Origin of the sequence: Eggerthella lenta DSM 2243 (assembly GCF_000024265.1) — a bacterium.
GTDB classification, from domain to species: domain Bacteria; phylum Actinomycetota; class Coriobacteriia; order Coriobacteriales; family Eggerthellaceae; genus Eggerthella; species Eggerthella lenta.
Genome location: NC_013204.1, coordinates 1,209,541 through 1,324,883 on the forward strand (window position 1 = coordinate 1,209,541; position 115,343 = coordinate 1,324,883).

Consider the following 115,343-nt stretch of genomic DNA (forward strand, 5'->3'; position numbering starts at 1 on the left):
CGCTTCGCCCGCGACTTCCGCTTCTCCTGGCGGGCGGGGTCGGCGTACGAGTAGCTTACGCCTTCGAAAGCAATCGGCACAGCTCCTCCTTCAACGTGGTCGTCTCGATGTGCATGCCCACGGGCACGCCGCGCCGCCCCAGCTCGAGCGACAGCTCGGCGGCGAACGGCAGGTCGAGGTTGAGATGTTCCAGCAGCTCGGCCTGCACGAGCACGTCCTGCGGCGTGCCGTCGCAGGCGACGCGGCCCTCTTCCAATACGATGACGCGGTCGGCCTGCGCGGCTTCCTCCATGAAGTGCGTGATCATGACGACGGTCATGCCGCGGTCGTGCAGCTCGTGGCACACGCGCATGAGGCCCTTGCGGCCGCGCGGGTCGAGCATGGCCGTGGCCTCGTCCAGGATGAGGATCGAGGGCTCCATGGCCAGCACGCCGGCGATGGCGACGCGCTGCTTCTGCCCGCCCGACAGCGCCGCGGTCTCGCGTTTGTCGAAACCCTGCAGCCCCACGTCCGCCAGCGCGTCGGCCACGCGCTGGCGCAGGTCGTCGGTGGGCACGCCCAGGTTCTCGGGGCCGAAGGCCACGTCGTTCTCGATGAGGCTGGCCACCAGCTGGTCGTCGGGGTTCTGGAACACCATGCCCGCATGGCTGCGGATGAAGTAGGTGGACCGCTCGTCGCGCGTGTCGTGGTCGAGCACGGTGACGCTGCCTTCGTCGGGCACGAGCAGCGCGTTGATGTGCTTGGCCAGCGTCGACTTGCCCGAGCCGTTGCCGCCGAGGATGCACACGAACTCGCCCGGGGCGATGCGCGCGTCCACGCCGTCCAGCACGAAGCGGTCGCCGTCGTACGTGAAGCCTGTTCCCTTGAACTCGATCATGCGGTTAGCGTCCCTTCACCTGCTTCTTCTTGGGTGTGATCAAATTGGAGATGCTCTTGTACACGATGAGCGTGAGCACCGCGTTGATGCCGGCCTTGATGAGGTTGAACGGCGTGAGGATGGGCAGGATCATGGCCACGACGGCGTCGAGCGGCACGCCCAGCCACATCGGCGTGATGACGAGGTTGCCCAGGATGGCCATGACGGTGGCCGTGATGGCGCTCAGCACGAGGCCGACGACGCCGCTCTTGAACGTGCGCGAACGGCGGTACACGAGCGCGGCGGGCAGGATGAAGCCGGCCACCACGAGGATGTTCATGACGGCGCCCGAGAAGTCGGCCATGAGGATGCCGTGGATGACGGCGCCCACGACGCCCACCGCGAGGCCGGCCGCCGGGCCGAAGGCGAAGCCGCACACCATGGCGGGCATGGCGGAGGCGTCGTACTTGAGCCAGGTGACGCCGGGTAGCAGCGGGAACTCCACGAACGACAGCAGCACGCCGATCGCGCACATGAGCGCCATCGTCACGAGCTGGCGGGTGTCCCACTTGTTGGTGTTGGTGAATTCGTACGTGTCCTGGGCGTTGGTGCCCGGTGCGTTGCCGGTCATGGCAACCCCTTTCTCTTGCAGGCCGTGACGTTCGGGTCACGTTTCCCGGCCTAAAGAGAAAACGAGCCCGTATGAATTCCTTCCATACAGGCTTCTTGGGGTCCGAGCCGACGCACGCGGGGCGTGGTCGACGCGGATCTCTGCCTCTTCCATCCGGACTATACCGTTGGTTCCGGAATCGCACCGGAATCAGCCTGCAACCGCACTCCCTATCGGGGACGTTCGCAGGGTCGCGGACTCCCGGCTCGCCGATGCGGGGCATCGCGGCCGGATTACCGCCAGTGAGGAATTGCACCTCGCCCTGAAACAGAATCCATGCGCTGCATTGTAGCGACCTTGTTGCCGTCTGGCAACCACGCAATGACCGAATGGGGGACAATGCGCAGGTTTTGTGGGTTGGGCGGCGCCTCGTTGCCGTATAATCGCAGCAACGAAGAGGGTCCGGCACGAAGGGGAGGGCACCATGGCCGAGAGCAGAATCGTCAACGAACCGCGCAGCAAGAACCCGCTCGTCAAGGCCATCCGCGAGCTGCTGGAGCATCGCGCGCTGTGGCTGTACCTGCTCACCGACGAGGCGGCGAAGGCGGGCGCCGACCCGGCCGCGTTCGCGCCGGCGGCCGTGAAGCGCTGCGGGTTGTTCCAGGGCGCGGAGCTGGTCGCGAAGGGCGGCGGCACGAACAGCCTGAAGAGCCTCAAGAAGGGCCTGTTCGGCAAGCCTGCGCAGATGGTGTTCGAGATGGACGTGAAGGACGTGCAGGATGACCGCTTCGAGCTGGAGTTCCACTACTGCCCGCTCGTGAAGGCGTGGCAGAAGCAGGGCTGCACCGACGAGGAGATTTCCAACCTCTGCGACTGGGCCATGTGCGGCGACCGCGGCATCGGCGAAGCCTACGGCTGCGACCTCGACCTGCCCAAGACCATCGCCCGCGGCGACGACGTCTGCCATTTGATCTACCACCGCTAAAAAGGCGGCCGCAAGAAGCCTCGGCCTGCGCCGGGGTAACCGTTTGTGGACGGCAGGCGTTGTTTTTCCTGATCGGGCGAACTCCGGGGTAGAATAGCGGAATTATGTTCGAACTACTCAACACCATCGACGCATTCGTATGGGGCCCCGCGATGATCGCGCTTCTGCTGGGGTCTCATCTGTTCTTCACCTTCAAGACGGGGTTCATCCAGCGCAAGCTGCCGCAGGCCATCAAGCTGTCGCTGTCGAGCGACCCCGAGGGCAAGGGCGACATCAGCCACTTCGGCGCGCTGGCCACGGCGCTGGCCGCCACCATCGGCACCGGCTCCATCGTGGGCGTGGCCACGGCCATCCTCGCGGGCGGACCGGGCGCGGTGTTCTGGATGTGGATCACCGGCGTGTTCGGCATCGCCACGAAGTACGCCGAGGTGTACGCGGCCGTGAAGTACCGCGTGCGCGACCACAACGGCGCCATGCTCGGCGGCGCCATGTACATCTGGGAGCGCGCGTTCAGGCGCAACGCCGAGGGCAAGCGCGACCCGAGCCCCGGCGGGCACACTCCCTGGTGGGCGAAGCTCGGTGCCGTGGCGTTCGCCGCGTTCGCCGCCATCGCGGCCATCGGCACCGGCTCGGCCGTGCAGGCGTCGGCCATGTCCGGCATCATCACCTCGAACGTGGACGTCCCCGCGTGGGTCGTCGGCGTGATCATCGTGGTGCTGGTGTCCGTGGTCATCTTCGGCGGCGTGCAGTCCATCTCGAAGGTGTGCGAGCGCCTCGTTCCCATCATGGCCGTCGCCTACGCGGGCGGCTGCCTCGTCATCCTCGCGTTCAACTGGGCGCTCATCGGCGACGCGCTGGGGCTCATCCTGGAATGCGCGTTCACCTCGAAGGCCGCGTTCGGCGGTGCGGTGGGCTCGGGCATCATGATGGCGCTGCAGTTCGGCTGCGCGCGCGGTTTGTTCTCGAACGAGTCGGGCCTGGGGTCGGCCCCCATCGTGGCCTCGGCGGCCTCCACGCGCAACCCGGCGCAGCAGGCGCTCGTGGCGATGACCGGCACGTTCTGGTCCACCGTGGTCATCTGTGCGCTCACGGGCATCGTGCTCGTGTCCACGATGCTGGCGAACCCCGACATCGCGTCGTCCATCATGGCGAATCCCACCGTCTACTCCGGCGCGATGCTGGCCAGCGAGGCGTTCGCGAAGATCCCCTACATCGGCACGCCCATCCTCGTGCTGGGCATGGTGGCGTTCAGCTACACCACTATCCTCGGCTGGTCGTACTACGGCAACCGTTGCATCACGTACCTGTTCGGGCGTTACGCCATCCGTCCGTACCAGGTGATCTACGTGGCCGTGGCCTTTCTCGGCGCCATCGGCGTGGGCGACATCGTGTGGACGATCTCGGACATCGGCAACGCGCTCATGGCCATCCCCAACATCATCGTCGTGCTGCTGCTGAGCGGCATGATCGCGCGCGAGACGCGCCACTACGTGTACGACGGCAACCTCGACGAGGTCGACGACACGCCCATCCCGCAGCTGGAGGGGAAGTAGCGCCGCGACGCCGGGCGCTGCGCTCGCCCGCCTTGCGCGGGGAGGGCGGTTGCCGCGGGAATCGGCAGGCCGCGTCCCGAATCGTGGTGTATCAGGGCCATCGCCGGAGAATCGCCGGCACCCTTGCGAGGTGAATCTTAGCCTTCGTCCTCCTTCGGGTCAATGGCGCTCCCTATGATCTTGCGCGCCGCCTCGCGGGCGGCGAGCACCTCGGCCTCGCCGGGGGCCTCGCGCTCCTGGGCCTTCCAGGCGTGCGCGAGCGAGGGCCTGGAGATGACGCAGCGCGCCGACCACTCCTCGTCGGCCTCGATGAGCGCCGCTCCCACCAGGCGGATGAGCGACTCGCGCGAGGGGAACCCCTGCACGACGCGCGTCCTGCGCTTGATCTCGCGGTTGGCCCTCTCCTGGACGTTGTTGGTGCGGATCTTGGTGCGGTGCGTGGCCGGGAACGCCAGGTAGGCGAGCGCCGCCTCCTCGGCCTCCAAGAGCACGTTTCCGGCCGCCCTCGAGATCTTCAGCACCTCCTCGGTCGCCTCTTGGTAGCACGCCCGCACGAGGACGGGGCTCTTCTGCGCGAAGACGGCCTTCATGGCCTCGCGCGCCTTTCTCTGGTCGTCCTTCCTGTGGATGCGGCCCGCCACGTTGCGCATGAGGTGCGTGACGCAGCGCTGCCAGGCCGCTCCTTGGAACGTCTCGGCTATCGCCTTCGCGAGCCCTTCGTGGGCGTCCGAGACGACGAGGCGCACGCCGTCGACGCCGCGCGCCCTCAGGCCGGAGAGGAACGCCTTCCACCCGGCGTGGCTCTCCGTGTCCACGCAGTCCACGCCGACGAAGCGCTTGTGGCCCGTGTCGTCGAGCCCGATCGCGGTCACGACGGCCTGGGACGCCGAGCGCCCCTCCACGCGGCACTTCACGTAGGTGGCGTCGAGCCACAGGTAGGCGAAGCGCACCCCGTCGAAGCGCTGCCTCCTGAACGCGTCCACCTCGGCGTCCAGGCACTCGCACAGGCGCGACACCTGCGACTTCGACATCGACCTCACGCCGAGCTCGCCCGCGACGGCCTCCACCTTGCGCGTCGATATCCCCATGACGTACATCTCGGCCACCGCCGCGACGAGCGCCCGGTCCACCCTGCAGTAGCGCTCGATCAGGTCCTCGGGGAAGAACGAGCCTCGGCGCAGCTTCGGAATCTTGAGGGTGACGTCGCCCGCGGCGGTCGAGAGCCCCCGCTCCCGGTAGCCGTTGCGCGAGTTGACGCGCCCCTCGTCGCGCTCCCCGTAGGGGGCGTTGCACGCCTCGTCGGCCTTCGCCGACATCGCGGCGTTCGCCAGGAGCTCGAGCATCCTGCGCCCGAAGGCCTGCAGGTCGGTGCATTCCTCGAGGATCGCGAACGCGAGCCCCTTCACTTCGGGGTCGTTGAATAGTAGAGTGTCCATAGCGGGCATCGCCTTCCTTCGAATCTGTCTTTTGTGGTGATTGACGATTCTAGACGATGTCCGTTTTTCTCGGGCAGGCTTCGCCCGCCCTCCAGAAACGGATTGATACACCAACTTTCGGGACGCTACCAATCGGCATCGGCCCGACACGGGAATCGCGGAATTCTAGGCAATTTTGACGTTTTGCGCACGATCGAGGGCTGCGGTGTCCGAGGCGGCAAAACTGACCTGGGGCGATGCTCGCCCCTGTTCCGCGGCGGGGAGCCGAAGGGCCGAAATCGTACGCAAAACGAAAAAATTGCTTACTTCGGGCGAATTTCCGTGCCCGACGGCGTGCCCGGCTCCAAGCGAGCTCGAAGCCGGGCGCTCGAAGCTCTACGGCGTCGCGGGCCGCGCCCGCTTCGCGCGCAGGTGCGTCGCCGCGCGCAGCGCAACGTAGACCAGCATGATCGCCGTGTACGCGGCGATGCTGAACGCGGCTTTCTGCCCGCTCGACGAGACGGTGGGCGCCAGCACCAGCACGAGGTGCGCGTACGTCAGCCCGAAGAACGCGTAGGCGGTTTTCTGCAGGCGCTTCCACGCGTCGGAGCTCATGCGGGTTTTCACCGCGTTGAACGACGTGACGGTGAGCGCCGCCAGCAGCACGATGAGCAGGCTCGACACGACGAACGACGCGACCATGCCCGCCGACATCCCGGCGAACCCCGACAGGATGTCGGCCAGGTACGTGCCCAGGTAGTTCGCCACGTGCCCGACGGTCAGGATGGCGGCGATGATGGACAGCTCGCCGCGGATGGGCATGAGCATCTGGCGCGCCTTCGACCCTTCGGGCAGCGCCCCGATGTACATGACGAGCGCGAACAGGGCGAACCCGAGCAGGCACCGCGTGAGGTACGGGTACACCGCGGCGGCGAACTCGCGCGAGACCCCGAACAGCACCCCTGACAGGAACAGCACGTCGACGGCCACGGCCACGATGTAGAACGACACGGCGTAGCGCTTGATCTGCCTGTGCAGCGCGCACGCGAACAGCACGCTTATGAGAATCGCCAGCAACACCTCCATGGGAACCTCCTTTCCAGCCTCCCGGCCGTTAGCGGACCACCCAGCCGGCAGGCACGTCGGCGTCGCTGTGGCATTGCGCGCACTGCATGACCGACGCGGTGTGCGACTTGTGGCACGTGCCGCACGCCAGCTCCTCGTGGAAATTGCTATGCGGGTTGTACTCCCGCTGCGCGGTGATCCGCGCCAGGCTGTCCTGCCCGATGTCGTGGCACGATCCGTTCATGCAGAACGCGTTGTCGAACTGCCGCTGCTCGAGCGGCAGCGCGTAGCCGCCCGCCACCCACGTCACGCCCTCGGCCAGCTGCTCGCTGAGCGTGGGCACGTGGCAGTCGAGGCAGCTGACGTCCGCCACGCGATGCGAGGCGGCCAGCAGCGTGGCATCGTCGGCGTAGTAGTCCTCGACGTACGGGTCCATGGGCGTGTGGCAGATGGCGTTGCAGAAGCTGGGCTGCTCGTGCCATACCCAGAACCCCGCGCCGGCCGCCACGACGACCGCCGCCGCCACCCCGAGCGCGATGAGCCTCTTGGTTCTCTTCCGATCGTTCATGATTCCCTCCTTGACGCCCCGCCCGCGCGGCATGCGCGGCGCGGGCGGGGCCGCTGATCCGTTGGCTGGCTACTGGCTGACGAGGCGTCCCTTGCCGGTGGCCTCGACCTCGCACAGGCCGCACCTGAACGGCGGGAACCCGGTGATGGGATCGAAATCGCGCGTGGTCAGCAGATTCACGTTCGCCTGGTGCCATCCGTGGAAGATGTCGACCATGCCGGCGTGCACGAGGTTCGTCACCTCGGCCTTCATCTCGATCTCGTTCTGGTGGTTGAACACGCGCACCACGTCGCCGGTGCCGATGGAGCGGTCGCGCGCGTCCTGGGGGTGCAGGCGCACGACGGGCTCGGGCATGAACTGGTTGAGCCAGGGGATCTCGCGCAGCTTGGAGTGCGTGTAGTAGGGCAGGCGCGACCCCGCGTTCAGCACGAGCGGGTAGCGCTTGTCCTCCTCGGTGGGCGCGTAGGGGGTGTGCACCGGCTCCTCGTACACGGGAAGCCCCTCGTAGCCGAAGCCCTTGAGGATCTCGGAGTCGAACTCCAGCTTGCCGGACGGCGTGTTGAAGCCGGGCTGCCCGTCCTTGCGCAGCTTGCCCGCAGCGTGCTTGCCCTCCTCGTTCGGCGATCCGGGGATCTCCAGGCCCTCGGGGTTCGCGCGCAGGTCGTCGAGCGTGACGTCGAGGCCCGCCGTCTGCAGGATGTTGTCGAGGGCCGCTTCCACGTCGCCGCCGAAGCACTGCTCCTCGAAGCCCAGCTTGCATCCCAGGTCGAGCATGATCTTCCAATCCTCGCGCGCCTGCCCGGCCGGCTGGACGCACGGCTCGCGGAAGAACAGCTTGCGGCCGTAGGCGGCGAAGGGGGCCATGCGCTCGTGGCACATGGCGGCGGGCAGCAGGATGTCCACGTAGTCGTGGGTCCAGGGGCGCTCGTAGTAGTCCACGGCGGCCACGAACTCCAGCTTGCCGAGGGCTTCCTGGTAGCGGTCCGATTCGGGCCAGATCATCACGTTGCTGGCCACGAGGATGGCGGCCTTGATCTTCCCCTCGTCGATGTACTCGGGCAGCCGCGCCGTCTGGAAGTGCTTGGTGAACGACACCCAGGCGGGGAAATCGTCCTTGTCCACGCGCTTGTCGGCGAAGTTCTGCTCGGTGTAGACGTCCTCGGCGCGGAACTTGGCAGTGGAGGCGCTCACGTCGAGCGGCAGGCCGCCCGAGGCGAACATGACGCCGCCCTTCTTCTCGATCATGCCCATGAGGGCGGGGATCATGAACACGGCGCGCAGCGCGTGGCCCACGTTGGAGGAGTGGGCGAGCCCCGCCGAGCTGGTGACCAGCGCGCTGGGCGCGTTGTCGGCCAGCAGGCGCACGGCCTCTTCCAGCTTGGCCGCGGGCACCCAGGTGATCTCCTCGACCTTCTCGGGCGGGTACTGGGCGGCCAGGTCGGCGAGCCCTTCGTAGCCGTGCGTCCACTCGTCGACGAACTGCTTGTCCACAAGGTTGTCGCGGACGAGGATGTTGATGAACCCGAGGGCCAGCGCGCCGTCGGAGCCGGGCCGCAGCTGCAGGTGGACGTCGGCGAGCCCCATGACGGTGGGCGTGATGCGCGGATCGACGATGACGAACTTGCAGCCGCGCTCCTTCTGGTCCATGAGCTTCGCGTGGCGGTTCGGCTGCGACCAGGCCGCGTTGAGGCTCCAGATCATGCAGCTGCCCGTGTCGTCGCTGGGGTCGGAGCCCGACGAGCTCTGCCCGCGGCCGTACACGAGCTGGGAGGTGATGTTCGTGGCCGTCGAGCACAGCGAGCTTTCGAGGCCGTACGTGGAGCTGCCGAACAGCGTGGCCACGCGCTGGATGGGCGGGCGCGGCTCCTTCGGGTCGCCGCAGTAGAACATCACGGCGTCGGGGCCGTCCTCCTCCTTGACGCGGTTGAACTCGCTGACGATGGCGTCGTAGGCTTCGTCCCAGGTGATGGGCTCCCACTGCGACTGCCCCGTGCCCTTGGGGTTCGTGCGGCGCAGCGGCGTTTGCAGGCGCTTGGGATCGTAGAGCTCCTGGATGCTGGCGAGGCCCTTCGCGCACAGCGGCGTGGTGGGATGGGGCGTGCGCGACTCGACGCGCACGATCTTGCCGTCCTGCACGTAGGCGGTCATGCCGCACTTGGGCACCTGGTTGCACATGTCGCAGTACGTGTAGCGCTTCTCGACGGGGGCGTCGGGGTCCACCGTGCCCTCGGCGTGCGCGATGTCGAAGCCGAACGCGCCGGCCAGCGCGCCCCCGGCGGCCAGGGCGGACGCGCCCTTCACGAACGAGCGGCGGCTGATGTTGCCCTGCATCGTGGTGTCGTTAATCGTGGTCATGGGTGCACCTTCCTTCCTACTCGCTCTTCGCTTCGTCGGCCTTGGCCTGGGCCTTCGCCTTCTTCACCCCGACGCCCACGCCGACGCCGACCGCGGCCACCGCGGCGACGCCTATCGTTGCCGCAACGGGGTCGATGCCGGGAGCCGCCTTCGAGCTTTCGGCATAGGCGCCGCCCGCGGCGGTGGGCAGCAGGCTCTCGTCCATGCCGTTCATGGGCACGTAGTAGAACGACGTCTCGTCCACGCGCACGGCGTCGCCCTGGGCGATGCGCTTGCTGACGTCGCTCTCGGGGTCGTCGAGATCGCCGAAGAAGCGCGCGTGCGCCGGGCAGTTGAGCACGCAGGCGACGGGCAGCCCCTCCTCCGCGCGCTCACGGCAGAAGATGCACTTCTCGACCACGCGCGAGCGCTGGACGCCGTAGGCCTCGTAGGGCGCCTGGGCGTACTCGCCGAAGTAGTTGCCCTTGCCCTCGTTGAGCACGCGCGCGCCGTACGGGCACGCCGACATGCAGTAGCCGCAGGTGATGCACGCGTCGTAATCCACGATCACCACGCCGTCGTCGAGCTTCTGGCTGGCGCCGGTGGGGCAGACCGACACGCATTCGGGGTTCTCGCAGTGCATGCAGGCGTGCGGCAGGTACGCGCGCCCCGCCTCGCCGGCGGCCTCGCCCCATTCCACCGTGTCGAGCTTCACCCAGGATACGCCCGGGCCCTGGTTGTTCTGCAGCTGGCATGCCACGACGCATGCCCCGCATCCCGCGCAGCGCTTGAGGTCGATGAGCATTCCCCATGTCGTCATACGTGACTCCTCTCCTCGATGTCCCCGTGCCCTGCGCCCGTCGCGGCGCAGGGCCGTTGGGGATACTCTGGCAAAGTGCTGGGGAAAGGGGTATCGGAAGCGGTGGATGAGTCTTCGAAACCGCATCGGTTCCGTTATATGATCTTTCGTTTGCCCAGGTGACGGCACGCTGTTCGGGTGCATGCCCATGGGGTAGAATGGAACGCGGGAGATCGTAGGGGATACGAGGGGGCTTCCATGGGGAATCGCACTGCTCTGAAAGACGCGTGGTCGAGCGCGGTCACGCGCGCCAACGTGACGCTCGCCGTGGGGTTCGGCTGCGCGGTGTCGTGGTCGCCCACGCTGCTCACGGCGGCGACGCCGGACAACGTGATGAACGCGCTCGTGAACAAGCCGCCGCACGGCGCCTGCATGCCGTCGCTCGTGGCGGCCGTGCTGGCGTGCCTCGTGCTGTTCCTGGGCGGCCGGCGCCTGTTCGCGGTGCTCGAGCGCACGGTGAAGCCGCTTGCGCTCGGCGTGGCCATGGCGCTCATGGGCGCGGTGTTCGTGCTGCCGCTCGTCACGCGGAACTCCGTCACGGTGACGGGCGACGTGGTCATCGCGGTGGCGGGCGCGCTGTCGGTGGTGCTCTACCTGTTCTGGATGCAGCTGTTCGGCAGGCTCTCGGTGCAGAGCATGTTCCTCACGCTGTTCCTTTCGCAAGTGCTGACCTGCGCCATCAACGCCATCATCTCGATCGCGAACATCTACACGGTCATCGCGACCTCCATCGCGCTGCCGCTCGTGTCGACGGTCTGCCTGCGGGCCGGGCAGCGCGAGCGTGCGGACGGGCGGCCGCCGAGCGCGGCCCCCGCCCCGCGGGAGGGCCGCGGCGCGTCGGTGCGGATGCTCGTGAAGCTGGCGGCCATCGTGTTCGCGTGGGGCGTGATCGACCACCTGTTCCGCAGCGAGTTCGACGCGTTCATGCGCACGCAGGTGACGAGCTCGCCGTTCGCGGTGGCCTACCACGCCGCGGCGTTCGTCGTCGTGGTGGCGGCCGTCGCGTTCGCCTACGCGCTGCTGGCGTACCGCGAACGCTTCCAATTCGGGCATCTGTACCGCATGATATTCCTCTTGGGGCTGGCCAGCATCCTCTTGCTGCCCATCGTGCTGGCGGGGCAGGCGGCTATCGCCGGCTACACGTGCAGCGTCATCATGTACCAGCTCGTGTTCCTGCTCATCTGGGTGATCGCCGCGTCGGCGTTCCGCGATCGCTCGGCGTACGCCCCCGGTTTCTTCGGGCTCGTGTACGGCTTCTGGTCGCTCGGGTCGTTCGGCGGCGCGCTGTTCAGCTCGGTGTTCGTGCAGCACCTCACCATGGACAACGTGCATCTCATCGTGTTCGCGGCCGTGCTCGCGGTGGCGGTGGGCTACGCGGTCGTGTTCACCGAGGCCGACGCGAACGCGCTCGTGCAGATCGTGCCGTTCAAGCACAAGACGCCCTTCAAGGCGAAGTGCCTCTCGGTGGCGCAGACGTACCAGCTTTCGCCGCGCGAGACGGAGATCGCCCTGCTCATCGCGCAGGGGCGCGATTCGGCGCACATCGAGAAGAAGCTGTTCCTGTCGCGCAGCACCGTGCAGACGCACCGCATGCACCTCTACCAGAAGCTCGACATCCACAACCGCCAGGAGCTCCTCGACATCATCGAGGCCGCCGAGGCCGTCGGCGCGTCGTCGGCGCGTTAGGCGAACTCGGCGCCGACGTCGCGGCACGGAAATTTCCGGATCTTAACCAATTTTGACGTTTTGCGCGCCGTCGAGGGGCTTCGGCGCCCTTCTGCGCGCCTCCCGGTTCGGTGGCCTTTCGAGGCGTTTCGCATAACCGCAGGTCGGGAAGCCGCTGCGCTGACGACCCTTTTCGATTTCCCCGCCGCCCAGCCCCTTCGGGTACGCAAAACGCAAAAATTGGTTACTTCGAGCGAATTCCCGCGCCGAACGACGCCCGCGCTCGCGACCGGCTGCCGCTTCCCGCGCCGCTCCCTAGCCCTCGCGGCCTTCGGGCTCGAAGCGGTAGCCGATGCCCCAGACGGTCTGGATGACGCGCGGGTCGGACGGGTCGTCCTCCACCTTCTCGCGCAGCTTCTTGATGAACACGGTGATGCTCGACGTCTCGCCGACGAACTCCTTGCCCCAGGCCGCCTCCACGAGCTGCTCCTTCGACAGCACGAGGCCGGGGCTCGAGGCCAGCGCGAAGAATATCTTGAACTCCTTGGGCGTGAGCGACAGGCGCTCGCCGTCCTTCGTGACGCGGAACTGCCCGCGGTCGAGCACGAAGCGCCCCGCGTGCAGGATGTCGCCGCGCGGCGCGACGGGCGCGGCCGCCATGCTCGCGCGGCGCAGGTGGGCCTCGATGTGCATGAGCAGCTCGCGCGGATCGAACGGCTTCACCATGTAGTCGTCGCCGCCGGCCTGGAAGCCCACGCCCTTGTCCACGATGTCGCCCTTCGCGGAGAGGAAGATGACGGGGCAGGTGATGCCGCGCTCGCGCATGAGGCGGCAGGTGGTGAAGCCGTCCATCCGGGGCATCATCACGTCCATGATGACGAGGTCGGGCGCCTCCCGCTCGGCGACGACGAGGCCCTCCGCGCCGTCTTCGGCGTAGGCGAACGCGTAGCCCGCGTCGCCCGCCATGCTGCCCACGAGGCGCGCGATGCTGTTCTCGTCATCGATCAGCAGGATCTTCTTCATCGTATTCCTCCGTATCCACGGCAACGTAGGGGATGCGCACGGTGAACGTGCTGCCGAGCTTGCGGGCCGACGCCACCGACACGCTGCCCCCGTGCAGCTCGGCCAGCTCCTTCACCACGGCCAGGCCGAGGCCTGTGCCGCGGTAGCGGCGGTTGGGCGACTGGCCGGCCTGGCGGTAGCGCTCGAAGATGCCCTCCTGGTCGGCTTCGTCGATGCCCATGCCGTCGTCGGCGACGGACACGACGATGCAGGCGCCGTCGAACGTCGCGCGCACGTCCACGCGACCGCCGACGTGGGTGTACTTGATGGCGTTGTCCACGAGGTTCTCGACGATGCGCCGCAGCTTCTCCCAGTCGGCCATCGACACGGGCACGTCGGCGTCGGTCTTCGCGGTCAGGGCGATGCCCTTGTTCTTCGCCACGGGCTCGAGCGACTTCCTGATGAACCCCAGCAGGTCCACGAAGTCGACCGGCTCCACCACCAGCTCGTTCTTGTGCGCCTCGGCCTTCGAGATGGTCAGGATGTTGTTCACCATGTTGAGCAGCAGCGTGGCGTTCGCCTCGATCTCCTCCACGGCGCTGCGCGTCTTGGCGTCGAGCGAGTCGACCCCGCGCAGGATGCGCGCGAACGCGAGGATGGACGTGAGCGGCGTGCGCAGCTCGTGGCTCATGATGGCGAAGAACTCGTTTTTGTAGGCGGTTTCCTCGCTGAGGCGGTCGAGCGCCTTCTTGAGCTCGACCTTCTGGTACAGCAGCAGGTCGTTGAGCGCCGAGAGCTTGTCGGTTTGGCTGCGCACCTCGCTTTCGAGGTCGGTGTAGAGCCGTTCCAGCTGGCGGGCCATCTTGTCGAAGTCGTCGGCGAACTCGGTGAGCTCGTCGGGGCCGCCCACGGTGCGCGCCTCCAGCTGGTAGGAGAAGTCGCCCGCGCCGATCTGCTTCGCGGCGCGCCCGAGCGCGTCGAGCGGGTGCAGCACGAGCTTGCTCACGGCGAAGTAGATGCCCACGCAGGCCAGCACGAGCACGAGCAGCACCATGAACACCTGCTGCAGTACGCTCGTGCGCATGCCGTCGGCGTAGATGTCCATGGGCTCGGTGATGGACACGGCGCCGCCGATGTCGCCCACCTGCATGCCCTCCTTCTCGTAGCCGAACTGGTCGAGCTCGCCGACGGGCTCGCCGTGGCATTCGAGGCACGTCTCGGTCACGTACAGCGGCTCGGCGTAGCGGAACACGCGCCGCCCCTCGGCGTCGTAGCCCACGTCGTAGTACGCCTCGAGGGCCGCATCGGCGCCGAAGGCCTCGAACGCCCGCTGCTCGAACTCGTCGGGCGCGTTCGCCGCCTGGCGCGGGGTGGGGCTCGTGTACTGGATCTTGTAGTCGGTGTTCATGGTGAACAGCGTGCTCACCGACTTGGCGGTGACCACGCACACGAGGGCCTTCGTGCGGAAGGCGCCGTCCTCGGTGCGGTTGATGGTGTTCTGGTTGATGTCGATGAAGTCCCACATCGCGTGCATCTCGTCGGCCAGCACCTCGGCCTTCTCGCGCGCCTCGTTCTCGGCCTGCTGCTGTTGCAGCTGGACGTTCCACAGCGCGTCGACGGCCATGAGGGCCACGATGAAGGCGCCGATGAACACCGCGAACTTGAAGCGGATACCTCGTTTGAACGACATGGCGATTCCCCCTGAGGCGCGCATCGACGGCGGGCCCCCTTGCCCGTCGCCCGGTACGCGCGACCGTGCTACCCTCGTAATTATCCGACAAACGCGGGCGCGCGCGGCGGAAAGTCGCGGATGATAATACTTTTTTAATATCTGGTAGGACTTTCTTAACGGAAAGTTCTTCCGCAGGATATTGAACCGATGCGCCCACCTGGGGAAAATGGGGTACGCGGAGGAACGGGGGATCCAAGTTCCGCCGCTGTTTGGGAATCAGGACGAGGAGAGGAGCGCGAGATGAGGAAATCCGCGGATCAGGCATTGCCGTCGCTGTCGCGACGGACGTTCGTCGCGGCCGCCGCCACGACGGGCGCCGCCGCAGCGTTGGGGCTTTCCGGATGCAGCCCGAAGGCCGACACGGAGGCCGGCGCCGGCGCCGATGCCGAGGGTGCGGCGCCGGACCCCTACGCCGACGCGCAGGTGTTCTATTCCACCTGCCCGCCCGAGTGCCAGCACCACAACCTGAAAGGCTACGTGGTGGACGGCAAGCTGGTGAAGGTGGAGTCGTCCGAGCTGAACGACTGCGCGGCCTGCGCGCGCGGCATCAGCCGCTCGCAGATGGTGAACGACCCCGACCGCCTGACCATGCCGCTTCTGCTGGACGGCGAGAAGGGCAGCGGCCAGTTCAAGGAGATCAGCTGGGACGAGGCGTTCGACCTCATCGAGCAGAAGTTCAAGGACGCCATCGCGACCGACGGCAACAAGTCCATCTGCTACGTCACCGGCTCCGGCAACTTCGGCGCCATGCACGGCCCGGTGGCCAACGCGTTCTTCGGGCACCTGGGCGGCGCGTCGACCACGGTGGGCTCGCTGTGCTGCGCGGGCACCACGGCGGCCATCGTGCCCATCTACGGCAAGCGCTTCCTCGACTGCCGCAACCAGATCGAGAACAGCACCTACGTCGTGGTGTGGGGCAACAACCCCGCCATCTCGAAGCAGGGCTACTTCCAGCGCTTCGAGCACGTGGTGGAGAACGGCGGCAAGCTCGTGGTGATCGACCCCATCTACACGGAGTCGGCCGCCAAGGCCACCGACTGGCTGCAGCCCTGGCCCGGCACCGACGCGGCGCTCGGCCTGGCCATGCTCAAGGTCATCGTGGACGAGCGGCTCTACGACGAGGAGTTCCTGCTCGCGCACACGTGCGCGCCGTGCCTCGTGGACCGCGCGACGGGCGAGCCCGTGCTGAAGAACGCCGACGACCCCGCGTCGTTCGTCGTGTTCGACAAGAAGAGCGGCGAGGTGGTGCCGCACGACCAGAGCGGCATCGAGGCGGCCCTCACGCTGGACGGCACCGACGCGGCCGACGCCTACCAAACCGAGTTCGAGCTGATCGTGGCCGAGGCGTCCGCGTGGGATCTCGCGGCGGCCGAGGAGGAGTGCGGCGTTCCCGCGGCGGACATCGAGCGCATCGCGAAGGAGTACGCGGGCGCCGAGCACGCGATGATCGTGCAGAACATGGGCGGCTTCATGCGCACCGAGAACGGCACGTACGCCACGGCCGTGGGTGCGTACCTGGCGGCGTTCTGCGGCCAGGTGGGGCACGTCGGCGACGGCGTGAGCGACGCGGGCGGCATGAACGAGGTGGCCACGGGCAACCCGCTCGAGGTGCCGAAGGCCACCGAGGAGGTGGCAGCCATCCCGCGCTTCACGTTCGGCGAGGCCGTCCTGAACGAGGATCCCGTGAAGGTGAACGTGCTGTGGTCGATGACGGGCAACCCCATGACGCAGTGGCCCAACACGGGCATGGTGAAGAAGGCGCTCGAGAAGATCCCGTTCGTGGTGACGGTGGACCAGTACCTCACGTCCACGGCGCTGTACTCAAACCTCGTGCTGCCGTGCACCGGCATCTTCGAGACCGAGGGCGTGCTGGCCAACGCGCGCAGCCACTGGATCCAGCTCATGGAGAAGGCGGTCGACGGCCCGGGCGAGTCGAAGAGCGACCTCGAGATCTTCGCCGAGCTGGCCCGCCGCTTCGGCTTCGGCGACGCGTTCGACGTGCCCATGAAGGACCTCATCTCCAACGTGCTGGAGCCCACGGGCATCACCTACGACGAGCTCGTGGAGAAGAAGGCCGTCGACGTGGTGGGCAAGGACTACATCCCCTACAAGGACGGCGTGTTCTTCACCGCGTCGAAGAAAGCCGAGTTCTGGGTGGGCGCCTGGAAGAAGGAGGGCTTCAACCCCATCTGCAGCTACGCCCGCTCCGAGGAAGACGCGCGCAACGGCGATGAGCTGGCGGCGAAGTACCCGCTATTCAGCGTGCAGCGCAAGACGTACCGCAGCGTGCACTCCACGTTCAACAACCTGGAGTGGATGGACGAGGTGTGCGATCGGAAGCCGGTCGTCCTGCTGAACGAGGCGGACGCCGAGGCGCGCGGCATCGCCGACGGGGACGCGGTGGTCGTGTTCAACGACCGCGGCGAGCATCGCGGCGTGGCCGAGGTGAACGACCGCATCAAGGCCGGCGTGGTGGGCTTGCAGAACGGCTGGTGGGAGCAGCAGGGCGGCTCGTCGAGCTACGTCACCAACGACAAGTGGAAGACGCTCGGCGGCACCCACTGCTGCAACCAGACCCTCGTCGACGTGAAGAAGGAGGCGTAAGCCATGGCGCTCGGATTCTGGATGAACAACAAGAACTGCTACGGATGCAAGACATGCTCCATCGCCTGCAAGAGCGAGAAGCAGCTTGACCAGGGCGTGCTGCTGCGCCATGTCACGGAGATCAAGCAGGACGACCCGCGGGCGCTGTCGTTTTTGTCCCTGTCGTGCAACCACTGCGACGAGCCCGCGTGCGTGGCGAACTGCCCCGTGCAGGCCTACACGAAGCTGGAGAACGGCATCGTGCAGCAGAACCACGACCTGTGCATCGGCTGCAAGACGTGCATCGAGGCGTGCCCGTACCATGCGCCGTGCTACGACGAGCAGGAGAGCAAGACGTACAAGTGCGACATGTGCACGGACCGGCAGGAGCGCGGCGAGCTGCCCGCCTGCGTGGCGGCGTGCCCCGGCATGAACCTCGCGGTGGGCGAGATGGCCGACCTCGAGAAAGCGCACCAGGCCGACATCGTGTCGGACGACGCGGTGGAGACGAAGCCGAACTTCGTGATCACCGTCGATCCGGCGCTTTCCGCCGAGCCCGACGACACCGCCGTGGAGGCGCGCGCCGCCGAGCTGGCCGCGTCCAAGACCGCGAAGAAGGCGTAAACCCCTCCGGCTCCGCGCGCCCTCTCCCTCCCGGCGCGCAGGGTTTCTGCGAACGGCCCCGCACTGGCGGGGCCGTTTTGCCTGTTCGGCGGCATCCTCCGGATCGTACGATGCCCCCTGAACCCAAGATGGTTCGCTTCGACGATGGCGCGCGCCGCCTCCGTTTCCCTACCATGCTCTTCGCGCGGGGGAGCCGGCCGGACGTTCGGCCGCCGCGCGGACGAGAACAGGAGAGGAAGGAGACCGATGCACGCACAACGCAAGATCGCGCTGGTCGCCGTGTGCGCCTTGTTGGGGACGGTCGGCATCGCCGGCTGCGCTCCCCAAACGAACGAGGCGCTTGCGACGGGCGACCAGCAAACCCCGCAAGCGGAGGGGCACGAGTACACCGACGAGCAGCAGTCGATCATCGACGGCGAGGAGGGCACGGTATACGACGGCATCTCGCTCGACGCCTACCCGGGCAAGGACTACCTCGACGGCATGCACGACATGTGGGACGCCAACGTGGACCAGTGGGCGCCCGAGCTGCGCACGCTGCCGAGCGGCCAGATCGTGCAGCGCACCCCGAGCGAGCTCGCCGAGCGCGCCCGCCAGGGCAAGACGCCGTACAACATCTACCGGCTGAACAACGACAACCGCGGCTGCAACAGCTGCCACGCCGACCTCGACGCGACGCTGCAGCACCTCGCGCAGACCATGCACCCCTCGCCGAACAGCCCGGCGCTCGACGCCGAGATGACGGTGGACCAGTGCCTGTTCTGCCACACGTACTCGCCGGGCTACATCCCCACGCAGTACGAGTTCGGCACGCTCATCCACAACATCCATTACGGCTTGGAGGCCGACAGTCAGTTCGAGGACGAGTACAAGGGAAATTGCTACTCCTGCCACGACGCCACCAACGATGGCGAGGGCATGGCGCTGTGGGACCAGACCAAGTTCGAGCGCCTGCGCGGCGTGACGAAGGTCGAGAACGTCGAGGGCGACTTCTCCATCGACCAGGAAGCCACGATGGCGCAGGAGGACATGTTCAACATGGACGCCTGGAACCGCCTGTACGACCGCATGCGCTCCGGCGCCGAGTACGCCGACACGCCCATGCCCCAGAGCCTGTTCGACAGCTGGCCCATCACGGTGGACGGCGAGGTGAACAGCCCCTACACCGCGCTTCTGCCCGATCTCGTGAAAGAGGCCGAGGCGGCCGGCGTCACCGTGACGAAGGTGTCGAAGGAAGTGTGCAACTGGAACGGCACCGGCGCCGGATCGGTGAGCAACGTGGAGATCACCGGCATACCCGTGAGCTGGCTCATCGAGCGCGCGGGCGGTTACGCCGACAACGCCGACATCAACGGCGTGCGCGTCATGCGCGCCGACGGCTCGTCCAAGCGCGCCATGCCGCTCGACAAGGTAGACGGCGGCGAGGCGTTCCTCGTGTACAAGATCAACGGCGAGCAGCTGACCGCGGCCAACGGCTTCCCGTGCACGAACTGGTGCGAGGGCGTCGACCCCGAGGTGAACTCCAAGCAGATGAACGAGTACAAGGTGGTCACCGACGCCCCCGACTTCGACGATCACGTGTACGAGTTCGAGCATCACGACGGCAACCCGAACGGTTGGATCGACGCCGACGGGAACTGGACGAACAAGCCCAACGCCACCGTGCTGGGCGTGCCCGAGGGCCTCGTCATCCAGAACGGCCAGCCCTACACGTTCCACGGCTACGTGGACGCCTACGACGAGAAGATCGCGAGCGTCGAGTTCTCGATGGACTTCGGCAAAACGTGGACGAAGCACGACCTGGGCGACACCGACGTCAACAAGCTCGTCTGGTTCGACTTCACCTGGACGCCTCAGGAGGAGAGCGCCTACTGCCTGCAGCTGCGCGCCACCACGGAAAGCGGCCTCGTGAGCCCGCAGATCCAAACGGTCATGGTGAACGCGAAGGACGCGATGCCCGCCGCCGACGAGACGGTCGTCATCGACACCCCGTCGCTCGTCGCCCCGAAGACGGCGGCTGCCGAAGTGGCCGAAGGAAAGGAGTAGGAGCGCTCATGAACAAGCCAGCTCAGAAGATCATGGCCGGCGTGGCGGGCGCGGTGCTGCTCGCATCCGGCGCCGGCGCGGCCCTTGCCGCCCAGCAGCCCGCGGCTGCGGACGGGGGCTCCCGGCCCGTCGGCGCCACCCACACGGTGGCCGACCACGACATCCGCGCCCAGTGGCTGGGCGAGGAATCCGACTACGTGCGCGTCGCGGACGTGCAGGGGTCGTTCACGTTCAATCAGGAGGGCGTCACGCCCAACGACGAGCTGTTCAACGTGTTCGGAACCGCCATCCTGTCGATGTGCTCCAAGCCCGCGCCCGAGCTTGCCGCCGGGCAGGACGGCGTGGCCACCTACTTCGTGAACGTGGGCGGGCACGTGAAGGAGAGCTTCACGGTGGACCTGTCCGAGCTCGACGACGAGGAGCAGGAGGCGCTCATGGGCTGCTCGTGCGCCACGGGGTCGCCCTTCGGCCAGGCGGCCGTCATCGGCGTGCCGCTGGCGTCGGTGGTGGGCATGGCCGACCTCGAGGACGGCGTGAACACCGTGACGGCCTACGGCGCGGACGGCTACGGCGAGCCGCTGCCGCTGCAGTACGCGCTCGACAAGAACGCGCTGCTCGTGTACCAGGTGAACGGCGAGGAGCTGAAGGCGTCGGAGGGCTCGAGCCTGCAGCTGTGGATGCCCGAGACGGTGGCGCGCTACTTCACGCGCAACATCGCCAGCATCGAGCTCACGCGCGAGGACGCGGTGCCCGAGGTGGCCTCGGTCGATCCCATGTACCGCAACAAGATCGAGATCAAGAACTCCGCCGACGGCTGCGCGTTCGAGGCGGGCGACGAGATCACGTTCGAGGGCGTGGCCGACGACTGCGGAAGCCCCATCGCCGCCATCGAGTTCTCCTTCGACGGCGGGCGCACCTGGACGGCGTGCGACACCGACGGCGCCACGGCCGACAAGTGGGTGAACTGGCAGTTCACCGCCTCGTTCGAGGAGAAGGGCGACTACGAGATGACCGTGCGCGCCCGCACGGCCGACGACGTGGTGTCGCCGCTGTCCGCCAGCCTTGCCTTCGCGGTGCGGTAGCCCGACGATATGCAGCACCCTCCCGTGGACGGAGCCGGCATCTTGCGGCTCCGTCCAACGCGTGCTCCCGCCGATGCGCTATACTGCGTGCAGAAACGCAGGGGGGACGCGAAGGGGGAGCGCTGCGGCATGGAGCATCGGCGGGGTATCGTGAACGCATGCGGGGCGGCGTCGGCGGCGGGGCTGTCGCTCATTCTTTTGTGGTGCACGCTCATGGGGCACACGCCCGGCTTCCTGCTGTCCTCGCTCGGCTTGGCCGAGTGGGTGAACGCCCGCACGTTCTGGCTGACGGGCATCCTCGTCGTCGCCGCGGTGCTGACGGCGGCCCCGCGTTGGGTGGCCGCGCACGAGGGCAGCCTCGCCTTCGTCATGCCGGTGATGGCCGCGGTGGGCACGGGCTGCTTCGCGCTGTCGTTCCACCAGGACTTCTTCAGCCCCACCATCCTGGCCACGTGCGGGCTCGTGCTGGCGGGGCTCGGCTACTTCTGGTTCGCGTCGCGCTTCGTCATCCTGCTGGCCACGACGCAGGGGTTCGCGTGCGTGGTGTGGTGCATCGTGGCCGCGTTCCCGTTGCGCCAGCTCATGAGCTTGGCGCTGGACGGCTTCATCGATCCTGCCCAGCAGGTGGTCGTGGCCATCGCGCTGCCGTGCTTGGCGGCGGCGTGCTTCGAGGCGGCCCGCGCGGCGGGCGCGCGGCAGGGCGCGGCCCGCGCGGCGGGCGCGGAGCCCGCGACGGGGCCGTCCCCGGCTCCCGGCGCGGCCGGCGGTGCCGAGCCGAGCGCGCGGCAGCGCCAGGCGGCGGGCGACATGGTGGCGGTGCTCGTCATCGTGGGCGTGCTGCTGGCGATGGTGCGCATCTTCGGCCCCTCGGGCGTGTGGGGCGACTCGAACACCACCTACTTCGACGCGCTCGGGCGCATCCCCGCCATCTCGGTGCTTACCGTGTGCCTGGCGGCGTTCGCGTGGCTCGCCCTGCTGCTCATGGCGAAGCAGCCCGCGTCGGTGCGCTTCCAGCCGCCCATCCTCGTGGTCATCGCGGGCCTGTTCGTCGTGGTGGTGCGCGCCCAGCTGGGCGACGTGCCGTCGGTGCTGCTCGACAGCATCGTGCAGCTGAACGACCCGTTCGCCCACCTGCTGTTCTGGTCGGCCGTCGCGGCCGCGTGCACGCTGCTGCCGCTGCCCGAGAACCGCATCGTCGGCATCGCGGGGCTCGCGTACGCCGCGGCCTCGGTGGTGTGGGTGGTGTTCCTGCGCGGCAGCGCCGTGGTGGAGACGGTCGTCATCCTCGTGGTGGTGGCGCTCGTGATGAACCGCTCGTGGCTGGCCTCGCTCGTGCGCGGCCGCGGACGGGACGGGGCCGCCGCCGACGACGCGGCTGCCGACGGGGCCGCCGACGACGCGGCCAGCCGCCTGACCCGGTCCATCGTCGCGCGCTGCCAGGAGGTTGCCGCCGCCTACGCGCTGTCGCCGCGCGAGACCGAGGTGTTCATGCTGCTGGCCCAGGGGCGCACCTGCTCGTTCGTGCAGGAGGAGCTCGTGCTGGCCGAGAGCACGGTGAAAACCCACATGTCCCACATCTACGCGAAGCTGGGCGTGAGCGGCCGCCAGGAGATGATGGACCTCCTGTTCGGCGAGACGAAGGGCGGCATCGACGCCTAGGGCGCGCATCGGCGCCGCTCGCGGAGGATTTTCCGTTTGTTAACGAACCGTAAGGTTCCACGTGGCTATAATCCGAATACTTTAGCGTGCGAAAGTGCCCCTGCCGAAACGGCTTTTGTCGCGTGTCGACGGCGTTCGGAACCTGCTTCGGGACCGGCTCTTTTCTCGCAACGGGGCGTACTGGCAAAGACGAGAGAGGGGACGTGCATGGACATCGTCCAGATGATCAGCGATATCGACGCCTTCGTATGGGGCCCGCCGATGATCGTGCTGCTGTTGGGTTCGCATCTGTACCTGACGATCCGCACCCGGTTCATCCAGCGCAAGCTGCCGACGGCCATCAAGCTGTCGGTGACGAAGGACCCGGATGCGCCGGGCGACATCAGCCAGTTCGGCGCGCTGACCACGGCGCTGTCGGCCACCATCGGCACCGGCAACATCGTGGGCGTGGGCACCGCCATCCTGGCCGGCGGCCCGGGCGCGGTGCTGTGGATGTGGCTCACCGGCGTGTTCGGCATGGCCACGAAGTACTCCGAGACGTTCGCCGCCGTGAAGTACCGCGTGAAGGACCACAACGGCAACATGCTGGGCGGCGCGATGTACGCATGGCGACGCGCGTTCGAGAAGGACGGCAAGACGCCGTGGTGGGGCTTGCTGGGGGCCGGGGCGTTCGCCCTGTTCGCCGCCGTCGCCTCGTTCGGCATCGGCTCGGCCGTGCAGTCCAGCGCCATGACCGGGATCATCACGTCCAACGCTCCCGGCGTGCCCACCTGGGGCATCGGCCTGGCCATCGTCATCATGGTGTCCATCGTCATCTTCGGCGGCATCAAGATCATCTCGAAGGTGTGCGAGAAGCTCGTGCCGTTCATGGCCATCGCCTACGCGTGGGGCTGCATCGTGATCATCGGCATGAACTGGGAGTACGTGTGGCCCGCCATCAGCCTCATCTTCGAGTGCGCGTTCACGCCGAAGGCGGCGTTCGGCGGCGCGGTGGGCTCGGGGCTGATGATGGCGCTGCAGTTCGGCTGCGCGCGCGGCCTGTTCTCGAACGAGTCGGGCCTGGGCTCGGCGCCCATCGTGGCCTCGGCGGCCTCCACGCGCAACCCGGCGCGCCAGGCCCTCGTGTCCATGACCGGCACCTTCTGGGACACCGTCGTCATCTGCGCGCTCACGGGCATCGTGCTCGTGTCCACGATGATCGCGAACCCGGGCATCATGGAGAGCGGCCAGGTTTCGGCCGGCGCCGATCTGACGAGCGCGGCCTTCGCGTCGATCCCCTACATCGGCACGCCCATCCTGGTCATCGGCATGATCCTGTTCGCCTACACCACCATCCTCGGCTGGTCGTACTACGGCAACCGCTGCGTCACCTACCTGTTCGGCAAGCGCGCCATCCGCCCCTATCAGGTGCTGTACGTGGTGGTGGCGTTCCTGGGGGCCATCGGCATCGGCGATTTGGTGTGGACCATCTCCGACATCACGAACGCGCTCATGGCCATCCCGAACATCATCGTGGTGCTGCTGCTTTCGGGCCTCATCGCGCGCGAGACGAAGCATTACGTGTGGGACAAGAACCTGGACGAGACGGACGACACGCCCATCCCCGTGCTTGAGTCGAAGTAGCGTCCGCACGCGCAGAGCGCGGCGGCGAGGGTGCGGCGAGGGCCCCGGCATCGAAAGGTGCCGGGGCCCTTTGCGTTCGGGGGCGGGGGCCCGGCGCGTCGCCACCCGGTGGGCGCAAAACGGGAGCTGTGGCAACAGTCGGGTGCGAAAAAGGGCGATGGGCTTGTGCGATTGCAAGAAAGCCCCAGGTGGGGAGAAGCAGCGGCGGGGTGCAGCGTCCGAAAATGCCGTTGAAATTGTCATGGCTTCCGATTCGCGCCCGCGAATCGTCCGATGCGGTATCATGGCGGCATGAAGAAACTGATGATCATAGGCGGCGGCGCGGCCGGGCTCGCGGCCGCGGTGGCCGCGGCCGACGCGCTGCGGGCGCGCGGCGTCCGCGTGGGTGCGGATGCGGGCGCGGACGGCGTCGACGTGGCGGTATGCGAGGCCGACGAGCGGGTGGGACGCTCCATCCTGGCCACGGGCAACGGGCGGTGCAACTTCTCGAACGCGCAGGTGGACGCCGCGGCGTACCGCAACGCGGCGTTCGTGGGCGCGGCGTTGGACGAGCTGCGGCGCGCGGGCGGCCTGCGCGGCGGCGACGGGGCCGACCCGGTGCACGCGTTCTTCGCCGACCTCGGGCTCGTCTGGCGCGAGGAGGGCGAGGGCCGCCTGTACCCGCTGGCGAACAAGGCGACGAGCGTGCTCGAGGTGCTGCGCGCGGCCGCGTCGGACGCGGGCGTGCGCGAGGAGTGCGGGCGGGAGGCGGTGCGCCTCGACGCGCCCGCGCGCAAGGGCGACCGCTTCCATGTGCGCTTCGCCGACGGAGCGGTGCTGCATGCCGAGGCGGTGATCGTGGCGGCCGGCGGGAACGCGGCCCGCGCGCTCGTGCCGGAAGGCCTCGCCTGGGAGGAGCCGCGCGCGGTGCTCGGGCCCCTGCGTACGGATGCGCGCCTCGTGAAGGCGCTCAACAACATCCGCGTGCGCTGCGCGGCATCGCTCGTCGGGCGGGACGGCGCGGAGAAGGCGTGCGAGCGGGGCGAGGTGCTGTTCCGCGACTACGGGGTGTCGGGCATCGCGGTGTTCAACCTGTCGCGGTTCGCCGAGCCGGGCGACACGCTGCGCATCGACCTGCTGCCGCAGCACGGCGAGGCGCCGCTCGAGGAGCTGCTGCGCGCCCGCCTCGCGAGCCTGCGCGAGCGCGGAGGCGCGGGCACGGGCGACGACGCGCTGCGCGGCATGACGCTGCCGGCGGTGGGGCGCGCCGTGCTGAAAGCGGCCGGGCTGCACGCCGAGAAGCCGCTCGCGCAGCGCGACGTGCCGGCGCTCGTCCGCGCGCTCAAGGGACTCGCGCTCGAGGTGCGCGGCGTCGGCGAGGCGCGGCAGTGCCAGGTGCACCGCGGCGGGTTCCTCGTGGAGGCGTTCGATCCGCGCACGTGCGCGGCGCGAGCGGTGCCGGGTTTGCACGTGGTGGGCGAGGCGCTCGACGTGGACGCGCCCTGCGGAGGCTACAACCTGCACTGGGCGTGGGCGAGCGGCATGTTGGCGGGTCGCGCCGCCGCGGAGAGCCTGATGGAAGGAGCGCGCCGTGCTTGAGGTGTCGAACGTGAAGCTGCCGCTGGACGCGGGTCTGCCCGGGGCGGCGGCGGAGGCGCTCGTGCGCGCGGCCGCCGCCGCGGCGCTCGGCGTCGCGGGGCGCGACGTGCGCGCGGTGCGGGTGCTAAAGCGCAGCGTGGACGCGCGCAAGAAGCGCGACGTGCACTTCGTGGCGACGCTCGGCGTGGAGCTGGCCGAAGCCGCCGAGGAGGAGCGCGCGCTCGCCGCGGCGGGCGCGCGCGGGGGCGCGGGGGCGGTCGTCGGGACGCAGGTGCGCCGCCACGCGCCCTACGAGCCGCTGCGGGTGCCGTCGTGCGCCGCGGGCCGCGAGGCCGGCGGCGAGCCGCGCCCGATCGTGGTGGGTGCGGGCCCGGCCGGGCTGTTCTGCGCGCTCTACCTGGCGCGCGCGGGGCTGCGTCCGCTCGTGCTCGAGCGCGGCGGCGACGTGGACGAGCGCCTGGCGACGGTGGCCGCGTTCGAGGCCGGCGGCGACCTCGACCCGCAGACGAACATCCAGTTCGGCGAGGGCGGCGCCGGCACGTTCTCGGACGGCAAGCTCACGACGAACATCAAGAACCCGCTCGCGCGCCACGTGCTGCGCTGGTTCGTGGACGCGGGCGCGCCCGAGGAGATCCTCTGGCAGGCGAAGCCGCACATCGGCACCGACCTGCTCGTGGACGTCGTGCGCACCCTGCGCCGCCAGATCGAGGAAGCGGGCGGCGAGGTGCGCTTCCATGCGCAGCTCGAAGGCCTGCGCTTCGAGGGCGGCGCGCTCGCGGGGGTTGACGTGCGCGACGGGCGCACGGGCGTGCTTGAGCGCGTCGACGCGCGTCGCGCGGTGCTCGCCTGCGGGCACTCGGCGCGCGACACGTTCGCCGTGGTGCACGGGGCGGGCGTGGCGATGGAGCAGAAGCCGTTCTCGGTGGGCGTGCGCATCGAGCATGACCAGGGGGCGGTGAACCGTGCGCAGTACGGCGACGCCGCCGCGCATCCCGCGCTCGGCGCGGCCGACTACAAGCTGGCCGTGCACCTGCCGGACGGCCGCAGCGCGTACACGTTCTGCATGTGCCCCGGCGGCGAGGTGGTGTGCGCCGCCAGCGAGGAGGGCGGCGTCGTGGTGAACGGCATGAGCCGCTTCGCGCGCGACGGGGCGAACGCGAACGCGGCGCTGCTCGTGGGCGTGGGTCCCGAGGACTTCGAGGGCGATGATCCGCTGGCGGGCGTCGAGCTGCAGCGGCGCATGGAGCGGGCGGCCTTCGAGGCGGCGCGCTCCGCGGGCGGCGAGGCGTACCAGGCGCCGGCGCAGACGGTGGGGGACTTCCTGGCCGGACGCGCGAGCGCGGCGGGCGCATCGGTGCGCCCTACGTACGCGCGCGGCGTGGCCTGGTGCGATCTGCGCGCGTGCCTGCCCGGTTTCGTGGCCGACGCCCTTGCCGAGGCGCTGCCCCTGCTCGATCGCCGCTTGCGCGGGTTCGCGGATGCGGGCGCGGTCATGACCGGCGTCGAGACGCGCAGCTCGAGCCCCGTGCGCATCGTGCGCGACGATGCGCTGCAGGCGCGGGTGGAAGGCGCGCCCGATGACGCGCCCGAAAGCGGCCTCTACCCCTGCGGCGAGGGGGCCGGCTACGCCGGCGGCATCATGAGCGCCGCCTGCGACGGCCTGCGCGTGGCCCGCGCCCTCGCAAGCGCGTTCGAACCGCGTTAGATTCGCGTTGGAAACATCGGCAGCTTTCGTGGAAACTATGTTCGAAACATGTTTGATTTGCGCAAGATCCGACGGCAAAGAGCGCTGGACGCACGCCATCGAAACGTGAGATCAACTCTCTATACTTATGCAATGAGGCGCAACGTGGAGCGGTTGCGTCAAGGATGCTATAGTAAGGGAGATCGCTGTGGAATCTAAGACGCTATTGGATCGAGAGGAGCTGGCGATGGATGTGAAAGAGGCTGCGAAAAGGGCAGCTGCCTATACTGCAGATATAGAGACTGTTATGGACCCAAAGAGCCTTTCTGAGTTTCTTTCCAAGTCGGGGTTCGCAATCGAATCGACGCATTTCGACGATGCGCATAACCGTTGGGAGATCGGAGTCGGCTTCGTTAGGGAGTTCGATCGCGGAGGGATCGATGGCATCGCTTCGTTGTCGTCGGTTTGGGATCGTATGCCTCTCCAAGGAACCCGAACGTACAAAACGGTGACGATATCCGACGAAAGCGGCGACGTTGTTTCGTACGAGTAGCCGATATGAAAGCGATACTCGACGCCAATCTACTGCTCGTGCTTCTTGCTGGTTCCTGCGATAAGCGAAGTCTCGGGCAAAAGAAATTCGTGAAGGATTACGGAGCAGACGATTTTAACATGCTGCGTGAAATGCTTTCGGGTTTCGGGGAATTCTTCGTCACGCCCAATGTAATTACCGAGTGCTCGAATCTGCTTTGCGGACGCGGCGGGCACGGCAAGAACGAACCAGAGGCTCGCGTTTTAGCGACACTATTCGAGTCGGGTCGTCTCAAGCGCATCGAAGAGCGCTATATCGAAAGCCGTGTAGCTTTCCAGCGTGGGGAGTATTCCTATCTTGGCGTGACCGATTGCTCGCTGCTCGCCCTCGTTGATGCGGATCATGTGCTTGTTACTGCAGATGGTGCGTTAGCTCGTGCAGCTCAGGCGATCAATCCGGCTTGCATAAACTTCAATCACGTACGTAATCGCTCATTACTCGACCCCCGCCGCTAGAACTCGATGCCGCGGCGGGCGATGACGCCCTCCTCGTAGTAGTGCTTGACCTCGCGCATCTCGGTGACGAGGTCGGCCACGGCCATGAGCGTGCCGCTGGCACCGCGCCCCGTGACCACCAGCTCCACGGTTTCGGGCCGCTCGAGCGCCAGGTCGACGAGCGCGTCCGGCTCGAAGTACCCCAAGCTGTCGGCAACGTTCGCCTCGTCGAGCACCACGACGTCGAACGCGCCGCCCAGCACCGCCTCGCGTGCGGCGGCGAGCCCGCGCCGCGCGGCCTGCGCGTCGTCCTCCGGGTCGGGGGCGCTCAACTCGCCGCCCGTGCCGAACTGCTCCGCCACGATGCGGTCGCCGAACAGGCGAAACGCATCGAGCTCGCCGGTGGGGCCGTACTTCATGAACTGGCAGAAGTACACGCGCAGACCTGCGGCCGCCGCCCGCATCGCCAACCCGACGGCGGCCGTGGTCTTGCCCTTGCCGTCGCCCGTGTACACCTGCACGTATCCTTGCTTCATCGTCATTCTCCCAGTTCCCGCGCCCAATCGAAGTCTTCCGGCGGCGCGGTGGGCAGCTCGCCCTCGGCCGTGCCGTCCGCGTGCCCGTCCCACTGGCAGGCGTCCATGTCCACGTGCGTGTCGTCGGCGAACGCCACCCCCTCGGCTTCCAGCATCTCGCGCTGGATCTCGGGGCCGCCGAACGCGAATCCCTTGCACAAGCCGCCGTCCTTGAACACCACGCGGTGGCACGGGATGTTGTTGACCTCGGCGCCGGGGTCGGGGTTCGCGTGGAGCGCGTAGCCCACGTACCGCGCCGAGCGCGGCGCGCCGATCAGCCGTCCCACCTGCCCGTACGACGCCACCTTCCCGCGCGGGATGCGCCGCACCACCTCGAACACCCTGTTGGAGAAATCGCCCATGCTCTCTTCGCTCCTCGCATTCGCTCAACGTTTCGCCCCAGTATACGGCAACCGCGCCCGGGCGTGAGCGAGCTGCGCGAGGCCGTTGAGGCGTATCTGGCGCGCGGCTGAAGAGCGCGCGCGGATTGCGGCTTCACTTTTCCCATCGTTCCACTTATGATTGATGCACGGCTGTTCCTCGAGAACCGCCCCCGCTTCTTTCGCACGGGAGGTAGTAGATGGGTCCGATCAACAACCGTCGTCAGGGCGCTCCGGACGGCACCGAGCCTTTGAGCGCTCAACCGAGCCCCTTCGATCAGAACGCTTTCGATCGCATCGCGTTCGAGCCGATCGAGGGCCTGCCGGGGCCGACCGACCTCGTCGACGCCGAGGCGCTCGCCGACATGCGGGCGTTCAACGACCTCAAGGCGAAGCGCAAGAAGCAGCGCAAGCGCAAGATCATCATCGGCGCCGTTTCGGCCGTGGCGGTGCTCGCCGTCGCGGGCGGCGCGTTCGCGTGGTACGCGGCCGACCAGGCGGCCAAGGCGCTGCAGGACATGGCCCCGCAGACCGGCTTCGTGGAGCAGGGCACGTTCGTCGAGACGGTGTCGGCGTCCGGCAACCTGCAACCTGTCGCGTCGGTGAGCGCCACGCCCGAGGTGGACGGCATCGTGGGCGAGGTGCTCGTGGCCGAAGGCGACGCGGTGGCCGAGGGCCAGACGCTGTTCACCGTGGTCAACGACGAGCTGGACAAGGCGGTGAACCAGGCGGCCCAGGGCATCGAGGAGGCCAAGAACGGCGTGGCCCAGGCCCAGAACGCCGTGAACGACGCCTACCACGCCAAGTCCGCCGGCCAGCAGGCCGCCGCGAACGCCCAAGCCCAGGCGCAAGCCGCCGCCGCGGCCGCCAAGGAGGCCGGGGGAGCGGCGGCCGAGTCGTTCGCCGGCGAGCAGGCTTCCTTCGACGAGTCCAGCGCCGACTCCGCCATCAGGTCGGCCGAGCTCGGCTTGAGCAACGCGAACCTCGCGCTGCAGAACGCGCAGAGCGCCTACGACGAGGCCGTCGCGCGCGCCGCCAAGCGCACGGTGACCGCCTCCATCGCCGGCAGCGTCGTCGCGGTGAACATCGAGCCCGGCAAGGCGCTCGGGGCCACGGCGAGCGCCGCGACCTCGCCCGTGCAGATCGCCGACCTGTCGCAGATGACCGTCTCCATCAACGTGAACGAGATCGACATCCTGAAGATCACCGCCGATCAGACCGCCGAGGTCACGTTCACCGCCGCCCCCGACCTCACGCTGCCCGCCACCGTGGTGAGCATCGCCACCACGTCGGCCGGCTCCGGCGATGCGTCGGGCGGCGCCATGTACGGCGGCATGGGCGGTGCCGTCACGTACGCGGTGAAGCTGCTCATCGCCGAGCCCGACCCGCGCCTCAAGCCCGGCATGACCGCCAAGGCCACCATCACCACGACCACCATCGAGAACGCGCTCATGGTGCCCATCTCGGCCGTGCAGTCCGACGGCGCGGGCGGCAGCTTCGTGATGGTGCTCACCGACCCCGAGACGCAGGAGATGGACGCGCGCACGGTGGAGGTCGTCGCGTCCGACGGCCTCACGTCCGTCGTGAAGGGCCAGGTGAAAGCCGGCGACGAGGTGGTCGTCGGCGGAGGCATGGGCGGCGCGGTGGACGGCATGGGCATGGCGGGCGACGGCGGGATGGCCGCGGTCGACGCCGGCGGCAGCGTCATGGTGGGGTAGCGCCATGGCCAACGTGGTTGAAGCCGTCGACCTGCACCGCATCTACGAGAGCGCTTCGGGCTACACGCACGCCCTGCGCGGCGTGTCGCTGACGGTCGCGCAGGGCGAGTTCCTCGCCATCATGGGCCCGTCGGGCTCGGGCAAGTCCACGCTCATGAACCTGCTGGGCTGCCTCGACACGCCCACGCGCGGGCGCTACCTGCTCGAGGGCGTCGACGTGGCCGACTACCGCGACGACGAGCTCGCCGAGATCCGCGCCACGCGCCTCGGCTTCGTGTTCCAGTCGTTCAACCTGCTGCCGCGCGCCACCGTGCTGCGCAACGTGGTGCTGCCGCTCATCTACACGGCCTGCCCGCGCAAGGAGCGCGAGCTGCGCGCCCATGCGGCGCTGCGCAGCGTGTCGCTCGACGAGCGGCTGTACGACCATCGCAGCAACGAGCTGTCGGGCGGCCAGATGCAGCGCGTCGCCATCGCCCGCGCCCTCGTGAACGACCCGGCGCTCATCCTGGCCGACGAGCCCACCGGCAACCTCGACACCGCCACGGGAGACATGGTGCTGAACACGTTCAAGCGCCTGCGCGACGCGGGCAAGACCATCGTGCTCATCACGCACGAGCCCGACGTGGCCGCCCACGCCGACCGCGTGGTGCACATTCGCGACGGGCGGCTGTACGAGGGGGCGCACGGCGGGGAAGGGGCGCGCCCATGAAGATCGGCGACCTGTTCTACGAAACCTGGCACGCGCTGTCCGCGAACAAGGGCCGCTCGTTCCTCACCATCCTCGGCATCGTCATCGGCATCGCGGCCGTCATCGCCATGACCTCGCTCATCGCGGGCGTGCAGAACATGCTCATGGGCGAGATGGGGCTTTCCCAGGCGCGCCAGGTGTCCATCAGCGCGTACTCGCCGCAGGGCATCACGTTCGACGACCTGGACAAGCTGGAGCAGGGCATGCCGGAGTACGAGGTCATCACCGGCGCGTCGTACGCGTCGGCCGAGATCGCGATGGCCGACGGGCAGAAGAACTACGCCACCGTCATCGGCGCCCGCCCCGACTATTTCACGGCGAACGGGACGAAGCTCAAAGCGGGCCGTTTCTTCACCGAAAGCGAAGAGCAGAACGCGGCGCGCCTCGTGGTGATAGGCGGCGGCGAGATGGCCGTGCAGATGCTCGGCGTCCCCGACACCGAGGCGGTGGGGAAGACGGTGCGCCTCGGCAACGATGATTACACGGTGATCGGCGTGATGGAAACCTCGTCGTTCATGGGTGGCGGCGGGACGTTCTACGCGCCCTACACCACGGTGGAAACGCGCATCGGCAACACGGGCGGCATCCAGCAGATCGTCGGCTTCGCGCGCGAGGGAACCGACATGGACCGCCTCGTCGAGACGACCCAGACCTTCGTGGCGCAGTACTTCAACCTGGACGCCGAAAGCGTGTACGTGTCGTCGCTCGATGCCGTCATCAAGCAGATGGAGACGATGATGGCGTCGTTCTCGCTGCTCATGGGCTCGGTGGCGTCGATCTCGCTGTTCGTGGGCGGCATCGGCATCATGAACATGATGCTGACGAACGTCACCGAGCGCATCCGCGAGATCGGCCTGCGCAAGTCGCTCGGCGCGCGCCGCCGCGACGTCACGAAGCAGTTCTTGCTCGAGGCCATCATGCTGTGCGTGGCCGGCGGCGCGTTCGGCATCGTGTTCGGCTTCCTGGCCGCATGGGGCCTGGGGCAGGTGATCGGCGCGGTGCAGGCCGGCATGGCCGTCACGCCGGTGCTCGCGCCGGGCGTGGTGTTCGGCGCCGTGGCCGTGTGCGTGCTCATCGGCGTCGTGTTCGGCTACTACCCGGCACGCCGCGCCGCCAAGCTCGACCCGGTGGAGTCGCTGCGCTACCAGTAGGCGGCCGGCGGGCGGCAAGCTCGGAGGTTGCGCCCCTTTCGCGTCGTTCGTCGACCCAAGAGGTGGTAGAATGCATCAAGCATGAAGAAGACGTCTCGGATCGTGGGAAGCCGGGTGAGAATCCCGCACGGTACCGCCACTGTGTTTCGGCCTTGCCGATCAGCCAGAATACCGACCGAGAAGCGTGTGTGCGCAAGCGGCGAGTTACCGCGAACGCAACCCGGAGGGCAAGAAAGCCCTCGGCTTGTCTGCGTAGCGAATACGGGCTGCGCGGCCCCCTCGAATCGCGAGGGCCGCGCAGCCTTTTGTTTTGCTGTCTCTCTTCTGCGAAGCGACCGATGAAAGGAGAAGGAAGACGGTGAAGGAACAAACGATCATCCCTGCGGGGGTCATGCGGCGGGCGTGGGCCCTCCTGCTGGCCGCCGCGCTCTGCCTGGGCCTCATGCCCAGCGCAGCCTGGGCCGAAGAAAGCGAGGGTGCGGGGACGTTCTCGGTGGCGCTCACCATCGTGGACACGTCCGACCCCGCGGACGGCGTCCTGTACAACGGCAAGGTCGACGGCATGACCTCCGACGACACGGTTGCCGACCTGCTGGCGAAGGCGGGCTTCACCGCCGCGGCCAGCGCGGAGGAGACCGAGGGGAACGACAAGGCGTACTTCGACTCCTGGGGCTCCCCGACGTTCCGCGGCAACAAGTCGGTCCAGCAGCCCGACGGCTCGTGGGCCTATTGGGCGACGATGTTCGACGGCGACAGCGCGAACTACGCCAGCGCCCAGCTGACGTCGAAGCTGCAGGAGAACGGCCGCTACCAGTACATCTACACGTCCGACGCGACGTTCGCCTACGACGAGGAGGCTTCCGGATTTCCGGTGCAGCTCACCATCGTGGACACGTCCGACCCCGCGGACGGCGTCCTGTACAACGGCAAGGTCGACGGCATGACCTCCGACGACACGGTTGCCGACCTGCTGGCGAAGGCGGGCTTCACCGCCGCGGCCAGCGCGGAGGAGACCGAGGGGAACGACAAGGCGTACTTCGACTCCTGGGGCTCCCCGACGTTCCGCGGCAACAAGTCGGTCCAGCAGCCCGACGGCTCGTGGGCCTATTGGGTGACGATGTTCGACGGCGACAGCGCGAACTACGCCAGCGCCCAGCTGACGTCGAAGCTGCAGGAGAACGGCCGCTACCAGTACATCTACACGTCCGACGCGACGTTCGCCTACGACGAGGAGATTCCTCAGCTCGCGATCTACACCGTCAACGACCCCTTGGCGGGGGCGATCAAGCCCGATCCCAAGCCCGATCCCAAGCCCGAACCCGAACCTGATGAGCCTGCCAACGATGCCATCGCAGTAGACAGCGCTGCGTACAACACGCTGTTCGGCACCATCGCCAGTTCCTATGCGGGTACGTCCGAGGAATGGAAAGCCCTTGAGCTCGCGGCCGCCGGTCGTGTGTCGTCGGTTGACGTGGCGACGCTCGTGGCGAATGCGAAAGCGGCGAACGGTTCTCCCGAAACCACCAATTTGCAACGCTTCATCTTGGCGCTCACGGCCGTCGGCAAAACAGAGGAAGCAGCGGAGCTCGTGCAAACGATGGCGACGTCCGACATTTCGACTACCTATGTGAACGGTCAGGCGTTTGCTCTGCTCTCCTACGAAAGCGGTGCGTACGACGCGCCCGCGAACGCTCTTGAAACCGAAGCTGAGCTTGTGGCCAAGCTTCTGAGCGCGCAGCAGGCTTCCGGCGGCTGGACCTGGAAAGGCGCTGCCGAAGGGGACGATCCTGATACGACGGCCATGGTGATAACCGCTCTTGCCTCTCGCGTTTCGGACGCCTCCGTCAAAGCGGCGGTCGACAAGGGTCTCGAGGCGCTGCGCGCAATGCAGCACGAGGACGGCGGTTTCCGCGCATCCGGGGACGCGGCCGATGGTCCCATCAACGTCAGCTCTACGTCCTGCGTCGTGGTCGCCCTGTGCGCCTTGGGCGCGGATCCGGCGGCATCCATGGTCACCGAAAGCGGCGCGACGCCGTTGAGCGCGCTGCTCTCGCAGGCCACTTCCGACTTGTCCGGATTCGTTTACAACGGCGCTGCGAACGACCTCGCCACCGAGCAGGGGTTCCGGGCGCTTGTTGCGTACCAGGGCCTCAAGAACACCGGGGCGGCGTACAACGTCTACACGCAGGCGAAGCTCGGCCAGGCTGCGCTGCCCGCCGAGAAGCAGGAAGAAAGCGACGTCAAGCCCGCAGGGGCTCCGGCGGCCGACAAGAAGGCGCTCGCCAAGACCGGGGACGGCTCTGCGCCGTTCGCGGCCGGCACTGCCGCGCTCGCGCTCGGCGCGCTCGCGGCGGGCATCGCCGCCACGCGGCGCATGCGCGCTTCCGATGAGCTCTCGTTGCGCCGATAGGATCGCGGCAGCATGAGCGAAGATTCGAACGAGAAGACCGGCGGCTCGGGCGTCGAAACGCTCGAGCCGCGTGAGCGGGCCGAATCGCCCGACGATCGCATCGCCCCCTCCACGCCTCGCGGCGAGGAGGGGGCTTCGGAGGGCGGGGCGTCCGCACCGGCGGCGTCCGAGCCCGCGCGTCGCCGACCGCGCAAGGCGCTGCTTGCCGTGGGCGTCGCCGCGTCCGCGATCGCCCTGTGCGCCATCGTGGCGAGCATGGGCTTCGCCACCGGATGGCTCGGCGACCCTGTGCCGTCCGATCCGGTGCCGATGCCCAGCGTCGTCACGGATGCGCCCTCTGACGGAGACGACGCGTCGCAGGGCGACGAGGCCGATCGCAAGGATGCCGCCGAAGAGGCTTCGGAGGGTGCGGACGGGGAAGCGGGCGCCGCCGTCGACGGCGAGGGCGCGGCGGATGCCGACGGCTCGGCCGCTTCGACGGCCGGCGAGGCGCCATCGGGCACCGAGCCTTCCGCGTCGGAGGGCGCTGCTGCTCCGGCTCCGGCGCCTGCGCCCGAGCCGGCCCCGGCGCCATCGGCCCCCAGCACCGTCACGGTGTCGGTGTACATCGACAGCTCCCGCGCCGCGTCCAATGGCTACCCCTCATCCTTGGGCGGCGGCACGGTCACCCTCAACCAGGGCGCATCCGTCTACGATGCCCTCTGCGCTACCGGAGCGTCGGTGGGCGGGTCGAGCGGCTACGTCAGCTCCATCGGCGGCCTTGCGGAATTCGCTTGCGGTCCCGGCAGCGGCTGGCTGTATTTCGTCAACGGATCGTCGCCCGGATACGGATGCGGTTCGTATATCCTAAGCGGTGGAGAAAACATTACGTGGATATACACCTGCGATTTGGGCAACGACCTGTAGATGTGCGGGTCGAGGAAAGCGAGGCGCCGTGTTCAGCAATCCGAAAGTGGCCAAGATCATGGCTGCATTGGCGATCTTCTTCGCCGTGCTCGTGGTGATCTCGATCTTCCAAACGGTGCACGCCTAGGGGCGCGCCTCGTATGAAGCGCACGGCGTTCGACCTGTTCCATCCCGTCGTGGCGTTCGGCTACTTCGCCGTCATGTTCGCGCTCAGCATGACGGCGATGCAGCCGGTCTACTTGGCCATCTCGCTTGCAAGCGTACTCTCCTACAGCGCGGTGCTGCGCGGTTGGCGGGCGACGGGTCGCTCGCTTCTCTGGCAGCTGCCCCTCGTCGCCGTCGTCGCGCTGGCGAACCCGCTGTTCTCGGCGTCCGGCTCCACCGAGCTGTTCCGCCTCGGGCTGCGCGCGTTCTACCTGGAGAGCTTCGTGTACGGCGCATGCATGGGCGTCATGCTGATCAGCGTGATCGTGCTGTTCTCGAACGCCTCCCAGGTGCTCACGTCCGACAAGGTCATGACGCTGTTCGGCGGCGTCGCGCCCACGATAGGCCTCATGCTGTCGATGACGGCGCGCCTCGTGCCGCAGTTCCTGCGGCGCGGCAACGGCATCGCCGACGTGGAGCGCGCGTGCACGGCGGCGCGCCCTGCCGAGGAGCCCGCAGGGAAGCTCGCTGTCATGCGCGGCTACCTGCGGAGGACTTCGGTGCTCATGGGCTGGGGCATGGAAGACTCGCTCGAGACGGCCGGCGCCATGAAGGCGCGCGGATGGGGGGCCGTCGCGCGGCGCACCACGTACGCGCGCTACCAGTTCCGTCGCTTCGACGCCGCGGCGCTCGTCTTCGGCGGCGCGCTCGCGTTGCTGGCCGCAGCCGCCGCCTGGGCGGCATGCGCGCAATTCCGTTTCTATCCGACGATCGGCGGGCTCGCGCCTTGGTGGAACTATCTGCCGTACGCGCTGTTCGCGTGCCTGCCGCTCGCAATCACCGCGAAGGAGCATCTGCGATGGCGAGCGTGAAGGCGATCGAGGCGCGCGGTTTCTCGTTTCGCTACCCTGAGTCGACGGCCGGCATCGGCCCGCTCGATTGGGCGGTGGAGGAGGGCGCGTTCCAGCTTCTGGTGGGCGCCACGGGCAGCGGCAAGACCACGCTGCTCGGTAGCTGCAAGCCGGCCATCGCGCCAGCAGGGGAGCGCGCGGGCTCGCTGCAGGTGTTCGGACGATCCGTGGAAAAGCTGGATGCGCGCGAGGCCGCCGCGACGGTGGGTTACGTCGCGCAGAGTCCCGAGAACCAGATCGTGTGCGACAGCGTGTGGCACGAGCTGGCGTTCGGGCTGGAGAACCTCGGCGTGGAGCAGGACGAGATGCGCCGCCGCGTGGCCGAGGTCGCTCACTTCTTCGGCATCGAGCCGTGGTTCCGCCGCTCCGTCGCCGAGCTATCGGGCGGCCAGAAGCAGATGACCACGTTGGCCGGCACGCTGGCGATGCAGCCGCGCCTGCTGCTGCTTGACGAGCCCACCGCCCAGCTCGATCCCGTGGCCGAGAAGAACTTCCTGCACGCTCTGTTTCGCGTGAACCGCGAGCTGGGCATCACCGCCGTCGTGGCCACCCACGCCCCCGAGGCGATGGCCGAGTACGCGACGGACATGGTGGAGCTGCGAGAGGGCACGCTGATCCGCTGCTTCGAACCGCGCGCCGGGGTGTCGGCCTTCCGTCGTTCCGAATCCGTCCCGGTGGCACCCGCCTCCGCTCAGGATGATGAAGCCGCATACGCCGTCTCGTTGCACGACATCCATCTGCGCTACGCACGCGATGCCGACTGGGTTCTGCGCGGCTGCGATCTGCGCGTCACCGCCGGCAGCATCCACGCCGTCGTAGGCGGCAACGGCTGCGGCAAGTCCACGCTGCTGCGTGCCATCGCCAGGGTCGTCAAGCCGGAGCGCGGCCGCGTTGAGAACTGCCTGGCCGCGCGCCAGGCGCTGCTCCCGCAGGATCCGAAAACCCTCTTCGTGTGCGATACGGTGGCCGAGGAGCTGCGCGAGTGGCAGGCGAACTGCGGCTACGACAACGCTGCGATCGATGGCGTTCTCGCGCGCTTCGGTCTGGACGCGCGCGTCTCCAACCATCCCTACGATCTGTCGGGCGGCCAGCAGCAGTTGCTCGCGTTCGCGAAGCTGCTGCTGACCGATCCCGACCTGCTGCTGCTCGACGAGCCGACGAAGGGGCTCGACGCGCCGTCGAAGCTGCTGGTCGCCCGCACCCTGTGCGATCTCGCGCAGGCCGGGGCGACCGTCGTCCTCGCCACGCACGACCTGACGTTCGCCGCGCTCGTCGCCGATGCCGCCACCATGCTGTTCGACGGGGAGGCCGTGTGCACCGAGCCGGCCGCCGCGTTCTTCGCGGGCAACCTGTTCTACCGCCCGACCGAGGATGCGTTCTCCCGGCTGTGGCGCGAGGAACGCTCGTGACGCGCCCGCCTTCCCGCGCGGCGGCGCGCCTCCTCGCGCTGCTCGAGGTGCCGGCGCTCGCCGCCGTGCCCCTCGTGCTGGGCGTGTGCGCGTACTTCCAGGTGGAGCAGGGCGCGCTGCTCACCGTGGTCGTGGCGTTCGCGGCGGTGGGCGTGTTCTTCGCCAGCTTTGAGGCCTCGCGCCCGGCGTTGCGCCAGATCATGCCGACCGTGGTGTTGGCGGCTCTTGCGGCGGCGGGTCGCATGCTGTTCGCTCCCGTTCCCGACTTCAAGCCGGTGTCGGCCATCTGCATCCTCGCGGGAGCCGTGTTCGGCCGCCGCAGCGGCTTTCTGGTGGGCGCGCTCGCGGCGCTCGTGTCCAACTTCTTCTTCGGGCAGGGGCCGTGGACGCCGTGGCAGATGTACGCTTGGGGTCTCGTAGGCTACCTGGCCGGCGTCCTGGCCGACCGCGGCTGGCTCGACCGGCTGCCCGTGCTGTACGCTTACGGCTTCCTGTCGGCCCTGCTGTACGGCCTGCTGCTGAACGGGTGGTACGTCATCGGCTTCGTGCAGCCGTTCTCCTGGCCGGCCGCGCTCGTCGCGTTCGGCGCCGCGCTGCCGTTCGACGCGACGCATGGCGTGGCCACCGTCGTGTTCCTCGCGGCGCTCTACGTTCCCTGGCGGAAAAAGCTCGAGCGCATCAAGAGGAAGTACGCGCTGATCTGACGGATGCCGCCGATTGCGGCGCGGCGGCCGTGCGCGTGCTACAATGCCTCCCGATCATCGAAGAAGGGAGCTCCCATGCCGCCACTGTCCAGCTCGAAGCGCGAAGCCGTCGCCGCCCTCAAGCGCGGCGAGGCGGTCATCTTTCCCACCGAGACGGTGTACGGCCTGGGCGTGTCCGTCGAGGCGGCGGCGAGCCCCGAGGCGCTCTACGATCTGAAGGAGCGCGACCGCGGCAAGCCCGTCTCCTGGCTCGTGGGCGGCGTCGACGACCTCGACCGCTACGGAGCGCACGTGCCCGACCTGGCCCGACGTCTGGCACGAGCGTACTGGCCGGGACCTCTTACGCTCATCGTGGAAGCGAGCGACGCCGTGCCCGCGGCCTTCCGCTCGGCGGCGGGCTCCATCGGCCTGCGCATGCCCGACAACGATACGGCCCTTGAGCTCATCGAGGCGGTCGGCTGCCCGCTGGCCACCACGTCCGCGAACATCTCGGGTCTGCAAGCGCCGGGGGCCTTCGACGCGCTCGATCCCGTTCTCGCTGCGTGCGTAGGCGTGGTGGTGCCCGACGACACCGACGACGATAAGAGCGGCGTGGCGTCCACCGTCCTCGACTGCACCGTAAACCCCCCGCGCATTCTCCGCGAAGGCGCCGTCACCGAAGCCGATATCCGCGCGGCGAGGTAGTCGCTCGGCCGCCGCCGCGGCGGTCGGCGCGCTCTCCGCATCCGCCCTCCTTGCCCACACCCCCCCCCTTTTTTTTGGCACAGATTCACCGCTATGCACGATTTTCGGCGCATGATTTCAGTGCGAGCGCATAAAACCCCAGGTCAGATTTTTCGCATCAGGAAAAAATCATGCATAACGGTGAATCTGTGCCAGCAAAGCGACGGTTCCCAAGCTCCATCCTCGTTTCCCTCGCCTCCTCAAGCCTCCTTGAGCCTTCCGCCTTGCCGAACGCGCCCGGCTCGGCATCGTCGTTCGCGTAACGCTTCCCTCCGAGCGAGCCGCGCTTGGGTATAATGGTTGAAAACTCCTGGGGAGGGGATCAATATGGATACAACGGTCGCAGTCGCGCCGATCGGCTTTTTGTCTCATGACGGAACGTCCACCATCAAAGGCCTCGTGTGGGAGCCCGAGCGCACGAGGGGCAGCCGCCGTGTCGCGCCGCGCGGCGTCATTCAGATCGTCCACGGCATGGTGGAGCATGTGGGCCGCTACGACGAGTTCGCGCGCTTCCTCGTGGAACAGGGCTTCGTGGTGTGCGCCGCCGATCACATCGGCCACGGCAAGAGCGTGGCCAGCGCAGACGAGCTTGGCTGCCTGCCCGTCGACGGCAAGGAGACGCTCATCGAGGACGTCCACGAACTGCGCAAGACCGTCACCGCCCGCTACTCCCGCCAAACCCCTTACATCATGTTCGGCCATTCCATGGGAAGCTTCGTCACGCGCGCCTACCTGGCGCGCCACGGCGAGGACGTGGCGGCGGCCGTCATCTGCGGCACGGGCCAACAGCCCCTCGTCCTGTCGAAGGCGGGCAACGCGCTGGCGCGCTTCCTCGCGAAGACGAAGGGCGCCGACTACCGCAGCAAGCTTCTGGACGGCATGGGCGTGGGCGCGTTCGCCAAGCAGATCGAGAACCCGCGCACGCCGCACGACTGGGTCTGCACCGATCCGGCCGTCGTGGACGCCTACATCGCCGACGAGCTGTGCGGCGCCATGTTCTCCGTCGGCGGCTACGCCACGCTCACCGACCTCACGGGCGAGGTGGTGTCGCCGTCGTGCGCGGCGAAGGTGCCGAAGGGATTGCCCGTGCTGTTCGTCGCCGGCGCCGAGGACCCGGTGGGCGCGTGCGGCAAGGGCGTGCGCGCGGCGGCCGACCTGTTGCGCCGCGCCGGTGTGCAGGATGTGGAGGTGAAGCTGTACGAGGGCATGCGCCACGAAATCCTCAACGAACCGGGGCGGGCTCGGGTTTATACTGAGGTGGTCGGTTGGATTGAGGAGCATGCATGCCAAAGTACGTCGTAGCGCTCGACCAGGGTACCACCTCGTCGCGCGCCATGCTCGTCGACGCGAACGGATGCGTCGTCGATGCGGTGCAGAACCCGTTCCCGCAAATCTACCCCCAACCCGGCTGGGTGGAGCACGACCCGCGCGACATCCTGTCGTCGCAGCTGGGCGCGCTCACCGAGCTTCTGGTGGCGCACAACCTGGGCGCAAAGGACATCGACAGCATCGGCATCACGAACCAGCGCGAGACCACCGTGGTGTGGAACCGCGAAACGGGGGGAGCCCGTGATGAACGCCATTGTGTGGCAGTGCCGCCGCACTGCCCCCATCATCGACGAGCTGACGGCCGATCCGCAGACGGCGCGCATCATCGCCGACAAGACGGGCCTCGTGCCCGACGCCTACTTCTCCGCCAGCAAGATCAAGTGGATCCTCGACCACGTGGAAGGCGCGCGCGAAGACGCCGAAGCCGGCAAGCTGGCCTTCGGCACCGTCGACACGTGGCTCATCTGGACGCTCACCCAGGGCAAGGTGCACGCCACCGACGTGACGAACGCCAGCCGCACCATGCTGTACAACATCCACGAGCTGCGCTGGGATCCGTGGCTGCTCGACCTGTTCGGCATCCCGGAGTCCCTGCTTCCCGAGGTACTCCCTTCGTCGGGGGAGTTCGGCCGCACGGCTTCCGCGGGCATCGTGCCGAACGTGCCCATCTGCGGCGTGGCGGGCGACCAGCAGGCGGCCCTGTTCGGACAGTGCTGCTTCCAGCCGGGCCAGGCGAAGAACACGTACGGCACCGGCTGCTTCCTGCTCATGCACACCGGCGGCGAAGCGTGCCGCTCCACGAACAACCTCATCACCACCATCGCCGCCTCGGGTCCGGGTGCCGGCCCCGAGTACGCGCTCGAGGGCAGCGTGTTCATGGCCGGCGCGCTCATGCAATGGCTACGCGACGACATGGGCATCATCGACGACGTGGCCGAGACCTCCGCCATCGCCCGCAGCGTGAATAGCACCGACGGCGTGTACGTGGTGCCCGCGTTCACCGGCTTGGGCGCACCCTATTGGGACGCCGATGCGCGCGGCGCCATCTACGGGCTCACGCGCGGAACCGGCCGGGCTCACATCGTGCGCGCCGCGCTGGAATCGCTGGCCTACCAGGTGCACGACCTCGCGGTGGCCATGGAGGCCGACGCGGGGGTGCGCTTGAGCGTGCTCAACGTGGACGGCGGCGCGTCCGCGAACGATTTTCTCATGCAGTTCCAAAGCGATATCTTGCGCACGCCGCTGCGCCGCCCGCAGAATGCCGAGACGACCGCGCTCGGCGCCGCGTTCCTCGCAGGGCTCGCCACCGGGTTCTGGAAGGACGCGGAAGCCCTGTGCGCCCTGCGCTCTTCGGACGACGTGTACGAGCCGGGCATGGAGGACGAGCGCCACGCGAAGCTGCTGGAAGGCTGGGCCCGCGCCGTGAAGCGCACGATGTCGGACGCCCTGCCATCCTGAGCGGAGCGCCGAAGGAGCGAAGTTCCGACGCAAAGCCAGTCCTTTAGGGAAGGATCCCGTGCGGCGCCAGCCGTCACGTGACGAAAGAGAAGAGGAAGGGAACCTCACATGAAGATCAGCATTGCAAGCGACCATGCAGGCTTCGAGCAGAAGCAGGCGCTGGTCGGCTACCTGGCCTCCAAGGGCCACGACGTGATCGACCGCGGCCCAGACTGCGACGACCGCGTCGACTATCCCGACTATGCGGCGCGCGTGGCGCACGATGTGGTCGACGGCATGGCCGAGCGCGGCGTGCTCGTGTGCGGCACGGGCATCGGCATGGCCGTGGCCGCCAACAAGATCGACGGGATCCGCGCCGCCAACGTCACCAGCCCGCTGTTCGCCGCCCTCGCGCGCGAGCACAACGACGCGAACGTCGTAGCCGTCTCGGGTCGCTTCGTCGACGAGTCCGTGAACCGCGAGATCCTCGACGCTTTCGTCTCCACCTCCTTCGGCGGCGGTCGTCATGCAGGTCGCGTCGAGAAGATCGCCGCTCTCGAAAACGAATAGCCCGCACGCGCGCAGCGCGGATCGCGCTGTGCTAGCATGATCGCTTCGCCTCGCCCTCATCGAAAGGAACACCATGGCCCTCCAGTACGTATCCCAGACCGATCCCGCCGTCGCCGATGCCATGCGCCAGGAGCTTGCGCGCGAGCGCGACTCCGTCGAGCTCATCGCTTCGGAGAACTTCACGTCGTCCGCCGTCATGGAAGCCGTGGGCAGCGTGCTCACGAACAAGTACGCCGAGGGCTATCCCCGCAAGCGCTACTACGGCGGCTGCGAGAAGGTCGACCTCGTGGAGGACCTCGCGCGCGAGCGCGCCTGCCAGCTGTTCGGCTCGAACTTCGCCAACGTGCAGCCCCATTGCGGCGCGAACGCGAACCTGGGCGCGTACGAGGCGCTCATCGAGCTGGGCGACACGGTGCTGGGCATGAGCCTGGCCGAGGGCGGCCATCTCACGCACGGCTCGCCGGTGAACTTCAGCGGCCGCCACTACGACTTCGCCAGCTACGGCGTGGACGCCCAGACCGAGACCATCGACTACGACGAGGTGGAGCGTATCGCCAAGGAAGTGCGCCCCAAGCTCATCGTGGGCGGCGCGAGCGCGTATCCGCGCGTCATCGACTTCGAGCGCATGGCCGCCATCGCGCGCGAGGTGGATGCGTACTTCATGGTGGACATGGCCCACATCGCCGGCCTCGTGGCCGCAGGCGCGCATCCCAGCCCCGTTCCGCATGCCGACGTGGTGACGTCCACCAGCCACAAGACCCTGCGCGGCCCGCGCGGCGGCTTCATCCTGTCCAATGACGAGGACATCGCCAAGCGCATCGACAAGGCCGTGTTCCCCGGCTCGCAGGGCGGCCCGCTCATGCACGTCATCGCCGGCAAGGCCGTGGCGTTCGGAGAGGTCATGCAGCCCGCCTACAAGGAGTACATCGACCACGTGGTGGAGAACGCGCGCACGCTGGGGCAGGGCATGATGGACGGCGGTTTGCGCCTCGTGTCCGGCGGCACCGACAACCACCTGTGCCTCGTGGACCTCACGCCGGCCGACGTCACCGGCAAGGATGCCGAAAAGCTGTTGGAGAGCGTGGGCCTCACGGTGAACAAGAACTCCATCCCCAACGAGCCGCGCAGCCCGTTCGTCACGAGCGGCATCCGCGTGGGCAGCGCTGCGGCCACCACGCGCGGCTTCACGGCCGACGACTTCTACGAGGTGGGCCAGCTCATCGCCGCCACGGTGTTCAACGCCGAGAGCGAGGCGAAGCTCGCCGATGTGCGTGCGAAGGTGGACGCCCTCCTTGCCGCGCACCCTTTGTATCCCGAGCTCGATTACTAGTTTCCGAACCGGATCGCAAGAAAGAAGGCTTATCCCATGCACTACGACCGCGTCACCGTCGTCGACCACCCGATGGTCCAGCACAAGCTGTCCAAGCTGCGCAACAAGAACACGTCGTCGAAGGACTTCCGCGCCCTCGTGCGCGAGCTTGCCATGTTCGAGGGCTACGAGGCCACGCGCGATCTGGCGCTCGAGGACGTCGAGGTTGAAACGCCCATCTGCAAGGCTGCGTGCAAGCAGGTGGCCGGCAAGAAGATGGTCATCGTCCCCATCCTGCGCGCGGGCCTCGGCATGGTGGAGGGGCTGCAGGAGCTCATGCCCTCCACGTTCGTCGGCCACCTCGGCATGTACCGCGACCCCGAAACCCATGAGCCGCACGAGTACTACGCGAAGCTCCCCGACAGCATCTCCCAGCGCGACGTGCTGGTGGTGGATCCGATGTTGGCCACGGGCGGTTCGGCCACGGCGGCCATCCACTATCTGCGAAAGCTCGGCGTGAAGAACATCAAGCTCGTCGTGCTCGTGGCGGCGCCCGTCGGCATCGAGGCCGTGCTGTCCGCCGACCCGGACGTGCAGATCTACACCTGCGCCATCGACGAATGCCTGAACGAACATGCCTACATAGTCCCCGGCCTCGGCGACGCCGGCGACAGGATTTTCGGCACCAAGTAACAGAAAAGCCGCAGGTAGGATCTCCCTTTCTGAAGATCGCCCGCAGAATGGCTGTTGGCTTGGGAGCGGGGCCGGTGTTTTCGGCTTGGCGGTTTCGATAACCTTGAAGGGTGGGCGGCGGCGCGGCGCCCACCAAGCGAGTTTCCCCTTCGGGGACTTGCTGCGCGGCGCCGCAGCGAAGCGAGGACTGTCCGAGCGACTGGGCGTTGCGCCGCCGCCCACCCGGTCGCGCAGGTTGAAAGAGGTAAGCAATGGAACCACTCGACCATCGCCCCAGCTGGGACGAGTACTTCATGACGCTGGCGAACGAAGTCGCCACGCGCACCACGTGCATGCGTCGCGCCGTAGGGGCCGTCATCGTGAAGGACCGCCGCATACTGGCCACCGGCTACAACGGCGTGCCCACCGGCATGCGCCATTGCGCCGAGACCGGCTGCCTGCGTCAGCAGCTCGGCGTGCCCAGCGGCCAGCGCCACGAGATCTGCCGCGGCCTGCATGCCGAGCAGAACGCCATCATCCAGGCGGCGCGCTACGGCATCAACATCACGGGGGCGTCCATCTACGTCAACACGCAGCCGTGCATCGTCTGCGCCAAGATGCTCATCAACGCCGGCATCGACGAGATCGTCTACCAGAACCCGTACCCGGACGAGCTGGCCATGTCCATGCTCGAGGAAGCCGGCATGAAGCTGCGCGTGTTCGACCTGTAAACGAGATAGGGGGATGGGATAGGGGACGGGTGTGTCAGGGGGACGGGTGATTTGACACGCCCTCCTGACGTAAAATGAGCCACTAGCCCCGTCCCCCTATCTCATTCCTGTCCTTTTCCGCTTGGAGAATATACGGTTTCGCTTACCGTTCCCCCGCGCTTTATGCAGTTTTTTGGCCGGTTTATTCTTCCACTCACCCAAATTTTGTAAGTTTTTGTAACCCTGCCGTCAGCCGAACGTGAAGTTCCGTTATCATACGAGTCGGCTTGGTAGGATGCGTACTTGTGCGCTCGACGGTCAAGAAGAAAGTGGGACATGGCAGTAGCAATCGTTCTGGGGGCGCTCGCGGGCGCTGCGGGGTTCGCTCCGCTGTTCGCCGGCTTGCGTATGACGAGACGAGTGACCGACACCAGCAACCTGGGGCACGCAGGTGCCCTTCTTCTAGGTGTGCTGCTCTCGGTCGCTGTGCTCTTCGTAACCGCCATCGCCTGCGCGCTCCTCGCGCGCGAGTTCGTCCTGCCCTTCGTTCTTGCCGAGGTCGTGGCTCTTTCCGTCGCGGCTATCGGGTTCGGCGTCAGCAATCTAGTGCGGAAGTAAGATGGAAAGGTAAAGACACGTGAATCCTCTTGAATCCCTAGCGGAACAGGTACCTCACCTGCAGCATTCTTTCGATTCCGCCTTCGTGTTCGGGTCGGGATCGTTCGGCATGACGCAGTACGTGCTGTGGATGCTCATCTGCTTCCTCATCACGCTCGTCGTCGTGCTTGCGGCCAGCAAGCGCCTCACGATCATCCCCACGAACAAGTTCACCAACATGGTGGAGTACGGCTACGAGTTCGTGAAGAAGGACATGGGCGAAAGCGCCATCGGCCACGGCTACAAGAAGCACCTGCCGTTCTTGGCCACGCTGTTCTTCTTCATCCTGATCAGCAACTTCGTGGGCCTCATCCCCGGCTGCAAGACCCCCACGGGGTCCATCAGCATCACCTGGGCGCTCGCGGCCATCTCGTTCATCTACTTCATCTTCTGGGGCATCAAGGCCAAGGGCCTCGGCGGCTACCTCAAGTCGTTCGCGCCGTCGGGCCTGCCGCTGGTCATGGTTCCCATCGTGTGGTTCCTCGAGCTGTTCTCCACCGTGCTGCGCGTGCTCACGCTGGCCGTTCGACTCTACGGAAACATGTTCGCCGGCCATATGGTTCTCGGCATTTTCGCGCTGCTCACCAGCGTGTTCATTGGCTCTGCCATCCAGGGCGCGGGCGTCGGCGTGGGAAGCATCTCCATCGCGTGGATGCTGTTCCTGTTCGCCATGTACGCTCTCGAGGTGCTGGTTGCGTTCTTGCAGGCCTACGTGTTCACCATCCTCAGCGCGGTGTACATCGGCCTGGCCACGTCCGACCACTAGGTCGACCCCGCGTCCTTTCCGAAAGGGGGGGGGCACGCGCCTGCGCGCGGCAACGTTTGGTGTTTGACCGGCTATTCCACGGCTGGTTGACATAGAAGGTGTCCATGGTTCTCGGGAGAAGCCCGAGAACGGTAAAAGGAGGAAACTGTGGAAATTACACTCGCTCTTGCGGCTCTGAAGCTCGTGGGCTACGGCCTGTCGACCATCGGCCCCGGCCTGGGCATCGGCATCGCCTGCTACGGCTGCTGCGTCGCCACCGCTCGCCAGCCCGAACTGCAGGGTCGTCTGTTCACGAACTTCATCATCGGTGCTGCTCTCGCCGAGGCTCTGGGCCTCATCGGCTTCGTGCTTACCTTCATCGTGTAACTAAGCCTCATTCGGATACCGTGCCGTATAAGGCTTACATAGGAGGTAACGTACGTGAAAGCTAAAGCGAAAGAAACATCGGCCCGCATCGGGCTTGCCGCGCTTGCCGGCGCCGGCATGACGTTTGCTTTCCCTGCGCTCGCGTTCGCGGCTGAAGAAGAGTCATCGGGCGGCCTGAGCGCCATCTTGCCCGACATGGCGGAGTTCATCCCCATGCTCGTGATCTTCATCCTGCTCTGGATCGTTCTGGCCAAGTTCGGTTGGCCGAAGTTCGAGGCCATGCTGGAGAAGCGCGAGATGACCATCAAGGATTCCCTTGAGAAGTCCGAGCAGGCTCGCGTCGAAAGCGAGCGCGTGCTTGAGGAATACAAACGCCAGCTGGAGGATGCCAAAGCCCAGGCCGCCCAGATCGTCGCAGACGCGAAGAAGACGGGCGAGGCCGTGAAGGCCGACATCACCGATAAGGCGCAGTCCGAGGCCACCGCGATGATCGAGAAGGCGCACAACGCCATCGAAGCGGAGAAGAAGGCCGCCATCTCCGAGCTGCAGGGCTCGGTTGCCGACCTGTCCGTCTCCGTTGCGTCTCGCCTGATCGGCGAGGATCTCAACGATGCCGAGCACCGCAAGATCATCGAGCGCTACGTGAACGAGGCGGGCAGTTTCAATGCCAACTAACCGCCAAATTCTCAAAGAGAAGGTCGCGACGTATGCGTCCGTGCTTCTGGACGGCGCATACGAAGCAGGCGGTCAAGACGCCGTGCTCGAGGTCCGCGACCAGGCCGAGCGCATCCTGCGCATCGCACGTTCGAACATGGATCTCTCCGACGCCTTGGAGGACAGCTCCTATACGCCCGAGCAGAGGGGTCAGCTGGTGCGCAACCTGTTCGCATCCAGCAATCCCGTCCTCGTCGACGTTCTGGCCGTCATGGCCGAGCGCGAGGACTTCGCGTTGCTGTCGCGCGTATGGGCCAGCTATGGAGAACAGCTCGAACGCAAGCTGAACGTCACCGTCGTCGACGTCACGACCGTCGTCGAACTGGACGATCATCTGCGCGAGGTCATTACGAAGAAAGCTGAGGCCGACCTGGGAACGAACGTCGTGTTGCGCGAGCATATCGACAAGTCCCTGCTCGGCGGCATATTGATGAGTGCCAACGGCAAGCGAATCGACGCCAGCGTCCTGTCGCAGTTGGAAAGCGCTCGCAACGTGCTCAAACTATCAACAGATGGAGGTGAATGCTAGTGACTGAAATCACCGCACAGTCTATTGACGAGGCACTGCGCAAGCAGCTCGATGCGCTCAATACGAGCGTCGAATCTCGCGAAGTCGGAACCGTCATCCAGATCGGCGACGGTATCGCGCGCGTCGACGGCCTCAAGGACGCCATGGCGGGCGAGCTCCTCGAGTTCGTGGGTTCCAACGGCCAGACCGTCTACGGTATGGCCCAGAACCTCGAAGAGGACGAAGTCGGCGCCGTGCTGCTTGGTGACGTCACCGCAATCAAGGAAAACGACCAGGTGAAGACCACCGGTCGTATCGTGGAGATCCCCTCGGGCAAAGAGATGCTCGGCCGCGTGGTGAACCCGCTCGGCATGCCGATCGACGGCAAGGGCCCCATCAAGGCCGAAGGCATGCGCCCGGTGGAGTTCAAGGCTCCCGGCGTCATCCAGCGCCAGCCCGTCGAGGAGCCGATGCAGACCGGCATCCTGGCCATCGACTCGATGATCCCCATCGGCCGCGGTCAGCGCGAGCTGATCATCGGCGACCGCCAGACCGGCAAGACGTCCATTGCGGTTGATGCCATCATCAACCAAAAGGGCAAGGACATGATCTGCATCTACGTCGCCATCGGCCAGAAGGCGTCCACGGTCGCCGGCCTGGTGGAGACGCTGGAGAAGCACGGCGCGATGGAGTACACGATCATCGTAAACGCCTCCGCGTCCGACTCCGCTCCGCTGCAGTACATCGCCCCCATGGCGGGCGCCGCCATCGGCGAGTACTTCATGTACAACGGCGAGAACGGCCAGCCGGCCACGGCCGACAACCCGGGCCGCCACGTGCTGTGCATCTACGACGACCTGTCCAAGCAGGCCGTGGCGTACCGCCAGATGTCGCTGACGCTGCGTCGCCCGCCGGGACGCGAAGCGTACCCGGGCGACATCTTCTACCTGCACTCCCGCTTGCTGGAGCGCGCGGTCAAGATGTCCGACGAGTACGGCGCGGGCTCGCTCACGGCGCTGCCCATGATCGAGACGCAGGCCGGCGACGTGTCCGCCTACATCCCGACCAACGTCATCTCCATCACGGACGGCCAGATCTTCCTGTCCACCGACCTGTTCTTCCAGGGCCAGCGCCCTGCGGTCAACGTCGGCATCTCGGTGTCGCGCGTCGGCGGCTCCGCGCAGGTCAAGGCCATGAAGCAGGTTGCCGGCACGCTGCGCCTCGATCTCGCGTCCTATCGCGAGCTGCAGGCGTTCACGCAGTTCGGCAGCGACTTGGACAAGTCGACCCAGGACCAGCTGAACCGCGGCGCCCACATGACCGAGCTGCTGAAGCAGGGTCGTTACGTGCCGATGCCCGTCATGGACCAGGCTATGTCCATCTACGCAGGTGCTCATGGCTACCTCGACGACATCCTGGTGTCCGACGTCGTCCGCTTCCGCGGCGAGTTCCTCGACTTCATCCACGCTTCCAAGCCGGAGATCGTCGAGGCCCTCGAGAAGGCGCAGAAGTTTACCGATGAAATCGAAACCGACCTGAACGCCGCTATTGAAGCTTTCAAGCTGCAGTTCTCGCCCTCGGCTTCTTAAGGCAGGTAGACTATGCCCAACCTTCACGACATAGAAAGGCGTATCGGCTCCGTCTCTTCGACGAAGCAGATCACGCGCACCATGGAGATGGTGGCGGCCGCGAAGATCCGTCGCGCTGGAGAGCGCGTGGCGGCTGCGACGCCGTACTCCGAATCCATGGTCGAAATGTTGGCCAACGTTGCCAAGCGTGTAGGTGGCTCCGATAACGCGCTGTTGCGCAAGCACGACGAAGTGAAGAACGTGCTGTTCGTCGTGGTTGTGTCGGACCGCGGCCTTGCCGGCGGTTTCAACAGCAACGTGCTGCGGCACGTCGAGCGTCTCATGAATGAAAAGCAGGCCGCAGGCGCGTCCGTCCAGGTCGTCGCCTGCGGTAAGAAGGCCGTCGGGTACTTCACCTACCGCAAGGTGGAGCCGGTGCTCGGGTTCACGGACCTTTCTGCCGATCCGACGGTGGAGGAGGCCGCGTCCGTCGCGGCGTACGCCATCGACGGATACGAGAACGGCACGATCGACGAGGTGTTTGTCGTGTACAACCACTCGAAGAACGCTGCCGAGCAGGTGCTGCGCACGGAGCTCGTGCTGCCCGTGGACACGGCTGCGCTCGATGCCGAGCTAGCCGCCGAAGGCGTGCAGCAGGAAGCGGGCGAGGCGAAGCTCGAGGGCGATGTGATCTTCGAGCCCAGCGCCGAGGCCGTCCTCGACCGCTTGCTGCCGGCGTATGTGCGCACGACGCTGTACCATGCGCTCATCGACTCGGCCGCTGCCGAGCAGGGCGCGCGCCGCAACGCCATGATGTCGGCTACGGACAACGCTACCGAAGTGCTCGAAACGTTGACTAGATTGTATAACCGCGTACGCCAGGGCGCTATCACGACGGAGATTTCCGAGATCGTCGGTGGCGCAGCGGCTTTGGAGGATTAAATGGCTGAACAAATGCTTACGAAGGAGGAGCTCGAGGCCAGCAAGGGCGCTACCGGTCGCATCGTGCGTATCGTCGGCCCTGTCGTTGACGTCGAATTTCCCCCTGATCAGCTGCCGGCGATTTACAACGCGCTGACGGTTGATGCCAAGACCCTGGCGGGCGACTTGCACCTCGTGCTCGAGGTCGAGACGCACCTGCCGGGCAACCTTGTCCGCTCGGTGGCCATGAGCTCGACGGACGGTCTCGTCCGCGGCCTCGAGGTCGTCGACACGGGCAACCCGATCATGATGCCCGTGGGTCCCGAGACCCTGGGCCGCATCTGGAACGTCATGGGCGAGCCCGTCGACGAGAAGCCGATGCCCGAGGTGAAGGGCTACATGCCCATCCACCGTCCGGCTCCGGACTACGACGAGCTGTCCACCACCACCGAGATCTTCGAGACCGGCATCAAGGCCATCGACCTCGTCGAGCCCTTCGTCAAGGGCGGCAAGACGGGTCTGTTCGGCGGCGCCGGCGTGGGCAAGACGGTTATCATCCAGGAGCTCATCAACAACCTGGCCCAGGAGCACGGCGGCACGTCGGTGTTCACGGGCGTGGGCGAGCGTACCCGCGAGGGTACCGACCTCTACCTGGAGATGAGCGACTCGGGCGTCATCAACAAGACCTGCCTCGTGTACGGTCAGATGAACGAGCCTCCGGGAGCGCGTCTGCGCGTGGGTCTCGCGGGCCTCACCGAGGCGGAGTACTTCCGCGATCAGGGCCAGGACGTGCTTCTGTTCGTGGACAACATCTTCCGCTTCACGCAGGCCGGCTCCGAGGTGTCCGCTCTGCTGGGCCGCATGCCCTCTGCCGTGGGTTACCAGCCGACGCTGGCAACCGAGATGGGCGACCTGCAGGAGCGCATCACGTCGACGTCCACCGGCTCCATCACGTCCGTGCAGGCCGTGTACGTGCCCGCCGACGACCTGACCGACCCTGCGCCGGCCACGACGTTCACGCACCTCGACGCGAAGACGGTTCTGTCCCGTTCGATCTCCGAGCTGGGCATCTACCCGGCCGTCGACCCGCTGGAGTCCACCTCCCGCGCGCTCGACCCGCAGATCGTCGGCGAGGAGCACTATCGCGTGGCCGTGGGCATCCAGGAGCTTCTGCAGAACTACAAGGACCTGCAGGACATCATCGCCATCCTCGGCATGGACGAGCTGTCCGAGGATCAGAAGAAGATCGTGAACCGTGCCCGCAAGGCGCAGCAGTTCTTCGGCCAGTGCTTCCACGTGGCCGAGCAGTTCACGGGCTTGCCGGGCAAGTACGTGAAGCTTGAGGACACCATCCGTTCCTTCGCCGCCATCCTCGACGGCGAGTGCGACGAGATCCCCGAGCAGTGCTTCCGCATGAAGGGCTCCATCGAAGACGTGTACGCTGCGTACGAAGAGATGAAGAAGGCCTCGTAATGGCTGGGTTCATGTGCGACATCGTGACGCCGGTGGCGAAGCTGGTCTCTGATGAGGTCGAGCTCGTCGTCGTGCCCGGCGTCGAAGGCGAGATGGGCTTTCTGAAAGGCCATGCTCCGCTCGTGTCGGTGCTTGCCGACGGCGAGGCGCGCGTGAAGGCGGTCGGCGCCTCCGAGACCGTGCATTACGCTTTGCAGGGCGGTTACGTCGAGGTGACGGACGACAAGGTCATCATCTTGGCCGATCGTGCGCTGCCTGCGGCCGACATCGATGTCGAGCAGGTGCGCGAGCAGCTGGCCGGCATCGAGGAGCAGCTGTCCGGACTCTCCGAAGAGGAGGCTCGCAAGACGACGCTCGCAGCCGACAAGGCGTGGTGCGACGTTCAGCTGAGGGTCGCCAAAGCGGCTTAAGGCGGACGCGTTCGAAGACGCGCGGCTTCGGTCGCTTGGCAACGCAACGGCCGATGCGCTGCGGTTGACGAGCAAGATGAGGAAGAGCCCCCGCACGGGGCTCTTCCTTTTTTCCGGCTATGTTTTCGAGGCGTTGGCGTCCCGAAGAGGGATGGTCTCGGACAATGCGAGAGGTTCGGATTCGAGAGTGGTATGATAAGGGGGAAATCGTTGTGCGCCGACGGGCTGCGGCGCAAAGATGAAGGAGAGCGCTCGTGAGTCGTCGGAAGTCCTTTGAATCCTCCGGATGCGTGCAGATCGAGGGCGAGGAAGACGGCTATGACGCGCTGACGGGGCTGCCGGATCGTACGAGCTTGGAACGTCGTATCGAGCAGCGCCTCGCGCAGAAGGGTCGTCCGTTCAGCCTCATCGCCGTCGATATCGACAATTTCAGGTCGTACAACGACGCGTACGGCTATGCGGTGGGCGACGCGATCATAGCCCGGTTCGGACGCTATCTGCAGACGAGCCTCTCGACCGGCGTCGAGATGGTGGGACGCGTGGGCAGCGAGGAGTACCTCGCCATCGTCGACGGCGCCGACCGGGACGTCCTGGACGGCCTCACGAGCGATCTGCTCTCCGTGCGCCTGACCATCGACGGGGAAGGGCCTTCCGGGGAATCCACGTCCGTCAGCCTGACCGCCGGCGCGGGCGTCGTGTCGTGGGACGGGGAAGCTGCCTTGACGCCGGCGGCCCTCATCCGTCAAGCCGAGGTGGCGCTGCGCAAGGCGAAGCAGCTCGGCCGGAGCCGCCGCTACGCGTTCGAGACCGACGATGCGGAATTCGCGCGTCTGCGGGAGGATATGCGGCTTTCGATGGAGCTGTCCGTCGAGATCGGCGATGCGCTCGAACGCGGGGAGTTCGAAGCCTTCTTCCAGCCCCTGTTCAGGCCCTCGAACGGCCGGATCGTGGGGGCCGAAGCGCTCGCGCGCTGGCGGCATCCGTCGCGCGGCCTGGTCAGCCCCGCCGTGTTCATCCCGCCGCTCGAGCGCAGCGGCGCCATCGTCGACCTCGATCTGGCCATATTCGAGCAGTGCTGCCGCTTCCTGCGCGACCGTCTCGACAAGGGCGCGGTCATCGTGCCGCTGAACTGCAACTTCTCGCGCTTGCATTTCCTGGACGACTCGTTCGCCGACGCGTTGAAAGGCATCGTCGACCGCTACGCCGTCCCTCCGTCGTATCTGTGCGCGGAAATCACGGAAAGCGCGTTCGTCGAGGATTTCGACACCGTGATCGGCCAAGTGAAGCGGCTGCACGAGCACGGTTTCAGCGTGGCCATGGACGATTTCGGCAGCGGGTACTCGTCGCTGGGCATGCTGCAGAACCTGCCCATCGACGAGGTGAAGATCGACCAGCTGTTCTTCCAGCGCGACCTTTCCGACTTCCGCAACGCGACCGTGGTGTACTCGATGGCGAACATCGCCAAGGTGCTGGGCCTGGTCGTGGTTTGCGAGGGCATCGAAACCGCCGAGCAGGTCGAGTTCGTGAAAGGCATCGGGTGCGACATTGCCCAAGGCTTCTTCTTCAGCCGCCCGGTCGACGAGGCTTCGTTCGGCGGCTTGCTGGAACGCGCCCTGGCGCACGAGCCCCAGAAGCGCTCGCCGCTGCGCAAAGAGGATGCGCGGTCGTTCATCGTGCGCTTGTTCGATCATGCCTTCGTAAGGCAGGATCTCGATGCGTTCGCAGACTGCTGCTTCGACGACGTGCAGTGGCAGGATCGGTTCGAGGAGGGCTGCTTCTCGGGCATCGACGCGGTGCGCGCATCTCGAGCGCGCGATGAGCGGCCGGGAGCTCTCCATCGCGTACAAGGCCATCACGGTGAACGAGCTGTCCGGCGACCTCGTCGCGGTGAGCGGCGAAGCGGTGTTCGCCGGAGACGTGGACTACCAGGGCGTCTTCTACTTCGGTGCGTCGTGTTTGGCAACCGATGCCGGGGTCCTTCTGACCAAGATGAAGATCGACCGAGTCAACCGTTCGGGTCATTCGCATAGATCCTTGCAGATGGCGGCAATGGATATGGAGCGGTTGGACGAAGGCCCCGCGCTTGATCAGTTCTACGGGGTCGTGCCCGTGGGTATCATTCGCTACGATTTGTCGGGCGACATGCTGATAACTTATATGAATCAAGCTATGTTCGACATCCTCGGCTACACGAAGGAGCAGTTTTACGGAGAGGTTGGAGCCAGCCTTCGAATGATCGTGCATCCCGACGATCTCGACTATCTGTACAAGAAGAGCGTCGAGATGATAGAGACCGGCGAGTCGGAGCCGTTCTCCTATCGTTTCATCAGGCGCGACGGCTCCGTCGCACGCGTGCTGTATCGGCAATGCAATCTTCCGGGCATCGACGGGCGGCCCGTCACCCAAGGCATGTACATCGATCTGGACGAAGCCGAGCGCTATCTGACGGAGGACGAAGGGGAATAGGTGAGCCCTGCGGAGCCGCGATGCGAGGGCGGCCGCGTCGATCTTCGCGCAATCGGGGATTTCTGTCGTCTGCTCGAGGTTCGAGGTTTGGACGACCCCAGCACCCGCCGGCGCCGGTTTGGCGGCGAAATCCGCACTTCGAGGTAAAAATCGAACGGTTGGTAATCCTGGAGGGGCCCGGCTGCGGTGCTTCCAGCCCGCCGAGTGCGATTGGGAACGTTTCCCCAGGTCGGTCGGATACTCTAAGCATAAAACAAAGCGAATCAGTGTGATTACCAAACCGTTCGTTTTTTACCGCTCGACGCCGTTTCCGCCGTCAAGCCTCCACCGGCGCCCTGCGGGAGTCTGACGGGCTCCCGCAGTCTTTCGGTTTGGGCGCGAATCGATGCCTATGACAATTCCTTCAAGGTCTACCGCCGCGAAGGCATGCAAAACCCCTGGTGGCGAAATCCCCCTGCGCCTTCCGGGGGTCCGATCCCGCCAGATATTGTCATGGGAGACGATTTGCGCCCAAGGTGGGGAAGGATGCGCGAGCGCTCGGCGAGTCGTGCGAAATCGGGCAGGTTTCTGCGCGATTTTGGCACGACTCGGTGCGCGCGAGCGAAGCGGTGCGTCCTACAATGGATCGAATCCTAAACGAAAGGGGTTCGTATGAACGCAAGAACGTGGAAGAAGCTGGGCGCGTGCCTGTGCGCCGGAGCGCTTGTCGCCGCGCTGTGCGCGGGCTGCGCTTCGAAGGCGTCCGACGATGCTGCGCAGCCGCTCGTCAACGGTGTGACCGATCGACAGGAAGTGGTGTACTGCCTGTACTTCGGCCTCACCGACAAAGACACCGGCAAGCAGGAGCTCACCATGGACGAGGCGAAGGATATCGCCATCCCGCTGTTCATCGAGGCGGGGTCGGGCTATACCGTGTACGAGGCCGAAGGAGGCTTCGCCAAAGAGGACGGGACCGTCGTGCAGAACGACACGCTCGTGTTCGACAGCACCCACGGCGACGAGCAGGCCATCCTCGACCTTATCGAGAAGGTCAGGCGGGCGCTCAACGTCGAGAGCGTGTACTGCGAGTCCAAGCTCGTCGGCTGCCAGATACGCGGCGGCGTCATATCGGGCGTCTCGTAAGCGGCGGATCGAGCGCTGCGAACGCCGCCTGCTGCTGCGGGCGGCGTTCGCGCAAAAACCATCGTTTGTTCGCTGTTTGAAGACGGCGCTTTCCGACGAATGCTGTTAGAATGTCATCGATACCACGACGCGCATCCATGACTGACAAGAGGCACAAGATATGGCATTCGTCCACCTGCACAACCATACCGAATACTCCCTGCTCGACGGCCACACCCACATCTACGACATGGTGAAACGGGCCGCCGACCTCGACATGCCCGCGGTGGCCATCTCGGATCACGGCGTGATGTCGGGCGTGCCGCAGCTGTGTGAGATGTGCGACAAGGTGGAAGCCGAGACGGGCAAGCGCGTGAAGCCCATCTACGGCTGCGAGGTGTACTTCACCACCGACGAAGAGCTGCGCAAGGACACGAAGCCGAAGCTGTACCACCTGCTGCTGCTGGCCAAGACGAACGAGGGCTACCACAACCTGGTGAAGCTGGTCAGCGAGTCGCACGTGGACAACTTCTACTACAAGCCGCGCACCACCTTCAGCATGCTGCAGAAGTACGGCAAGGGCATCATCGGCTCGTCGGCTTGCATCGCCGGCATCATTCCGAAGCTGCTCGACAACCGACAGGTAGACGAGGCGGTCGAATGGGCCAAGAAGTTCGCCAGCTGCTTCGAACCGGGCGATTTCTACATCGAGCTGCAGAACCAGGGCATCCGCACCGACGCCGGGTTCACGCAGACCGAGCTCAACCACATGCTGACCGACGTGGCCAAGGCCGCCGGCCTCAAGACCATCGCCACGAACGACTTCCACTATCTCACGCGCGAGGACGCGCGCGCCCAGGACTACATGCTGTGCATCGGCACGGGCGCGGCGTTCAACGACGCCAACCGCATGCGCTTCGAGAACGACCAGTTCTACATGAAGACCGAGGAGGAGATGCGCGAGGCCCTCAAGGACTTCCCCGAGGCCTGCGACACCACGGTGGAAGTGGCCGAGAAGGTGAACGTGGTGCTGGAGCGCGACTCTATCCTTCCGCGTTTCCCGTTGCCCGAGGGCGAGACCGAGGAAAGCTACTTCCGCAAGCGCGTGCAGGAGGGCTTGGTCAAGCACTACGGCAATCCTGTTCCTCAGGAGGCGCAGGAGCGCGCCGACTACGAGATGGGCATCATCATCCAGCAGGGCTTCCCGGCGTACTTCCTCATCGTGCAGGAGTACATCGAATGGGCGCGCAGCCAGGGCATCGGCGTGGGTCCGGGTCGCGGTTCGGCTGCAGGCGCCATCGTGGCGTACGCCATGGACATCACCGCGCTTGACCCGCTGTCCAACGGCCTGCTGTTCGAGCGATTCCTGTCGCCCGAGCGCGTGGAGATGCCCGATATCGACGTCGACTTCGAGCAGGGCCGTCGCGAAGAAGTGATCAGCCACATCAAGGACGTGTACGGCGAGGATCACGTGTCGCAGGTCATCACGTTCGGCACCCTGCAGGCCAAGAACGCCGTGCGCGACGCCGCGCGCGTGCTGGACTACCCGTACAGCACCGGAGACAAGATCACGAAGATGATCGGCGACGAGCTGGGCATCACCATCGACAAGGCGCTGGCCACGAACCCCGACCTCAAGAAGGCCTACGAGACCGAAGAGGACGTGAAGGCCGTCATCGACGCCGCGCTGTCCATCGAAGGCCACGTGCGCGGCGAGGGCGTGCACGCGTGCGCCACCATCATCTGCCGCGACCCCATGGCCGATCACGTGCCCATGAAGCGCGACACCAAGGGCGGCGGCATCATCACCCAGTACGACGGCCATTACACGCCCGAGCTGGGTCTGCTGAAAATGGACTTCCTCGGCCTGCGCACGCTCGACGTGCTCACCATCGCGTGCCGCAACATCGAGCAGCGCTTCGGCACGAAGGTGATTCCCGAGGACATCCCCATCGACGACGAGGGCGCCTTCAAGCTCATGCAGTCCGGCAACATGGACGGCCTGTTCCAGGTGGAGGGCGCGCTGTACGTCAGCCTGTTCGCGCGCCTGCCTCCCACGCGCTTCTCCGACATCGTCGCCTCGATCGCGCTCAACCGTCCGGGCCCGCTGGAATCCGGCATGGTCGAGGACTACATCAAGGTGGCCAGCGGCAAGACCTCCATCCACTACTACGACGAGCGCCTCCGCCCCATCCTGGAGGAGACGTACGGCACCATGGTCTACCAAGAGCAGATCATGCAGATATCCATGGCTATGAGCGGTTTCTCGGCGGGCAAGGCCGACAAGCTGCGCAAGGCTATGGGCAAGAAGAAGCTCGACGTCATGCGCGCGTTGCAGGAAGACTGGAACACCGGCGCGGTGGAGAACGGCTATCCGCTGGAAATTGCGAAGCAGATCTGGGAAGACGCGGAGAAATTCGCTAAGTACGCGTTCAACAAATCGCACTCGGCCGCCTATGCCATCCTGGTCATGCGCACGGCGTACCTGAAGGCGCACTACCCGAACGACTTCATGGCGGCCGTGCTGTCGTCCTACATGGGCAACACCGACCGTTTGATCCGTTACATCGCAAGCTGCAACCACTCGGGCATTCCCGTGTTGCCGCCGGACATCAACTCGTCCAACGCCGAGTTCACGCCCACCGACGAGGGCGTGCGCTTCGGCCTGGTGGGCGTGCGCGGCGTGGGCGCGAACGTGGCCGAGGCCATCATCGAGGAGCGCGAGGCGAACGGGCCGTTCACGTCGCTGCACGACTTCGTGAACCGCCTGGACGCGAAATGCTACAACCGCAAGACGCTGGAAGCGCTCATCAAGGGCGGGGCGTTCGACTCGACGGGCTACACGCGCAAGCAGCTCATGTACTTCGTTGACGAGACGCCGCTGCTGGAAAGCGCCTCGAAGCGCCAGAAGGATCGTGAGAGCGGCCAGGTGTCGATGTTCGACCTGTTCGGCGACGATCCCGATTCGGGCTTCGAGGAGGAGGTTCCGGAACCGGACGGCGTGGAGTGGCCGAAGCGTCAGCTGTTGACGTTCGAGAAGGAGATCATGAAGATCTACGTCTCGGACCACCCGCTGCGCCCGTACGAGGGCACCATCGCGCGTATGACCAAGTTCTCGCTGGGAGACCTGGCCGAGCGCACGAAGGAAATCAAGTCCGCGGTGTTCGTGGGCATGATCTCGAACGTGGTGACGAAGCTGACGAAGCGCGGCACGAAGATGGCCACGTTCACCTTGGAGGATACGACGGGCCACGTGGAGTGCATCTGCTTCAAGTACGACGACAACGCCGAGGCCATCCAGGAAGACGCCATCGTGAAGGTGAAGGGCAAGTTCGAGGCGAACGACCGCGGCAATCAGATCATGGCGTTCGAGGTGGAGGTCATCGAGCTGAACGAGGCCGATGCGCGTCCGTCGCACCTCGAGCTGAAAGTTGCGTCCTCGGACTTCGACCAGTCGAAGTCGCTTCGGCTCAACCGCATCTTGAAGTCGTATCCGGGTCGCGACGGCGTGGTTCTGCTCGTGCAGCAGAGCGATGGCCGCAAGTTCCGCGCCGAACTGCCCGTGTCGGTGGATTCCCGCAGCCCCGTCATGCGTTCCGAGATCCAGGATCTGTTCGGTTCGCAGGTGTGGAGGGCTTCTTGATGTTCCGTCGTTCTGCGAACGACGTAGCTTCGCGGCGCTTTTAAACAATTTGGCAAGCGGATAGCGCCCCCTCTTCGCAGAGGGGGCGTGTTCGTTTATGATGTCGGCTATGAATACGCAAACCATCACCCCAAACACCGCGCGTAAGCGCGAAGCAGCGGCCGCTGCGGCAGCTGATAAACCCGTGCGCGACCATACTCTGGCGTTGACCTTGTCGTACAACGGCGCGCCGTTCAGCGGCTTCGCTCGTCAGCCGGGTCAGACCACCGTGCAGGGCGACCTCGAGGATGCCCTGCGCATGCTGTTCCGCCGCGACGTGGAAACCACGTGCGCGGGACGGACCGATGCGGGCGTGCATGCGCTCGGCCAGGTGGTCAGCTTCGACGTGGACGACCGCGACATCGCAGGACGCTCGCTGCCCAGCTTGCGCCGTTCTCTCAACGCGCTCACGCATGACGCCATCACCGTGCGCGAGGTCGAACCGAAGAAGCTGGGCTTCTCGGCGCGCTTCGACGCGCAGGCGCGCGAGTATCACTACCACCTGTGCGTGGACAGCACGTGCCCCATCTTCATGAAGGACTTCTCGTGGTTCGTCCCTGGCGGCCTCGATATCACGGCCATGGAAGCAGGTGCGCAGTATCTGCTGGGCGAGCACGATTTCAAGAGCTTCTGCATGGCCGCCTCGGCGGAAGGCAAGCCCACGCACCGCAACGTGCGCGAGATTTCCTTCCATCCCGAGACGGTGATGGGCGAGAACCTCATGTCCATCAAGGTGGTGGGCAACGCGTTTCTGCACTCCATGGTGCGCACCATCGTGGGCACGCTGGTGATGGTGGGGAAGGGCCAGCGCGACGCCGATTGGGTGGGCGAGGTGCTGGAGGCGTGCGATCGTCGGGTTGCGGGGGAGAACGCCCCAGCTCAAGGGCTTGTATTCTGGCGAGTCATCTACTGACGTGCTACAATAGGCCTCCGATAAACCGAAGGCGGCGTATCATGTTCAGCACATCAACGGCAAAGCGCGTGGCGCGCGAGGCGGAAAAGATCGTATCGCTCAAAGAGGATATGGACACCGTCTCGTGGACGCGCGTGCTCGAAATAGGCAATCAGCTCCAAGAGAACGTCGACGAGGCCGAGCGCGTCTCGCTGGCGCGCGAGCTCGTGTCCATCGCCCAATCCAACCGCTCGCTGTACACGCGCTTGGGCCTCGATCCGGAACCCTCGTCCTCGCGCGTGATGGCGTCGGGTATCGAAGTGATGGAGGGCGGGCTTGCCGAGGCCGCCATCGAAAAGCGGGGAGATCGAGGGGGACGGCGTCCTCCGATCATCGAGGCTCCGTCGATCGAGCCGGAGGTTTTCGTGGAAGAACCCAGCGAAACCGATTTCCAGGCGGCCGGCGTGCAGGCGGAGTGCGATCTCGTGGCGAAGAACGATCCCGACGAAAGCGACTTCATCGAGGCGGCCGAGGCCGTAGCGCGCGTCGATTCGCCGTCCGCTCCTTTGTCCGCCGATCCCGAACCCGTCGATCCTGCGCCCGTTGCCGAGCCTGCCGCGCAGGTTGAGGCGACGAAGCCGGAAGAACCCTCCTCGACGCAGCCGCAGCAGGAGCCGCGACCAGAGCCGGAGCCGAAGCCGGAGTCCGTGGCTGCGCCCAAAGAGAAGCCGCCTCGGCAGCGCCGTTTCGCGCGTTTTCGCAACCTGTACGAAAGTCGCGACGGCGGCCTGTGCGTCTTCGAGGACGAGCACGGCCACCTCGTGGCCGTTGACTCGTCGAAGCTCGCCTAGCGAACGCGAAGGGCCCCGTAGGGCCCTTCGTTCGTTTACGCCGCCGGTTTCTTGGGGACGGTCTTGTCCACGAAGTAGATCTTGTACCACATGAGGAACATGTAGACGATCCAGATCTTGCGCGAGCGGTCGATCTTGTACCTGTGCTCGTCGAGCAGGCGCACCAGCTCGTCGGTGTTGAAGAACTGTTGCGCGATGTCGCCGGTGAACCATTCCTTGACCTGGTTGTAGTAGCGGTCCTGGCGCAGCCAGTCCACCATGGGCACGGGAAAGCCCAGCTTCTCCTTCTGCGCCCAGTCTTTCGGGATGGCGCGCTCGGCCGCCTCGCGCAGGGCGATCTTCGTCTGCTCGCCGTTCGCTTTGAACGGGGTGGGGATGGTGCGCGAGACGTTGAACACCTCCTTGTCGAGGAACGGCACGCGGCTTTCCAGCGAGTGGGCCATCGACATCTTGTCGGTTTTCAGCAGGATGTCGCCCACCAGCCAGAAGAAGAGGTCGACGTACTGCATGCGCGTCGTCTCATCGAGGTCGGACACCTCCGCGTACGCAGGCGCGATCAGCTCTTGCGGCGAGCACGCCTGCACGGGGCGCTTCAGCAGGCGGGCGCGCTCCTCGGGGCTGAACGCCACGCCGTTGGCGTTGGTGTAGTACCAGTCCTCGGGGGTCTCGCTCGCGCGCTCCAGGTAGTTCGCGCCGCGCACGCCCAGCGCGCGAGCCGCCTTCGACGCGCCGCGCAGCAGGCCCTTCGGCACCCAGGACAGCTTCGCGTTGGCGAACGGCGTCTGGTAGATGCGGTAGCCGCCGAAGAACTCGTCGGCGCCCTCGCCGGACAGCACGGCCTTCACCTTCTTCGCGGCCTCCTGGTCGACGAAGTACAGCGCCACGGCGCTCGGGTCGGCGGACGGCTCGTCCATGTGCCACTGCACGCGGGGCAGGCTTTCCCAGTACTCCTCTTCGCCGATGTGCTTGGAGTTGTTCTCGATATGCAGTTCGTCGGCCAGCTCGCGCGCCCAGGAGATCTCGTCGCGCTCGCCCTCGTACTCGGCGAAGCCCACGGTGAACGTCTTGATGTCGGGATTCTCCTTCGCCAGGCATGCGGCCATGTAGCTGGAATCGATGCCGGACGACAAGAACGAGCCCACCTCCACGTCGGCCACGTTGTGGTAGCGCACGCTTTCGCGCATGGCGGCGTCGATGGCCTTCACGGTGTCCTCGCGGCTGCGGTTCTGGTCGAAGTCGTACGTGGGGCGCCAGTAGCGCTCGGTTTCCGTCGTGCCGTCGGCGCGCACGGTCATGCAGTGTGCGGGCTCGAGCTTGTAGATGCCCTTGAAGAACGTCTCGGGCAGCGCCGAGAACTGGAAGCACAGGTACTGCTCCAGCGCCTCCTCGTTGAGCTCGCGCTCGTAGGCGGGGTGCTCCAGGATGCATTTGATCTCGGAGGCGAAGATGAACTGCGAGCCGGCCTCGCCGTTCTGCACGGTGTAGTAAAACGGTTTGATGCCGAAGAAGTCGCGCGCGCAGAACAGCTCGCCACGCTGCTTGTCCCAGATGGCGAACGCGAACATGCCGCGCACCTTATCCAACAGCAGCTTGCCCCAGGCCAGGTACGACACCAGCAGCGTCTCGGTGTCGGACTCGGTCTTGAACGTCCAGCCGTCCGCGGCCAGCTCGTCGCGCAGGTCGCGGTAGTTGTAGATCTCACCGTTGAACACGATGGCGTAGTCGCCGATGGTGAACGATCCGGGAGCGGAGCCTTCCGTAGCCGGCGACGTCACGATGGAGTCATGCGCGCCCGTGGCGCGCACCATGGGCTGGCTGCCGTTCTCGAGGTCGATGAGCGACAGGCGCCGATGCCCCAGCGCCACGCCGTCGGCAAGGTACTGGCCCTCGCCGTCGGGGCCGCGGTGCGCCATGATGTCGCACATGGCCTTCAACGTGGGCGCGTCGGTTTCGGTCGCGCCGGTGAATCCGCAGATACCGCACATGAATGATTCTCCTTCTCGTTTGGTCTGCACACCATGATAGCCCAAGCGCCCCGCAACCCCCAAGCGCCCTGCCCGCCCCCTCGCCAAAACCGCAGATTTGGAGGGAGCTGGCAGCGAGTAGTCACCGTAGGAACGCATCTTCGCCCGTAAAACACGCCTCGCGCGCTGTGGCGTGTTTTACGGGCGAAGATGCAGCGCCGCGCACGTTCGCAGACCCGGGACGTTCTTTCGGTGCGGCAGCGGCGAGACCGGCGTCCGAATGCGAAGCGGTTCCCGCGCGGCGGTGCGCGCGTCGGAGGACGCTTCCGTAGCACCTCTTCGGGCGTCGGTTGCTGGCAAAACGGATCTTTCGACAAAACGTTGTTGGCGACCAGGGTTTTCCCGGTATAATGATGCATCTGGATCGCGGCGCAGGTGCACGACGTGGATGGGCGCCCGTATCCGATCCCTTGCGGGCGCGTTCCGCGAGCGGATTTTCCGGGGAATACCAACTGAACGTTAACGGAGGTTTTCGATGGCTTCAACGCATGCGCACGCGCGCTCGGCCTGGTCGGGCAAGTGGGCGTTCATTCTGGCTGCGGCGGCATCCGCCGTGGGCTTGGGGAACATGTGGCGCTTCCCCTATCTGGCGGCCAAGTACGGCGGCGGCACGTTCCTGCTCACCTACCTGGTGCTGGTGTTCACGTTCGGCGTATCGCTGCTGTTGTTGGAGACGGCGCTCGGCCGCAAGACGGGCCAGTCCGCCATCGGCGCGTTCAAGCAGTTCGGCAAGAAGTACGCCTTCATCGGCATCCTGGCGTCCACCGTGCCCTTCATCATCACGCCGTACTACTGCATCATCGGCGGCTGGGTGACGAAGTACGCGGCGGCCTACCTGATCAACGGCCCGGAGGCGCTGGCCGACGGCGGCGACTTCTTCACGGGCTTCATCTCCAGCAACACGGAGAGCTTCCTGTGGATGCTCCTGTTCATGGCCATCGTGTTCATCGTGGTGTCGCTGGGCGTGAAGGGCGGCATCGAGAAGGCGAACCTCGTCATGATGCCGGCGCTCATCATCATGGCCGTAGGCATCGCGCTGTACACGCTGACCATGCCCGGCGCCGTCGACGGTGCCCTGTACTACCTCACGCCCGACTTCAGCAAGTTCTCGCCGGAGCTGGTCATCGGCGCGCTCGGGCAGATGTTCTACAGCCTGTCGCTGGCCATGGGCATCATGATCACGTACGGCTCCTACCTGGACAAGAAGTCCAGCCTCACGCAGAGCGTCGCCCGCATCGGTGGCTTCGACATCGGCGTGTCGTTCCTCGCCGGCCTCATGATCGTGCCGGCCGCGTTCGTGGCCATGGGCTCGGGCGAGGCCGTGGCGGCCAACTCCGGTCCGTCGCTCATGTTCGTCATCCTGCCCACCGTGTTCGCCGATATGGGCGGCGCGGCCACCGTCGTGGGCTTCCTGTTCTTCCTGCTGGTACTGTTCGCAGCTTTGACCAGCGCCATTTCGCTGACCGAAACCTGCACCTCCATCGTGCAGGACGGTGCGGGCTGGTCGCGCAAAAAGGCGCTGTGCGCCGTCATCGGCGTGGTCACGGTGGCCGGCATCTTCGTGAACCTGGGCTACAACGGCTTGTCGTTCATCGAGCCGATGGGCGAGGGCACCACGCTGCTGGACTTCTTCGACTTCATCTCCAACTCGGTGATCATGCCTATCGTCGCGCTGCTCACCTGCATCTTCGTCGGTTGGATCATCAAGCCGAAGGCCATCGTCGACGAGGTGAAGATCTCCAGCGAGTTCAAGGTGGAGAAAGCCTGGACCGTCATCATCAAGTACGTGGCGCCGGTGCTCGTGGTGGTCATCCTCGTTGCGTTCGTCGCGCAGACGTTCGGGCTCATCAGCTTCTAGCGTTCAGGCGCATACGAGGCATTCGCGCGGAGCGCCCTTCGGGGCGCTCCGTTTCGTTTCGGGCGCGAGCGGCGCGGATGGGGCTCGTGCTTCGTGTGCGTTCCGGTTGCGTCCCGGTCGTGCCCCGGCCGCCGGCCCGGTCGCCTGGCCGCGTCCGCGCCCGGCTTCGCTGCCTGGTCCGCTGCCCCGGTCGCGTCGCCCCGCTCAGCCGCGTCCCTCGCCTGGCCGCGCCTGGTCGTCCCGCCCGTGCCATCATCGCCCGCCTGTGTCGTCCTGCCCAGCCGTGCCCTGGCCGCGCCGCTTCGGCCGGATGCGTGTTTTCGCAAGGCCATGTGCAGCAAAAACGTCGTTTTGGCACGGCCGGCTCGCTCAGGCGCGGCATTCCGAGGCGATGGCGGAACGCGACCTGGGGTTTCGCTTCGGCATCCTTCGGGAAGATGCGTCGAGGGATGCCGAGTGGTGCCAAACCGTTGATTTTGCCGCATATCGGATCCGGTTTTCGTTCGGGCGCGATCCCGCTCCAAGCGGCGTTACGGCGGCAGCGATCGGTTTTCGCAGGGATGTTGCGTTCGGTTCGGACCGTCCGGCTCCCAACCTCGCACGACCTGGTGTAACGTCGCGGGTTGCGCGTCTTGGGGCGCGGAGGCATCCAAGTGCGCTCGAAGTGCAACATCGCGGGCAAAACCGTGCAACGGACGCGCTGAACGGTTTTGCGCCGATAGATGGCATGACGGCGGAAGCGAAGTCGAACAGCGGAAATCGAACGGTTTGGTAATCTCGACGAGGGCTCGGTCGCGGCATCTCGGACCCGCAGAGCGCGATCGAAGGAGTTTTCCCAGGTCGGATGTTCGAAGCGTAAATAAAAGCGAATCGATAGGATTACCAAACCGCCCGATTGCTGCCACGAAGCGGGGATTTCGCCGTCAAATCGGCATCGACGGGTGTTGACGCATGCCGCCGTGCACGTAGGGCGGCATGCTGTCGGTCAAGACGGCGCGCTTCGAGTGCTCCGCATGAAAAAGATACCGAAGCGTCGGAGAATGCGAGGGGAGGCCGCGCAGGGCGCAGGTAGTTTGCTATCATGGGACGACACATCTGCATCGTATGAGAAGGAAGTTCCATGTCGCTATCCATCGGTATCGTCGGTCTGCCGAACGTCGGCAAGTCCACGCTGTTCACGGCCCTCACGAACAAGGGCGGCCTCGCGGCCAACTACCCGTTCGCCACCATCGAGCCCAACGTGGGCGTGGTGCCCGTGCCCGACGCGCGCCTGGACGCGCTGGCGAACATCGACCATCCCACGCGCATCGTGCCCGCCACCATCGAGTTCGTGGACATCGCGGGTCTCGTGGCCGGCGCCAGCCAGGGCGAGGGCCTGGGCAACCAGTTCCTCGCGAACATCCGCGAGACGGACGCCATCTGCGAAGTCGTGCGTTTCTTCGGTGACCCCGACGTGGTGCACGTGGCGGGCCGGGTGGACCCGAGCAGCGACGTGGACACCATCAAGACCGAGCTCATGCTGGCCGACATGGCCACCATCGAGAAGGCCCTGCCGCGCTTGGAAAAAGAGGCGAAGCGCGACAAGGACGGCGCCAAGAAGGTCGAGGTGGCGAAGAAGGTGCTCGCAGGCCTGGACGAGGGGCACCGCGCCCGCACGTTGGGGCTGGACGAGGACGAGCAGGCTGCCATTTACGATCTGCACCTGCTGACGATGAAGCCCATGCTGTACATCGCCAACGTGGACGAGGACCAACTGGACGCCGATCTGCCCGAGATCGACGGCTGCCGCCCCGTGCCCATCAGCGCGAAGGTGGAGGCCGACCTGGCCGAGCTCGAACCTGCCGAGGCGAAGGAGTACCTGGAGGCCATGGGTCTCGAAGAGAGCGGCCTGGCGCGCCTGGTGCGCGAGGCGTATAAACTTCTGGGGCTGCAGTCGTACTTCACCACCGGCGAACAGGAAACGCGCGCTTGGACCATCCCCGTCGGTGCGAAGGCTCCGCAGGCGGCGGGCGTCATCCACACCGATTTCGAGCGCGGCTTCATCAAGGCGGAGACGGCCTCGTACGAAGACTACGTGGGGCTGGGCGGCGAGAAGGGCTGCCGCGATGCCGGCAAGCTTCGTCAGGAAGGCAAGGAGTACGTCGTCCAGGACGGCGACGTCATGCACTTCAAGTTCAACGTGTAAGGAATTCGTCCCGAACCCCCTTTGAACAGGGGGTTCGGTTTTTAACGGAAACGTCTAATGCATGCCGGGGTATACGGCTCCGGTGGCGGGCGCGGGCGCGTCGCCGCGATCGGGCGGAATCACGCCGAACTCGACCAGCAGACCGTAGAGGTCGGTCCCCTTGATCTTCTCGATTCCCTCGTGCAGGGCGAGCTTTTCGAGGGGATTCATCTCCATGTCGGTGATGGGCTTGCCGTCCCTGATCAACGTGGTGGCGTTCAGCAAATCGCGGATGTCGAACGCGCTGCCCCATACTTCGGGCACGCCGCGGTCGACGTTGCACAGCGTGTAGACGGCTTCCATGCCGGTGCGCATGGAATACTCGGTGGTGAAAATGGTGTCGCGCGGCGTTTCCGCGAATTGGCCGATGAACGCGAAGTTCACCGCGCCTTCGGGCACGACGTCGGGTCGGTCGCCTGCGGCGCGCGGCATGAAGAATGCCGTGATGTAGGGCATCATGCACGGAACCGTGTTGGCGCTGTTCTCGGCGAGCTCCTCGATCTGCGATTCGGGAACGCCCAGGTGGTACAGCCACTCCATGCATATTTCCTTGCCGGTGCATTCGCGCAGGGTTTTCTTCACGTAGTTGCCGGGCACATCGGTGAACAGGCCGTATATCCAGCCGCACAGCTGATCGCCGGGCTGGGCTCTGAACTGGGGTTGCCTGTTGAACGTCCAACTTAAAAGCCAGTTCGAATCTTTTACGGTAACGATGCCGCCGGTTACGACGCCGCCCGAGAACGGATCGCGACGGCAAATGCTCTCGATATAGGGAACGATCTTCTCATCGAGCGTCGTGACGGTGGCGCTCATCCAGTTGGACTTCTCCGGATCGCCGATGAATTTTTCCGGATTCCCGAATGCGGAATCCTGCCGTGCGATACGTCGCCACAGGTCGAATCCGGTTCCTTTTTCCAGCACGGCGTTGAACTGGGCCGGCTCGTCTTGCGATCCGAAGGACGAATTGGCGACGCAGCTGCCGTTGGTGATGAACAGCAGGTCGTCGTCGGTGAGGTGAAACGTCTTGTCGGCCCCTTCGCATATCGTCTGCACCTCGGTGGCTACTTTGCGCTCCGGGGTGCTGGAGAACGTGATGTCGACGACCTCGGTGTTCAGATGGATCTGCACGCCCTGGCCTTTCAGGTAGTTCACCATGGGCAGGATGAGGGATTCGAACTGGTTGTACCGGGTGAAGCGCAGTGCGCTGAAGTCGGGGAGCCCGCCGACGTGGTGGACGAAACGCTGGATGTAGCGCTTCATCTCGAGCGCGCTGTGCCAGCTCTCGAAGGCGAACATGGTGCGCCAGTACAGCCAGAAGTTGGAATCGAGCACATCGTCGGAAAAATAGTCGGTTATGGGCTTGTCGTCGAGTTGCTCTTCGGGGGTGAAGAACAGGTTCATGATCTCCATGCACGCCTTGTCGGACAGGTTGAATGTATTGTCGAGGCCGGCGTCTTCACCCCGGTTGACCGTTGCGCGGCACAGGGAATAATTGGGATCGCGCTTGTTCAATTGATAGTAGTAATCGAGGATGCTCATGTTCTCGTCCTCGATGGAGGGGATGGATCGGAACAGGTCCCACATCACTTCGAAGTGGTTGTCCATCTCGCGACCGCCGCGCATAGTGAAGCCGAGCTGGGGATACTCCCACCCGTCGCAGGCGCCGCCCGGTTCGGCGTCGCGTTCGAACAGGTGCACGCGCGAGCCGTCCATCTGAGCATCCCTGATCAGGTAGCACGCGGCCGACAAGCCCGCCAGCCCGGTGCCGACGATGTAGGCCGATTTGTCCTCGATGCCCTCCGGCTTTGCCGGGCGGGCGAATGCTTCGTAGTTTCCGCTGGAATAGTACACAGGCTCTCCAATCTCTCGACGTAGGGGTACGGCCCCCATTGTGATGCGGGGCGTCCGAGGGCGAAGAGGGCGTACCGACCTGATGCGGCTTCGTTTGGAAGGGGTAACGTGGGGGTTCGGGTTGTCGCATGCCGCGGTGTCGAAGAACCCAGAACGGCTTGCATTGCGTTCGGCGTCGGCTTCGTAGCTTTGTTGCCGCTCGAACGATTGCGGCCGGCTTGTTTTCCGTTTGTGTATACTGATCACGAACAATGCGCTGAAGCGTGTCGGATGGTTCGAGCGGCCGCGCGTGTCGAGCGCGATCGGGTGAGCATGGTCGGGGAGCGAGGATTATCTATGGACGAGATCGGGAAGCTGGGCTTCGGGTTCATGAGGCTGCCCGTCGTCGAGGGCGACGGCGGCAAGGAGATCGACATCGAGCAGGTCAAGCATATGGTAGACCTGTTCATGGACGCGGGCTTCACCTATTTCGACACGGCGCGCGGCTACCATAACGGCCGGTCGGAGGCGGCGCTGCGCGAGGCCGTCGTCGAGCGCTATCCGCGCGAATCGTTCCAGGTTGCCACGAAGCTGCCGGCGTGGCTGGCGAAAAACGCCGATCATGCGCGCGCCATGTTCGACAAGTCGCTGCGCGAGACGGGGGCGGGTTATTTCGACTTCTTCTTGCTGCATAACCTGGGCGAGGAGCGCACGCGCCTGTTCGACGACTTCGGCCTGTGGGACTTCCTGCACGAGAAGAAGGAGGCGGGTCTGATCCGCAACCTGGGCTTCTCCATCCACGACAAGGCTGCCGTGTTGGAAGAGGTGCTGGAGGCGCATCCCGAGGTGGACTTCGTGCAGCTGCAGATCAATTACGCCGACTGGGAGAGCGAAACCGTCGAATCGCGCAAGTGCTACGAGGCTGCGCGCGCCCACGGGCTGCCTGTCGTGGTGATGGAGCCCGTTAAGGGCGGCTCGCTCGTGCATCTGCCCGAGGAGGCGGCGGACGTGCTGCGCGCCGTGAATCCGGACGAGTCGCTGCCCTCGTGGGCGCTGCGGTTCGCCGCGTCGCTGCCGGGCGTGCTCACCGTGCTGTCGGGTATGTCCACACCCGATCAGGTGCGCGATAACACGCAGATCATGCGTTCGTTCCATCCGCTGGCGCACGAGGAGGACGAGGCGCTGGCGCGCGTGCGGGCCATCCTCGACGGCGTGCCTACCGTGCCGTGTACCGACTGCCGCTACTGTTTGAAGAACTGCCCGAAGGGCGTGCGCATCCCGGCGGCCCTCGCGTCGCTCAACATCCTAGAGCTGTTCCACGACATGCACCGGGCGCAGGAGAACTACGATTGGAACGCGTCGAGCGGCCCCGCGTCCACGTGCGTCGGGTGCGGCGCGTGCGAAAGCGTGTGCCCGCAGCATATCGAGATCGTGAAGGAGCTGGGTCGCGCCGCCGAGCTGTTCGAGAAGAAGCCGGCATGACGCTGACGGGTTCCGGCCAGGACGTGGGCGTCGAGGCGCTCGACGCGTTTTTCGCGCGCACGCCGCGCTTGGCCGTGGCGTTCTCGGGCGGGTGCGACTCTTCGTTCCTGCTGGCCGCCGCGTTGCGCGCCGGATGCGACGTGAGAGCGTACGGCGTGCGTACGGCGTTCCAGCCCGCCTTCGAGATCGAGGACGCGCAGCGCCTCGCCGCCGAGCTGGGGGCGGACTTCGAGCTGGTCGACGCCGACGTGCTGGCGCAGGGCGAGATCTGCGCGAACGGGCCCGATAGGTGCTACCGCTGCAAGACGTTCATCTTCTCCACCATCCTCGCGCGCATGGCCGAGGACGGCTTCGAGGTGCTGGCCGACGGCACGAACGTCACGGACGATCCGGCGAACCGCCCCGGCTTCCAGGCGCTCGCCGAGCTGGGCGTGGTGTCGCCGCTGCGTCGCGCGGGCATGACGAAAGACGACGTGCGCGCCGCGTCGCGCGAGCTGGGCTTGTTCACGGCCGACAAGCCCAGCTTCTCGTGCATCGCCGTGCACGTGGGAGAGGGGCGGCCGATCACGGCGGCGGCGCTCGCTGAGACGGCCGAGCGCCTGGGCGTGGCCGACGGGAGGCGCCCGTGAGCGCGGGTCGGCCTGCCGGGCGCTTCGTCCTCGAGACCGAGCGGCTGCTGCTTCGCGAGATGGGCCAGAGCGACCTCGCCGCGCTTTGCGCTATCCTTCAGGATGACGAGACCATGTACGCCTACGAGGGCGCGCTGTCAGACGACGAGGCGCAGGCATGGCTTGATCGCCAGATGGAGCGCTATGCGCGCGACGGCTTCGGATTGTGGGCGGTCGTGCTCAAGGAAACGGGCGCCATGATCGGTCAATGTGGGCTCACCTATCAGGATGCAGACGGCGTGCGCGTCGTGGAAGTGGGCTACCTGTTTCGGCGGTCGTTTTGGCATCGCGGGTACGCGACGGAGGCGGCGCGGGTGTGTCGAGATTATGCGTTCGACCAGGTGGGCGTCGATACAGTGTATTCCATTATTCGCGACACGAACATCCCCTCTCAAAAGGTGGCGCTCCGCAACGGTATGAAGCCGGAGGGTTCGTTTGTGAAGCGCTATCGTGACGTGGACATGCCGCATATCGTTTATGCCGTTTCGCGCGCGGTTCGCGACGGCGTATACTGAGAGATGCGCGACGCGCCGCTTCGGCGAGCGCGGCGGCGCCTTTGCCCCAACCGAAAGGAACGCCATGACCTCCTACGTTTTCACCCATGCGACCGTGCTCGACGGCACCGAGGGCATGGAGCCGCAGCCCAACATGACCGTCGTGGTGAACGAGGGCGTCATCGAGAAGGTGGGCCCCGCCGCCTCTACCGTGGGGCCGTTGGGCGCGCGCGAGATCGATCTGGCGGGAGCGTATCTGGCGCCGGGCCTGGTGAACCTGCACGTGCACCTGTGCGGCTCGGGCAAGCCCACGAGCGCCGGCGCCGCAGGCGACCTCATCGACAAGGTGGTGGGTAACCCGCTGGGCAGGTGGTACCTGCGCCGCACGATCAGGGCGCACGCGCAGCAGCAGCTGGCCAGCGGCGTGACCACGGTGCGCTCGGTGGGCGATCCTGGGTTCGCCGACGTGGACGTGCGCGATGCCATCAACGCGGGGAAGCATCCGGGTCCGCGGCTGGTCACGTCCGGTGTGGGGGTCACGGTGCCCGGCGGCCACGGGGCGGGTTTGTTCGCGCATGTCGCGTCCACGCCGGAAGAGGCGCGCGCCATCGTGCGCGACTGCTTCTCGCACAAGTGCGACCTGGTGAAGCTGTTCGTCACGGGAGGCGTGTTCGACGCCGAGGTGGAGGGCGAGCCGGGCGTGCTGCGCATGTCGCCCGAGGTCGCGCAGGCGGCTTGCGACGAGGCACGCAAGCTGGGCCTGCGCACCGCCGCGCACATCGAAAGCGCCGAGGGCGTGCGCGTGGGCCTCGAGGCCGGCGTGGACACCATCGAGCACGGCGCCCCGCTGGACGACGAGCTGATCGCGCTGTTCAAGCGCAACGGAGCCGGGCGCGCCTCGTCGCTGACCTGCACCGTCTCGCCCGCGCTTCCGTTCGTGGAGCTCGATCCCGCCAAAACGCATTCCACCGAGGTGCAGAAGGTGAACGGCCGCATCGTGTTCGAGGGCATCGTGCAGGCGGCGAAGCAGGCGCTGGCGGCGGGGATCCCCGTAGGTTTGGGAACCGATTCGTCGTGCCCCTACATCACCCAGTACGACATGTGGCGCGAGGTGGTGTACTTCGAGCGCATCGTGGGCGCGTCGCGTCAGATGGCGCTGCATACGGCCACGCTGGGCAACGCGCGCATCCTGGGGCTGGGCGACGAGACGGGCTCCGTCGAGGCGGGCAAGGCGGCCGACCTCATCGTGCTCGACCGCAACCCCCTGGAGAACCTGGAGGCGCTTCGCGACGTGCGCATGGTCATGGCTCGCGGCGTGCTGGACGAGCATCCTCGCGTGAAGCGCCTTGCCGAACTGGACGCCGAGCTCGACGGCTTCCTGCCGGGTAACCAAAAGCATTGACTCTTGTCACGTGACGCGTTACAATTCTGCCATGATTAAAACGTTTGCCGATAAAGACACGGAGCGGCTGTTCACCGACGGTTCGTGCAAGCGCATTTCGTCGGACGTGGCTGCGCGCACGGCGCGCAAGCTCGATATGATCGATGCGGCGCTCACGCTTGAAGACTTGCGGGTTCCGCCCGGTAACAGGCTGCATGCCCTCAAAGGAGATCGGGCGGGAATGCACGCGATTTCGGTGAACGACCAGTGGCGGCTTTGCTTTCGCTTCGAGGGCCAGCATGCGTACGATGTCGCGTTGTGCGACTACCATTGAGGCAGGTGGGAAGATGGAGCAGCATATGATATTGATGGCGCGCAAGCCCACGCATCCGGGCGAGGTCCTGCGCGAAGAGTTCATGCCCGATTACGGGTTGACGGTTGCATCGCTTGCGAAGCGTTTGGGTGTGTCGCGCCAGTCGGTGAACGAAGTGGTGCGCGAGCGGCGCGCGGTGAGCACCGAGATGGCGATGCGGCTTAGCCGCCTGTTCGGCACGTCGGCCGAGTATTGGCTCAACCTGCAGCGCAACGTGGATCTGTGGGAGTCGCTCGACTTGCACCGCGAAGAACTCGACGCCATAGAAGCTTTGATCGCGTAGCTCAGTACCGGTTGCATGACCCGTGCGCTCCCTCTTGGCGGGCGAGGTCGGCGAGGAGGGTTTCGAAGCCTTGCTGCTGGTCGGTGAGCTCGCAGCTTGCCAGCAGGTCGCGGGCGCTTTCGAGGGTGGCGGCGCCGGCATGGGGCGAGCGGTGCAGCGCCATGCCGCACTCGATGACGGCGGCGGCGAACGTCCAATCTCCGTTCGGATCGTCGGTGCAGCTCTCATCGTCGACCACCAGCGCCTGCTCCACCGCTTCGACGGTTCCCGCAGGGCGGTAGCGCATCGTGCACGTCAGCCATTCTCCGCCGTTCGCTTCGGAGCGGCGACCGTCCTGCCGGTCGTCGGCATCGCTTCCGTATTTCGATGCGGACGCGCCCACCTCGAACGCCGATCCTGCGGGGACGATCTCGTACGCCACGGTGAACGCATGGCCCGCGCCCACCTCGCCCGCATCGTCGCGGAACTCCTCGTCGGCGAGCGCGCGGTTCTCGTAGCCGATCAGCCGATAGCCCTTCACCCGGTCAGGATTGAATTCCACCTGGATCTTCACATCGTCGGCAAGCGGCACGAGGTTCGCACGGAGGTTCCGGCCGAGCACCCGTCGGGCTTCTTCGGCGCAGTCGATGTAGTGGTAGGCGCCGTTGCCGTGGTCGGCCAGCGTCTCCATCTTGTTGTCCTTGTAGTTGCCCGAGCCGAATCCCAGCACCGAGAGGTACACGCCGGTCTCGCGCTTCTGCTCGACGAAGTCGTGCAGCTCGCTCTCGGACGAGATGCCCACGTTGAGGTCGCCGTCCGACGCCATGACGACGCGGTTCACACCGCCTTCGATGAACGACGATTCCGCCAGGCGGTACGCCTGCTCCAAACCGGCTTCCCCGTTCGTCGACCCTTCGGCGACGAGGCTGTCGACGGCGCGCATGATACGCCGCTTGTCGTCGCCCGGCACGCCTTCGAGCAGCACGCGCTCGCCGCTGGCGTAGGTTACGACGGACACGCGGTCGCGCTCCGTCAGCCCTTCGACGAGCGCGGCGAACGAGTCTTTGACCAGGGGGAGCTTGTCAGGGTCGTCCATCGACCCCGAGACGTCGATGAGGAATACGAGGTTGGCGCCCGTGGGCGAAGCGTCGCCGTCCTTCTCGGTGGCGAATCCCATGACCAGCAGCTTCGTCTGGTCGTTCCAAGGACAGTCGCTCATCTGGGCCGATACGCCGAACAAGTCGGAGCCAACGGGCTCCGGGTAGGCGTAGTCGAAGTAGTTGAGCAGCTCTTCGGTGCGTACGGCGCCGGCGGGCACGACGGCCGGCGCGTATCTCTGCGCCACCATGCGGCGCAGGTTGCAGTACGAGGCCGTGTCGACGTCGGCCGACAGCGTGGACAGCGGGCTGGTCGCAGGGGAGAGGAACCCCGGCTCGTCGAGTGCACGGTATTCCTCGGTGCCGCCGGGAGAGGGCGAGGGAACGTACGGATAGGGAGGAGGGCATGTGGAGGCCGTCTCGGACAGCGCGGAACCGATGGCCATGATCTCCGATTCGCTTGCAGCCGATCCTAGCTGGTCGCCCGCCTGACCGTCGGGGCTGCATCCGGCAAGCGATGCGCCGGCGATCAGGACGGCGAAGGCGATGGAGCCCGCGGCGAGCCTGCCGCGGCTGCGGTTGGAAGCGTGCATGATGTTCTCCGTTCGTCGGGCTTACGCGGGGTCGGCCAGGTACGTGACGCCGTTTTCGTCGTATCGGATGGCGTAAGGGTGGGCCGGGTCGCTCGTCGCGAACACCGTGCACGGCGAGGATGACGTTTCGTCGGGGCCGGTGGCGACGGCGCGCTCCAATTCTTCTCCGACGGTTTCGGGGCTGGCAGGCAGGGGGCCGTCGTCGCCGAGGGCGACGCGCAGAAGCTCGCCCGAGGAGAGCGTGACGAACGGATAGCGCGCATCGCCGTCGGACGGCGCGGCTCCCGATTCGCTTTGCGATTCGTCGGAAGCGGCCGGGGCAGCGGATTTAAGCTCGTCGTTGATGCTGGTCAGCGCCGCCATGCCGCTGGAGCTTGGGGGTTGCGGCAAGGAGGAGGCGTAGGTGAACACGCCGATGCCCGCAGCAAGCGCGAGGCAGGCGGCGAGGGGAACCAGCGCGCGGCGAGCCGTCCGGCGCTTCGGAGCGCGCCGCTCGCTTGCGGCCAGCAGCTCCGCCAGCATGCGCCGCCGGGCCTCTTCGTCGGGGCCCATGCTCTCGTAGGCGTCCGCCAGACGCTTCTCAAGCGATTCTTCCGCGTGGAAACGGTTATCGTCCATGTCGCTCACCTCCCAACATCGTCTTCAAAAGCGCTCGCGCCTCGCTCAGGTGGCTGCGCACGGTCGAGGCGGGCACGCCGGTCAAGGCCGCTATCTCGGCCGTGCGATACCCCTCGTAATAGAACAGGTACACGCAGGTCTTGTACTTCTCCGGCAAGGCCAGCACCGCATCCAGCGTCTCGTCCCGCTGCGCGCGCCTCTCGTCCGCGATGTCTTCGGGAAGGACGGCCTGCCGCGTGCGGTGCGCGCTCTTCAGCACGTCGCGGCAATGGTTCTGGGCGCATACGATGAGCCATGCCTTCTCGTGCTCCGCGTCGTTGAACCGGCGCGGGCGGGCGATCAGCTTCATGAACACGCTCTGCGTCGCGTCCTCCGCGTCGGCCGCGCTGCCCAGAAACGAGTAGCACAGCCTATACACCGTCGCGGCGTGGCGGTTGAACAGTGCGGCTATGTCGACGTTGTTCTGCAGCGGTTTTCCCTTTCTGACTGCAACACGATCGAACGGCGGGTTTTGTCGGAGAAATTTGGAGAATATTGTAGCGGAAGGCGATGTTTCGCTCCGCAAGCCTGCGAAACCTTGCGCGCAGCCCGCGCGGATCTTGCGCGATTCCAGCGCGGATCGAACGCGGATATCACGCGCGGCACACGTCGATCCAGCGCGGATCACACGCGGATCACGCGTGGATCCAGCGCGAATCTAACGTCAAAAATATTGTTTGATCTGGGGAAACTTTTACTTCACAGAAGGCGTGCGAGGCACTAGAATCATGGCTGTCAGCAGTGTTCGTTTCCGGCGGGTGGCGCCTTCGAGAGGGGGTGATTGCCCAATGGATAGTTTCAATCTGATCGCAGGACTATGTTCCATCCTGTCATTCTTCATGGCAGCCTACGACTGGGCGCGACGAAAGCGGAAGGCGTCGAGGAAACAGAAAGGACGGCGGGAGTCCTAGTCCCTAACCGTCCCTGAAACATACCGGCGTCACCCGTCCGGAGCTCACGATCCACGGGCACCGCTGACAACCTGCATTATACATGCTTCCCGCCGTCGCGCAAGACGTGTTCGCGGAACAATGCAGTATCATGGGAATACGAGAGCAAGCCGGAAACGGGCGGGGAGGAAGCAGCAGTGACGGATCTATCGCAGGCGCGCCAGGCGCTGAAGCAGCACTTCGGCTACGAGGCCTTTCGGCCGGGGCAGGAGGGCGTCGTCGAGGCGATCCTCGGCTGTCGCGACGCGCTGGCGGTCATGCCCACGGGCGCGGGCAAGTCGGTGTGCTACCAGGTACCCGGCGTGGTTATGGACGGTTTGGCGCTGGTAGTGAGCCCGCTCGTGTCGCTGATGGGCGACCAGGTGCGCGCGCTTCTGGACGCCGGCATACGCGGCGCCTACCTCAATTCCACGCTCACGCCCGGGCAGCAGTCCACCGTGCTGCGCCGCGCGCTGGACGGCGCCTACCAGATCATGTATGTGGCGCCGGAGCGGCTGGCCGATCCGCGGTTCCTCGAATTCGCGCAAAGGGCGGCCATCCCGCTCGTCGCCGTGGACGAGGCGCACTGCGTGTCCCAGTGGGGCCAGGATTTCCGCCCGTCGTATCTGACCATCGGCGATTTCATCGCGCAGCTGCCGAGCCGTCCCGTCGTGGCGGCGTTCACGGCCACGGCCACCGCGCGCGTGCGCGCCGACATCGTGCGCCTGCTCGACCTGCGCGACCCCTACGAGGTGGTCACGGGCTTCGACCGCCCGAACCTGTACTTCGGCGTGGAGCGGCTCGATCCGAAGCGCAAGATCGCGCGCATCGCCGGCTACGCGTTGGAGCATGCGGGCGACAGCGGCATCGTGTACTGCTCCACCCGCAAGGACACCGACAAGGTGCACGCCGCGCTGCTGGAGGCGGGCATCCGCGCCGCGCGCTACCATGCGGGCATGTCGGCGGCTGATCGCGCCGAGAGCCAGCGTGCGTTCATCGCCGACGACGCGCCGGTGATGGTGGCCACCAACGCGTTCGGCATGGGCATCGACAAGTCGAACGTGCGCTACGTGATCCACCACAACATGCCCGGCAGCATCGAGGCGTACTACCAGGAGGCAGGACGCGCCGGCCGCGACGGCGAGCCGTCCACGTGCCTTCTGTACTGGAGCGACGGCGACGTGTCCACCTGCCGCTTCTTCATCGAGCAGGAATCGGGCAACGAGGAGCTCACGCCCGAGGAGGCCGACGCCGTGCGCGCGTCGCGCCGCCGCCTGCTGGCGGCGATGACCGGCTACTGCCACACCACCGGCTGTCTGCGCTGCTACATCCTGGAATACTTCGGGGAGCAGCAGGTTCCGTCGGCTTGCCAGCCGACGGAACGAGCCGACGCTGCGGAGGCTTCTGGCACCGAATCTTGCGGCTCCAAGTCCTTCTCACGGCCCGAAGGCCGCCACCTCGGACTTTCACCGCAATCTTCGGCGCCAGAAGCCTCCTCGCTGACGTTGCGAACGACCGGCGACAGAGGTTTTTCCTGCGGCAACTGCTCGAACTGCGCGGGAGAGTTCGAGTCGATGGACGTCACCGACACCGCGCTCGCCGTCATGCGTTGCGTGCAGGAGCTGCGGGGTCGCTTCGGCAAGGGCATGGTGGTGGATGTGCTGCGCGGCTCGCAGAACGCGAAGCTGCTGGACATGCATCTGGACGAGGCCGCGTGCTACGACACGGTGAACGCTCCGGCTGCACAGGTGAAAGAAGTGATCGAGCTGCTGGCTGCAGGCGGCTACCTGCTGATTACCGAGGGGACGTACCCGGTGGTGGGTCTGGGGCCGCGTGCCCGCGAGGCTGCCGAAGAGGGTTTCAGCTTGTCGATGAAGCGCGTTCTGCGAAAGCCCGAGCGCACGCGTTCGGCTGCAGGCGGTTCGCACGTGTTCGGCTCGTCGGGAGCGCCCGCGAACGATGCCGACCCCGAGCTGTTCGAGCGTCTGCGCACGCTGCGCAAGCGCCTGGCCGACGAAGCGGGCAAGCCTCCCTACATCGTGTTCTCCGATGCGGCTCTGCGCGATATGTGCGCGAAAAGGCCTGCAACCGACGAGGAGTTCCTTGAGGTCAGCGGCGTGGGCGCTACGAAGCTCGCCCGTTACGGCGAAGCCTTCCTGTCCGAGATAGCCGAGTTCGAGCAGGGGCTTGCAAACGGGCGATGATCCGCCTCGCCGCTTCCGACCCGTGCGAAAATCCGCCCCGCCCTCGCTTGCCCTCTAAGCTCGCTCCTCATCATCTCGTTACGCGAGCGACATGCAACCGCCACGCGTGGCGCGCGGGGGCGCGCTATCATCGCTTCATCAAACAACAAGAAGGAGCGATGGGCCATGATCAAGGTCATCAAGCACGAGAACATGGGCAGAAGCGACCGAGGATGGCTGCATAGCCTGTTCCATTTCTCGTTCGCCGAGTACTACAAACCCGATAACATCAAGTTCGGCGCGCTGCGCGTGGTCAACGACGACCGGTTCGACCCGCACGGCGGGTTCGGCATGCATCCCCACGACAACATGGAGATCATCAGCTACGTCGTGGACGGCCAGCTCACGCACCGCGACAACCTGGGCAACGGGAGCCGCCTCGAGCGGGGCGACGTGCAGTACATGAGCGCAGGAAGCGGCATCATGCACAGCGAGTACAACGATACGAACGAACCGCTGCGTTTCCTGCAGATATGGATCTTGCCTGACGAGAAGAACGCGGAGCCGAACTATGGCGACCACCGCTTCGACTGGGAGGACCGCGTGGGGAAGTGGATGCCCGTCGCCTCGGGCGAGGAGGGTTTCGCGCCTATCCGGATCCATCAGGATATGAAGGTGCTCGTAGGCGTCATCGGCTCGGACGAGACGCTGTACTACGACCTCGACCCGGCGCGGCAAGCCTACCTCATCCAGATCGAGGGCGAAGGCATGGTGAACGGCAACGAGCTGGACGCGGGCGACGCGGCCGAGATCACCGCCACGCGCGAGGTGTCTGTTCGCGCGAAGACGCCGTCGCACTACATTATGTTCGACATGGCTGCTGACGAGGCGTAACGACTTTGGCATGCAGAAGGCCCGCGGCAACGCCGCGGGCCTTCGTTGCGCGTTTGCGCAGGAGGAAGGGCGATTTAGAGCTTCGGGGCCTCGGGCGCTTCGGGGGCTTCCGGTGCGGTCGGCGCGCCGGAGTCGCTGCGGGCGCCGTTGCCGTTGCTGACGCTCGCGCCGCCGCCGGAAAACGTGAGCGTCACGTCCCCGCTCATGGTGCGAGCGCTCACATGCCTCGACGCTGTGGCGCTGCCGGCCGGCGAGTGCACGTCTCCGCTGACCGAAGAGGCCTCGATGGCGTATTCGCCGTCCGAACCGGAGAACGAGGCGTTCACGCTGCCGCTCGCGGCATCGAACTTCGCGTCGGTGGCTGCCACGCCCGCCGCCAGGATGTCGCCGCTACCCATGCGGGCGTCGAGGGTCGCCGTGCTCACGCCTCGAAGCAGCTGTCCGCCGCTCGTCGTGTCCAGCTTCACGATCTCGGTCGCCTCGACGTCGGAGAATTCGATGTTGCCGCTCATCGTGGTTGCGCTCAGGTATGCGCACTGGACGCGCTGCACCTGCACGTTGCCGCTGGCGGCGTTCGTCACGATATCGTCCGCGGCGAGGCGGGAGAGCGAGATGTTGCCGCTCGCGGTTTTCGCCGTCACTGAGCCCAACCTGTCCAGATCTGCGGCATCCACATTGCCGCCCATGAGGTCGATGTCGAGCGTGCCCGTGTAGCTGCGCGGCACCTTCAGAACGGTAGAGTGGTCCTCGAACGATCCGATCATCATGATGCCGATGGCCGGCTCGCGCGAGCCTTCGACGGTGACGGTGCCGCCGTTGTCGCCCACGTCGAAGCTCTTGCGCTCGTTCGTCCAGTACGTCACCTCGATGGCGTCGCCGTCGGTCGGCTCGATGCGCACGTCCTCGCCCATGTCGCGCAGGACGATGGCGGTGTGGGGGCTTTCCGCCTCGGGGGCGAACGTCTTCGTGGAGGACGTCCAATTGCGGGATTCGGTCGAGAGGTTCTCGAAGTTGAACCCGGCCGCCGCGAACGCGCCGAACGATATGGCGCCTCCGCCGATGACGAGGATGGTTGCTATGACGAGCAACGTCTTTTTGCCGCTAGACATGAGCTGCTCCTTCCGGCGCGATCGGGCTGGCATCGTTGCGCTTCAGCTTGATGAACAGCCCCTTTACCCAGCGGGCGAACGAATGCGTGAGGTTGACGAGCCCCTTGCTGGCGGCCAGCACGCCGAACCAAGAGAACAATCCCAGGCCTGCACCGGCCAGGCCGCAGCCGAAGACCCAGATGCCCGAGAGCGGAAACCCCGTGGCCGCGCACCAGGCCAGGCCGAACACGCCGATGGGCGCGCATAGAAGCAGCATGGCCACGACGGCCCACAGCGCCACGACGACCGACCAAATGGCCAGGTAGATGGCCAACACCATGCAGGCGAACGCCAGCGCCAGCGTCACCCAGATGGGGGAGAGGATGGCAAGCAGCACGATGTTGAGCGTGCGGCTGCCGGTGTTCGCCTTCGCGATGGCCTTGGGAATGGGCGGCGTCTCGGCGACGATCTGAGCTGCGATGGCGTGCACCGATCCCAGCGCGGCCACGGCTTCCTGCTCGCTCATCCCGTCCTCGATGCGGTCGTCGATCATCTCGGCGTAGAACGCGATCGATTGTTCCACCTCGTAGGAGGGCAGCTTGCCGAGCGCATGCCTGAGCGCATCCAAAAACTCGGTCTTGTTCATCGGTTGGCACCTCGTTTCACATACTCGTAGACGTCCAATACGTCGTCCCAATCCTTCAAGAACTCGTCGAGGTACGTGACCCCGGCCGGCGTGATGCGATAGTACTTGCGCAGGCGCCCGTTGTGCTCGATGGCGTAAACCGTCAGCAGCCCCGCTGATTCCAAGCGTTTGAGCAGGGGGTACAGCGTCGATTCGGTCAAATGCAAACTCGAAGGCACGTCTTTGACGATCTGGTACCCGTACGAGTCCTGGCGGTTGATCGATGCGAGCACGCAAACATCGAGGAAACCTCGTTTCAATTGTGCATCCATCGCATACCTCCTTTCGCCTTATACTATATGACACATAGTATAAGGCGTCAACGGGTATTTGGAGATTCCGCGGGAAGGATGGCGGGGAAGGGGCTGCGCGGCTGCGACGGCTGCGACGGCTGCCGATGAGCTTCCGGGGCTGCGCGGTTGCGACGGTCGCCGAGCTGCGACGGCTGCCGGGGCTGTGCTGCTGCGACGGCTGCCGATGAGCTGCCGGGGCTGCGGGGACGCTCCGAGATGGGGAAGGGCCTGGTCGCGGAGCCTTCCCGCTCAGCCGAAGCGCGCGAGTGTCTCACGTGAAACATTTGTGCGGTTCTCCATCGAAGCCGAGGCGCGACGGCATCGGTCGCGAGAACCCGGGCGGGAGACGCCGATCGCGCGCTCGGCGCCGTTACGGTAGCGCGCGGCACGTCGACCGGCGCGCATGTTTCCGTGGTTCCATGTGCAGCAAAAACGAGCTTTTGGCACCCCTCGGTGCTCTTCGGCATTTTGCTCGTTGAAACTTTGCAGCAAAACCCCAGGTCGCGTTTCATCGAGCCTTGGGAATGCGGCATTCGACCTCGGTTCGGCGGTTTCCGGACGGGTCCGGCGTGCCAAAAGGGACCCCGGACGTTTTTCTGGACTGAATTTCGATGAGGAAAGAGGTCCGTGAATGGCTTACGGCAAAGAATACAAGGAGGAGGTCCTGAGCAGGTTCCACGCGAGCGGCATGTCGATGCGCGCGGCGTGCTCGAGCCTCGAGGGGTTCCCGTGCGCGGCGACGCTCTCGGCCTTCGCGCGCGAGGAGGGGGCCGGCCTCCTGCGCCCGCCCGCGCTCGCGGTGCCGGGCAGGTGCGAGGGCCGCCGGGCATGGGAGCCCTACCCCCTCGGGACGAAGCGGGAGGCGATGCGGCTCCTCGCGGGCGGCATGGAGCCGCGCTTCGTCGCCGGGCGCCTCGGGATCGCGAGCGCCGCCCCCGTCCGCCTGTGGGCCTCCAGGCTGGGGCGCCTCGACGGGCTCGACGGCCGGTCCCGTCCCGACGGCGAGCGCGAGCGCGGGGAAGCTGTTACGATGTTCGCGCGAGGGTCGTCCGTCTCCGAGATAGCCGGACGGATCGGCGCGGACAGGAGGACCGTGCGCCGCTGGCTGGACAAGGCCGGCGTCGAGCGGAAGCGCGCGACGAAGGGGAAGGGCGGCGAGGGCGTGGCGAAGGAAGAAGGCGGCGAGCGGGGCGAATGGTCCCGCGCATGGGGCGACCTCCCCGAAGGCGACCCCGTCGAGCGGGCGCGGCTGGCCGAGGTCAGGCTCGCGGAGGCGCTGGCGGTGTTGGACGTCCTAAAAGCACCAGGCCCGGGCTCTTTGAGCAATTCGGAGAAGCGCCGGGCGGGCGAGAGGGCGAGGGCGATGGCGGCGAGGGCGAGGGTCGATGACGTCCTGAGGGATTTCCGCATCGCCAGGAGCACGTACTTCTCGCAGGCGGCGATGGCGGCCAGGCCCGACAGGCACGCGGCCCTGCGGGCGCGCGTGCGCGCGGCCTTCGAGGGCTCGAAGGGCCGCTACGGGTCGCTGAGCGTGTGGGCGGCCCTGCGGCGGGGCGAGGGCGCGCCCGTGCGCGCCCGCGACCTCGCGCCCGGGGACATGGAGGCCCCCGTCGTCGTCTCCGAGAAGGTCGTGCGCCGGATCATGCGCGAGGAGGGGCTCGTCCCGGTCCAGGTCAAGGAGCGCCGGCGCCACAGCTCCTACGCGGGCGAGACCGACGAGCGCCCCGCGAACCTGCCGCTTCGAGAGGACGGGACGCACGGCTTCCGCGCCGACGCGCCGGGCAGGCTCGTCGTGACCGACGTGACCGAGTTCGACCTCGGCGGCCTCAAGGTCTACCTCTCCCCGATCATAGACTGCTTCGACGGCTGCCCGGTGGCGTGGCGGACGTCGACGCGCCCGGACGACGAGCTGACGGCGGGCTCGCTGGAGGACGCGCTCGGGCGCCTGGAGGAGGGCTGCGCCGTCCACACCGACGGCGGCGGCAACTACCGCTCCGCCAGATGGAAGGGCGTCTGCGAGGCCAACGGCCTCGTCAGGTCGATGTCGCGCAAGGCCAAGAGCCCCGACAACGCGAGGGCGGAGGGCTTCTTCGGGACGCTCAAGCAGGAGTTCTTCTACGCGAGGGACTGGAAGGGGACGACGAAGGGGAGCTTCGTGCGGGCCCTCGACGAGTACATCGTGTGGTATCGTGACGAGAAGATCGAGAGATCGCTCGGATGGAAGACGATAGCGGCCCATAGGGCGGCGCTCGCCGCAGCCGCGTAGGAGTCCAGAAAAACGTCCGTGCCCCCAAACCTCGTTTTTGCTGCACATCGCCTTGAAGAGACGCGCGAACCCGCCCGACGGCACGAAGCGTCGACCCGGCGCGGCGCGATCCGAGCCGCGTTCCTCAAGGCGCGCGGGCGTTGAGAAAAATCATGCGGGGCGGGAGCGCGGTGGGTTGGCAACGCCGAGGTTTGCTATTATAGACGGGTTATGTTCTCACCGGTGCCACCTTCGGTTTTCGAGCGATACGCGCGGAGCCGATGCGTGAAAACGAGAGAAGGAAAGCAGGCTCTATGACCCAACACCTCACCGAGCGCGACGTCCGCAGCATCGCGGAGTACGCGCGCATCGGGCTGGACGCCGACGAAGTCGTGCAGATGACGGTCGATCTCAACGCCATCATCGACAGCCTGAAGCCCATCACCGAATACGACCTCGACGGCGTGGAGCCTACGTTCCACCCCATCGGCGGCCTTTCAAACGTCATGCGCGAGGACGAAGAATCCTCCTCCTTCACGCAGGGAGAGGCGCTGGAGAACGCGCCGAAGCAGCAGGACGGCTGCTTTTTGATCCCCTCGATTCTGGGCGAAGGGGGCGATCGCTGATGGCTGCAACCGCACCCGTGTTCGCCGCAATGGGCGTGCGCGAGATCCGCGCGGGCCTCGCCTCCAAGGACTTCTCGGCGCGCGAGATCGCCGAGAGCTCGCTCGCCCGCGTGCGCGCGCTCGACGGCGCGACGCATGCGTTCCTCGAAACCACCGAGCAGCTGGCGCTTCAACAAGCGGCTGCGCTCGACGCCGCCGTCGCGGCCGGTACGCTGGACGCGTGCGGCCCGCTGGCCGGCGTGCCCGTGGCGTTCAAAGACAACATGAACCTGGAGGGCACGCACACCACGTGCTCGTCCGCGATGCTGGCGAACTACGTGTCGCCCTTCACGGCCACGTGCGTTCAGCGCACCATCGAAGCCGGCGGTATTCCGCTGGGCAAACTCAACATGGACGAGTTCGCGTTCGGCTCTTCCACGGAGACGAGCGCGTTCGGCTCCACTAGGAATCCGTGGGATCTCTCGCGCGTGCCCGGCGGCTCGTCGGGCGGCAGCGCCGCTGCCGTGGGCGCGGGGTTGGCCGCCATCACGCTGGGCAGCGACACGGGCGGCTCCATCCGCCAGCCGGGCAGCTTCTGCGGCGCTGTGGCCGTCAAGCCCACGTACGGCGTGGTCAGCCGCTACGGCGTGGTGGCCTTCGGCAGCTCGCTGGACCAGGTGGGCCCGTTCACGCGCTCGGTGGAGGATGCGGCTTTCGCGCTCAACGCCATCGCCGGCCGCGACGTGCTGGACTGCACGAGCCAGGACTTGGACGTCGACTTCACGGCGAACCTCGCCGAGGGGGTCAAGGGCATGCGCATCGGCGTGGTGCCCGCGTTCATGGAAGCCCAGGGTCTCACCGACGAGGTGAAGGCCAAGGTGGAGGAGGCCGTGGAGCATCTGCGCGCGCTCGGCGCCGACATCGTGGAGGTGGAGCTGCCCAACGCCCAGGCCGCTATGAGCGCCTACTACGTGCTGGGCCCCTGCGAGGCGTTCAGCAACCTCGCACGCTTCGACTCGGTGCGCTACGGCTACTGCGACTTGGGCCACAAGGACCTCGGCGGCCAGTACGAGGCCAGCCGCGCGAAGGGCTTCGGCCCCGAGGCGCGCCGCCGCATCATGCTGGGCAGCTACCTTCTGTCCGCAGGTGTGTACGACACCTACTACTACCCGGCGCAGCAGGTGCGCACGCTCATCACGCAGGACTATGCGCGCGCCTACGAGCAGGTGGATTGCATCGTCGCGCCCGTGTCGCCGCGCACGGCGTTCACGTTCGGCGAAGTGAGCGACCCCACCGACATGTACCTGTCGGACATGTTCACCATCTCCATCAATATCGCCGGCAACGGCGGCATGAGCCTGCCGGTGGGCCTCGGCGCCCAGACGCAGCTGCCCGTGGGCGTGCAGCTCATCTCGCCCCAGTTCAAGGACCAGAACATGCTGCGCGTGGCCGCCGCGCTGGAAACGGTGTACGGCCCCGCCCCCGTGGCCCCGGCCTTCGCCCCTGGCCAACCCTACCCCGAAGGATCGATGGCGGACATCCCCGACGCCGCCGACGCGACCCCAGGCGTCGACCTGCCGGGATTGCTGACGGAGGAGGGCGGCTTCGGCGTTGCCCACCAAGCGAGTTCCGCAGCGCAGCGAGGACTGTCTGAGCGACTGGGCAATGCCGAAGCTGCCCCGTTCCAGGTAGAAAAGGCAGGTGAGTAGCCATGCGGAAGCTCGAAGAGGTGCTCGAGGATTGGGAGGCCGTCATCGGCCTGGAGATCCATGCCGAGCTCACCACGCTCGACACCAAGATGTTCTGCGGCTGCAAGCTGGAGTTCGGCGCCGAGCCGAACACGCACACGTGCCCCGTGTGCCTGGGGATGCCGGGCGCGCTGCCCGTGCCGAACCGCGCGGCCATCGAGTCCATCGTGCTGGCGGGCCTGGCCACGAACTGCGACATCGAGAAGCACTCGATGTTCTACCGTAAAACGTACATGTACCCCGACATGTCGAAGAACTACCAGACCACGCAGGGCCCCGTGGCGTTCTGCATGCGCGGCCACCTCGACCTCGACGTGGACGGCGCGGCCGCCAAGGAGCGCATCGACCTGGACGGCCTCGACGTGGGCGAGAGCCGCGGCAACGTGACGCGCACCGAGACCGGCTACACCGCGCACGTGGGCATCACGCGCATACATATGGAGGAGGACGCGGGCAAGATGGTGCACATCGGCGGCGGCGAAGGCCGCATCGCCGGCGCCACGCACTCGCTGGTGGACTACAACCGCGCAGGCACCCCGCTCACCGAGCTGGTCACCGAGCCCGACCTGCGCACGCCCGAGGAGGCGCGCCTGTTCATGCAGAAGCTGCGCCAGATCTACCTGGCGCTGGGCATCTCCGACTGCTCGATGGAAGAGGGCTCCATGCGCTGCGACGGCAACGTGAGCCTGCGCCGCCGCGGGGCAAAGGAGTTCGGCGTGAAGACCGAGCTCAAGAACATGAACAGCTTCAAGAACCTCCACGACGGCCTGGCCTACGAGATCTGCCGCCAGGCGGAAGTGCTCGAGGAGGGCGGCCAGATCTTCCAGGAAACGCGGCATTGGGACCCGTCGGCCAAGCGCACCATCGTGATGCGCGTGAAAGAGACGGCCGACGACTACCGCCTGTTCCCCGATCCGGATCTCGCGCCCTACGACCTTACGGACGAGTGGATCGATTCCGTGCGCGCGAAGCTGCCCGAGCTGCCCGACCAGAAGGCGGCCCGCTTCGAGGACGCGTTCGGCCTGAGCGCCTACGATGCGCGCCACTTGGTGGAGCATCGCGCCACGGCCGACTTCTTCGAGGCGTGCATGGAGCTGGCCGGCGCCGATGCGGCCAAGCTGGCGAAGCCGGTGGCGAACCTCGTCATCAACGACGTGACCGCCTACCTGAACGCGCACGAAGGCGTTCAGCTGGCCGACACGCCGCTTACCCCGGCGCGCGCGCTTGCGCTCGTGCGTCTCACCGCCGAGGACGCCATCTCGTCCAAGCAGGCCAAAGAGGTGTTCGCGGCCGTGCTCGACGAGGACAAGGATCCGGCCGCCATCGTGGAGGAGCGCGGCATGAAGCAGGTGTCCGACACGGGCGCCATCGAAGCCGTCGTCGACGCGGTGCTGGCCGCCAACCCCGACAAGGTGGCGCAGTACCAGGGCGGCAAGACCGGTCTCATCGGGTTCTTCGTGGGCCAGTGCATGAAGGAGATGCGCGGCCAGGGCAACCCGAAGCTCATCAACGAGCTTCTGGCGAAGAAGCTCGGGTAAGCATGCGCGCCGCCGCCTCGGGATAGGCGGCGGCGCGCTTCGTTCTCGTAAAGGGGAAGACCAATGGATTTCAATGAGATGCTCGTCGGCATCACCGGCGAGGTGAGCGGGTTTCTGTACACGTACATCCTGCTCGTCCTGCTCGTGTTCGTGGGCGTGTACTTCACGATCCGCACGAAAGGCGTGCAGATCCGCTTCATCAAGGACATGTTCACGCAGTTGACGGAGAAGAAGCACGTCAAGGGCGAGCGCTCCATCTCGTCGTTCCAGGCGCTCATGGTGTCTACGGCCTCGCGCGTGGGCACGGGCAACATCGCGGGCGTGGCCACGGCCATCGCCACGGGCGGCCCGGGCGCGGTGTTCTGGATGTGGCTCATGGCCATCGTGGGCGCGGCGTCGGCGTTCGTCGAGTCCACCCTCGCGCAGATCTGGAAGGTGCGCGGCAAGGAGGGCGAGTTCCGCGGCGGCCCGGCCTACTACATCGAGAAGGCGCTCGGCAAGCGTTGGCTGGGCATCCTGTTCGCCGTGCTGCTCATCCTGTGCTTCGCGTTCGGCTTCAACGGCCTGCAGGCCTTCAACGCCACCTCGGCGCTGGAATACTACATTCCCGACTACGCCACGAACGGCACGGCCATCGCCTGCGGCATCGTGCTGGCGGTGATGACCGCGTTCGTCATTTTCGGCGGCGCGAAGCGCATCAGCGTCATCACGTCCATCATCGTGCCCATCATGGCCATCGGCTACATCGCCATCGCGGTGTGGACCACCCTCTCCAACATCACGGAGCTGCCGGGCGTGTTCGCGATGGTGTTCGCCTCGGCCTTCGACGTGCAGGCCATCTTCGGCGGATTCGCGGGTTCGGTGGTCATGCTGGGCATCAAGCGCGGCCTGTACTCTAACGAGGCCGGCATGGGCTCGGCGCCGAATGCTGCGGCCACGGCGTCGGTGTCGCATCCCTGCAAGCAGGGTCTCGTGCAGAGCCTGTCCGTGTACATCGACACGCTGCTCATCTGCACGTGCTCGGCTATGATGGTGCTCGTGTTCTACGTGCAGGATCCGCAGGCGGCTTCCGCCCTTAACGGCATGCCGCTCGTGCAGATGGCCGTGAACAACTCGGTGGGCGAGTTCGGCATCCACTTCATCACGTTCGCCATCTTCGCCTTCGCGTTCTCCAGCCTCATCGGCAACTATTTCTACGCCGAGAACAACCTGCGCTTCATCAAGGGCGACAGCAAGGCGCTGCTGTTCGTGTTCCGCGTGGTGTGCCTGTGCGTGGTGTTCTACGGCGCCGTGAACAGCTTCGACTTGGCGTGGAACCTCGCGGACATCTTCATGGGCTTCATGGCGCTCGTGAACCTCATCGCCCTGCTCTTCCTTGGAAAATGGGCGCTTGCGGCGCTCGACGACTACACGCGCCAGCGTAAGGAGGGCATCGATCCGGTGTTCGTGGCCGATCGCATTCCCGGTATGCCGAAGACCGAATGCTGGCACGTGTCCGAGGTGCACGACTACGGCAAGCCGCCGGTCAAGGAGTATCTGGACGACGCGCTCGACCCCGAGTACGTCGGGCTGAACTGACGCGCGCCGCTGGACGGGCGTGGTAGGATAGAGGGAAACGCGCGCGGGCGGGCGGCGCGCCTTGGGAAAGGAAGCGGCATGGCTGACGACGACCGTCGCGCGGGCGACTGGCAGAAGCGCGACCTGCGCAAGAACGCGAACGACCTGATCGAAGAGCCGAACCAGAAGGCTTGGTGCAAGCAGACGTTTTGGATCGTGTTCTTCCTCATCGTGTTCTGGCCGGTGGGTATCGTGCTGTGCTGGAGGAGCAGCTGGCATATCGTGGCGAAGGTCCTCGCTTCGGTGGCGGTGGCGTTCATGGTGTACTTCTCGGTGACCATGTACCAGGCTACGCAAGCGCTCATGGCGGCGGGCATGGCGTAGGTCGTCCGCGCCGCTCGGTTCGCGACTCTCTGCGGAAGAAGGGTCGTCCCGCTCGCAACCGAGCGGGACGACCCTTGCTTTTTCGGAAGGCGAACGACTCCTGTGCGATTTTTCGCCTTTCGCCGCAAGAGCGTATCGCGAATGTTCCTTGTGCGCTATCATTTCCAACGAAAACAGTGATCCATTCAGTACGAGTTGCACAAGGATAACGATATGACGAACTTCGCGAACGGTCACACGACCGTCCTGGCAGGCCACGGTTTCGCCGAGTCCGGCCCCTACCTCTTGATCAACGACGTAGAGCAAGGCGAGCAGCACCGTTTTCCCGTGTTGGGCAAGACGTTCTCGTTGCGCCGCCTTCCCACGCGCCGCTGCGTGGGACGCTTCGATCTGGCGTCCTACACGAAGGAGGTGTGCCCGCTCAACGTGGAGCTGCTTCCCGATGCGAAGGACACGATGTGTCCGGCATGCCAGGAGGCCACGGGCTTCAACCCCTCGTTCTACTACGCCGACTTCATCTCCGCCCAGCAGCGCGCCTACAACCTGACGCCGCATTTCACGTACCTGGCGTACTTCTCGCCGAAGCACGTGAAAGCCGGCATCTCGTCGGAGACGCGCGGCATCGAGCGCCTGCTGGAGCAGGGCGCCCGCGCGGCCCGCATCGTCGGCCGCTTCGGATGCGCCGACGACGCGCGCGAGCTGGAGGCGGCGCTGTGCGCGCAGCCCGGCATCCTGGAGACGATGCGCGCGTCGAAGAAAGTGGACTTGCTGGTGAACGAGCGCTTCGATTTCGTCGAGGCGAAGGCGGTGCTCGACGACGTGGTGGAACGTCTGGGTCTCGAGGGCGCTGAGCCGGCTCAGGACCTGTCGCCCCACTACTTCGGCGGCCCGTCGCCCGACTGCCACGACTTGCAGGTGCCCGAAGGCCACGACGGCGAATGCGGCGGACGCTGCATCGGCATGGTGGGCGGCGCGCTGGTGTTCCAGCAGGAGGGCACGAACTACGTCGTGTCAGTCAAAGAGTGGGAGTCGCACGAGGTCGAGCTGCTGCTGGACGAAGTGGTGTGCACGTACGACTTCGCGCCCCAACAGTTCTCCTTGTTCTAAGGCGGGGTGGGCGAGGGCGTGCGCCTTCGCCCCGACGGCGGCATCGCGTGTGCGGTATCGACCGAAATGCCGCAGATCCGGCTTCCCTCGACTTCCTTGCCTTTTCTACGGGCAGGCTTCATTGCGGCTTCGGAATCGCTGCTTTTCAGGAACGGCACGGATGGTCGGTTCGATCTGCTGCAAAAACGGGTTTTTGGCGGCAAGGGGAACGAACGCTCCCGGCGGAAATCTTGCGACCAGGTGTTTTTCAGGCTTCCCCGTGTTCGAGGGCTTTCGGTGGCGCTGAAGCCGCGAAATTGCTGCCAAGAACCCGTTTTTGCAGCAGATAGCTCAGTCCAAAGCGTACATCCGTCGCTTGATGCGGACGGCGTTTTTCCGCGTGCGGGGAATCGATAGGATGCAGCGTCCTTTTCTTCGGCTAAACATTCTTTCCTCGAGGTGCGGCGAGCCGTGATCGCGCTCCTTCTATGACGTAAAATAAAGCGGTTGTCCGAAACGTTCTGCAAACGGCTTGCTTTACTACTCTACTGTGATAAAGTACTACCAGCAAACGAACGGCGTGCGCGGCCGCGTGCGAACCGGCGAAACGATGCAGCGAAGGAAGAGAACCATGGATTACGTGACACCGGCAGGGTTCAGAGACGTGCTATCCGACGAGGCGTGCATGCGCGAGCGCATCGCTCGCGACGTGCAGGCATGCTTCGCGGCGCGCGGCTACCTGCCCATCGAGACGCCGACGCTGGAGGTCATGGACGTCATGCGCGCGGGCGGCCGTATGCCCGGCTCTCCCTTCAAGTTCTTCGACGCGAGCGGCGACCTTCTGGCCATGCGCCCCGACGTGACGCTGCAGGTGGCGCGCATGTGCGCGACGCGCCTCGCGGGCCAGCCGGGGCCGTTCCGCTTCCGTTACATGCAGCGCGTGTTCCGCGAGGCCGAAGGGCGCATGCAGGCGCAGGCGCGCGAGATGACGCAGATCGGCGTGGAATGCATCGGCGAGGCCGGGCCGCAAGCCGACGCGGAGGTGGTGGAGCTCATGGCGGAGGCGCTGGAGCTCGCGGGCGCGCGCGGCTGCAAGCTGGCCCTGGCCACGGTGGGCGTGCTGCGCGCGCTGCTGGCGGCCAGCGGGGCGTCCGCGCAGTGGACCGAGCGGGTGCTGGCGGCGTTCCACGCCTCGAACTTCGTGGAGGTCGACCGGCTCACGGGTGAGGCGGCGGCCGTGCCGCCCGTGTTCGCCGCGGCCATCCGCGCGCTGCCGCGCATCCGCGGCGGGCGCGAGGCGGTGGAGGAGGTGCGCGCGCTCGTGGCGCCCCTGGGGTGCGAGGACGGCCTCGACGACTTTGCCCGCACCTGCGACCTGCTGGCCGAGGCGGGCTTGGCCGACCGCATCCTCGTGGACTTCTCGGTGATGAGCTCGTTCGATTACTACACCGGCATCGTGTTCGAGGCCTACGCGCCCGAGCTGGGCACGCCGCTGGGCAGCGGCGGGCGCTACGACAACATGATCGGCTCGTACGGCGAGAGCCGCCCGGCCGCCGGCTTCGCGTTCTCGTTGGAGCAGGCCATGGCCGCGGCCGCCGCCGCCGAGCGCTCGGTCGACGACGAAGCCGCGCGCCCGCTGCGCATCGCGGTGCCGAAGGGCTCGCTCAACGCCGACACGGTTGCCGCGCTCGAGGCCGCGGGCCTCGATACGACCGGGCTCGACGACCCCGGCCGTCAGCTCATCATCCGCAACCCCGGCGTCGAGTACGTCATCGTGCGGCCCACCGACGCGCCCGCGTTCGTGTCGCTGGGCGCGGCCGACTGCGGCATCTGCGGGAAGGACTCGCTGCTGGAAGCGCAGTCCGACGTCGTCGAGCTGGTCGACCTCGGATACGGCGCATGCCGCTTCGTGGTGGCCGAGCCCGCCGGTGCGGCCGAGGCCACAGGCGAGCACTACCGCCGCCTGGGATCGCTGCGCATCGCCACGAAGTACCCCAACATCACGCGCGCCCACTACGCGAAGACGGGCACGCAGGTGGAAATCGTGAAGCTGCACGGCAACATCGAGCTGGCGCCCCTCACGGGCATGGCCGAGCGCATCGTCGACATCACGGCCACCGGCACCACGCTCAAGGAGAACGACCTCGTGGTGGTGGACGAAGTCCTTTCGTCGACCGCGCGCTTCTTCTCGAACACCTGCGCGTTCCGCACGGACGCGCGTATCGTACAATTGGCGAATACGCTGCAGCGGAACGCGGAAGCCTCCGCGAGCCCGGCCGGCGAGGAAAAGGAGTAGCCCATGCGCCGCATCATCTTGCAACCTGGCGAGCAGTTCACCAACGCCCACCTCAAGCGCACCGGCGCGTTCAACGCCCAGGCCCTGACGGCGGCCACCGCCATCATCGAGGGCGTGCGCGAGCGCGGCGACGAGGCCCTGCGCGCCTACACCGAGCAGTTCGACGGCGTGCGCGTGGAGGAGTTCCGCGTGTCGCAGGCGGCTATCGCAGAAGCCATCGTGAACGTCGACGACAAGACGGCGCGCGCCCTGCGTCAGGCCGCCGCACAGATCCGCGACTTCCACGAGCGCCAGAAGCAGCAGAGCTGGTTCACCGTGCGCGAGGACGGCGCGCTCGTGGGCTCGAAGGTGGAGCCGCTGGAATCCGTGGGCATCTACGTGCCGGGCGGGCGCGCGCTGTACCCGTCGTCGGTGCTGATGAACGCGCTGCCGGCCGCCGTGGCCGGCGTGAAGCGCATCGTATGCGTGACGCCGCCGACGGCCGACGGAACGCTGGATCCGGCCATTTTGGAGGCGTGCCGCATCTCGGGCGTCACCGAAATCTACGCGGTGGGCGGCGCGCAGGCCATCGCCGCGCTGGCGTACGGCACCGAGTCCATCGCGCCCGTGGCCAAGATCACCGGACCCGGCAACGCCTACGTGGCGGCGGCGAAGAAGGTGGTGTCGGGCGATGTGGGCATCGACATGATCGCCGGCCCGTCCGAGGTGTGCGTCGTGGCCGACTCCACGGCCGATCCGGCGCTCGTGGCCATCGACCTCATGGCGCAGGCCGAGCACGACCCGCTGGCCGCCTGCTACCTGGTTACGTTCGATGCGGCCTACGCCGACGAGGTGGAGCGCATGGTTGAGCGCCACCTCAAGTCGTCCACACGCGCCGAGATCACGGCGGCATCGCTGGCCGACCAGGGCCTCATCGTCGTGTGCGACAGCATGCCGCAAGCCATCGAGGCCGTGAACGCCATCGCGCCCGAACACCTCGAGCTGCACGTCGACCACGCCTTCGACCTCTTGGGCGCCATCCGCAACGCGGGCGCCATCTTCCTGGGCGCCTGGACGCCCGAGGCCGTGGGCGACTACGCCGCCGGCCCGAACCACACGCTGCCCACGGGCGGCACGGCGCGCTACGCCTCGCCGTTGTCGGTGGACGAGTTCGTGAAGAAGTCGAGCGTCATCCAGTATTCGTCGCAGGCGCTCGCCCGCGATGCCGACATGGTAACCACCATCGCGCGCCACGAGGGCCTGTGGGCGCACGCCATGAGCGTGGAGATGCGCAAGAACCTGCTCGACACGGGCAACGTGTATGGGATCGAGGGCGGCGACGGAGCGGGCCGCGCGGCCGGAGACGGGGGTGCCGATGCGTAGCGTGTGCGCGGCCGCGCCCCAGCTGGCGGGCGTGGTGCCCTACGATCCGAAGTATTTGCCCGTCACCGCCGTCCTCTCGGCGAACGAGAACCCGCACGACGTCGACGACGAGATCCGCCGCGACATCATGCGCGAGGTGAAGCGCCTGCCCCTCAACCGCTACCCGGACCCGCTGGCCAACGACCTGCGCGACATGATCGCCGAAGCGAACGGGCTCGACCGCGACCAGGTGCTGGTGGGCAACGGGGGCGACGAGCTCTTGTTCAACCTGGCGCTGGCGTGGGGCGGGCCGGGGCGCACGTTCCTCAACCTGCCGCCCACGTTCTCGGTGTACGACGCGAACGCCCGCCTCACGAACACGTCGGTGGTGGACGTGCCGCGCCGCGCCGACTTCTCCATCGACGAGGAGGCCGTGCTGGCGCGCGTCGCCGAGGGCGGTATCGACTACCTGGTGGTGACCAGCCCGAACAACCCCACGGGGCAGCTTGCCAGCGAGACGTTCATCCTCCGGCTGCTCGACGCCACCGATGCGCTCGTGATGGTGGACGAGGCTTACTTCGAGTTCTCGCGCCAGACGATGCGCCCGTATCTGGCGCAGCACAAGAACCTCGTCATCCTGCGCACGTTCTCGAAGGCGTTCAGCCTGGCCGGGGCGCGTATGGGCTACATCCTGGGAGACGCCGAGGTCGTGCGCGAGTTCGTCAAGGTGCGCCAGCCGTATTCGGTGGACGCCGTCTCGCAGGCCGTTGCGCGCGTGGTGTACGCGAACCGCGCGAAGTTCGAGCGCGGCATCCTGGCCGTCATCGAGGAGCGCGCCCGCCTGATCGAGGGACTGAAGAGGATTCCCGGCGTGAAGCCCTTCCCGTCGGATGCGAACTACGTGCTGTTCCGCGTGGAGAACGCGCCCGTCATCTGGGAGGCGCTGTACGAGCGCGGTGTGCTTGTGCGCGATTTCTCGCGTGCGGCGCATCTGGAGAACTGCCTGCGCGTGACCGTGGGCGCCTCCGAGGAGAACGACGCGTTTTTGCGCGCGCTGCGCGATGCGGTGATGGGCAAGTGCGATTTGAAGGTTCCGTCGACCTGACGGCCGACGGAACGAGCCGACGGCTGCGACGCGAAGCTAGTCCCCGTAGGGGGCGGCTTCCCGTGGTGCCCGATCTCGCGGCGAGGTCGAGGACTCGCGTACCGAAGTATCCCCTACGGGGACTTCCTTCGGGGCGCGCTTCGTCCTCGCCCTCCCCACGATCTCGGGCACCACGGAAACCCTCGCTGACGTTGCTGGACCAGCGATAAAGAAAGGCCAACCATGAACCAGAGAACCGCCGAAATCGTCCGCACGACGAACGAGACGGACATCCGCGTCGCGGTGAACCTCGACGGCGCGGGTGCGACCGACATCGAGACGGGCGTGCCGTTCTTCGACCATATGCTGACGGCCTTCGGAAGGCATAGCCTGATCGACCTCGACGTGCGCGCAAAAGGCGATATCGAGGTGGACGCGCACCACACCGTGGAGGACGCGGGCATCGTGCTGGGCCAAGCCGTTGCGCGTGCGCTCGGCGACAAGCGCGGCATCGCGCGGTTCGGGTCGCTTTCGCTTCCCATGGACGAGGCTCTCGTGCTGGCGGCCGTGGACATATCGGGGCGCGGCCAGCTGCACTGGGCCGTGGACGTGCCCTGCGTCATGCTGGGCACGTTCGACGCGTCGCTGGCCAAGGAATTCTTCATCGCCTTCGCCGCGAACGCGGGACTTACGCTGCACGTGCGCAGCCTGGCTGGCGAGAACGCGCACCATATCGTGGAGGCGTCGTTCAAGGCCGCAGCGCGCGCCTTGCGCCAGGCCGTCGAGCTCGACCCCCGCATCGGCGATGCGCTGCCTTCGACGAAGGGCGCGCTATGATCGCCGTGGTCGACTATCATAAGGGCAACCTCAAAAGCGTCGAGCGCGGTCTGGTCGCGGCGGGCGCCGAGGTGCTCGTCACGAGCGATCCCGCCGCCATCGCCAAAGCCGATGCCATCGTGCTGCCCGGCGTTGGCGCGTTCGCCGACGCGGCCGCCACCATGCGCGAGCTCGGCCAGATGGACGCCATCCGCGAGCGCATAGCCGCCGGCGTGCCGTTCCTCGGCATCTGCCTGGGAATGCACCTCCTGTTCGAAGAAGGCGTCGAAGGCGCGCCGCGCGAGGACGACGAAACCTCGACCCACAACGCCCGCGGCCTGGCAGTGCTGCCGGGCGTGGTAACCAAGATGCCGAAACAGGATGAACACTCCCTCTCCTACAAGGTGCCACATGTAGGTTGGAACACCGTGCATTTCGGAGACGGCAGCGAGGGGTTCGGCGGCGCCCACCAAGCGAGTTCCGCACGAGCCGGACAGTCCTGTGGACTGTCCGAGCGAGCAGGACTGTCTGAGCGACTGGGCGTTGCCGAGCTCCTCGCGGACAGGTTTCAGGAATGCCCCCTGTTCGAAGGCATACCGTCGGGCACTTACTTCTACTTCACGCATGGCTACATCGCGCCGTCGGGTCCCTTCGTCGTCGGCGAGACGACGCACAGCGTGACGTTCCCGAGCGCCGTCCAGTACGGCGAGGCGGCGTACGGCGTGCAGTTCCATCCCGAGAAAAGCTCGGATGCGGGCGCGCGTCTGCTGCAGAACTTCGTGTCCATCGTGAAAGGGGCGTGAGCGCCATGTACCTGCTTCCAGCCATCGACATTCTGGGCGGCAAGGCCGTCCGCCTCGCCAAAGGCGACTACGACCGCGTGACCGTGTACCACGACGACCCCGCCGCGCAGGCGCAGCTGTTCGAAGAGCAGGGCGCGACGTGGCTGCACGTGGTGGACCTCGACGGCGCGCGTTCGGGCATCCCTGAGAATATCGCCATCGTCGAGCGCATCATGCGCAAGACCCTGCTCAAGGTGGAGGTGGGCGGCGGCGTGCGCTCGCTCGACACCATCGCGCGCCTGGCGGACGCGGGCGTGTCGCGCGTGGTGCTGGGCACGTCGCTCGTGGCCGACCCCGACTTCGCCGAGGCCGCCATCGCGCAGTACGGCAAGCTGCTGTGCGCGGGCATCGACGCGAAGGGCGGCGAGGTGGCCGTGGCCGGGTGGCGCGAGGGCGCTGGCGTGGCCGCCGAGGAGCTGGCGCGCGACATGTCGGCGCTCGGGTTCCGGCACCTCGTGTACACCGATATCGCGCGCGACGGCATGCAGACCGGCATCGAGGCCGCGGCGTACGTGCGCATGGCCGAGGCGTTCGGACATCCGGTGATCGCATCGGGCGGCGTGGCCGGCGTGGACGACATCGTGCGTTTGGGCGAGGTGGCCGGCAGCATCGAGGGCGTCATCGCGGGACGCGCCGTGTACGAGGGCGCGCTGTCGGTGCAGGAGGGCGTGCGCGCCTGCGACGAGGCCACGCGCCGAGCCGAGGCCGCCGCCGTCCAGGCGAACCCTTGTGGAATGTGAGTCCAACATGTTTGGTAAGGTCAGCGAGCGGGTTCTTCGCGAGCGCGATTGCCGCGAAGGCTCGACGAAGCGTGCCTTGGGCACGTGAGGAGAACCTGGAGCGGCAAGCGTGCCGCGAAGTACCCGCGCAGCGTCGGCACGTCCGTCGTTGCGTTAGCAACGACGGAAGGAGCGAGATGCTAGCGAAACGCGTGATACCTTGCATGGACGTGAAGGACGGTCGCGTGGTCAAGGGCGTGAACTTCGTGAACCTGCGCGACGCGGGCGATCCCATCGAGCTCGCGCAGCGCTACGACGAGGAGCGCGCCGACGAGGTGATCTTCCTCGACATCACGGCCACGAGCGACGACCGCGCCACCACGGTCGACCTTGCCAGCCGCGCCAGCGAGCAACTGCATCTGCCGTACTGCGTGGGCGGTGGTTTCCGCAGCGTGGCCGACATTCGCACGATGATCGCGGCCGGCGCTGACAAGGTGTCGGTGAACTCGGCCGCCGTGGCCGATCCGTCGCTCATCACGAGCGCCGCCGCGGCGTTCGGCTCGCAGGCCATCCTCTGCGCCATCGACGCGAAGCAGGTGACGGGCAACCCGAACAAATGGGAGGTCTACGTTGCGGGCGGGCGCAAGGCCACGGGCATCGACGCGGTCGCCTGGGCGCAGGAGGCGGCCCGGTGCGGGGCGGGGGAGATCCTGCTCACCAGCATGGATCGCGACGGCAGCCGCGACGGCTTCGACTGCGCGCTCACTCGCGCCGTCGCGCGTGCGGTGGACATCCCGGTCATCGCCTCGGGCGGGGTGGGCAAGCTCGAGCACTTCGCCCAAGGCGTCATCGAGGGCGAGGCCGATGCCGTGCTGGCTGCAAGCGTCTTCCACTTCGGCGAGCTTTCCGTCCGTCAAGTGAAGGAGCATATGCGCGCCCAGGGTATCCCCGTGCGGCTGTAGGGGTGGGGCGGCCCTCGTTTCCGGAGCGAACGCGACGACGGGTCGCTCGACCGCGATCCTCCATCGCGTCAAGGGGTCGCACGGCCGAGCCTTCCGTGCAGCTGAAAGCGCTGCGACTGGCGAAAAAGCATCGAATTCGGAAGTTTCTAGCTGGGTCGCAAGCTCGTCGGAGGCTCTTTTTGCGCATAGAGCCTGGTTGCTGGCTTGCTCCTTTCCGCTCCCGGGCGCCGCATGCGCTTGAAACGGGCGATGTCTTCCGAATTCGATGGCTTTTCGCCATTCAGAACGCCGTAGGCCGCACAGGTGGAGGAGCGATCCGGTTTTCGGACGATCCGACGGCATGGTTTGGGATCGTCCCGAGGACGTTCACGCGCCGGCCTTCCGCCTTCGCAGGAGAGAAGCGAGGGGCGGATGCAGGCTGCGGTTGCGCAAGCAGCCGCAGTACATCGATCGAGTGAGGATTATAGGTATGAACATTCCTGGCATCGCTTACAACGCCGACGGGCTCGTTCCCTGCATCGTGCAGGATGCAGACACGCTCGAGGTGCTCATGATGGCGTGGATGAGCGAGGAGTCGCTTGCGCTCACGCTCGAGCGCGGCGAGACGGTGTTCTGGAGCCGCAGCCGCCGGGAGCTATGGCACAAGGGCGCCACCTCGGGCAACGTGCAGAAGCTCGTGGAGCTGCGTTACGACTGCGATGCCGACACGCTGCTCGCGCTCGTTCATCCGGCGGGTCCGGCCTGCCATACCGGCGAGCGCACCTGCTTCTACCGCGCGTTCCCCCGCTAGCCGCCTCTCGCTCGGAACGCTCAGTGCAGCGAGGCCCGAGGATTCCGCTTATGTTGAGCCGTTGCATCATAGGGGTTGTGAGGATGCCGATCGTGCCTCATAATATTGCGTTCGATTACGGGATGGTTTAGAAGGGGACGCGAGTGACTGACAAGTCGACGGCAGGCCGTGACGGGGAAGCGGGCTCGACCGGCTTCGCTCGGGTTTCCATTGAAGCCCCGCGCATCGATGCCGCTACCGGGCTGCTTGGCAAAGAAGCCTTCTTCGACGAGGCCGCTGCGTATCTTAGGCATTCGGGCGCACGCGATGTCAGCATCGTCTGCTTCGATGTCGACCATTTCAAACTGTTCAACGATCTGCACGGACTTGATTGCGGCGACGAGCTTCTAAGGTACCTGGGTCGCGCCCTCGCCCTCCGCTTCTCGCCCGACGGGGCGCAACCGCTCGCGCGCCTTGCGGCCGATACGTTCGCCTTGTGCGCGACCGGCATCCGCCCCGAGCGTGTCGAGCGCATCCTCGTCGACATCTCCTCCGAATGTCCGAACGGCATCGACGCCATCGTGCGCGCGGGCGTGTACCGCATCGAGGATCCTGCTTCGCCGGTCAGCATCATGTGCGACCGCGCGGTCATCGCGCTTCGCACGGTGAAGGGCAGCTACTTCGACCGCGTGGCTTTGTACGACCCCGGCATGCGCGAGGCGCTCGTCCTCGAACGCGAGGTCGTCGCCGGCATAGAATCGGCGTTGCGCGAGGATCGCATCGAGCTGTTCCTCCAGCCGAAATGCAATATACGCACCGGCAAGATCGTGGGTGCCGAGGCGCTGGCCCGTTGGCGCCATCCCGAGCGCGGCATCGTCGCCCCGGGCGAGTTCATCCCGCTGATCGAGCGCAACGGCCTTGTGTGCTCACTCGACCTGCGCGTGTGGGAGAAGACCGCCGCGTGGATCAGGGGCCTCATCGACGAAGGAGTGCAGCCCGTTCCCGTGTCGGTGAACGTGTCGCGCGCCGACATCTACCTCGTGGACGTGGCCGCCGAACTGCATGCGCTCGTGGAGCGCTACGGCATCGAACCGTCGCTCATCGAGGTGGAGATCACCGAGAGCGCCTATTCGGAACGCCCCGATCGCATCGTGGCCGCGTTCGACGAGCTGGCCGAGCGCGGCTTCACCGTGCTCATGGACGACTTCGGCAGCGGCTACTCGTCGCTCAACATGCTGAAGGACATCAACGTCGACGTGCTGAAGATCGACATGCGCTTCCTCGACCGCGACGACCGGCGCAGCAAGGACATCATGGAATCGGTCATCCGCATGGCGCGCTGGCTGGACCTGCCCGTCATCGCCGAAGGCGTGGAGACGCGCGAGCAGGTGAACTTCCTTTTGGACGTGGGGTGCTCGTACGCGCAGGGCTACTACTACGCGCGCCCGATGGAGGCGGCGGCGTTCGAGGCGCTGCTGACCGACGGTTCGAAAGTTCAGCACGAGCAATGCGCTCTGCAGGATGCGCGCCGTCCCATCCTCGATTTCAGGGATCTGCTGCATGAGAACACCATCAGCGACCGCATGCTTTCCAGCATCATCGGCTCGGTGGCGCTGTACTCGTATGCCGACGGCGATCTGCGCCTGATTCGGGGCAACGAAGCGTACCGGCGCTTGATAGCGACGCTCGGGGAAGGCGTGAACGGCGCCGAGGAGGGCGGCAGCCTGCTTCCTTTCGTGCATGACGAAGATCGGGACGCCCTCGTGGCCGCGGCGGAGGAGACGGTGCGCTCCTGCCCCGACGACGGGGTGGAGGTGGTCGTGCGCCGCATGGGAACGAACGGCTGCCATTGGCATAAGATGCGCCTGTTCCATTTGAACACGACGAACGGTTCGGCCACGGTGTACGGCTCCGTGACCGACGTCACGGAGCGCATGGAGTACATGGAGGCGCTGCGCAAGAGCGAGCAGCGCTTCGAGATGACCTTGGAAGCCAGCGGCACGGTGGTGTTCGAGCTGGACATCCCCACGCGCACCGCTCGCTATTCGGAGTTCTTGCAGCAGGCGTTCGGCTTGGCCGAGACCGTGGCGAACGCCCCGGAGGGGTTCATCGAGCAGGGGACGGTTGCCGAGGAGTCCATCGAGGATTTTCGCGCCATCTACCGAGACCTCTACGCCGGCGCGCCTCGCACGTCGGCGGTTGTGCGCGCCATCATGGGAGACGGGTCGCGTGCGTGGAACCGCGTGACGCTTCTGGCCATGCCGAACGAGGCGGGCGCGCCCGTCAAGGCCGTCGGCCTCGTGGAAAACGTCACGCGCGAGACGGAGATGGATCTTTTGCTGAAGCGTCTCGGTCGTTTCGAGCAAGATTGAGGATCACGCCGTCCGCAAGGCGCGCCCGCACCGTTTCGTAGACCTTCCTCCATCGCTTTTACACGATACCTGCCGCTTTGCGCTTGAACGAAGGAAACACATGCGGTACCATGATGATCAGTTCTTTTATCTCACAGCACACATCCAACACACCCGCATCTCATCACGGAATCCATGCGCGCCGTCGCGCGCGTTTCACCTGTAATAGCCATTGTATAAGGAGGACCTGGGTGAAGTTTTTTCTGGACACCGCCGATCTCGACGAAATAGAAGAGGCGGCCAGCTGGGGCGTGCTCGCCGGCGTCACTACGAACCCGACGCTGTACGCGCGCACCGGAGGCAAGCTCGACGATTTCCACAACCACATCAAGCGCATCTGCGAAATCGTGGACGGGCCCGTCTCCGCTGAAAGCGTCGCCATGACGCGCGACGAGATCATCCGCGACGGCCGCGAGCTGGCCGCGCTTGCCGACAACGTGGTCGTGAAGATCCCCACCATGGTGGAGGGTCTCGCCGCCACCAAGGCGCTCTCCGAAGAGGGCATCCCCGTCAACATGACGCTGTGCTTCAGCGTGCCGCAGGCCATCATGGCCGCCCGCGCCGGCGCCCGCTACATCAGCCCCTTCGTCGGCCGGTTCGACGACATCGCCGAGGACGGCATCTCGCAGTTGGCCGACGTGGTGGCCGCGGTGAACAACTACGACTTCGGCCACGACGTGGAGATCATCGCCGCGTCGGTGCGCAGCGCGAACCACGTGACGCAGGCCGCCCTCATGGGCGCCGACATCGCCACGGTGCCGTTCGCTGCGCTCAAGAAGTGCGTGCAACATCCGCTGACCGACCGCGGCCTGGATGCGTTCATGAAGGACTGGGAGAAAGTTCAGCAAGCATGAGCGAAACCGAAGCAACCACGGAGGCTCCTGCGGCCGCTCCCGTCAAGCGACGTTCCACCAGCGTGAAGGCGAAGACGCAGGGCAAGGCCGAGGGCGCAGCCACTCCGGGCCGCAACTCGTCGGCCACGCGCACGCCGCGCAAATCGGTGAAGGCGGGCGGCGCGCAGCAGCAACAGCCGCAGGGCGGTTCGAACAACCGCCGCCAGAACGCCTCGAACGCCGGCAAGCAGAACAACGGCGGCAGCAATCGCCAGAAGCAGGGCGGCGGCCAGAACCGGCAGAACAACAGCCAGAACCAGCGTCGTCAGCGTCGCCAGCACGACAACAACCGCGGCAACCGCGAAGTGCAGCCCAGCGTGTCGCGCGAGGAGCTGGCGAAGCTCAAGGTGGCCGAGCTGCGCGAGAAGGCCGCCGAGCTCAACCTCGACGTGACGGGCCTCAAGAAGGCCGAGCTGGTGGAGGCCGTGTTCGAAGCCAGTGTCAAGGCCGAGGGCTTCATCGAGGTGTCGGGCATCCTCGACATCCTGGCCGACGGCTACGGCTTCCTCCGCACGCAGGGCTACCTGCCCAGCGAGACGGATTGCTACGTGGGTCTTTCCACCATCCGCCGCAACGGCCTGCGCAAGGGCGATCTCGTGTCCGGTCAGACGCGCCCGGCGCGCGAGAACGAGAAGTACGCCGCCATCCAGAAGGTCACGGCCGTCAACGGCACGCCCGTCGAGGAGCTGGGCAGCCGCGTGCGCTTCGGCGACCTCACGCCGGTCTACCCGGACGAATGCCTCGTCATGGAGCACGGCAAGAACACCGTCACCGCCCGCGTCATCGACCTCGTGTCGCCCATCGGCAAGGGCCAGCGCGGACTGATCGTCAGCCCCCCGAAGGCGGGCAAGACCACCATCCTCAAGGACATCGCCGCCGCCATCAGCGCGAACAACCCCGAAGTGCACCTCATGTGCCTGCTCGTGGACGAGCGTCCCGAGGAAGTCACCGACATGGAGCGCTCCATCAAGGGCGAGGTCATCTCCTCCACGTTCGATATGCCCACCGAGAACCACATCGCCGTGTCCGAGCTGGTCATCGAGCGCGCGAAGCGCCTCGTGGAATGCGGCAAGGACGTTGTCGTGCTGCTGGACTCGCTCACGCGCCTCGCGCGCGCCTACAACCTGGCGCAGCCGGCATCGGGCCGCATCCTGTCGGGCGGCGTGGACTCCACGGCGCTCTACCCGCCGAAGCGATTCCTGGGCGCTGCGCGCAACATCGAGCACGGCGGTAGCCTGACCATCCTGGCCTCAGCCCTGGTGGACACGGGCTCGAAGATGGACGAGGTCATCTTCGAGGAGTTCAAGGGCACCGGCAACATGGAGCTCAAGCTGGATCGCAACCTGGCCGACCGCCGCATCTTCCCGGCCATCGACCCGGTGGCGTCGGGCACCCGCAAGGAGGATCTGCTGCTGGAGCCGCAGGAGGCGCCGCTCATCTGGGCCGTGCGCCGCATCCTCGCGAACACGAACAGCACCGAACGCGCCATGGACATGCTGATCAAGTCGCTCAAGCAGACCGAGACGAACCAGGAGTTCCTCGTGCGCACGGCGAAGAAGGCCCAGCACACAAAGGCCGACGGCTCGCTGGAGTTCTAGGCGCGCCCATCCGTCATCCGGCCGACACCGTGCGCGCCGGTCGCGGTCTTATAATGGAAACCACCAGGGAACCGCATCCGTTGGGTGCGGTTCCCTGTCGCATACGGTAGTATGGTCAGACGCATGAACCAAGGAGGGACCATGTCTCAAGACAACAACTGGCAGCAGCAGGTGTGGCAGCAGCCTGCCGCGCCGCAGCAGCCTGTCGCGCCGGCCGCGCCGTACGGCTACGCCGTGCAGCCCCCGAAGAAAAGCCGCGGCTGGATCGTCGCCCTCGTGGCCGTCGTGCTCGTGTTCGCGCTGCTGGCGCTGGGCATGTGGTCGTGCACGTCGGTCATGTCCTCGTCGTTCGGGTCCTTCGGCACGGGCTCCACGGTCGACGACGTGGACTACCTCACGGGCGACGCGGTCGGCGTCATCGACATCGACGGCACCATCCAGTACGACAACACCACCTCCAGCCCCGAAGGCCTGAAGGCCCAGCTCGATCGCGCCGAGAAGAACAGCCATATCAAGGCCGTCGTACTGCGTGTGAACTCCGGCGGCGGCACGGCTACGGCGGGCGAGGAGATGGCCGACTACGTGCGCGGGTTCTCCGAGCGCACCGGCAAGCCTGTCGTGGTGTCCAGCGCGTCCGTCAATGCGAGCGCCGCCTATGAGATATCCTCGCAGGCCGACTATATCTACACGGCCAAGACCACGGCCATCGGCGCCATCGGCACGGTCATGCAGGTTACCGACCTGTCCGGCCTCATGGAGAAGCTGGGCATCTCGGTGGACAACGTCACCAGCGCCGACAGCAAGGATTCCAGCTACGGCACGCGCCCGCTCACCGAGGAGGAGCGCGCCTACTACCAGGATCAGGTCGACCAGATCAACGAGACATTCATCCAGACCGTGGCCGAGGGTCGCGACATGCCCGTCGAAGACGTGCGCGCGCTGGCCACGGGTCTCACGTTCACCGGCATGACGGCAGTCGAGAACGGCCTTGCCGACGAGATCGGCACCAAGGACGACGCCGTGGCGAAGGCAGCCGAGCTGGCGAACATCGCGCACTACACCACCGTCACGCTCAAGAATCCCACGAGCAGCCTGTCGAGCCTGCTCGACCTCATGTCAAAGAGCAACGTTTCCACCGACGATATCGCCCGAGCGCTGAAGGAGCTGGACACCGATGGCAGCATCGCCCAATAGCAACGAACGAATCTCGTGGCCCAAGCGCGCCGTCGTCACGGCGGGCATGCCCTACGGCAACAAGCCGCTGCACTTCGGCCACATCGCCGGGGTGTTCGTGCCGGCCGACGCCTTCGCGCGCTTCCTGCGCGACCGCATCGGCGCGGCCAACGTGCGCTTCATCAGCGGCACCGACTGCTTCGGCTCGCCCATCAACGAGGGCTACCGCAAGCTGGTGGAGGCCGGCGAGTTCGACGGCACCATCGCCGAGTACGTCGAGCGCAACCACGAGGCGCAGAAGAACACGCTGGACGCCTACGGCATCAGCCTGTCCATCTACGAAGGCTCCGGCATGGGGCATTCGGGCGACGTGCATCAGCTGATCACCGAGAAGTTCATCGAGAAGCTGCACGAGAACGGGCACTTGCAGCGCCGAAGCACGCTGCAGTTCTACGATGCGGAAGCGGGCACGTTCCTCAACGGCCGCCAGGTGGTCGGGCGCTGCCCCGTGCAGGGCTGCAAGTCCGAGCACGCCTACGCCGACGAGTGCGACCTGGGGCACAGCTACGCCCCCGAGGACCTCATCGCGCCGAAGTCGTCGCTGACGGGCACGACTCCCGAGATGCGCCCGGTGGAGAACTGGTACTTCGATTTGCCCGCGTTCGCCGACTTCCTGCGCGGCCACGTGGCGGCGCTCGAGGCCGACCCCGAGGTGCGCGCCATCGTGCCGCAGACCGTCAAGGAGTTCCTCAGCGCCCCCGTCGTCTACATCAAGAACGACGCCCGCGAGGCCTACGACGCCGTGGCGGGCGAGCTGCCGGCCCATCAGCTGCGCGAGGCCGAGAAGGGCAAGCAGAGCTTCGAGATCGAGTTCGCCTCCATCGACGACCGCGACGCGGCGCGCGAGGTGCTGGGGCGGGCGGGCATCCGCTTCCGCACGGGCAAGGCGCTCGTGCCGTTCCGCATCACGGGCAACATCGAGTGGGGCGTGAAGGCGCCGGTCATCGACGGGCTGGAAGGCCTCACGGTGTGGTGCTGGCCCGAGAGCCTGTGGGCGCCCATGTCGTTCACCATGGCCGTCAACGACAAGATGGGCCTGCCGCGCGGCAGCTGGCGCGATTTCTGGTGCTCGGAGGACGCCGAGGTGTACCAGTTCATCGGCCAGGACAACCTGTACTTCTACGGGGTTGCGCAGCCCGCGCTCATCGAGGCGCTGCGCCCTGGCGACATCCTGACGCCCGGCGTGACCGAGCATCCCATCCGCCAGACCACCCTCGTGGCGAACCATCACATCCTGTTCGGCGACAAGAAGGCCTCGTCGTCGGGCTCGGTGAAGCCGCCCACGGCCGACGAGCTGCTGGACTACTACACCGTCGAGCAGCTGCGCGCGCACTTCCTGGCGCTCGGCCTCGACCAGAAGTCGGTGGGCTTCAAGCCCAAGCCGTTTTTGGCCACCCCCGAGGAGCTTGCGGACACGCGCGTGGCCGACCCGGTGCTGAAAGAGGGCGCGCTGCTGACGAACGTGTTCAACCGCTTGGCCCGCAGCTGCTTCTACGAGGCGCAGAAGAACTTCGAGGGCTATATGCCGCTGGGCGATGCGTCCGAGGACGTGGTAGCGAAGGTGCACGAGGTGCTGCGCGCCTACGACGAGACGATGCACCGCGTGGAACTGCACACCATCATGTCCATCATGGACGAGTTCATCCGCTGGGCGAACAAGCGCTGGTCGGACGGCATCCGCGAGGTCGAGAACACGGGCGACGACGAGCTGCGCCGCCAGGTGCTCGTGGACTCGTTCTTCCTGCTGCGCATGGCGACGCTGCTCATGCACCCCGTGGTGCCGGCGGGCGCCGAGAAGATCTGCGACTACCTCAGCTTCGAGTTCGACGACTTCTTCAGCTGGAACTACGACTTCGAGAACATGGACGAGCTGTGCAGCGCCGGCGAGATCACTGAAGCCCGCCACCGCATCCGCGAGCTGCCCCCGCGCTTCGACTTCTTCGCGAAGCACCCGAGCCAGTACAAGTAACGTCCCGACAGGGGGCGGGCCTTCAACGGGGATGTTTTCGGGATGAAGAGCGCCCGTCCGCGGAATGCGGGCGGGCGCTTTCGGTTGACGTGCGTTAGGGAGGGACGGGTGGTTCGACGCGTGCGCAGCTATGGGTGGATTGCGTGCAGCAAAAACGCCGGTTTGGCAGCACCGGCCCGTTCGGACGCCTTCTTCTCGGGTTCGGGAGCGTTGTTTTGCGGAATGCGACCGAGCGCCATCTGGAGTTTTGTCGCTGCTCTTCACCAGTCGCGGAATCGAGGCTGCCAAACCGGCGTTTTTGCTGCACGCGAGCCGGCGAAAACGTGCGCGGCCGTTGCGTGGTCCGACAGCCGAGGGGCGGAGCAGGTTGCCGGGCTGGGCGCAAAGAGGGTTCCATGACAATCTCGAAGCAGTTTCGACGTGCCGGTAGGCTTCGCCAAACCGTATAATCCCAGGTGGTGAAAATCTTGCGTCGCCGCCGACGTCCGATCCGGCCGCCGAATTTGTCATGGGACCCGTTTTGCGCCCAGCTCCGCCTCGCTCTATGTCGGATTTGACACGTCAGGGTTCCAACGTGTCAAAGCACCCGTCCTCTTGACGCACTGGGTGCTGCCGTTCGCCCGCATGGACGCTCGCGACGGTGTGGGACGCAACATGAAAACGCCCGCCCGCATTTCGCGGACGGGCGTTTTCGGTTGGCTCGAGGTTGCGTGCTGCGAAGGGTTTAGGCCACTTCGAACAGCAGCGTCGCCGCAAGCGGGGACACCATGCCGTCGGCGGTTTTCGCGCGCACGGTCATGCGGTAGTCGCCCTTTTCCTCGAACGACGTGGTGAACTGCCAGTTCACCCACTTGTCGGCCGTGGCGCCGTCGGTGTCGCACGACGTCCATGTGCGGCCGTTGTCGAATGAGAACTCGATGGCGGCGATGGGGCTTCCCAGATCGTCGGCCACGCCTTCGAACGTGATCTCGTCGCCTGCCTTGAACACGCAGTCGTCGGAGTAGTTCATGATGTTGATCTTGTTGCGGTAGCACGGGTCCACCTGCTGCACGTCGGGCTCCGCATCCTCCTGCGTCAGCTCGATGTTCACGATGTCGCGCGTGAAGTAGCGCGCCACGGTCTCGGGCATCCACAGCTGCAGGCTCGACCCGGTGGCCGCCTCCAGCTCCTGGCCGTTCACCTGGTACGCCAGAAGCGCGTTCTTCTCCAGCGCGTAGCGCAAGGGCAGCGGCTGGCCGAAGCCGTCGGCGCCGTAGGCGGTGATGGTGTTCACGCCGTCTTCCAGGTCGGCCATCTCCACCACGGCCGACAGCGGCACGCCCATGACGGCCGCCTGGCCGAAGGGCGATCCGGTGGCGCACGAGCACGCCATCATCGTCTCCTGGTTGGCATCTTCGGCCAGGTCGCGCACGTCGATGGTGAAGTTCTTCTTGATGTTGCCGCCCACGTTCACGTAGAAGTTGGCCACGCCGCCCTCCACGTCGACGAGCTCGGTGGCAGGCTTCGAGCACATGCTGGTCAGCGCTGTTCCGAACACGTTGAACAGCTCGTCGTTGGGGGTGACGCCTTCCTGGTTGAAGGTGAACGCTCCCTGGGCGTTGGCCACGGAGACGTAGGACACGTCGTCCTCGTTGAACCATTGTGCGGTCACGACGTTGTCTCCCACGGCATGCGTCGTGGCGATCGGGTCCGCGTCGGCGGTCTGCGGTAGTCCGGCCGTAGCGCCGATACCGCCCACTGCTCCGAACATCAGCAGCGCGCCGCCGGCCACGCCGCCCGCGATCTTCTTGGGGTTGTAAGCCATGGCGTCCTCCTACTCGCTCTTCTCGTCAGATGCCGCCGCGACCTTCGGAGGGATCAGCGATGCGCTTTCCAGCACGGTCGTGTCCTCGGGGTTGGGCATCTTGTCCTTCGCGTTGAACATGACGGTCTGGGTCTCGAAGCTCGTCATGCCGCTTTCGGTGGTGGCGCGAACGGTCAGGCAGTACGCGCCTTCCAGTTCGGGCTTGTAGGTGAAGCTCCACCACACCATCTTGTTGCGATCCATGTCGCCGATATCGTACTTCGTCCACGTTTCTCCGCGGTCAAGGGAGAACTCGACGCTTGCGATCTTCTCGTCGTAGCCGTCCACGTAGCCGGTGAATTCGTAGGGCTGGCCGTTCTGCACGAGCAGGCCGTCGGGCACGCCGAGGATGGTGGCGTTGGGCTTGTTCATGGGAACGTCGTCCTCGTTCTGCCATCCGTTCGGGTTGCCGGCCCACTTGTCGGTGTAGTCGATGTCCTCGTCGGTGACGTGGTAGGTGTCGATCTGCTTCGAGTTGATCTGCGCGTCCACGCCTTCCACCCAGTTCGTGCACGGATAGCCGCGCGTCGCGTCGAGGTACTCGCCGCCGATCTTGTACACCAGCAGCGCCTCGTCGGAGTCGACCTTGTCCACGGGGAAGGCGCGTTTGGAGCTGCCGTCGGCGCGCAGCGCCTTCACGCCCGTCGTGCCGTCCTTGTAGCCGCCCGCCTTTTCGACGAGCCAGCTCACGGGAATGCCGGTTATCTCGGTGTTCGTGACTCCGCCGCCTCCCACCGGGTTCCAGTTGCACACCATCTTCGAGGTCTTCGTGATCACGGCGCCGTCGGCCTCGGCTTCTTTGATGAGCTCGGGCAGCGTGGCCGTGTACTCGGCGTTCACGTTGCCGTCAACGGTGATGGTCCATTCGTCGAACAGGCTTTGCGGCATCTCCAGGTCGAGGCCGTTCACGCCCGCGCCGTGGCGCATGTTGTCGTAGTAGGCGTGCATCCAGTCGTACGAGAACACGCCGCTCTGGCCCTGCGTCCTCTCTTGATCGATCTTGAAATCGCCCTGCACGTTCTCGACGTCGTTGATTCCCCACAGGCGATCGTATTTCGTGAGATCCCACAGCTCCAGGCCCGCACCGTTCTCGGTGGCGTTGTGGCAGGACATGCAGTCGCCCTGATACTGGTTGACGAAGTCGCTCTTCGTGCGCGATCCGTAGTGAACGGCGTGCATGAGCGTGCCGAACTCGTACTGCTTCGCGATGTAGCCCGGAGCGTAGGAGTGGCAGAACAGGCACTGCTGCAGCGTGGTCTTGTTGTCCAACTCGTCGTTCCAGGCAACCGGGTGCTCGTAGGGCAGGTGCTTCAGCAGCGAGTTCATGTCGGCATGGCACGATTCGCAGCCGCGGTTGTCGGCGTCCAGCCAGTAGGTGTTGTACGAGTTGGAACCGGCTTGGATCTGCCAAGCGTCGGGGTTCACCTCGTACTCGGTGGGCGTGCGCTGCACCATCTGCCCGTTCGGCAGGGTGCGCACTTCGGGAGCGTATTCGGTCGCAACCTGGTCCCAGCGGTCCCATAGGTTGTCGAGGTATTCCTTGCCGGGATAGTAGTTCTCGTCGATGTCCTCGTTCGTGGTGCCTTCGGCGCCGTCGATGACGGCCTGCTGCTCGGGCGTGAGCTTCTGCTCCTGCGGGACGGCGCCTCCGTCCCCGGACGGAGCGGCGGCGCCTGCGTTCTCCGACTGCTGCGGCGCGCATCCTGCCGCCAGGCCGAGCGTGCAGGCCGCGCAGGTTGCCACGATGATGGCCTTCTTGTTGAGCCTCATGCATCCCCCTTTCCTTGTCTTGGTTCCCGTCGTCCGCCATGCGCGCTCGCGCTTCGCCGTTTGCGTCCCTCCCTTCTTCCTCTTGCGTCGTCGATGCGCGCGGACCGTCCCATCGTAGGATGCGGGCTGCCGTGCGCGCCATCGCCCAAGTATCCGATTCGCGGGTCGTCCGATGATTTCCGCATCGGACACTTTGGCCGATGCCCGTGCAGAGCGGGGTGATTCTGCCGGTTCGGGCCGAACGCGCCGTTTTTTGAGGGTGCGGGCGTGCGAAGGGCGTGCGATAATGAGAGGCGGTCGCCGAGCGGTGGCCTGATGTTGGGGAGGCTTGGGGAATCACCGATCATGGGCAACCGCGGTCTGCAAATCAATCCGGTGGGCGTGCTCGCTTCGTGCGGGCTGGGGCTCAATCTGGTCTGGTGCACGTTGATGGGCCACACGCTGGGCTTCATGTCGTCAACAGCCGGCATGGATGCGTGGGCGAATCCGCGCCTGTTCTTCCTTGCCGGCATCCTTCTATGCACGGCGGCGTTCGCGACGGCTCCGCGTGCGCTCAAGCGCGCCGACGGCATGCTGCGCTTCGTGCTGCCGCTGTTGTCGGCCTTCGGCACGGCGTGCTTCGGCATGTCGTTCCACCAGACCTTCTTCGATCCCGGGGCGCTGGCCGTGGGCGGCCTGTTCGTGGCCGGCGTGGGCTACTTCTGGCTGGCGGCGCGCTATATGCTGCTGCTCGCGCGCACGCAGGGCTACGTGTGCGCCGTCGCCAGCATAGCGGGCAGTCTGGTGCTCAAGCTTCCCGTCTTGCTCGTGCTCAGCGCGTTCGCAAGCCCCGCAGTGCAGGTGATCGTCGCCATCGCCATGCCTGTGGCCACGGCGCTTCTGTTCGAAACGGCATGCACTCTTGCGCGCGATCGTGCCGATCTCGCGGCAGGGGAGGGCGTTTCGGATGCCGTTGCGCCTTCGAGGGCGGCTTCCGCCTCGGAGGGCTCTCGCGCTCGTACGGTGTTCGGCGTGCCGGCCGTCCCGCGCACGCGCGAGCGCACGTCAGCTGCCGAACGCCGCACCATGCTCGTGCTGTTGGCTATTGCGGCGGTGGTGCTGGCTGTTATCCGCTCGGTGAGCTACCTGGGGATGTGGGGCGATACGAACGCGAACATCTCCACGGCGCTGCCGTGGCTCACCGCCATGATCGTTCCGGCCGTCTGCGTCGTGGTGTTCGCCTACGCCGCGCTCGCGCGCCTGGCCGATGCCGCGTTGCCGATCCGATTCCAGCCTGCGCTGCTGCTCATCTTGGTGGGTTTGTTCGTCGTAGCCATCCAGGCGAACCCCACGGGAGCGTCGCTCGGGTTCCTCACCGTGGTCATACAGATCGACGAGCTGTTCGCGCACCTCTTGTTCTGGACCGTCGTGGTAACGGCGCTCGACGTGCTCGACGTGCCGTCGTACCGCGTCATGGGGGTGGCCGGCGTGGTCTATGCGGGAGCGTCCATCGCCTGGGTGCTGTTGTTGGGACGCGCGGCCATCGTGGACACGTTGCTCGTGATGCTGGCAACCTACGCTTTCGTGGTCGTTGCGCTGTGCGCCGTTTGGTTCGTGCCGAGTCGAAAGGATGCCGCTTCGGGCGAGGTCGCTGCTCCGCTCGTGCAGACGGTGTCGGACACGTGTCTCGAGCTGGCGGGACGTTATGCGCTGTCGCCGCGCGAGACCGAGGTGTTCGTGCTTCTGGCCCAGGGCCGCACGCGCGCCTTCATCCAGGACGAGCTGGTGCTGTCAGGCAGCACCGTGAAGACCCACGTCTCCCATATCTACGCCAAGATGGGCGTCCACGACCGCCAGGAGATGATGGACCTCATCTGGGGCTGACGCGTAGAATTCGATGGCGACCGCTC

General features: G+C 66.3%; 97 protein-coding genes, 1 pseudogene and 2 riboswitches (1 of these 100 running past the window's edge). Of the genes and pseudogenes, 75 read left to right on the forward strand and 23 right to left on the reverse strand.

The window, feature by feature from the left end; translation table 11 throughout:
- The 3 genes in view from ELEN_RS04975 to ELEN_RS04985 are tightly spaced (at most 4 nt apart) and all read right to left on the reverse strand, a layout consistent with a single transcriptional unit that may run on beyond the window.
- On the reverse strand, positions 1-80 hold the beginning of the coding sequence (locus tag ELEN_RS04975) for an energy-coupling factor transporter ATPase (protein ID WP_009304864.1). Its footprint begins 898 nt before the window's first position; 80 of the gene's 978 nt are visible here — the first part of the coding sequence; the start codon lies at positions 78-80; its stop codon lies off the left edge, out of view.
- Complete coding sequence (locus ELEN_RS04980) at positions 56-877, reverse strand: energy-coupling factor transporter ATPase (RefSeq protein ID WP_015760330.1); 822 nt, start codon at positions 875-877, stop codon at positions 56-58. Before ELEN_RS04980 ends, ELEN_RS04975 begins: the two co-directional genes overlap by 25 nt.
- A gap of 4 nt (positions 878-881) precedes the next feature.
- Positions 882-1,487 carry an ECF transporter S component gene (locus tag ELEN_RS04985; RefSeq protein ID WP_015760331.1) on the reverse strand — a complete coding sequence of 202 codons (606 nt, stop codon included), beginning with the start codon at positions 1,485-1,487 and terminating at the stop codon, positions 882-884.
- A gap of 137 nt (positions 1,488-1,624) precedes the next feature.
- Positions 1,625-1,800: riboswitch (FMN riboswitch) on the reverse strand.
- A gap of 150 nt (positions 1,801-1,950) precedes the next feature.
- Here ELEN_RS04985 and ELEN_RS04990 point away from each other — a divergent pair.
- Both ELEN_RS04990 and ELEN_RS04995 read left to right on the forward strand, forming a co-directional pair.
- Positions 1,951-2,451: an L-2-amino-thiazoline-4-carboxylic acid hydrolase gene (locus tag ELEN_RS04990; protein ID WP_015760332.1), complete on the forward strand. Its 501-nt coding sequence runs from the start codon at positions 1,951-1,953 to the stop codon at positions 2,449-2,451.
- A gap of 104 nt (positions 2,452-2,555) precedes the next feature.
- Complete coding sequence (locus tag ELEN_RS04995; protein WP_015760333.1) at positions 2,556-4,004, forward strand: alanine/glycine:cation symporter family protein; 1,449 nt, start codon at positions 2,556-2,558, stop codon at positions 4,002-4,004.
- A 137-nt stretch (positions 4,005-4,141) separates the two neighbouring features.
- Here ELEN_RS04995 and ELEN_RS05000 read toward each other — a convergent pair whose 3' ends face one another.
- The 5 genes from ELEN_RS05000 to ELEN_RS05020 form a co-directional block, all read right to left on the reverse strand.
- Positions 4,142-5,440, reverse strand: coding sequence for an IS256 family transposase (locus ELEN_RS05000; protein ID WP_227101377.1), 1,299 nt, complete (start codon positions 5,438-5,440; stop codon positions 4,142-4,144).
- 375 nt (positions 5,441-5,815) lie between these two features.
- Entirely contained in the window at positions 5,816-6,505 is a 690-nt protein-coding gene (locus ELEN_RS05005) for a membrane protein (RefSeq protein ID WP_015760334.1), read from the reverse strand.
- A gap of 28 nt (positions 6,506-6,533) precedes the next feature.
- Positions 6,534-7,052, reverse strand: coding sequence for a cytochrome c3 family protein (locus ELEN_RS05010; protein WP_015760335.1), 519 nt, complete (start codon positions 7,050-7,052; stop codon positions 6,534-6,536).
- A gap of 69 nt (positions 7,053-7,121) precedes the next feature.
- Positions 7,122-9,407, reverse strand: coding sequence for a molybdopterin-containing oxidoreductase family protein (locus ELEN_RS05015; RefSeq protein WP_015760336.1), 2,286 nt, complete (start codon positions 9,405-9,407; stop codon positions 7,122-7,124).
- A gap of 16 nt (positions 9,408-9,423) precedes the next feature.
- The gene (locus ELEN_RS05020; protein WP_015760337.1) at positions 9,424-10,206 is read right to left on the reverse strand and encodes a 4Fe-4S dicluster domain-containing protein; all 783 of its coding nucleotides are present in this window, start codon (positions 10,204-10,206) and stop codon (positions 9,424-9,426) included.
- Positions 10,207-10,443: 237 nt separating this feature from the next.
- Here ELEN_RS05020 and ELEN_RS05025 point away from each other — a divergent pair, with 237 nt between their 5' ends.
- Entirely contained in the window at positions 10,444-11,931 is a 1,488-nt protein-coding gene (locus tag ELEN_RS05025; protein WP_015760338.1) for a helix-turn-helix transcriptional regulator, read from the forward strand.
- Between the two features lie 294 nt (positions 11,932-12,225).
- Here ELEN_RS05025 and ELEN_RS05030 read toward each other — a convergent pair whose 3' ends face one another.
- Both ELEN_RS05030 and ELEN_RS05035 read right to left on the reverse strand, forming a co-directional pair.
- On the reverse strand, positions 12,226-12,933 hold the full coding sequence (locus tag ELEN_RS05030; RefSeq protein ID WP_015760339.1) for a response regulator transcription factor: 708 nt from the start codon (positions 12,931-12,933) through the stop codon (positions 12,226-12,228).
- A complete protein-coding gene (locus tag ELEN_RS05035) occupies positions 12,908-14,602 on the reverse strand; it encodes an ATP-binding protein (protein ID WP_158539338.1) in 1,695 nt (564 codons plus the stop codon). Before ELEN_RS05035 ends, ELEN_RS05030 begins: the two co-directional genes overlap by 26 nt.
- 282 nt (positions 14,603-14,884) lie before the next feature.
- Here ELEN_RS05035 and ELEN_RS05040 point away from each other — a divergent pair, with 282 nt between their 5' ends.
- The 10 genes from ELEN_RS05040 (at position 14,885) to ELEN_RS15900 (ending at position 28,570) form a co-directional block, all read left to right on the forward strand.
- Positions 14,885-17,248, forward strand: a complete 2,364-nt coding sequence (locus ELEN_RS05040; RefSeq protein ID WP_015760341.1) for a molybdopterin-containing oxidoreductase family protein — start codon at positions 14,885-14,887, stop codon at positions 17,246-17,248.
- Positions 17,249-17,251: 3 nt separating this feature from the next.
- On the forward strand, positions 17,252-17,851 hold the full coding sequence (locus ELEN_RS05045; protein WP_015760342.1) for a 4Fe-4S dicluster domain-containing protein: 600 nt from the start codon (positions 17,252-17,254) through the stop codon (positions 17,849-17,851).
- Between the two features lie 246 nt (positions 17,852-18,097).
- Positions 18,098-19,897: a molybdopterin-dependent oxidoreductase gene (locus ELEN_RS05050; protein WP_015760343.1), complete on the forward strand. Its 1,800-nt coding sequence runs from the start codon at positions 18,098-18,100 to the stop codon at positions 19,895-19,897.
- A gap of 8 nt (positions 19,898-19,905) precedes the next feature.
- The gene (locus ELEN_RS05055; RefSeq protein ID WP_015760344.1) at positions 19,906-20,979 is read left to right on the forward strand and encodes a molybdopterin-dependent oxidoreductase; all 1,074 of its coding nucleotides are present in this window, start codon (positions 19,906-19,908) and stop codon (positions 20,977-20,979) included.
- Between the two features lie 129 nt (positions 20,980-21,108).
- On the forward strand, positions 21,109-22,638 hold the full coding sequence (locus ELEN_RS05060; RefSeq protein WP_015760345.1) for a helix-turn-helix transcriptional regulator: 1,530 nt from the start codon (positions 21,109-21,111) through the stop codon (positions 22,636-22,638).
- 207 nt (positions 22,639-22,845) lie between these two features.
- Positions 22,846-24,261, forward strand: a complete 1,416-nt coding sequence (locus ELEN_RS05065) for an alanine/glycine:cation symporter family protein (protein ID WP_015760346.1) — start codon at positions 22,846-22,848, stop codon at positions 24,259-24,261.
- A 291-nt stretch (positions 24,262-24,552) separates the two neighbouring features.
- Complete coding sequence (locus ELEN_RS05070) at positions 24,553-25,839, forward strand: aminoacetone oxidase family FAD-binding enzyme (protein ID WP_227100905.1); 1,287 nt, start codon at positions 24,553-24,555, stop codon at positions 25,837-25,839.
- Entirely contained in the window at positions 25,832-27,544 is a 1,713-nt protein-coding gene (locus ELEN_RS05075) for an NAD(P)/FAD-dependent oxidoreductase (RefSeq protein ID WP_015760348.1), read from the forward strand. The genes ELEN_RS05070 and ELEN_RS05075 overlap by 8 nt, the downstream gene beginning before the upstream one ends.
- Positions 27,545-27,731: 187 nt before the next feature.
- On the forward strand, positions 27,732-28,076 hold the full coding sequence (locus tag ELEN_RS05080; RefSeq protein ID WP_227100903.1) for a hypothetical protein: 345 nt from the start codon (positions 27,732-27,734) through the stop codon (positions 28,074-28,076).
- Positions 28,077-28,081: 5 nt separating this feature from the next.
- Positions 28,082-28,570: a PIN domain-containing protein gene (locus tag ELEN_RS15900; RefSeq protein WP_015760350.1), complete on the forward strand. Its 489-nt coding sequence runs from the start codon at positions 28,082-28,084 to the stop codon at positions 28,568-28,570.
- Here ELEN_RS15900 and ELEN_RS05085 read toward each other — a convergent pair.
- Both ELEN_RS05085 and ELEN_RS05090 read right to left on the reverse strand, forming a co-directional pair.
- Complete coding sequence (locus ELEN_RS05085) at positions 28,567-29,085, reverse strand: cob(I)yrinic acid a,c-diamide adenosyltransferase (RefSeq protein ID WP_015760351.1); 519 nt, start codon at positions 29,083-29,085, stop codon at positions 28,567-28,569. The genes ELEN_RS15900 and ELEN_RS05085 overlap by 4 nt on opposite strands.
- 2 nt (positions 29,086-29,087) lie before the next feature.
- Complete coding sequence (locus ELEN_RS05090) at positions 29,088-29,486, reverse strand: MGMT family protein (RefSeq protein ID WP_015760352.1); 399 nt, start codon at positions 29,484-29,486, stop codon at positions 29,088-29,090.
- A gap of 218 nt (positions 29,487-29,704) precedes the next feature.
- Here ELEN_RS05090 and ELEN_RS05095 point away from each other — a divergent pair, with 218 nt between their 5' ends.
- From ELEN_RS05095 to ELEN_RS05235, 31 genes and pseudogenes are all read left to right on the forward strand, one after another.
- Positions 29,705-31,222 (forward strand): efflux RND transporter periplasmic adaptor subunit, encoded by a 1,518-nt coding sequence (locus ELEN_RS05095; protein ID WP_015760353.1) that lies wholly within the window; start codon positions 29,705-29,707, stop codon positions 31,220-31,222.
- A gap of 4 nt (positions 31,223-31,226) precedes the next feature.
- Positions 31,227-31,931 (forward strand): ABC transporter ATP-binding protein, encoded by a 705-nt coding sequence (locus ELEN_RS05100; protein ID WP_015760354.1) that lies wholly within the window; start codon positions 31,227-31,229, stop codon positions 31,929-31,931.
- Entirely contained in the window at positions 31,928-33,121 is a 1,194-nt protein-coding gene (locus ELEN_RS05105; RefSeq protein ID WP_015760355.1) for an ABC transporter permease, read from the forward strand. The genes ELEN_RS05100 and ELEN_RS05105 overlap by 4 nt, the downstream gene beginning before the upstream one ends.
- Before the next feature lie 77 nt (positions 33,122-33,198).
- Positions 33,199-33,343: riboswitch (adenosylcobalamin (AdoCbl) riboswitch) on the forward strand.
- A gap of 136 nt (positions 33,344-33,479) precedes the next feature.
- Entirely contained in the window at positions 33,480-35,531 is a 2,052-nt protein-coding gene (locus tag ELEN_RS05110) for a prenyltransferase/squalene oxidase repeat-containing protein (RefSeq protein ID WP_015760356.1), read from the forward strand.
- 12 nt (positions 35,532-35,543) lie between these two features.
- On the forward strand, positions 35,544-36,437 hold the full coding sequence (locus ELEN_RS05115; RefSeq protein ID WP_015760357.1) for a DUF4430 domain-containing protein: 894 nt from the start codon (positions 35,544-35,546) through the stop codon (positions 36,435-36,437).
- Between the two features lie 140 nt (positions 36,438-36,577).
- Positions 36,578-37,453 carry an energy-coupling factor transporter transmembrane component T gene (locus ELEN_RS05120; protein ID WP_015760358.1) on the forward strand — a complete coding sequence of 292 codons (876 nt, stop codon included), beginning with the start codon at positions 36,578-36,580 and terminating at the stop codon, positions 37,451-37,453.
- Positions 37,441-38,901, forward strand: coding sequence for an ABC transporter ATP-binding protein (locus ELEN_RS05125; RefSeq protein ID WP_015760359.1), 1,461 nt, complete (start codon positions 37,441-37,443; stop codon positions 38,899-38,901). Before ELEN_RS05120 ends, ELEN_RS05125 begins: the two co-directional genes overlap by 13 nt.
- Entirely contained in the window at positions 38,898-39,605 is a 708-nt protein-coding gene (locus ELEN_RS05130) for an ECF transporter S component (RefSeq protein ID WP_009304835.1), read from the forward strand. Before ELEN_RS05125 ends, ELEN_RS05130 begins: the two co-directional genes overlap by 4 nt.
- A gap of 75 nt (positions 39,606-39,680) precedes the next feature.
- Positions 39,681-40,289, forward strand: a complete 609-nt coding sequence (locus ELEN_RS05135) for an L-threonylcarbamoyladenylate synthase (protein ID WP_015760360.1) — start codon at positions 39,681-39,683, stop codon at positions 40,287-40,289.
- A 366-nt stretch (positions 40,290-40,655) separates the two neighbouring features.
- Positions 40,656-41,630 (forward strand): alpha/beta hydrolase, encoded by a 975-nt coding sequence (locus ELEN_RS05140; RefSeq protein ID WP_015760361.1) that lies wholly within the window; start codon positions 40,656-40,658, stop codon positions 41,628-41,630.
- Between the two features lie 32 nt (positions 41,631-41,662).
- Positions 41,663-41,818 (forward strand): annotated as a pseudogene (locus ELEN_RS16715) (glycerol kinase); the annotation flags it as partial.
- A gap of 82 nt (positions 41,819-41,900) precedes the next feature.
- On the forward strand, positions 41,901-43,115 hold the full coding sequence (locus ELEN_RS05145) for an FGGY family carbohydrate kinase (protein WP_475566287.1): 1,215 nt from the start codon (positions 41,901-41,903) through the stop codon (positions 43,113-43,115).
- 108 nt (positions 43,116-43,223) lie between these two features.
- Positions 43,224-43,664: a ribose 5-phosphate isomerase B gene (rpiB, locus tag ELEN_RS05150; protein WP_015760362.1), complete on the forward strand. Its 441-nt coding sequence runs from the start codon at positions 43,224-43,226 to the stop codon at positions 43,662-43,664.
- A 73-nt stretch (positions 43,665-43,737) separates the two neighbouring features.
- Positions 43,738-44,994: a serine hydroxymethyltransferase gene (gene glyA, locus ELEN_RS05155; protein WP_015760363.1), complete on the forward strand. Its 1,257-nt coding sequence runs from the start codon at positions 43,738-43,740 to the stop codon at positions 44,992-44,994.
- Positions 44,995-45,030: 36 nt separating this feature from the next.
- Positions 45,031-45,666, forward strand: a complete 636-nt coding sequence (upp, locus tag ELEN_RS05160) for a uracil phosphoribosyltransferase (protein WP_009304829.1) — start codon at positions 45,031-45,033, stop codon at positions 45,664-45,666.
- Positions 45,667-45,917: 251 nt separating this feature from the next.
- Entirely contained in the window at positions 45,918-46,376 is a 459-nt protein-coding gene (locus ELEN_RS05165; protein ID WP_009304828.1) for a deoxycytidylate deaminase, read from the forward strand.
- A gap of 315 nt (positions 46,377-46,691) precedes the next feature.
- Positions 46,692-46,973 carry a hypothetical protein gene (locus ELEN_RS05170; protein WP_009304827.1) on the forward strand — a complete coding sequence of 94 codons (282 nt, stop codon included), beginning with the start codon at positions 46,692-46,694 and terminating at the stop codon, positions 46,971-46,973.
- A 19-nt stretch (positions 46,974-46,992) separates the two neighbouring features.
- Positions 46,993-47,778: a F0F1 ATP synthase subunit A gene (gene atpB, locus ELEN_RS05175; protein ID WP_009304826.1), complete on the forward strand. Its 786-nt coding sequence runs from the start codon at positions 46,993-46,995 to the stop codon at positions 47,776-47,778.
- A 147-nt stretch (positions 47,779-47,925) separates the two neighbouring features.
- Positions 47,926-48,144 (forward strand): ATP synthase F0 subunit C, encoded by a 219-nt coding sequence (gene atpE / locus ELEN_RS05180; protein WP_009304825.1) that lies wholly within the window; start codon positions 47,926-47,928, stop codon positions 48,142-48,144.
- A 54-nt stretch (positions 48,145-48,198) separates the two neighbouring features.
- On the forward strand, positions 48,199-48,819 hold the full coding sequence (gene atpF / locus ELEN_RS05185; protein WP_009304824.1) for a F0F1 ATP synthase subunit B: 621 nt from the start codon (positions 48,199-48,201) through the stop codon (positions 48,817-48,819).
- The gene (gene atpH, locus ELEN_RS05190; protein ID WP_009608836.1) at positions 48,809-49,387 is read left to right on the forward strand and encodes an ATP synthase F1 subunit delta; all 579 of its coding nucleotides are present in this window, start codon (positions 48,809-48,811) and stop codon (positions 49,385-49,387) included. Before atpF ends, atpH begins: the two co-directional genes overlap by 11 nt.
- Entirely contained in the window at positions 49,381-50,955 is a 1,575-nt protein-coding gene (gene atpA, locus ELEN_RS05195; RefSeq protein ID WP_233946877.1) for a F0F1 ATP synthase subunit alpha, read from the forward strand. Before atpH ends, atpA begins: the two co-directional genes overlap by 7 nt.
- Before the next feature lie 12 nt (positions 50,956-50,967).
- Complete coding sequence (gene atpG / locus ELEN_RS05200; protein WP_015760365.1) at positions 50,968-51,876, forward strand: ATP synthase F1 subunit gamma; 909 nt, start codon at positions 50,968-50,970, stop codon at positions 51,874-51,876.
- On the forward strand, positions 51,877-53,328 hold the full coding sequence (gene atpD, locus ELEN_RS05205) for a F0F1 ATP synthase subunit beta (RefSeq protein ID WP_009304820.1): 1,452 nt from the start codon (positions 51,877-51,879) through the stop codon (positions 53,326-53,328).
- On the forward strand, positions 53,328-53,738 hold the full coding sequence (gene atpC / locus ELEN_RS05210) for an ATP synthase F1 subunit epsilon (RefSeq protein ID WP_009608826.1): 411 nt from the start codon (positions 53,328-53,330) through the stop codon (positions 53,736-53,738). Before atpD ends, atpC begins: the two co-directional genes overlap by 1 nt.
- Before the next feature lie 254 nt (positions 53,739-53,992).
- Positions 53,993-55,768, forward strand: coding sequence for a bifunctional diguanylate cyclase/phosphodiesterase (locus ELEN_RS05215; RefSeq protein WP_015760366.1), 1,776 nt, complete (start codon positions 53,993-53,995; stop codon positions 55,766-55,768).
- A 10-nt stretch (positions 55,769-55,778) separates the two neighbouring features.
- A complete protein-coding gene (locus tag ELEN_RS16500) occupies positions 55,779-56,204 on the forward strand; it encodes a PAS domain-containing protein (protein WP_229026830.1) in 426 nt (141 codons plus the stop codon).
- A gap of 651 nt (positions 56,205-56,855) precedes the next feature.
- Positions 56,856-57,326, forward strand: a complete 471-nt coding sequence (locus ELEN_RS05220) for a hypothetical protein (protein ID WP_015760368.1) — start codon at positions 56,856-56,858, stop codon at positions 57,324-57,326.
- A 160-nt stretch (positions 57,327-57,486) separates the two neighbouring features.
- Positions 57,487-60,948 (forward strand): DNA polymerase III subunit alpha, encoded by a 3,462-nt coding sequence (gene dnaE, locus ELEN_RS05225; protein WP_015760369.1) that lies wholly within the window; start codon positions 57,487-57,489, stop codon positions 60,946-60,948.
- A 184-nt stretch (positions 60,949-61,132) separates the two neighbouring features.
- Positions 61,133-61,900 carry a tRNA pseudouridine(38-40) synthase TruA gene (gene truA / locus ELEN_RS05230; protein ID WP_015760370.1) on the forward strand — a complete coding sequence of 256 codons (768 nt, stop codon included), beginning with the start codon at positions 61,133-61,135 and terminating at the stop codon, positions 61,898-61,900.
- A gap of 41 nt (positions 61,901-61,941) precedes the next feature.
- Complete coding sequence (locus ELEN_RS05235; protein WP_015760371.1) at positions 61,942-62,730, forward strand: hypothetical protein; 789 nt, start codon at positions 61,942-61,944, stop codon at positions 62,728-62,730.
- A gap of 35 nt (positions 62,731-62,765) precedes the next feature.
- On the opposite strand, the gene asnB is transcribed toward ELEN_RS05235, so the two are convergent.
- Positions 62,766-64,715, reverse strand: coding sequence for an asparagine synthase (glutamine-hydrolyzing) (gene asnB, locus ELEN_RS05240; RefSeq protein WP_015760372.1), 1,950 nt, complete (start codon positions 64,713-64,715; stop codon positions 62,766-62,768).
- A 514-nt stretch (positions 64,716-65,229) separates the two neighbouring features.
- Here asnB and ELEN_RS05245 point away from each other — a divergent pair.
- Positions 65,230-66,612 carry a sodium-dependent transporter gene (locus tag ELEN_RS05245; protein WP_015760373.1) on the forward strand — a complete coding sequence of 461 codons (1,383 nt, stop codon included), beginning with the start codon at positions 65,230-65,232 and terminating at the stop codon, positions 66,610-66,612.
- Positions 66,613-67,732: 1,120 nt separating this feature from the next.
- Positions 67,733-68,797, forward strand: a complete 1,065-nt coding sequence (gene ychF / locus ELEN_RS05250) for a redox-regulated ATPase YchF (RefSeq protein ID WP_015760374.1) — start codon at positions 67,733-67,735, stop codon at positions 68,795-68,797.
- A 54-nt stretch (positions 68,798-68,851) separates the two neighbouring features.
- Here the strand turns inward: ychF and ELEN_RS05255 are convergent, their stop codons facing one another.
- Positions 68,852-70,687, reverse strand: a complete 1,836-nt coding sequence (locus ELEN_RS05255; protein WP_015760375.1) for an oleate hydratase — start codon at positions 70,685-70,687, stop codon at positions 68,852-68,854.
- 336 nt (positions 70,688-71,023) lie between these two features.
- On the opposite strand from ELEN_RS05255, the gene ELEN_RS05260 reads away from it, so the two are divergent.
- From ELEN_RS05260 to ELEN_RS05285, 6 genes are all read left to right on the forward strand, one after another.
- Positions 71,024-72,148 carry an aldo/keto reductase gene (locus ELEN_RS05260; protein ID WP_015760376.1) on the forward strand — a complete coding sequence of 375 codons (1,125 nt, stop codon included), beginning with the start codon at positions 71,024-71,026 and terminating at the stop codon, positions 72,146-72,148.
- Positions 72,145-72,777, forward strand: coding sequence for an ATP-dependent sacrificial sulfur transferase LarE (larE, locus tag ELEN_RS05265; RefSeq protein WP_015760377.1), 633 nt, complete (start codon positions 72,145-72,147; stop codon positions 72,775-72,777). The genes ELEN_RS05260 and larE overlap by 4 nt, the downstream gene beginning before the upstream one ends.
- A complete protein-coding gene (locus ELEN_RS05270) occupies positions 72,774-73,331 on the forward strand; it encodes a GNAT family N-acetyltransferase (RefSeq protein ID WP_015760378.1) in 558 nt (185 codons plus the stop codon). Before larE ends, ELEN_RS05270 begins: the two co-directional genes overlap by 4 nt.
- A gap of 64 nt (positions 73,332-73,395) precedes the next feature.
- On the forward strand, positions 73,396-74,712 hold the full coding sequence (locus ELEN_RS05275; RefSeq protein WP_015760379.1) for an amidohydrolase family protein: 1,317 nt from the start codon (positions 73,396-73,398) through the stop codon (positions 74,710-74,712).
- Positions 74,713-74,743: 31 nt separating this feature from the next.
- Complete coding sequence (locus ELEN_RS05280; RefSeq protein ID WP_015760380.1) at positions 74,744-75,025, forward strand: type II toxin-antitoxin system RelE/ParE family toxin; 282 nt, start codon at positions 74,744-74,746, stop codon at positions 75,023-75,025.
- Between the two features lie 25 nt (positions 75,026-75,050).
- The gene (locus tag ELEN_RS05285; protein WP_226844067.1) at positions 75,051-75,347 is read left to right on the forward strand and encodes a HigA family addiction module antitoxin; all 297 of its coding nucleotides are present in this window, start codon (positions 75,051-75,053) and stop codon (positions 75,345-75,347) included.
- A gap of 1 nt (position 75,348) precedes the next feature.
- On the opposite strand, the gene ELEN_RS05290 is transcribed toward ELEN_RS05285, so the two are convergent.
- From ELEN_RS05290 to ELEN_RS05300, 3 genes are read right to left on the reverse strand one after another with little or no spacing between them, the layout of a single operon-like run.
- A complete protein-coding gene (locus tag ELEN_RS05290) occupies positions 75,349-77,016 on the reverse strand; it encodes a vWA domain-containing protein (protein WP_015760382.1) in 1,668 nt (555 codons plus the stop codon).
- A 21-nt stretch (positions 77,017-77,037) separates the two neighbouring features.
- Positions 77,038-77,634, reverse strand: coding sequence for a hypothetical protein (locus tag ELEN_RS05295; RefSeq protein ID WP_015760383.1), 597 nt, complete (start codon positions 77,632-77,634; stop codon positions 77,038-77,040).
- Positions 77,624-78,103, reverse strand: coding sequence for an RNA polymerase sigma factor (locus ELEN_RS05300; protein WP_267473185.1), 480 nt, complete (start codon positions 78,101-78,103; stop codon positions 77,624-77,626). Before ELEN_RS05300 ends, ELEN_RS05295 begins: the two co-directional genes overlap by 11 nt.
- 657 nt (positions 78,104-78,760) lie before the next feature.
- Here ELEN_RS05300 and ELEN_RS05305 point away from each other — a divergent pair.
- Positions 78,761-80,806 (forward strand): RecQ family ATP-dependent DNA helicase, encoded by a 2,046-nt coding sequence (locus ELEN_RS05305; protein WP_015760385.1) that lies wholly within the window; start codon positions 78,761-78,763, stop codon positions 80,804-80,806.
- A 165-nt stretch (positions 80,807-80,971) separates the two neighbouring features.
- Positions 80,972-81,679 (forward strand): pirin family protein, encoded by a 708-nt coding sequence (locus ELEN_RS05310; protein ID WP_015760386.1) that lies wholly within the window; start codon positions 80,972-80,974, stop codon positions 81,677-81,679.
- Positions 81,680-81,753: 74 nt separating this feature from the next.
- Here the strand turns inward: ELEN_RS05310 and ELEN_RS05315 are convergent, their stop codons facing one another.
- From ELEN_RS05315 to ELEN_RS05325, 3 genes are read right to left on the reverse strand one after another with little or no spacing between them, the layout of a single operon-like run.
- Positions 81,754-82,788, reverse strand: a complete 1,035-nt coding sequence (locus tag ELEN_RS05315; protein WP_015760387.1) for a DUF4097 domain-containing protein — start codon at positions 82,786-82,788, stop codon at positions 81,754-81,756.
- A complete protein-coding gene (locus tag ELEN_RS05320) occupies positions 82,781-83,413 on the reverse strand; it encodes a DUF1700 domain-containing protein (protein ID WP_015760388.1) in 633 nt (210 codons plus the stop codon). The genes ELEN_RS05315 and ELEN_RS05320 overlap by 8 nt, the downstream gene beginning before the upstream one ends.
- Positions 83,410-83,724 carry a PadR family transcriptional regulator gene (locus ELEN_RS05325; RefSeq protein WP_009304798.1) on the reverse strand — a complete coding sequence of 105 codons (315 nt, stop codon included), beginning with the start codon at positions 83,722-83,724 and terminating at the stop codon, positions 83,410-83,412. The genes ELEN_RS05320 and ELEN_RS05325 overlap by 4 nt, the downstream gene beginning before the upstream one ends.
- 652 nt (positions 83,725-84,376) lie before the next feature.
- On the opposite strand from ELEN_RS05325, the gene ELEN_RS05330 reads away from it, so the two are divergent.
- From ELEN_RS05330 to ELEN_RS05360, 7 genes are all read left to right on the forward strand, one after another.
- Positions 84,377-86,011, forward strand: a complete 1,635-nt coding sequence (locus tag ELEN_RS05330) for an IS3 family transposase (protein ID WP_015760389.1) — start codon at positions 84,377-84,379, stop codon at positions 86,009-86,011.
- 293 nt (positions 86,012-86,304) lie between these two features.
- Entirely contained in the window at positions 86,305-86,616 is a 312-nt protein-coding gene (gatC, locus tag ELEN_RS05335) for an Asp-tRNA(Asn)/Glu-tRNA(Gln) amidotransferase subunit GatC (protein WP_015760390.1), read from the forward strand.
- Complete coding sequence (gene gatA / locus ELEN_RS05340) at positions 86,616-88,304, forward strand: Asp-tRNA(Asn)/Glu-tRNA(Gln) amidotransferase subunit GatA (protein WP_015760391.1); 1,689 nt, start codon at positions 86,616-86,618, stop codon at positions 88,302-88,304. The genes gatC and gatA overlap by 1 nt, the downstream gene beginning before the upstream one ends.
- Positions 88,305-88,306: 2 nt before the next feature.
- Positions 88,307-89,881 carry an Asp-tRNA(Asn)/Glu-tRNA(Gln) amidotransferase subunit GatB gene (gatB, locus tag ELEN_RS05345; RefSeq protein WP_009304795.1) on the forward strand — a complete coding sequence of 525 codons (1,575 nt, stop codon included), beginning with the start codon at positions 88,307-88,309 and terminating at the stop codon, positions 89,879-89,881.
- A 63-nt stretch (positions 89,882-89,944) separates the two neighbouring features.
- Positions 89,945-91,459 carry an alanine/glycine:cation symporter family protein gene (locus tag ELEN_RS05350; protein WP_009304794.1) on the forward strand — a complete coding sequence of 505 codons (1,515 nt, stop codon included), beginning with the start codon at positions 89,945-89,947 and terminating at the stop codon, positions 91,457-91,459.
- A gap of 78 nt (positions 91,460-91,537) precedes the next feature.
- On the forward strand, positions 91,538-91,822 hold the full coding sequence (locus ELEN_RS05355) for a hypothetical protein (protein ID WP_009304793.1): 285 nt from the start codon (positions 91,538-91,540) through the stop codon (positions 91,820-91,822).
- A gap of 213 nt (positions 91,823-92,035) precedes the next feature.
- Positions 92,036-92,929 carry a DUF2797 domain-containing protein gene (locus ELEN_RS05360; RefSeq protein WP_009304792.1) on the forward strand — a complete coding sequence of 298 codons (894 nt, stop codon included), beginning with the start codon at positions 92,036-92,038 and terminating at the stop codon, positions 92,927-92,929.
- On the opposite strand, the gene ELEN_RS16155 is transcribed toward ELEN_RS05360, so the two are convergent.
- Positions 92,926-93,435, reverse strand: coding sequence for a hypothetical protein (locus ELEN_RS16155; protein ID WP_139019518.1), 510 nt, complete (start codon positions 93,433-93,435; stop codon positions 92,926-92,928). The genes ELEN_RS05360 and ELEN_RS16155 overlap by 4 nt on opposite strands.
- 104 nt (positions 93,436-93,539) lie before the next feature.
- Between ELEN_RS16155 and hisZ the strand changes: the two genes are divergently transcribed.
- The 13 genes from hisZ (at position 93,540) to ELEN_RS05425 (ending at position 109,841) form a co-directional block, all read left to right on the forward strand.
- A complete protein-coding gene (hisZ, locus tag ELEN_RS05365; protein WP_015760392.1) occupies positions 93,540-95,204 on the forward strand; it encodes an ATP phosphoribosyltransferase regulatory subunit in 1,665 nt (554 codons plus the stop codon).
- A gap of 3 nt (positions 95,205-95,207) precedes the next feature.
- Positions 95,208-96,566 (forward strand): histidinol dehydrogenase, encoded by a 1,359-nt coding sequence (hisD, locus tag ELEN_RS05370; protein ID WP_009608801.1) that lies wholly within the window; start codon positions 95,208-95,210, stop codon positions 96,564-96,566.
- Positions 96,559-97,650, forward strand: a complete 1,092-nt coding sequence (gene hisC / locus ELEN_RS05375) for a histidinol-phosphate transaminase (RefSeq protein WP_015760393.1) — start codon at positions 96,559-96,561, stop codon at positions 97,648-97,650. The genes hisD and hisC overlap by 8 nt, the downstream gene beginning before the upstream one ends.
- A 222-nt stretch (positions 97,651-97,872) precedes the next feature.
- Entirely contained in the window at positions 97,873-98,466 is a 594-nt protein-coding gene (gene hisB / locus ELEN_RS05380; protein WP_009304787.1) for an imidazoleglycerol-phosphate dehydratase HisB, read from the forward strand.
- On the forward strand, positions 98,463-99,248 hold the full coding sequence (hisH, locus tag ELEN_RS05385; RefSeq protein ID WP_009304786.1) for an imidazole glycerol phosphate synthase subunit HisH: 786 nt from the start codon (positions 98,463-98,465) through the stop codon (positions 99,246-99,248). The genes hisB and hisH overlap by 4 nt, the downstream gene beginning before the upstream one ends.
- Before the next feature lie 5 nt (positions 99,249-99,253).
- Entirely contained in the window at positions 99,254-100,027 is a 774-nt protein-coding gene (gene hisA, locus ELEN_RS05390; protein ID WP_009608881.1) for a 1-(5-phosphoribosyl)-5-[(5-phosphoribosylamino)methylideneamino]imidazole-4-carboxamide isomerase, read from the forward strand.
- Positions 100,028-100,203: 176 nt separating this feature from the next.
- Complete coding sequence (hisF, locus tag ELEN_RS05395) at positions 100,204-100,968, forward strand: imidazole glycerol phosphate synthase subunit HisF (protein ID WP_009304783.1); 765 nt, start codon at positions 100,204-100,206, stop codon at positions 100,966-100,968.
- A 469-nt stretch (positions 100,969-101,437) separates the two neighbouring features.
- Positions 101,438-101,758, forward strand: coding sequence for a phosphoribosyl-AMP cyclohydrolase (gene hisI, locus ELEN_RS05400; RefSeq protein WP_009304782.1), 321 nt, complete (start codon positions 101,438-101,440; stop codon positions 101,756-101,758).
- Between the two features lie 143 nt (positions 101,759-101,901).
- The gene (locus tag ELEN_RS05405; protein WP_015760394.1) at positions 101,902-104,109 is read left to right on the forward strand and encodes a GGDEF domain-containing phosphodiesterase; all 2,208 of its coding nucleotides are present in this window, start codon (positions 101,902-101,904) and stop codon (positions 104,107-104,109) included.
- 230 nt (positions 104,110-104,339) lie between these two features.
- On the forward strand, positions 104,340-105,002 hold the full coding sequence (gene fsa, locus ELEN_RS05410; RefSeq protein ID WP_009608849.1) for a fructose-6-phosphate aldolase: 663 nt from the start codon (positions 104,340-104,342) through the stop codon (positions 105,000-105,002).
- Entirely contained in the window at positions 104,999-106,639 is a 1,641-nt protein-coding gene (gene rho / locus ELEN_RS05415; protein ID WP_009608903.1) for a transcription termination factor Rho, read from the forward strand. The genes fsa and rho overlap by 4 nt, the downstream gene beginning before the upstream one ends.
- A gap of 141 nt (positions 106,640-106,780) precedes the next feature.
- Complete coding sequence (sppA, locus tag ELEN_RS05420; protein WP_009608843.1) at positions 106,781-107,833, forward strand: signal peptide peptidase SppA; 1,053 nt, start codon at positions 106,781-106,783, stop codon at positions 107,831-107,833.
- Positions 107,814-109,841, forward strand: coding sequence for a methionine--tRNA ligase (locus tag ELEN_RS05425; protein WP_009608896.1), 2,028 nt, complete (start codon positions 107,814-107,816; stop codon positions 109,839-109,841). Before sppA ends, ELEN_RS05425 begins: the two co-directional genes overlap by 20 nt.
- A gap of 724 nt (positions 109,842-110,565) precedes the next feature.
- Here ELEN_RS05425 and ELEN_RS05430 read toward each other — a convergent pair.
- Both ELEN_RS05430 and ELEN_RS05435 read right to left on the reverse strand, forming a co-directional pair.
- Positions 110,566-111,645, reverse strand: coding sequence for a molybdopterin-dependent oxidoreductase (locus tag ELEN_RS05430; RefSeq protein WP_009304777.1), 1,080 nt, complete (start codon positions 111,643-111,645; stop codon positions 110,566-110,568).
- Positions 111,646-111,654: 9 nt separating this feature from the next.
- Positions 111,655-113,454 (reverse strand): molybdopterin-dependent oxidoreductase, encoded by a 1,800-nt coding sequence (locus tag ELEN_RS05435; protein ID WP_009304776.1) that lies wholly within the window; start codon positions 113,452-113,454, stop codon positions 111,655-111,657.
- Between the two features lie 345 nt (positions 113,455-113,799).
- Between ELEN_RS05435 and ELEN_RS05440 the strand changes: the two genes are divergently transcribed.
- Entirely contained in the window at positions 113,800-115,317 is a 1,518-nt protein-coding gene (locus ELEN_RS05440; protein WP_009304775.1) for a helix-turn-helix transcriptional regulator, read from the forward strand.
- Positions 115,318-115,343 lie beyond the last annotated feature (26 nt).

Bases quoted from the DNA above. Each gene is read 5' to 3' on its own strand.
- ELEN_RS05045 (WP_015760342.1), top strand. From the start codon at position 17,252: ATGGCGCTCGGATTCTGGATGAACAACAAGAACTGCTACGGATGCAAG.
- dnaE (WP_015760369.1), top strand. From the start codon at position 57,487: ATGGCATTCGTCCACCTGCACAACCATACCGAATACTCCCTGCTCGAC.
- hisI (WP_009304782.1), top strand. From the start codon at position 101,438: ATGAACATTCCTGGCATCGCTTACAACGCCGACGGGCTCGTTCCCTGC.
- ELEN_RS05085 (WP_015760351.1), bottom strand. From the start codon at position 29,085: ATGAAGCAAGGATACGTGCAGGTGTACACGGGCGACGGCAAGGGCAAG.
- ELEN_RS05125 (WP_015760359.1), top strand. From the start codon at position 37,441: ATGGCGAGCGTGAAGGCGATCGAGGCGCGCGGTTTCTCGTTTCGCTAC.
- ELEN_RS05235 (WP_015760371.1), top strand. From the start codon at position 61,942: ATGTTCAGCACATCAACGGCAAAGCGCGTGGCGCGCGAGGCGGAAAAG.
- rpiB (WP_015760362.1), top strand. From the start codon at position 43,224: ATGAAGATCAGCATTGCAAGCGACCATGCAGGCTTCGAGCAGAAGCAG.
- glyA (WP_015760363.1), top strand. From the start codon at position 43,738: ATGGCCCTCCAGTACGTATCCCAGACCGATCCCGCCGTCGCCGATGCC.
- ELEN_RS05145 (WP_475566287.1), top strand. From the start codon at position 41,901: ATGAACGCCATTGTGTGGCAGTGCCGCCGCACTGCCCCCATCATCGAC.
- atpD (WP_009304820.1), top strand. From the start codon at position 51,877: ATGGCTGAACAAATGCTTACGAAGGAGGAGCTCGAGGCCAGCAAGGGC.
- sppA (WP_009608843.1), top strand. From the start codon at position 106,781: ATGTCTCAAGACAACAACTGGCAGCAGCAGGTGTGGCAGCAGCCTGCC.
- ELEN_RS05260 (WP_015760376.1), top strand. From the start codon at position 71,024: ATGGACGAGATCGGGAAGCTGGGCTTCGGGTTCATGAGGCTGCCCGTC.
- ELEN_RS05105 (WP_015760355.1), top strand. From the start codon at position 31,928: ATGAAGATCGGCGACCTGTTCTACGAAACCTGGCACGCGCTGTCCGCG.
- ELEN_RS05015 (WP_015760336.1), bottom strand. From the start codon at position 9,407: ATGACCACGATTAACGACACCACGATGCAGGGCAACATCAGCCGCCGC.
- hisA (WP_009608881.1), top strand. From the start codon at position 99,254: ATGTACCTGCTTCCAGCCATCGACATTCTGGGCGGCAAGGCCGTCCGC.
- atpH (WP_009608836.1), top strand. From the start codon at position 48,809: ATGCCAACTAACCGCCAAATTCTCAAAGAGAAGGTCGCGACGTATGCG.
- atpA (WP_233946877.1), top strand. From the start codon at position 49,381: ATGCTAGTGACTGAAATCACCGCACAGTCTATTGACGAGGCACTGCGC.
- ELEN_RS05055 (WP_015760344.1), top strand. From the start codon at position 19,906: ATGAACAAGCCAGCTCAGAAGATCATGGCCGGCGTGGCGGGCGCGGTG.
- ELEN_RS05035 (WP_158539338.1), bottom strand. From the start codon at position 14,602: ATGTCGTTCAAACGAGGTATCCGCTTCAAGTTCGCGGTGTTCATCGGC.
- ELEN_RS05325 (WP_009304798.1), bottom strand. From the start codon at position 83,724: ATGGATGCACAATTGAAACGAGGTTTCCTCGATGTTTGCGTGCTCGCA.
- ELEN_RS05005 (WP_015760334.1), bottom strand. From the start codon at position 6,505: ATGGAGGTGTTGCTGGCGATTCTCATAAGCGTGCTGTTCGCGTGCGCG.
- ELEN_RS16500 (WP_229026830.1), top strand. From the start codon at position 55,779: ATGGCGGCAATGGATATGGAGCGGTTGGACGAAGGCCCCGCGCTTGAT.
- ELEN_RS05170 (WP_009304827.1), top strand. From the start codon at position 46,692: ATGGCAGTAGCAATCGTTCTGGGGGCGCTCGCGGGCGCTGCGGGGTTC.
- ELEN_RS05280 (WP_015760380.1), top strand. From the start codon at position 74,744: ATGATTAAAACGTTTGCCGATAAAGACACGGAGCGGCTGTTCACCGAC.
- ELEN_RS05095 (WP_015760353.1), top strand. From the start codon at position 29,705: ATGGGTCCGATCAACAACCGTCGTCAGGGCGCTCCGGACGGCACCGAG.
- ELEN_RS05425 (WP_009608896.1), top strand. From the start codon at position 107,814: ATGGCAGCATCGCCCAATAGCAACGAACGAATCTCGTGGCCCAAGCGC.
- ELEN_RS05290 (WP_015760382.1), bottom strand. From the start codon at position 77,016: ATGCACGCTTCCAACCGCAGCCGCGGCAGGCTCGCCGCGGGCTCCATC.
- rho (WP_009608903.1), top strand. From the start codon at position 104,999: ATGAGCGAAACCGAAGCAACCACGGAGGCTCCTGCGGCCGCTCCCGTC.
- gatA (WP_015760391.1), top strand. From the start codon at position 86,616: ATGGCTGCAACCGCACCCGTGTTCGCCGCAATGGGCGTGCGCGAGATC.
- upp (WP_009304829.1), top strand. From the start codon at position 45,031: ATGCACTACGACCGCGTCACCGTCGTCGACCACCCGATGGTCCAGCAC.
- hisD (WP_009608801.1), top strand. From the start codon at position 95,208: ATGCGCCGCATCATCTTGCAACCTGGCGAGCAGTTCACCAACGCCCAC.
- ELEN_RS05315 (WP_015760387.1), bottom strand. From the start codon at position 82,788: ATGTCTAGCGGCAAAAAGACGTTGCTCGTCATAGCAACCATCCTCGTC.
- ELEN_RS05140 (WP_015760361.1), top strand. From the start codon at position 40,656: ATGGATACAACGGTCGCAGTCGCGCCGATCGGCTTTTTGTCTCATGAC.
- ELEN_RS05135 (WP_015760360.1), top strand. From the start codon at position 39,681: ATGCCGCCACTGTCCAGCTCGAAGCGCGAAGCCGTCGCCGCCCTCAAG.
- ELEN_RS05275 (WP_015760379.1), top strand. From the start codon at position 73,396: ATGACCTCCTACGTTTTCACCCATGCGACCGTGCTCGACGGCACCGAG.
- ELEN_RS05310 (WP_015760386.1), top strand. From the start codon at position 80,972: ATGATCAAGGTCATCAAGCACGAGAACATGGGCAGAAGCGACCGAGGA.
- ELEN_RS05435 (WP_009304776.1), bottom strand. From the start codon at position 113,454: ATGAGGCTCAACAAGAAGGCCATCATCGTGGCAACCTGCGCGGCCTGC.
- ELEN_RS05070 (WP_227100905.1), top strand. From the start codon at position 24,553: ATGAAGAAACTGATGATCATAGGCGGCGGCGCGGCCGGGCTCGCGGCC.
- gatB (WP_009304795.1), top strand. From the start codon at position 88,307: ATGCGGAAGCTCGAAGAGGTGCTCGAGGATTGGGAGGCCGTCATCGGC.
- hisF (WP_009304783.1), top strand. From the start codon at position 100,204: ATGCTAGCGAAACGCGTGATACCTTGCATGGACGTGAAGGACGGTCGC.
- ELEN_RS04980 (WP_015760330.1), bottom strand. From the start codon at position 877: ATGATCGAGTTCAAGGGAACAGGCTTCACGTACGACGGCGACCGCTTC.
- ELEN_RS05060 (WP_015760345.1), top strand. From the start codon at position 21,109: ATGGAGCATCGGCGGGGTATCGTGAACGCATGCGGGGCGGCGTCGGCG.
- ELEN_RS05120 (WP_015760358.1), top strand. From the start codon at position 36,578: ATGAAGCGCACGGCGTTCGACCTGTTCCATCCCGTCGTGGCGTTCGGC.
- hisZ (WP_015760392.1), top strand. From the start codon at position 93,540: ATGGATTACGTGACACCGGCAGGGTTCAGAGACGTGCTATCCGACGAG.
- ELEN_RS05090 (WP_015760352.1), bottom strand. From the start codon at position 29,486: ATGGGCGATTTCTCCAACAGGGTGTTCGAGGTGGTGCGGCGCATCCCG.
- ELEN_RS05165 (WP_009304828.1), top strand. From the start codon at position 45,918: ATGGAACCACTCGACCATCGCCCCAGCTGGGACGAGTACTTCATGACG.
- ELEN_RS05100 (WP_015760354.1), top strand. From the start codon at position 31,227: ATGGCCAACGTGGTTGAAGCCGTCGACCTGCACCGCATCTACGAGAGC.
- ELEN_RS05360 (WP_009304792.1), top strand. From the start codon at position 92,036: ATGACGAACTTCGCGAACGGTCACACGACCGTCCTGGCAGGCCACGGT.
- ELEN_RS05020 (WP_015760337.1), bottom strand. From the start codon at position 10,206: ATGACGACATGGGGAATGCTCATCGACCTCAAGCGCTGCGCGGGATGC.
- ELEN_RS05330 (WP_015760389.1), top strand. From the start codon at position 84,377: ATGGCTTACGGCAAAGAATACAAGGAGGAGGTCCTGAGCAGGTTCCAC.
- ELEN_RS05040 (WP_015760341.1), top strand. From the start codon at position 14,885: ATGAGGAAATCCGCGGATCAGGCATTGCCGTCGCTGTCGCGACGGACG.
- asnB (WP_015760372.1), bottom strand. From the start codon at position 64,715: ATGTGCGGTATCTGCGGATTCACCGGCGCGACCGAAACCGACGCGCCC.
- ELEN_RS15900 (WP_015760350.1), top strand. From the start codon at position 28,082: ATGAAAGCGATACTCGACGCCAATCTACTGCTCGTGCTTCTTGCTGGT.
- hisH (WP_009304786.1), top strand. From the start codon at position 98,463: ATGATCGCCGTGGTCGACTATCATAAGGGCAACCTCAAAAGCGTCGAG.
- ELEN_RS04995 (WP_015760333.1), top strand. From the start codon at position 2,556: ATGTTCGAACTACTCAACACCATCGACGCATTCGTATGGGGCCCCGCG.
- atpG (WP_015760365.1), top strand. From the start codon at position 50,968: ATGCCCAACCTTCACGACATAGAAAGGCGTATCGGCTCCGTCTCTTCG.
- ELEN_RS05350 (WP_009304794.1), top strand. From the start codon at position 89,945: ATGGATTTCAATGAGATGCTCGTCGGCATCACCGGCGAGGTGAGCGGG.
- ELEN_RS04990 (WP_015760332.1), top strand. From the start codon at position 1,951: ATGGCCGAGAGCAGAATCGTCAACGAACCGCGCAGCAAGAACCCGCTC.
- ELEN_RS05245 (WP_015760373.1), top strand. From the start codon at position 65,230: ATGGCTTCAACGCATGCGCACGCGCGCTCGGCCTGGTCGGGCAAGTGG.
- ELEN_RS05285 (WP_226844067.1), top strand. From the start codon at position 75,051: ATGATATTGATGGCGCGCAAGCCCACGCATCCGGGCGAGGTCCTGCGC.
- atpC (WP_009608826.1), top strand. From the start codon at position 53,328: ATGGCTGGGTTCATGTGCGACATCGTGACGCCGGTGGCGAAGCTGGTC.
- gatC (WP_015760390.1), top strand. From the start codon at position 86,305: ATGACCCAACACCTCACCGAGCGCGACGTCCGCAGCATCGCGGAGTAC.
- ELEN_RS05295 (WP_015760383.1), bottom strand. From the start codon at position 77,634: ATGGACGATAACCGTTTCCACGCGGAAGAATCGCTTGAGAAGCGTCTG.
- larE (WP_015760377.1), top strand. From the start codon at position 72,145: ATGACGCTGACGGGTTCCGGCCAGGACGTGGGCGTCGAGGCGCTCGAC.
- ELEN_RS05050 (WP_015760343.1), top strand. From the start codon at position 18,098: ATGCACGCACAACGCAAGATCGCGCTGGTCGCCGTGTGCGCCTTGTTG.
- ELEN_RS05030 (WP_015760339.1), bottom strand. From the start codon at position 12,933: ATGAAGAAGATCCTGCTGATCGATGACGAGAACAGCATCGCGCGCCTC.
- ychF (WP_015760374.1), top strand. From the start codon at position 67,733: ATGTCGCTATCCATCGGTATCGTCGGTCTGCCGAACGTCGGCAAGTCC.
- ELEN_RS05115 (WP_015760357.1), top strand. From the start codon at position 35,544: ATGAGCGAAGATTCGAACGAGAAGACCGGCGGCTCGGGCGTCGAAACG.
- ELEN_RS04985 (WP_015760331.1), bottom strand. From the start codon at position 1,487: ATGACCGGCAACGCACCGGGCACCAACGCCCAGGACACGTACGAATTC.
- hisC (WP_015760393.1), top strand. From the start codon at position 96,559: ATGCGTAGCGTGTGCGCGGCCGCGCCCCAGCTGGCGGGCGTGGTGCCC.
- hisB (WP_009304787.1), top strand. From the start codon at position 97,873: ATGAACCAGAGAACCGCCGAAATCGTCCGCACGACGAACGAGACGGAC.
- ELEN_RS05000 (WP_227101377.1), bottom strand. From the start codon at position 5,440: ATGGACACTCTACTATTCAACGACCCCGAAGTGAAGGGGCTCGCGTTC.
- ELEN_RS05010 (WP_015760335.1), bottom strand. From the start codon at position 7,052: ATGAACGATCGGAAGAGAACCAAGAGGCTCATCGCGCTCGGGGTGGCG.
- ELEN_RS05430 (WP_009304777.1), bottom strand. From the start codon at position 111,645: ATGGCTTACAACCCCAAGAAGATCGCGGGCGGCGTGGCCGGCGGCGCG.
- ELEN_RS05440 (WP_009304775.1), top strand. From the start codon at position 113,800: ATGGGCAACCGCGGTCTGCAAATCAATCCGGTGGGCGTGCTCGCTTCG.
- ELEN_RS05220 (WP_015760368.1), top strand. From the start codon at position 56,856: ATGAACGCAAGAACGTGGAAGAAGCTGGGCGCGTGCCTGTGCGCCGGA.
- ELEN_RS05320 (WP_015760388.1), bottom strand. From the start codon at position 83,413: ATGAACAAGACCGAGTTTTTGGATGCGCTCAGGCATGCGCTCGGCAAG.
- ELEN_RS05355 (WP_009304793.1), top strand. From the start codon at position 91,538: ATGGCTGACGACGACCGTCGCGCGGGCGACTGGCAGAAGCGCGACCTG.
- ELEN_RS05025 (WP_015760338.1), top strand. From the start codon at position 10,444: ATGGGGAATCGCACTGCTCTGAAAGACGCGTGGTCGAGCGCGGTCACG.
- ELEN_RS05065 (WP_015760346.1), top strand. From the start codon at position 22,846: ATGGACATCGTCCAGATGATCAGCGATATCGACGCCTTCGTATGGGGC.